Annotated in this window: 116 protein-coding genes, 1 pseudogene and 1 riboswitch; of the genes and pseudogenes, 52 read left to right on the top strand and 65 right to left on the bottom strand. The window is 45.3% G+C overall.

All coding sequences use genetic code 11. From position 1 onward, the window contains the following. Positions 1 to 207 precede the first annotated feature (207 nt). A complete protein-coding gene (locus MU515_RS11045; RefSeq protein WP_260260478.1) occupies positions 208 to 687 on the bottom strand; it encodes a DUF4234 domain-containing protein in 480 nt (159 codons plus the stop codon). 284 nt (positions 688 to 971) lie between these two features. Between MU515_RS11045 and MU515_RS11040 the strand changes: the two genes are divergently transcribed. Continuing rightward, positions 972 to 1409, top strand: a complete 438-nt coding sequence (locus MU515_RS11040) for a hypothetical protein (protein WP_260260477.1) — start codon at positions 972 to 974, stop codon at positions 1407 to 1409. Between the two features lie 41 nt (positions 1410 to 1450). Here the strand turns inward: MU515_RS11040 and MU515_RS11035 are convergent, their stop codons facing one another. Further along, positions 1451 to 1810 (bottom strand): HMA2 domain-containing protein, encoded by a 360-nt coding sequence (locus MU515_RS11035; protein WP_260260476.1) that lies wholly within the window; start codon positions 1808 to 1810, stop codon positions 1451 to 1453. A gap of 141 nt (positions 1811 to 1951) precedes the next feature. Here MU515_RS11035 and MU515_RS11030 point away from each other — a divergent pair, with 141 nt between their 5' ends. From MU515_RS11030 to MU515_RS10980, 11 genes and pseudogenes are all read left to right on the top strand, one after another. Continuing rightward, positions 1952 to 2281, top strand: a complete 330-nt coding sequence (locus MU515_RS11030) for an HMA2 domain-containing protein (protein WP_260260475.1) — start codon at positions 1952 to 1954, stop codon at positions 2279 to 2281. After that, the gene (locus tag MU515_RS11025; protein WP_260260474.1) at positions 2281 to 3063 is read left to right on the top strand and encodes a YtxH domain-containing protein; all 783 of its coding nucleotides are present in this window, start codon (positions 2281 to 2283) and stop codon (positions 3061 to 3063) included. The genes MU515_RS11030 and MU515_RS11025 overlap by 1 nt, the downstream gene beginning before the upstream one ends. Continuing rightward, a complete protein-coding gene (locus MU515_RS11020) occupies positions 3060 to 3371 on the top strand; it encodes a magnetosome protein MamC family protein (RefSeq protein ID WP_260260473.1) in 312 nt (103 codons plus the stop codon). Before MU515_RS11025 ends, MU515_RS11020 begins: the two co-directional genes overlap by 4 nt. Continuing rightward, a complete protein-coding gene (locus MU515_RS11015) occupies positions 3358 to 3681 on the top strand; it encodes a YtxH domain-containing protein (protein WP_260260472.1) in 324 nt (107 codons plus the stop codon). Before MU515_RS11020 ends, MU515_RS11015 begins: the two co-directional genes overlap by 14 nt. Beyond that, positions 3678 to 5741: a heavy metal translocating P-type ATPase gene (locus MU515_RS11010; RefSeq protein ID WP_260260471.1), complete on the top strand. Its 2064-nt coding sequence runs from the start codon at positions 3678 to 3680 to the stop codon at positions 5739 to 5741. The genes MU515_RS11015 and MU515_RS11010 overlap by 4 nt, the downstream gene beginning before the upstream one ends. A gap of 100 nt (positions 5742 to 5841) precedes the next feature. After that, positions 5842 to 5977: riboswitch (TPP riboswitch) on the top strand. 155 nt (positions 5978 to 6132) lie between these two features. After that, on the top strand, positions 6133 to 6975 hold the full coding sequence (gene thiD, locus MU515_RS11005; RefSeq protein ID WP_260260470.1) for a bifunctional hydroxymethylpyrimidine kinase/phosphomethylpyrimidine kinase: 843 nt from the start codon (positions 6133 to 6135) through the stop codon (positions 6973 to 6975). 3 nt (positions 6976 to 6978) lie between these two features. Next, complete coding sequence (locus MU515_RS11000) at positions 6979 to 7743, top strand: ABC transporter ATP-binding protein (protein WP_260260469.1); 765 nt, start codon at positions 6979 to 6981, stop codon at positions 7741 to 7743. 67 nt (positions 7744 to 7810) lie between these two features. Then, positions 7811 to 8533, top strand: a pseudogene (locus tag MU515_RS10995) (ABC transporter permease); the annotation flags it as partial. A gap of 50 nt (positions 8534 to 8583) precedes the next feature. After that, positions 8584 to 9534, top strand: a complete 951-nt coding sequence (locus MU515_RS10990) for an ABC transporter substrate-binding protein (protein ID WP_260260467.1) — start codon at positions 8584 to 8586, stop codon at positions 9532 to 9534. 3 nt (positions 9535 to 9537) lie between these two features. After that, positions 9538 to 10203, top strand: coding sequence for a thiaminase II (tenA, locus tag MU515_RS10985; protein ID WP_260260466.1), 666 nt, complete (start codon positions 9538 to 9540; stop codon positions 10201 to 10203). Positions 10204 to 10447: 244 nt separating this feature from the next. Continuing rightward, positions 10448 to 11212, top strand: coding sequence for a phosphatase PAP2 family protein (locus MU515_RS10980; protein ID WP_260260465.1), 765 nt, complete (start codon positions 10448 to 10450; stop codon positions 11210 to 11212). Positions 11213 to 11231: 19 nt separating this feature from the next. Here MU515_RS10980 and MU515_RS10975 read toward each other — a convergent pair whose 3' ends face one another. The 7 genes from MU515_RS10975 to MU515_RS10945 form a co-directional block, all read right to left on the bottom strand. Beyond that, positions 11232 to 11966, bottom strand: coding sequence for an ABC transporter ATP-binding protein (locus MU515_RS10975; RefSeq protein WP_260260557.1), 735 nt, complete (start codon positions 11964 to 11966; stop codon positions 11232 to 11234). Positions 11967 to 12049: 83 nt separating this feature from the next. After that, complete coding sequence (locus MU515_RS10970) at positions 12050 to 13123, bottom strand: FecCD family ABC transporter permease (RefSeq protein WP_349775442.1); 1074 nt, start codon at positions 13121 to 13123, stop codon at positions 12050 to 12052. Beyond that, positions 13102 to 14136 (bottom strand): FecCD family ABC transporter permease, encoded by a 1035-nt coding sequence (locus MU515_RS10965; protein ID WP_260260464.1) that lies wholly within the window; start codon positions 14134 to 14136, stop codon positions 13102 to 13104. The genes MU515_RS10970 and MU515_RS10965 overlap by 22 nt, the downstream gene beginning before the upstream one ends. Before the next feature lie 2 nt (positions 14137 to 14138). Beyond that, a complete protein-coding gene (gene fepB / locus MU515_RS10960; protein WP_260260463.1) occupies positions 14139 to 15083 on the bottom strand; it encodes a Fe2+-enterobactin ABC transporter substrate-binding protein in 945 nt (314 codons plus the stop codon). 105 nt (positions 15084 to 15188) lie between these two features. Further along, on the bottom strand, positions 15189 to 16010 hold the full coding sequence (locus tag MU515_RS10955; RefSeq protein WP_260260462.1) for a siderophore-interacting protein: 822 nt from the start codon (positions 16008 to 16010) through the stop codon (positions 15189 to 15191). Between the two features lie 201 nt (positions 16011 to 16211). Then, positions 16212 to 17873 (bottom strand): methyl-accepting chemotaxis protein, encoded by a 1662-nt coding sequence (locus tag MU515_RS10950; protein WP_260260461.1) that lies wholly within the window; start codon positions 17871 to 17873, stop codon positions 16212 to 16214. A gap of 207 nt (positions 17874 to 18080) precedes the next feature. Further along, positions 18081 to 18860: a DUF4344 domain-containing metallopeptidase gene (locus MU515_RS10945; protein ID WP_260260460.1), complete on the bottom strand. Its 780-nt coding sequence runs from the start codon at positions 18858 to 18860 to the stop codon at positions 18081 to 18083. 142 nt (positions 18861 to 19002) lie between these two features. On the opposite strand from MU515_RS10945, the gene MU515_RS10940 reads away from it, so the two are divergent. Then, positions 19003 to 19359 (top strand): YibL family ribosome-associated protein, encoded by a 357-nt coding sequence (locus MU515_RS10940; RefSeq protein WP_260260459.1) that lies wholly within the window; start codon positions 19003 to 19005, stop codon positions 19357 to 19359. Between the two features lie 89 nt (positions 19360 to 19448). On the opposite strand, the gene speB is transcribed toward MU515_RS10940, so the two are convergent. The 5 genes from speB to MU515_RS10915 all read right to left on the bottom strand — a co-directional run bounded on the left by speB (position 19449) and on the right by MU515_RS10915 (position 24544). Next, complete coding sequence (speB, locus tag MU515_RS10935; RefSeq protein ID WP_260260458.1) at positions 19449 to 20381, bottom strand: agmatinase; 933 nt, start codon at positions 20379 to 20381, stop codon at positions 19449 to 19451. Next, positions 20382 to 22292: an arginine decarboxylase gene (speA, locus tag MU515_RS10930; RefSeq protein WP_260260457.1), complete on the bottom strand. Its 1911-nt coding sequence runs from the start codon at positions 22290 to 22292 to the stop codon at positions 20382 to 20384. A 378-nt stretch (positions 22293 to 22670) separates the two neighbouring features. After that, positions 22671 to 23087, bottom strand: coding sequence for a MarR family winged helix-turn-helix transcriptional regulator (locus MU515_RS10925; RefSeq protein ID WP_260260556.1), 417 nt, complete (start codon positions 23085 to 23087; stop codon positions 22671 to 22673). Further along, complete coding sequence (gene dmeF, locus MU515_RS10920; protein WP_260260456.1) at positions 23050 to 24000, bottom strand: CDF family Co(II)/Ni(II) efflux transporter DmeF; 951 nt, start codon at positions 23998 to 24000, stop codon at positions 23050 to 23052. The genes MU515_RS10925 and dmeF overlap by 38 nt, the downstream gene beginning before the upstream one ends. A 187-nt stretch (positions 24001 to 24187) precedes the next feature. Beyond that, the gene (locus MU515_RS10915; protein WP_260260455.1) at positions 24188 to 24544 is read right to left on the bottom strand and encodes a MaoP family protein; all 357 of its coding nucleotides are present in this window, start codon (positions 24542 to 24544) and stop codon (positions 24188 to 24190) included. A 246-nt stretch (positions 24545 to 24790) separates the two neighbouring features. Here MU515_RS10915 and MU515_RS10910 point away from each other — a divergent pair, with 246 nt between their 5' ends. Continuing rightward, positions 24791 to 25684: a LysR family transcriptional regulator gene (locus tag MU515_RS10910; RefSeq protein ID WP_260260454.1), complete on the top strand. Its 894-nt coding sequence runs from the start codon at positions 24791 to 24793 to the stop codon at positions 25682 to 25684. Between the two features lie 126 nt (positions 25685 to 25810). On the opposite strand, the gene MU515_RS10905 is transcribed toward MU515_RS10910, so the two are convergent. Then, positions 25811 to 25975: a hypothetical protein gene (locus MU515_RS10905; RefSeq protein ID WP_260260453.1), complete on the bottom strand. Its 165-nt coding sequence runs from the start codon at positions 25973 to 25975 to the stop codon at positions 25811 to 25813. Between the two features lie 464 nt (positions 25976 to 26439). On the opposite strand from MU515_RS10905, the gene MU515_RS10900 reads away from it, so the two are divergent. Further along, positions 26440 to 27549, top strand: coding sequence for a M28 family metallopeptidase (locus MU515_RS10900; RefSeq protein ID WP_260260452.1), 1110 nt, complete (start codon positions 26440 to 26442; stop codon positions 27547 to 27549). 67 nt (positions 27550 to 27616) lie between these two features. Here MU515_RS10900 and MU515_RS10895 read toward each other — a convergent pair whose 3' ends face one another. Further along, on the bottom strand, positions 27617 to 28510 hold the full coding sequence (locus tag MU515_RS10895) for a LysR family transcriptional regulator (RefSeq protein WP_260260451.1): 894 nt from the start codon (positions 28508 to 28510) through the stop codon (positions 27617 to 27619). Between the two features lie 103 nt (positions 28511 to 28613). On the opposite strand from MU515_RS10895, the gene MU515_RS10890 reads away from it, so the two are divergent. Both MU515_RS10890 and MU515_RS10885 read left to right on the top strand, forming a co-directional pair. Further along, the gene (locus tag MU515_RS10890; RefSeq protein ID WP_260260450.1) at positions 28614 to 29015 is read left to right on the top strand and encodes a nuclear transport factor 2 family protein; all 402 of its coding nucleotides are present in this window, start codon (positions 28614 to 28616) and stop codon (positions 29013 to 29015) included. Positions 29016 to 29150: 135 nt separating this feature from the next. Beyond that, complete coding sequence (locus MU515_RS10885; RefSeq protein ID WP_260260449.1) at positions 29151 to 29483, top strand: PepSY domain-containing protein; 333 nt, start codon at positions 29151 to 29153, stop codon at positions 29481 to 29483. Between the two features lie 107 nt (positions 29484 to 29590). Here MU515_RS10885 and MU515_RS10880 read toward each other — a convergent pair whose 3' ends face one another. From MU515_RS10880 to MU515_RS10855, 6 genes are all read right to left on the bottom strand, one after another. Next, on the bottom strand, positions 29591 to 30097 hold the full coding sequence (locus MU515_RS10880; protein ID WP_349775443.1) for a sigma-70 family RNA polymerase sigma factor: 507 nt from the start codon (positions 30095 to 30097) through the stop codon (positions 29591 to 29593). Between the two features lie 70 nt (positions 30098 to 30167). Continuing rightward, complete coding sequence (locus MU515_RS10875; RefSeq protein ID WP_260260447.1) at positions 30168 to 30404, bottom strand: thioredoxin family protein; 237 nt, start codon at positions 30402 to 30404, stop codon at positions 30168 to 30170. A 21-nt stretch (positions 30405 to 30425) separates the two neighbouring features. Continuing rightward, positions 30426 to 31412: a permease gene (locus MU515_RS10870; protein ID WP_260260446.1), complete on the bottom strand. Its 987-nt coding sequence runs from the start codon at positions 31410 to 31412 to the stop codon at positions 30426 to 30428. Positions 31413 to 31574: 162 nt separating this feature from the next. After that, positions 31575 to 32156: an FMN-dependent NADH-azoreductase gene (locus MU515_RS10865; RefSeq protein WP_260260445.1), complete on the bottom strand. Its 582-nt coding sequence runs from the start codon at positions 32154 to 32156 to the stop codon at positions 31575 to 31577. A gap of 175 nt (positions 32157 to 32331) precedes the next feature. After that, the gene (locus tag MU515_RS10860; RefSeq protein WP_260260444.1) at positions 32332 to 35331 is read right to left on the bottom strand and encodes an efflux RND transporter permease subunit; all 3000 of its coding nucleotides are present in this window, start codon (positions 35329 to 35331) and stop codon (positions 32332 to 32334) included. Between the two features lie 9 nt (positions 35332 to 35340). Next, entirely contained in the window at positions 35341 to 36120 is a 780-nt protein-coding gene (locus MU515_RS10855; RefSeq protein WP_260260443.1) for an efflux RND transporter periplasmic adaptor subunit, read from the bottom strand. Positions 36121 to 36278: 158 nt separating this feature from the next. On the opposite strand from MU515_RS10855, the gene MU515_RS10850 reads away from it, so the two are divergent. Next, a complete protein-coding gene (locus MU515_RS10850; RefSeq protein ID WP_260260442.1) occupies positions 36279 to 36959 on the top strand; it encodes a response regulator transcription factor in 681 nt (226 codons plus the stop codon). Continuing rightward, on the top strand, positions 36959 to 38221 hold the full coding sequence (locus tag MU515_RS10845; RefSeq protein ID WP_260260441.1) for a sensor histidine kinase: 1263 nt from the start codon (positions 36959 to 36961) through the stop codon (positions 38219 to 38221). The genes MU515_RS10850 and MU515_RS10845 overlap by 1 nt, the downstream gene beginning before the upstream one ends. On the opposite strand, the gene MU515_RS10840 is transcribed toward MU515_RS10845, so the two are convergent. Beyond that, positions 38218 to 38421 (bottom strand): hypothetical protein, encoded by a 204-nt coding sequence (locus MU515_RS10840; protein WP_260260440.1) that lies wholly within the window; start codon positions 38419 to 38421, stop codon positions 38218 to 38220. The two genes, MU515_RS10845 and MU515_RS10840, sit on opposite strands and share 4 nt — an antisense overlap. Before the next feature lie 219 nt (positions 38422 to 38640). Here MU515_RS10840 and MU515_RS10835 point away from each other — a divergent pair, with 219 nt between their 5' ends. Next, the gene (locus MU515_RS10835) at positions 38641 to 39993 is read left to right on the top strand and encodes a DNA-3-methyladenine glycosylase 2 family protein (protein ID WP_260260439.1); all 1353 of its coding nucleotides are present in this window, start codon (positions 38641 to 38643) and stop codon (positions 39991 to 39993) included. Continuing rightward, positions 39993 to 40466, top strand: coding sequence for a methylated-DNA--[protein]-cysteine S-methyltransferase (locus tag MU515_RS10830; RefSeq protein ID WP_260260438.1), 474 nt, complete (start codon positions 39993 to 39995; stop codon positions 40464 to 40466). The genes MU515_RS10835 and MU515_RS10830 overlap by 1 nt, the downstream gene beginning before the upstream one ends. On the opposite strand, the gene MU515_RS10825 is transcribed toward MU515_RS10830, so the two are convergent. From MU515_RS10825 to MU515_RS10810, 4 genes are all read right to left on the bottom strand, one after another. Further along, a complete protein-coding gene (locus MU515_RS10825) occupies positions 40463 to 40627 on the bottom strand; it encodes a hypothetical protein (protein ID WP_260260563.1) in 165 nt (54 codons plus the stop codon). The two genes, MU515_RS10830 and MU515_RS10825, sit on opposite strands and share 4 nt — an antisense overlap. Before the next feature lie 86 nt (positions 40628 to 40713). Continuing rightward, complete coding sequence (locus MU515_RS10820; protein WP_260260437.1) at positions 40714 to 41289, bottom strand: NAD(P)H-dependent oxidoreductase; 576 nt, start codon at positions 41287 to 41289, stop codon at positions 40714 to 40716. A 46-nt stretch (positions 41290 to 41335) separates the two neighbouring features. Further along, positions 41336 to 41695, bottom strand: coding sequence for a MerR family transcriptional regulator (locus MU515_RS10815; protein WP_260260436.1), 360 nt, complete (start codon positions 41693 to 41695; stop codon positions 41336 to 41338). A gap of 208 nt (positions 41696 to 41903) precedes the next feature. Next, positions 41904 to 43241 (bottom strand): sodium/glutamate symporter, encoded by a 1338-nt coding sequence (locus tag MU515_RS10810; RefSeq protein ID WP_260260435.1) that lies wholly within the window; start codon positions 43239 to 43241, stop codon positions 41904 to 41906. 472 nt (positions 43242 to 43713) lie between these two features. Between MU515_RS10810 and MU515_RS10805 the strand changes: the two genes are divergently transcribed. After that, positions 43714 to 44355: a glutathione S-transferase family protein gene (locus MU515_RS10805; protein ID WP_260260434.1), complete on the top strand. Its 642-nt coding sequence runs from the start codon at positions 43714 to 43716 to the stop codon at positions 44353 to 44355. Between the two features lie 7 nt (positions 44356 to 44362). Beyond that, positions 44363 to 44791 carry a VOC family protein gene (locus tag MU515_RS10800; protein ID WP_260260555.1) on the top strand — a complete coding sequence of 143 codons (429 nt, stop codon included), beginning with the start codon at positions 44363 to 44365 and terminating at the stop codon, positions 44789 to 44791. Positions 44792 to 44881: 90 nt separating this feature from the next. Here the strand turns inward: MU515_RS10800 and MU515_RS10795 are convergent, their stop codons facing one another. Then, positions 44882 to 45160: a hypothetical protein gene (locus MU515_RS10795; RefSeq protein ID WP_260260433.1), complete on the bottom strand. Its 279-nt coding sequence runs from the start codon at positions 45158 to 45160 to the stop codon at positions 44882 to 44884. 199 nt (positions 45161 to 45359) lie between these two features. On the opposite strand from MU515_RS10795, the gene MU515_RS10790 reads away from it, so the two are divergent. Both MU515_RS10790 and MU515_RS10785 read left to right on the top strand, forming a co-directional pair. Then, complete coding sequence (locus MU515_RS10790) at positions 45360 to 45677, top strand: helix-turn-helix domain-containing protein (protein WP_260260432.1); 318 nt, start codon at positions 45360 to 45362, stop codon at positions 45675 to 45677. 99 nt (positions 45678 to 45776) lie between these two features. Continuing rightward, a complete protein-coding gene (locus MU515_RS10785; RefSeq protein WP_260260431.1) occupies positions 45777 to 46190 on the top strand; it encodes a GFA family protein in 414 nt (137 codons plus the stop codon). Between the two features lie 77 nt (positions 46191 to 46267). Here MU515_RS10785 and MU515_RS10780 read toward each other — a convergent pair whose 3' ends face one another. Beyond that, complete coding sequence (locus MU515_RS10780) at positions 46268 to 48361, bottom strand: methyl-accepting chemotaxis protein (protein ID WP_260260430.1); 2094 nt, start codon at positions 48359 to 48361, stop codon at positions 46268 to 46270. A 488-nt stretch (positions 48362 to 48849) separates the two neighbouring features. Between MU515_RS10780 and MU515_RS10775 the strand changes: the two genes are divergently transcribed. The 3 genes from MU515_RS10775 to nqrM all read left to right on the top strand — a co-directional run bounded on the left by MU515_RS10775 (position 48850) and on the right by nqrM (position 50256). After that, on the top strand, positions 48850 to 49479 hold the full coding sequence (locus MU515_RS10775) for a 3'-5' exonuclease (RefSeq protein ID WP_260260554.1): 630 nt from the start codon (positions 48850 to 48852) through the stop codon (positions 49477 to 49479). Between the two features lie 100 nt (positions 49480 to 49579). Continuing rightward, entirely contained in the window at positions 49580 to 50023 is a 444-nt protein-coding gene (locus tag MU515_RS10770) for a NifB/NifX family molybdenum-iron cluster-binding protein (protein WP_260260429.1), read from the top strand. Beyond that, positions 50023 to 50256, top strand: coding sequence for a (Na+)-NQR maturation NqrM (gene nqrM / locus MU515_RS10765; RefSeq protein ID WP_260260428.1), 234 nt, complete (start codon positions 50023 to 50025; stop codon positions 50254 to 50256). Before MU515_RS10770 ends, nqrM begins: the two co-directional genes overlap by 1 nt. Here nqrM and MU515_RS10760 read toward each other — a convergent pair. Then, a complete protein-coding gene (locus MU515_RS10760) occupies positions 50210 to 50488 on the bottom strand; it encodes a DUF134 domain-containing protein (RefSeq protein WP_260260427.1) in 279 nt (92 codons plus the stop codon). The genes nqrM and MU515_RS10760 overlap by 47 nt on opposite strands. Positions 50489 to 50513: 25 nt before the next feature. Here MU515_RS10760 and MU515_RS10755 point away from each other — a divergent pair, with 25 nt between their 5' ends. After that, entirely contained in the window at positions 50514 to 50912 is a 399-nt protein-coding gene (locus MU515_RS10755) for a PaaI family thioesterase (RefSeq protein ID WP_260260426.1), read from the top strand. Between the two features lie 71 nt (positions 50913 to 50983). Beyond that, the gene (locus MU515_RS10750) at positions 50984 to 51667 is read left to right on the top strand and encodes an MOSC domain-containing protein (RefSeq protein ID WP_260260425.1); all 684 of its coding nucleotides are present in this window, start codon (positions 50984 to 50986) and stop codon (positions 51665 to 51667) included. A 131-nt stretch (positions 51668 to 51798) separates the two neighbouring features. Here the strand turns inward: MU515_RS10750 and MU515_RS10745 are convergent, their stop codons facing one another. Genes MU515_RS10745 through MU515_RS10735 form a run of 3 tightly spaced genes read right to left on the bottom strand, consistent with a single transcriptional unit; the run spans position 51799 to position 55161 of the window. Next, positions 51799 to 53031, bottom strand: coding sequence for an ABC transporter substrate-binding protein (locus MU515_RS10745; protein WP_260260424.1), 1233 nt, complete (start codon positions 53029 to 53031; stop codon positions 51799 to 51801). Positions 53032 to 53033: 2 nt separating this feature from the next. Beyond that, the gene (locus tag MU515_RS10740) at positions 53034 to 54464 is read right to left on the bottom strand and encodes an ATP-binding protein (RefSeq protein ID WP_260260423.1); all 1431 of its coding nucleotides are present in this window, start codon (positions 54462 to 54464) and stop codon (positions 53034 to 53036) included. Beyond that, positions 54454 to 55161, bottom strand: coding sequence for a response regulator transcription factor (locus MU515_RS10735; protein WP_260260422.1), 708 nt, complete (start codon positions 55159 to 55161; stop codon positions 54454 to 54456). Before MU515_RS10735 ends, MU515_RS10740 begins: the two co-directional genes overlap by 11 nt. Before the next feature lie 633 nt (positions 55162 to 55794). Between MU515_RS10735 and soxR the strand changes: the two genes are divergently transcribed. Then, on the top strand, positions 55795 to 56247 hold the full coding sequence (gene soxR, locus MU515_RS10730) for a redox-sensitive transcriptional activator SoxR (RefSeq protein WP_260260421.1): 453 nt from the start codon (positions 55795 to 55797) through the stop codon (positions 56245 to 56247). Here soxR and MU515_RS10725 read toward each other — a convergent pair. From MU515_RS10725 to MU515_RS10715, 3 genes are all read right to left on the bottom strand, one after another. Continuing rightward, positions 56236 to 57111, bottom strand: a complete 876-nt coding sequence (locus MU515_RS10725; RefSeq protein WP_260260420.1) for an AEC family transporter — start codon at positions 57109 to 57111, stop codon at positions 56236 to 56238. The two genes, soxR and MU515_RS10725, sit on opposite strands and share 12 nt — an antisense overlap. 167 nt (positions 57112 to 57278) lie before the next feature. Continuing rightward, positions 57279 to 58193, bottom strand: a complete 915-nt coding sequence (locus tag MU515_RS10720) for a polyprenyl-phosphate transporter (protein WP_260260419.1) — start codon at positions 58191 to 58193, stop codon at positions 57279 to 57281. A 125-nt stretch (positions 58194 to 58318) separates the two neighbouring features. After that, positions 58319 to 59050: a flagellar brake protein gene (locus tag MU515_RS10715; protein ID WP_260260418.1), complete on the bottom strand. Its 732-nt coding sequence runs from the start codon at positions 59048 to 59050 to the stop codon at positions 58319 to 58321. 167 nt (positions 59051 to 59217) lie between these two features. Between MU515_RS10715 and MU515_RS10710 the strand changes: the two genes are divergently transcribed. Continuing rightward, positions 59218 to 59493, top strand: coding sequence for a GNAT family N-acetyltransferase (locus MU515_RS10710; RefSeq protein WP_260260417.1), 276 nt, complete (start codon positions 59218 to 59220; stop codon positions 59491 to 59493). Positions 59494 to 59540: 47 nt separating this feature from the next. On the opposite strand, the gene MU515_RS10705 is transcribed toward MU515_RS10710, so the two are convergent. Then, the gene (locus MU515_RS10705) at positions 59541 to 60032 is read right to left on the bottom strand and encodes a GNAT family N-acetyltransferase (protein WP_260260416.1); all 492 of its coding nucleotides are present in this window, start codon (positions 60030 to 60032) and stop codon (positions 59541 to 59543) included. A gap of 152 nt (positions 60033 to 60184) precedes the next feature. Here MU515_RS10705 and MU515_RS10700 point away from each other — a divergent pair, with 152 nt between their 5' ends. Continuing rightward, complete coding sequence (locus MU515_RS10700; RefSeq protein ID WP_260260553.1) at positions 60185 to 61363, top strand: MFS transporter; 1179 nt, start codon at positions 60185 to 60187, stop codon at positions 61361 to 61363. Between the two features lie 4 nt (positions 61364 to 61367). Here MU515_RS10700 and MU515_RS10695 read toward each other — a convergent pair whose 3' ends face one another. The 7 genes from MU515_RS10695 to deoD all read right to left on the bottom strand — a co-directional run bounded on the left by MU515_RS10695 (position 61368) and on the right by deoD (position 70410). Further along, positions 61368 to 63131, bottom strand: coding sequence for a GGDEF domain-containing protein (locus tag MU515_RS10695; RefSeq protein ID WP_260260415.1), 1764 nt, complete (start codon positions 63129 to 63131; stop codon positions 61368 to 61370). Positions 63132 to 63303: 172 nt separating this feature from the next. Then, on the bottom strand, positions 63304 to 64434 hold the full coding sequence (locus MU515_RS10690; RefSeq protein WP_260260414.1) for an HlyD family secretion protein: 1131 nt from the start codon (positions 64432 to 64434) through the stop codon (positions 63304 to 63306). A gap of 2 nt (positions 64435 to 64436) precedes the next feature. After that, positions 64437 to 64856, bottom strand: coding sequence for a DUF3302 domain-containing protein (locus tag MU515_RS10685; RefSeq protein WP_260260413.1), 420 nt, complete (start codon positions 64854 to 64856; stop codon positions 64437 to 64439). Positions 64857 to 64994: 138 nt separating this feature from the next. Continuing rightward, a complete protein-coding gene (locus MU515_RS10680) occupies positions 64995 to 66575 on the bottom strand; it encodes a GGDEF domain-containing protein (protein WP_260260552.1) in 1581 nt (526 codons plus the stop codon). A 4-nt stretch (positions 66576 to 66579) separates the two neighbouring features. Continuing rightward, positions 66580 to 68043, bottom strand: a complete 1464-nt coding sequence (locus MU515_RS10675) for a hypothetical protein (protein WP_260260412.1) — start codon at positions 68041 to 68043, stop codon at positions 66580 to 66582. Between the two features lie 124 nt (positions 68044 to 68167). Continuing rightward, positions 68168 to 69637 (bottom strand): lactate dehydrogenase, encoded by a 1470-nt coding sequence (locus tag MU515_RS10670; protein WP_260260411.1) that lies wholly within the window; start codon positions 69635 to 69637, stop codon positions 68168 to 68170. Positions 69638 to 69699: 62 nt separating this feature from the next. Continuing rightward, positions 69700 to 70410 (bottom strand): purine-nucleoside phosphorylase, encoded by a 711-nt coding sequence (gene deoD / locus MU515_RS10665; protein WP_053439710.1) that lies wholly within the window; start codon positions 70408 to 70410, stop codon positions 69700 to 69702. A gap of 378 nt (positions 70411 to 70788) precedes the next feature. On the opposite strand from deoD, the gene MU515_RS10660 reads away from it, so the two are divergent. The 4 genes from MU515_RS10660 to MU515_RS10645 are packed head-to-tail and all read left to right on the top strand — an operon-like array spanning position 70789 to position 74911. After that, positions 70789 to 71739, top strand: coding sequence for a YbgA family protein (locus MU515_RS10660; RefSeq protein WP_260260410.1), 951 nt, complete (start codon positions 70789 to 70791; stop codon positions 71737 to 71739). Further along, positions 71729 to 72532 carry a MerR family transcriptional regulator gene (locus MU515_RS10655; RefSeq protein ID WP_260260409.1) on the top strand — a complete coding sequence of 268 codons (804 nt, stop codon included), beginning with the start codon at positions 71729 to 71731 and terminating at the stop codon, positions 72530 to 72532. Before MU515_RS10660 ends, MU515_RS10655 begins: the two co-directional genes overlap by 11 nt. 59 nt (positions 72533 to 72591) lie before the next feature. Next, positions 72592 to 74004, top strand: coding sequence for a deoxyribodipyrimidine photo-lyase (gene phrB / locus MU515_RS10650; RefSeq protein ID WP_260260408.1), 1413 nt, complete (start codon positions 72592 to 72594; stop codon positions 74002 to 74004). Between the two features lies 1 nt (position 74005). Beyond that, positions 74006 to 74911: a L,D-transpeptidase family protein gene (locus MU515_RS10645; RefSeq protein WP_260260407.1), complete on the top strand. Its 906-nt coding sequence runs from the start codon at positions 74006 to 74008 to the stop codon at positions 74909 to 74911. A 130-nt stretch (positions 74912 to 75041) separates the two neighbouring features. Here MU515_RS10645 and MU515_RS10640 read toward each other — a convergent pair whose 3' ends face one another. From MU515_RS10640 to MU515_RS10630, 3 genes are all read right to left on the bottom strand, one after another. Then, a complete protein-coding gene (locus MU515_RS10640) occupies positions 75042 to 76427 on the bottom strand; it encodes a class II fumarate hydratase (protein WP_260260406.1) in 1386 nt (461 codons plus the stop codon). A gap of 24 nt (positions 76428 to 76451) precedes the next feature. After that, entirely contained in the window at positions 76452 to 76832 is a 381-nt protein-coding gene (locus MU515_RS10635) for a hypothetical protein (RefSeq protein ID WP_260260405.1), read from the bottom strand. 126 nt (positions 76833 to 76958) lie between these two features. Beyond that, on the bottom strand, positions 76959 to 77600 hold the full coding sequence (locus tag MU515_RS10630; protein WP_260260404.1) for an HAD family hydrolase: 642 nt from the start codon (positions 77598 to 77600) through the stop codon (positions 76959 to 76961). 173 nt (positions 77601 to 77773) lie between these two features. On the opposite strand from MU515_RS10630, the gene MU515_RS10625 reads away from it, so the two are divergent. Next, positions 77774 to 78646, top strand: a complete 873-nt coding sequence (locus tag MU515_RS10625) for an NAD(P)-dependent oxidoreductase (RefSeq protein ID WP_260260403.1) — start codon at positions 77774 to 77776, stop codon at positions 78644 to 78646. An 84-nt stretch (positions 78647 to 78730) separates the two neighbouring features. Here MU515_RS10625 and MU515_RS10620 read toward each other — a convergent pair whose 3' ends face one another. Beyond that, complete coding sequence (locus MU515_RS10620) at positions 78731 to 79696, bottom strand: porin (RefSeq protein ID WP_260260402.1); 966 nt, start codon at positions 79694 to 79696, stop codon at positions 78731 to 78733. A 188-nt stretch (positions 79697 to 79884) separates the two neighbouring features. Between MU515_RS10620 and MU515_RS10615 the strand changes: the two genes are divergently transcribed. After that, on the top strand, positions 79885 to 81285 hold the full coding sequence (locus tag MU515_RS10615) for an O-antigen ligase family protein (RefSeq protein WP_260260401.1): 1401 nt from the start codon (positions 79885 to 79887) through the stop codon (positions 81283 to 81285). Further along, complete coding sequence (locus tag MU515_RS10610; RefSeq protein WP_260260400.1) at positions 81278 to 81715, top strand: low molecular weight protein-tyrosine-phosphatase; 438 nt, start codon at positions 81278 to 81280, stop codon at positions 81713 to 81715. Before MU515_RS10615 ends, MU515_RS10610 begins: the two co-directional genes overlap by 8 nt. Here MU515_RS10610 and MU515_RS10605 read toward each other — a convergent pair. The 6 genes from MU515_RS10605 to MU515_RS10580 all read right to left on the bottom strand — a co-directional run bounded on the left by MU515_RS10605 (position 81712) and on the right by MU515_RS10580 (position 86272). Continuing rightward, a complete protein-coding gene (locus tag MU515_RS10605) occupies positions 81712 to 82188 on the bottom strand; it encodes a GGDEF domain-containing protein (RefSeq protein WP_260260399.1) in 477 nt (158 codons plus the stop codon). The genes MU515_RS10610 and MU515_RS10605 overlap by 4 nt on opposite strands. Before the next feature lie 2 nt (positions 82189 to 82190). Further along, positions 82191 to 82823: a hypothetical protein gene (locus tag MU515_RS10600; protein WP_260260398.1), complete on the bottom strand. Its 633-nt coding sequence runs from the start codon at positions 82821 to 82823 to the stop codon at positions 82191 to 82193. Next, positions 82807 to 83289: a putative pterin-binding protein gene (locus tag MU515_RS10595; protein WP_260260397.1), complete on the bottom strand. Its 483-nt coding sequence runs from the start codon at positions 83287 to 83289 to the stop codon at positions 82807 to 82809. Before MU515_RS10595 ends, MU515_RS10600 begins: the two co-directional genes overlap by 17 nt. Before the next feature lie 191 nt (positions 83290 to 83480). After that, entirely contained in the window at positions 83481 to 84851 is a 1371-nt protein-coding gene (locus MU515_RS10590; protein ID WP_260260396.1) for a YjiH family protein, read from the bottom strand. 266 nt (positions 84852 to 85117) lie between these two features. Beyond that, a complete protein-coding gene (locus tag MU515_RS10585; protein ID WP_260260395.1) occupies positions 85118 to 85783 on the bottom strand; it encodes a YoaK family protein in 666 nt (221 codons plus the stop codon). Between the two features lie 81 nt (positions 85784 to 85864). Then, on the bottom strand, positions 85865 to 86272 hold the full coding sequence (locus MU515_RS10580) for a GFA family protein (RefSeq protein ID WP_260260394.1): 408 nt from the start codon (positions 86270 to 86272) through the stop codon (positions 85865 to 85867). Positions 86273 to 86347: 75 nt separating this feature from the next. Between MU515_RS10580 and MU515_RS10575 the strand changes: the two genes are divergently transcribed. The 3 genes from MU515_RS10575 (at position 86348) to shyA (ending at position 88897) form a co-directional block, all read left to right on the top strand. Beyond that, the gene (locus MU515_RS10575) at positions 86348 to 86965 is read left to right on the top strand and encodes a hypothetical protein (protein WP_260260393.1); all 618 of its coding nucleotides are present in this window, start codon (positions 86348 to 86350) and stop codon (positions 86963 to 86965) included. Between the two features lie 140 nt (positions 86966 to 87105). Further along, a complete protein-coding gene (locus MU515_RS10570; RefSeq protein ID WP_260260392.1) occupies positions 87106 to 87405 on the top strand; it encodes an isoamylase early set domain-containing protein in 300 nt (99 codons plus the stop codon). 172 nt (positions 87406 to 87577) lie between these two features. After that, on the top strand, positions 87578 to 88897 hold the full coding sequence (gene shyA / locus MU515_RS10565; RefSeq protein ID WP_490723099.1) for a peptidoglycan DD-endopeptidase ShyA: 1320 nt from the start codon (positions 87578 to 87580) through the stop codon (positions 88895 to 88897). A 66-nt stretch (positions 88898 to 88963) separates the two neighbouring features. Here shyA and lldD read toward each other — a convergent pair whose 3' ends face one another. The 8 genes from lldD to MU515_RS10525 form a co-directional block, all read right to left on the bottom strand. Further along, positions 88964 to 90103 (bottom strand): FMN-dependent L-lactate dehydrogenase LldD, encoded by a 1140-nt coding sequence (lldD, locus tag MU515_RS10560; RefSeq protein ID WP_260260391.1) that lies wholly within the window; start codon positions 90101 to 90103, stop codon positions 88964 to 88966. 462 nt (positions 90104 to 90565) lie between these two features. Beyond that, complete coding sequence (locus MU515_RS10555) at positions 90566 to 91267, bottom strand: hypothetical protein (RefSeq protein WP_260260390.1); 702 nt, start codon at positions 91265 to 91267, stop codon at positions 90566 to 90568. Positions 91268 to 91485: 218 nt separating this feature from the next. Then, entirely contained in the window at positions 91486 to 92394 is a 909-nt protein-coding gene (locus tag MU515_RS10550) for an ABC transporter permease (protein ID WP_260260389.1), read from the bottom strand. Then, the gene (locus MU515_RS10545; RefSeq protein ID WP_260260388.1) at positions 92394 to 93359 is read right to left on the bottom strand and encodes an ABC transporter permease; all 966 of its coding nucleotides are present in this window, start codon (positions 93357 to 93359) and stop codon (positions 92394 to 92396) included. The genes MU515_RS10550 and MU515_RS10545 overlap by 1 nt, the downstream gene beginning before the upstream one ends. Positions 93360 to 93403: 44 nt before the next feature. Then, complete coding sequence (locus MU515_RS10540; protein WP_260260387.1) at positions 93404 to 94231, bottom strand: ATP-binding cassette domain-containing protein; 828 nt, start codon at positions 94229 to 94231, stop codon at positions 93404 to 93406. Next, entirely contained in the window at positions 94231 to 95160 is a 930-nt protein-coding gene (locus tag MU515_RS10535) for an ABC transporter ATP-binding protein (protein ID WP_260260386.1), read from the bottom strand. Before MU515_RS10535 ends, MU515_RS10540 begins: the two co-directional genes overlap by 1 nt. A gap of 15 nt (positions 95161 to 95175) precedes the next feature. After that, positions 95176 to 96846 (bottom strand): peptide ABC transporter substrate-binding protein, encoded by a 1671-nt coding sequence (locus tag MU515_RS10530; protein ID WP_260260385.1) that lies wholly within the window; start codon positions 96844 to 96846, stop codon positions 95176 to 95178. 714 nt (positions 96847 to 97560) lie between these two features. Continuing rightward, positions 97561 to 98130, bottom strand: a complete 570-nt coding sequence (locus MU515_RS10525; RefSeq protein WP_260260384.1) for a sugar O-acetyltransferase — start codon at positions 98128 to 98130, stop codon at positions 97561 to 97563. A gap of 251 nt (positions 98131 to 98381) precedes the next feature. Here MU515_RS10525 and MU515_RS10520 point away from each other — a divergent pair, with 251 nt between their 5' ends. The 6 genes from MU515_RS10520 to MU515_RS10495 all read left to right on the top strand — a co-directional run bounded on the left by MU515_RS10520 (position 98382) and on the right by MU515_RS10495 (position 106544). Further along, positions 98382 to 98840 carry an exoribonuclease R gene (locus tag MU515_RS10520; protein WP_260260383.1) on the top strand — a complete coding sequence of 153 codons (459 nt, stop codon included), beginning with the start codon at positions 98382 to 98384 and terminating at the stop codon, positions 98838 to 98840. 517 nt (positions 98841 to 99357) lie between these two features. Next, on the top strand, positions 99358 to 99810 hold the full coding sequence (locus tag MU515_RS10515) for a hypothetical protein (RefSeq protein WP_260260382.1): 453 nt from the start codon (positions 99358 to 99360) through the stop codon (positions 99808 to 99810). A gap of 15 nt (positions 99811 to 99825) precedes the next feature. Continuing rightward, a complete protein-coding gene (locus MU515_RS10510; protein ID WP_260260381.1) occupies positions 99826 to 104265 on the top strand; it encodes a PAAR-like domain-containing protein in 4440 nt (1479 codons plus the stop codon). A 30-nt stretch (positions 104266 to 104295) separates the two neighbouring features. Further along, positions 104296 to 105219 (top strand): hypothetical protein, encoded by a 924-nt coding sequence (locus MU515_RS10505; RefSeq protein ID WP_260260550.1) that lies wholly within the window; start codon positions 104296 to 104298, stop codon positions 105217 to 105219. A gap of 169 nt (positions 105220 to 105388) precedes the next feature. Continuing rightward, complete coding sequence (locus MU515_RS10500) at positions 105389 to 105520, top strand: hypothetical protein (protein WP_260260380.1); 132 nt, start codon at positions 105389 to 105391, stop codon at positions 105518 to 105520. Positions 105521 to 105623: 103 nt separating this feature from the next. Next, positions 105624 to 106544 carry a hypothetical protein gene (locus tag MU515_RS10495; protein ID WP_260260379.1) on the top strand — a complete coding sequence of 307 codons (921 nt, stop codon included), beginning with the start codon at positions 105624 to 105626 and terminating at the stop codon, positions 106542 to 106544. A 211-nt stretch (positions 106545 to 106755) separates the two neighbouring features. Here MU515_RS10495 and gcvP read toward each other — a convergent pair whose 3' ends face one another. The 3 genes from gcvP to MU515_RS10480 all read right to left on the bottom strand — a co-directional run bounded on the left by gcvP (position 106756) and on the right by MU515_RS10480 (position 111405). After that, complete coding sequence (gene gcvP, locus MU515_RS10490) at positions 106756 to 109620, bottom strand: aminomethyl-transferring glycine dehydrogenase (RefSeq protein ID WP_260260378.1); 2865 nt, start codon at positions 109618 to 109620, stop codon at positions 106756 to 106758. A gap of 85 nt (positions 109621 to 109705) precedes the next feature. Next, entirely contained in the window at positions 109706 to 110086 is a 381-nt protein-coding gene (gcvH, locus tag MU515_RS10485; RefSeq protein WP_260260377.1) for a glycine cleavage system protein GcvH, read from the bottom strand. Between the two features lie 23 nt (positions 110087 to 110109). Continuing rightward, on the bottom strand, positions 110110 to 111405 hold the full coding sequence (locus MU515_RS10480) for a serine hydroxymethyltransferase (protein WP_260260376.1): 1296 nt from the start codon (positions 111403 to 111405) through the stop codon (positions 110110 to 110112). 352 nt (positions 111406 to 111757) lie between these two features. Between MU515_RS10480 and MU515_RS10475 the strand changes: the two genes are divergently transcribed. The 3 genes from MU515_RS10475 (at position 111758) to MU515_RS10465 (ending at position 114490) form a co-directional block, all read left to right on the top strand. Further along, positions 111758 to 112381 (top strand): helix-turn-helix domain-containing protein, encoded by a 624-nt coding sequence (locus tag MU515_RS10475; protein ID WP_260260375.1) that lies wholly within the window; start codon positions 111758 to 111760, stop codon positions 112379 to 112381. Positions 112382 to 112611: 230 nt separating this feature from the next. Next, a complete protein-coding gene (gcvT, locus tag MU515_RS10470; protein WP_260260374.1) occupies positions 112612 to 113730 on the top strand; it encodes a glycine cleavage system aminomethyltransferase GcvT in 1119 nt (372 codons plus the stop codon). A 178-nt stretch (positions 113731 to 113908) separates the two neighbouring features. Next, entirely contained in the window at positions 113909 to 114490 is a 582-nt protein-coding gene (locus tag MU515_RS10465; RefSeq protein WP_260260373.1) for a trypsin-like serine protease, read from the top strand. Positions 114491 to 114589: the final 99 nt, after the last annotated feature.

Genomic DNA, 114589 nt, shown 5'->3' with positions numbered 1-114589 from the left:
AATAAAAATAACGGGCAATTATGCGTATATTTGGAACTAATATCACCTATTTATTAGTTTAAATGCGACACAGTGGGAAGAATGCGTACAGGTATGTAAAAAATTAAAAGCGAAGTCAGTGACTTTGCCTTTGATGGGAAGGGAGAGGTGAAAAGCAAAGCGCAATAAGCAGCGGTGAAGGCAGCTTATCGCGCGCAGCGAGAATGGTTAGAACTCGTGAGTGTCTGAGTGGTTTTGACTGTCTGCGTTTAGTTGGTCGCAAATGCAGTTGATTTTGTAGTTGAAGTAGAGCGGTGTGAACATGAATGTCCAGAAGCCATGGAACCAGTAGAATGTGCGTGGTTGGAATTGGAACGCAACATTGAGGCGGTTACGAGCTTTGAATCCCCATACCAGCTGCATGATGGCAACGATAATAGAAAGCACGCTGTCGACCAATCCTAGTGACACATTTTCAGGAAAAATGAAAATGGATGTAAGGCCAGTTAGCAATGATATGTAGGCGAGGCCTAGCAGCAGGTCAGTGTATGCACTGCCGATGTTATTCATGCCATGAGGAAGCTGATCGATTTTACGAGTTTGAGTACGAATGTAATACGCACTGTAAACACCAAGAGTGATAATGGTTAAGGCAAGTAAACGCCAAGTACTTTGGCTGCGGAAATTTAATAGAGATTGATTGTCCATTGGGATCCTAATGACCGTGGTTGTGTGGGTAAGCAGGGGGTTAGACCCCAAATTGTGTTTGCTAAATAATGTTATATATCAGTATTTAATGGCTGCTTTATAACATTTTGCACATTCTATCTAAATAATCATTTAAGTGCATATTATAATTTTGAGACGCAGTTGAGCTTATTTTACGCGGTGTATAGAGTGATTTTTAAATTGTAAATGCGATGTATTTGCAATCGCATTTTTGCTATTCTTGGCGGAAAGTTGTTCGGTTTTAAGCCAAGAGTATGTCGTGAATGGGTGCTAAGAAGTCACTTAAAAAACTAAAGAAAAAGGTTGGAAAAGTTCAGTCTAAATCGCTTAAGCAATTGAAAGATTTAGCGGCTTCTTCACCATCTTCTACAAGTAAAGAACAGGTATCTGACTCTGCTTGGCAGGCAGAATTTAAGCAAGTCTCTCAGCAAGCTTTAGTGGATGTTGCCTCTGAATTAGCAGCGCCGCTTAATCCGGTATTGTCTTGGTTTAATGAAGGATGCTCGGTTTCTTTCCAATCGATTGGTCAGTCGTTCACACCAACCCCGCAGAACACAGGCACAAAAAAGGACGCTTTGGCGCGCCCTAATGTTCGTTCAATTGTTCATTTACCGATGAAGTCTCCGCCTTGTAAACGCTGCCCAGCGTTAAGCAATGGTGTTTGTAAATGTGCGGCGAAGAAATTGCAAAAATCGGCTTAATCTATTTCGACGGGCTTATTGAAAGTCAGTGAGTTGCCTCACTACAAGCTCATGATCACTCGGCTTACTGATGGCCCAACTAAACGGCTTAATGCCATACCTGCCATGCCTTTGGCAAACGTCTTAGTGCCACTCACAACTGCATTTTCGATAAACGACGGTTTTGCGTTACTGCGCAGCCAACCATGACTATCCAAAATCTCTAATACGCTATCGCAATCGAGTTCATTAGCATCGAAAGTAATCGCCACTGAGCCTGCGTACTTTTTGTGTTTAATGCTGATGATGGCATCAATTTGTTCGAGCTGTTCAACCAGTTCTGAAACCTCATTTTGATGCTCTTTAATGTAATCAGACCTAACTCTAAGTCTTTGATTTGTTTTGTGAATGTAAGTGTTCATAAAAAATCCAATACAAACGATAACTATTGCTATTTGCAAACAGTAGCACCCTATTTGATTGAACGCAAAGAATGTTTAACTAGCTCACATTAAAACAAGGAATAAGGTAGGGATTTAGTTGCTATCCGATATACTTTTTTTATGAAACAGCACGTTGATAAGGCCTTAAAACTCAGAACATGGGTAGTGATTGGCCATCACATACCAGGGCGCGTTCGCCTGAAATATAAATTGGGGATTGTGGCTCAGCTAGCTAAATTCAAATCTCAAGATATTGAACATGCTTTGGCGTCGATTCCCGCATTTAAGAACTACAAGCTCAACAGTGCAACGGGCAGTATTTTGATTGAATACGATGCTCAGCAAATTAATCCAGAATGGATTAACGCACTGTTTTCAGAATCAGATCAACAAGCTGAGCAAGCTTGCTACGCAATTGCTGATAGCTTGAATCTAAATGGAGCAAGTTAATGAGTGACAAACACCAACAAGGTGACACCGCCAATCCATACGCCCAAATGGGTGAGGCACCTCAAGGTGCGGATCAGCAGGTTCCACCTCATGGTGGCTTTTATGGTTATCCACCGCACATGATGCCGCCACCCCATTTTGCAGACCCTCGATTTGCCCAAGCGCAAATGGAGCAGGCGCAAGTCCCTCCACACATGGCACACATGCCACCACCTATGTGGCATCACCCAATGTGGATGCACCACCCGGCCTATTGCCACCCATCCATGATGCCGCCGCCGTATTGGCATCAACATCCCCACATGCACCCACCAACGCAAGCACAGCCAGAGGAAGAGCAACCGGATCCTCTGTTTGAGCAAGCGCAAGCCATGCTTGATGGCGCGTTAGGTGAAGAAGCAGGTATGTTTAAAGAACTATTAGGAAGTCTAGGTATGAACGATAAAGAATTTTGGAAAGGCGCTATGGTTGGCGCTGCGGCTGCGTTACTACTGAGCAATGAAAACGTGCGTGGCAAATTAATGGGTTTAGTTTCTGGCGCTGGTGACATGCTAAAAACTGGTGGTGGTGCCGTAAAAGATACAGCAACTAACACGGCACACAGCGTGAAAGAGAACGTGGCAACGGGTGGTGAAATTTTCCGTGATACTTACTCTGCTGGTAAGCAAGGTTTCCAAGAGTCTGTTGAGCGCCATCAACAAGCGAAACAAGAGCCAGCAGCAGAACAACCAGTCGCGCAAGCGGTTGAAGCTGAGCCTCAAGCGGAAGAAAAGCCTGAATGAGTAACGGCACTGACAAACTAAGCGCAGCTAGCCGAGCCATGATTGTGGGCGCGATGGCTGGTGGCGGTGCGTCGGTAGTGAGTAATTGGCATCGACACCAACAAGGTGACATCGATACCAATCAAATGGCGACTCAAGCGGCTGTATCTGCTTTAAAAGCAGGCGCAGTCAGCGGCGCATCCACTTATGTGGCAGAGAAAATGGCCGGGCGCCCAGCGCTATCACTGTTAACCATTCTCAGTGTAGGCGCAGCAGGCGTGTATTTAATGGATCAGCTTTCGGAAAACAAATCAGATGAACAACAATAATCCATATCAGGGCTACCCATATTACGGTTACCCATACAATGGCTACCAAAACGGTGCGCAGCCAAATCAAGCTGCGCAAGAGACACCATACAAAAAGCAAAACACCAAAACCCACTTTGCTATGGGCCTTGTGGCGGGTGCAGCGGTGGCTTACTTGCTAAGCAATAAGAAGTTTCAGCAAGGTGTAACGGCAACAGGTGAAAAAGCTTGGTCTACCGTGCGTGGTGAAGTGGAAGAGTTGAAAGAGCGCTTGGAAGATACTCAAGCTGAGCTGGAATACTACCGCAACCTACACAAAGGCGAAGAATGATTGGCATTCAAGTCAAACACCATTTCCCAGGCCGAATTCGCTTTAAGGTAAAAGCGCTTAAGCAATATCAAGATATCGGTGAGTGGATTAAGCAAAGCTTGATGGCGATTCAGGGTATCCGCGATGTGCGGGTTAACCTTGAAGCCTGCGCGATTGTGGTCGAGTACGACAAATCGCTGCTCAATAGTAAAACGTTAGAGCAGCGAATTGCTCAGCTCGATTTAGATCAAGCAGAGCAAAGTGACAGCGAACATCAGTTCACTCGTGGTGATATTGCCATGAACGTGATTGGTACGCTGGCGGCGGCTATGTTGCCCAATAAATGGGGCGCATTAACGACCGCAACTCTGATCGCGCCAACTTTAGTTGAAGGTATCAACGAGCTGCGCGACAAAAAAATCTCGGTTGAAGTGCTTGATGCTATCGCTGTTGGTCTGTCGGCTTGGCGCGGAGATTACCGTACTGCCATGATGACCCAAAGCTTGATAAGCCTTGGCGAATACATGGAGCAGAAAACCAGCCGTAACAGCGACCAATTGCTTGCTGATTTGATGCGCCCACAAGAATCGATTGTGTGGCAAGTGCTGCCAAATGGCGACAAACAGCAAATCAATTCGACGGAGTTAGCTGAAGGCGATGTGATTGAACTGGCTCCGGGCAGTGCGATTCCTGTTGATGGTGTGGTGCTTGATGGTGCTGCGTTGATTAACCAATCAACCTTGACCGGTGAGAACGTACCGGTGCGCCGTGAGCTTGATGCTTTGGTTTACTCAGGGACTAGCGTGCACGAAGGCACCATTAAAGTTCGAGTAGAAAAAGTCGGCAGTGAAGCAACTACCGCGAAAATCGCTAAGTTGATTTACGATTCGCTAAGCGAGAAAAGCGAGATCCAACAAGTCACCCAAGACATGGCTAATCGCCGCGTGAAGATCACGCTCGGTATTGGTGCTGCGGTATTTGCTCTAACTCAAGATATTAATCGTGTTGCATCGGTGTTCTTGGTCGATTACTCCTGTGCGTTGAAGCTCAGTACGCCAGTGACGTTTAAGTCGATCATGTATCGTGCTGCGCAGCAAGGCATCTTGCTTAAAGGCGGCAGTGCGATTGAGAAACTGGCGCAAATCGACACATGTGTGTTCGATAAAACCGGTACGCTAACCTACGGTGATATGGAAGTGACCGATGTTATCCCACTTTGCCAAACGAACAGTGCGCGTGACTTGTTAGCCATTGCGGCGTCGGTTGAAGAGCACAGCAATCATCCACTTTCTCAAGCGGTTGTGAATGCGGCGAAAAACCACCAATTGCCACATATTGAGCATGGTGAGGTGGAATATGTTATCGCTCACGGCTTGAAGAGTACCTTGAATCAACACTGTTTGGTGATGGGCAGCCGCCACTTCTTAGAAGCGCACGAACAGGTCGATTTTAGTGAGGTCGAAGAGCAAATTCGTCACTATGAGCAGCTAGGTCGCCATCTGATCTTCATCTCTTCGCAGAAGAAACTGATTGGTATGATTGGTCTTCGCGATCATCTGCGTGAGGATGTCGCTGAAACCTTAAGCCATCTACGTCAATTGGGCATCAAGCAGTTAGTGATGATCTCGGGTGATAGTGCCTACAAAGCGCATATTCTGGGCGGAGAGTTGCAGCTGGATCGCGTATTTGCCGAAGCGACGCCGAAGAGTAAATCAGCCATCATTGATGAGTTGCAGCAGCAAGGCCATAAGGTAATGTTTGTTGGTGATGGCGTGAATGATGCGCCAGCACTTACCAAAGCCGACGTTGGTGTAGCCATGTGCCGCGGTACTGAACTCGCACGGCAAGCGGCAGATGTTGTGTTGCTGCAAGATAAGCTGCACGGCGTTGCAGAGACATTCCAGCTAGCGCAAATTGCGATGGGTATGATTAATACCAATATCAAGATTGCTGAGTACGTGAACAGTGGCATCATGCTGGCGGCAGCCATGGGTATGCTAAGCCCAACCATGAGTGCGCTACTGCATAATGGTACGACGCTAGGTATTCTTGCTCGCTCGGTAGCCATTAAGAACGGTTAGTCGATCTATTTAGTGGGCTAACTTATCGGTTAGGAAAACGCTTGTTTTGTTTGTGCAAAACAGGCGTTTTTTTTGCGTTTAATTACTGATACTATCAGCTCAAACATAGTCGGGGAGCCCAGCTAATCATCTAATCCACTTGAGAAGATGACCAAGTTAGAGGCTGAGATCGCATTGCGAGACCCGTTGAACCTGATTCAGTTAGCACTGACGTAGGGAACTATAGAACACAAACCGTGCGCCTTTTCGCTCCTATTATCCAGCGATGATTCTGTGATAATCGTGCTGATGTTTATGGTTGAGTTTGTGTCACTCATCTACCCACCAGATCTCTATTCGATCTGTCTTTTCGTTGATGAGTCAGTTCCTTACCGTGCGTTAAGGAGTGACCATGTCAACACACCAGCTTTCTCAATCTACGCCAATCGTATTAACCATTGCAGGCTCAGACAGTGGTGGCGGCGCTGGGATTCAAGCGGATATTAAGGCCATTTCGGCAACAGGCAGTTTTGCTTGTTCAGCCATCACTGCGATTACTTCGCAAAACACTCTTGGTGTATCGGCAATTTTTGCCATCCCTCTCGATCACGTCGCAAGCCAATTGGATGCGGTATTTAGCGATATCAAAGTTGACGCAGTAAAAATCGGCATGTTGGCTGACAGCGACATCATTGAAGTAGTAGCGCGCAAAATCGAACAATACCAACCCAAATTCGTGGTACTAGATCCTGTGATGGTAGCGACCAGTGGCGATTTGTTGCTGAAAACAGCAGCCATCAATACGTTAAAACAGCGCCTAATTCCACTGGCGGATCTGATTACGCCAAACCTTCCTGAGGGCGCAGCCTTAACTGGGCAAGCGGTACCAAAATCTGAAGATGAAATGGGCGCAATGATTGAAGACTTGCGCCAGCTAGGAGCCAAAGCGGTGCTGTTAAAAGCGGGCCATTTAGAGCAAGACCAAAACAGCAACGATTTGTACATCACGCAAGATTCAGTCTCGCTCATTAGTGCGAAACGAGTGCTGACTAAGAATACCCACGGTACAGGTTGCACGCTCTCTTCTGCTATCGCTTCATATTTAGCTCAAGGGTATGATCTTGATTGCGCCGTGGTTCAAGGCAAAGAATATATCTCTCAAGCGATCGCCCATGCAGACAAGCTCTCAATAGGAGCAGGGCATGGCCCAGTCCATCATTTCTACGCAACGCAACAATACCTAACTCAAAGCTAGAGTGTGGCTATGACAGCGGTTCGAATTGAAATAAAGCACGCAGCACTGCGTTATCTCGATAGCGAGCAACCTGTGCTGCAAGGTTTGAATATGCACATTCAAGCGGGTAAATGGACGTGCTTATTGGGCCGAAGCGGCTGTGGAAAAACAACCTTGCTGCGTTACTTGGCCGGATTGGCAGAGCAGCAAGTGGAGTGGCACGGAGAGCTGAGTGTATCGCCAAAGTCATTGGGTACAGCGAGTCCGCTACAAGGCCAACTTGCTTATATGGCGCAGCAAGATTTACTGCTGCCATGGCTTAGTGTGTTAGATAACGTATGCCTTAATCAGCGTTTTTCTTCTGTGAGTGAGTCGGATAAACAGCGAGCGCTCACTTTGCTTGAAAAGGTTGGTCTAGCAAACGATACGGATAAGCTTCCGCAACAATTATCCGGAGGAATGCGTCAACGTGTAGCATTAGCTCGTACGCTGATGCAAGACAAACCCTTGGTACTCATGGATGAGCCATTTTCTGCGTTGGATGCCGTGACTCGCTATAAGTTGCAGTCACTGGCGGCAGAGCTATTGCGTGACAAAACGGTGATTTTAATTACCCACGATCCACAAGAAGCGATCCGATTAGCCGATCAGCTTTATGTATTACGAGGCTCGCCCGCTTCTGCTTGTCAGCTGCCAGTACCGAGTACCTTGCCGCCAAGAAACATCGATGCCGAGTGCGCCCAACTTCAGCAGCAGATCTTAGATACCTTGGAGCATGATTATGAGTAACATGACTGAGATTAATGCCGTTACTCATAAACTTGCCGCGCAGCAAACGCGGCTTAACTCAATCGCGCGAATGGTAATATCGATTGCTGTCATTTTGGGGCTGTGGCAATTGGTGGTTGTAGCCTTTGATATGCCAAGCTTTATTTTACCTGCGCCTTTGGATGTGTTGGAGCGATTAGTCGTCCGTTATGACGTCTTGCTTAAACATACTTGGGTGACGGCGCAAGAGATCCTATTAGGCTTGTTACTTGGCCTTTCTATGGGGTTACTGTTTGCGCTGCAAATGCTGTTGTTTGAACCTCTCAAACGTTGGTTGCTGCCTATTCTTATTGCTAGCCAAGCCATTCCTGTTTTTGCTATTGCACCAGTTCTGATGCTCTGGCTAGGTTATGGCATCGCTTCAAAAGTAGTGATGGCTGCCATCATCATTTTCTTCCCAGTCACGACTTGCTGCTATGACGGCTTGCGCAATACGCCTCGTGGTTATCTCGATTTGGCGCAAACCATGGGCGCAAGCAAATGGCAAAAACTGCGTCATATTCAACTGCCGGCATCATTACCTATCTTAGCCTCGGGTATTCGGGTTGCAGTGGTGATCGCGCCGATTGGCGCTGTGGTCGGTGAGTGGGTTGGCTCAAGCCAAGGGCTCGGCTATCTGATGCTACAAGCGAACGCTCGCATGATCATTGATGAGATGTTTGCTGCGCTATTTATTCTCGCACTGCTCTCCATCGCGCTCTATTTCTTTACCGATAAGTTACTAAAACGACTTATCCCATGGAGCCATTAGCGCTCCGAAAATTGCTCAACATAACGATAAAACGAAAAAAGGAACCTTCAGTGAAAAACAATAAACTACTTTCAGCAGTGGCTTTGCTTGCTTCACTTGCATCTGCTTCTGCGTTTGCCAAAGAGAAAAACATTACCTTGATGCTGGATTGGTTTGTGAATCCAAACCATGGCCCAATCGTCATCGCACAGCAGCGTGGCTACTTTGAGCAGCAAGGCCTAACGGTGGAAATTCAAGAACCAGCGGATCCAAGTACGCCACCTAAGCTAGTCGCTGCGGGTAAAGTTGATTTGGCGATTTCTTATCAACCTAGCTTAACCATTGACGTTGCCGCCGGTCTGCCACTGATCCGCTCGGCAACACTTATTGCAACACCACTAAACACCTTGATGGTGTTGGATAACGGTAAGAACGACAACCTAAGCGATCTAAAAGGCAAAAAAGTCGGTATCGCGATTGCGGGTAATGAAGAAGCCGTGATCGGCACTATGCTAGGCCAGCAAGGCGTGAAGTTCTCTGACGTAGAGATTATCAATGTCGGTTGGGCGCTATCTTCTTCTTTGGCATCAGGCAAAGTGGATGCCATATGGGGCGGCCTGCGCAACTTTGAAACCAACCAATTGGCTTTAGAAGGTTATAAAGCGAAAGCCTTCTTCCCTGAAGAACATGGCGTGCCAGCCTACGATGAGTTGGTGTTTGTTGCCAATGCTAAAACCCACGATGCAGAGGCAATCAAAGCGTTTAACCAAGCGTTAGAACAAGCAACCACTTACATTGTGAATCACCCAAAAGCGTCTTGGCAGGAGTTTGTTGCTTACTCGCCTGATACGCTGAATAACGAGTTAAACAAGCGAGCTTGGAACGATACGCTAACACGCTTTGCTCTTCGTCCATCGGCCGTTGATTTGAAGCGTTACGATGAATACGCAGAGTTCATGTACTCGCAAAAGTTAATTGAAACGCTGCCAAAAGCAGCCGACTACGTCCCAGAGTTTAATTAGTATATGAAATACCAAGATTTAATTGATGCGTGCCGCAGCGACTGGAGTGATTACACACAGCATGCGTTTGTACGCCAACTAGCGAAAGGCCGTTTGGATCAAGCGTGCTTTTTACATTATTTGAAACAGGACTTTTTGTTCTTAAAGCAGTACGCGAGGGCGTATGCTCTGGCGATATACAAGGCAAACAGTCTTCAAGATATGCGCCAAGCCCTGCCAAGTGTCCATGCTTTGCTTGATTCTGAAATTGCCCATCATGTTACCTATTGCGATCAATGGGGATTGACGGAATCAGACCTAGAAAATGAAGCGGAAGACTTTGGCACAGTGGCTTATACGCGCTATGTATTGGATGCTGGTATGACCGGGGATTTAGTTGATTTGTATGCAGCGCTTGCACCATGCTCAATCGGGTATGCCGCCATTGGTAAAGCGCTGATTGAAGACAGCGAAACCGTGCGAGAGGGCAATCCTTACGCAAGTTGGATTGAGTTGTATGGTGGAGATGAATTCCAAGCAGGCGTGGCACAGGGAACTGAGCACTTCAACCGCTTGTTGCAAGACATCGATATTAATAGCCAAAAAGGTCAGCACTTAATTCAAGTGTTTAGGACTGCCACACGTATGGAAGTGGCATTTTGGCAGCAAGGCTTTGATATCCAACGATAGTTTATTATCGCTATCGCGCCATATATTACGTTTTAGAGCCAGTGAACAGGAGTTGACTGGCTCTATATTCCACTAAGTTCATTAATAAATCATCCAAACACAGCTCCTGTGTATCGAACGGGGTGCGATCTTTCATCAAATTGACATCTTCTTGATAATTTTTCCACGTTACTTCGGCTAATATCTTGCCTCAAGCTGGTCTAGCACTCGAGTTTATCCGAGTTGAAGCTAATGAGTAGAATTTATGAAAGCACACTTCAATACGAAACGTCATGGTCTTGGCTTATTGCTGCTATTGTTGCTAGTGATCGCGCCAATGACGCTGTTGGTAAGCCATATCGAACTGCTAAGTCATGTCAGTGATTTGCAGGGCTTCTCTATGACTTTATTGACCCACTCCGCGGGCAGCAGTGGCTTTTTGGTGACTTTAGCTGTGCTATGTAGTTTGAGCTTGCTGTGCCGTATGACACCGAAAGCGCGCGTGGCGTTGATGGCGCAACTTGGCCTTATTCTGGTGATTGGCTTTGTGGCTAAGACTGGTTTGAAGCATCTGACAGAAAGCCCAAGACCTTATACTGAGTTATTGACGCATCAGTTGCTGATTCCAAACCCAAGCCACTTCTATAAGCTGAATGAAGCACAGCAGGTTAACGCGATTGAACGAATCTCAAATCATGTTAGTGAGTGGCGCACTTTACATTGGCAAGGAGAGACCGATTACTCGTTCCCGTCAGGCCATACCATATTTGTCGCGATCTGCTTGGCGTTTTTTGGCGGTTTATTTGTTGAGCATAAACGTTATGCTTTAGCTGCTGTGCTGTTTGTATGGGGTGTGGGTGTCGCTTACAGCCGATTGTGGCTAGGCATGCATCGACCAGCGGATTTAATCGGCTCAGTATTATTTGTTAGTGTGGTTTACGCGTTAGCGCCTAACTTTTATCCGCTAGTCAGTCAGCTTTGGCAAAGGCTCAAGCTCGATAGCTATTTTCCGTCGAAACCCGTCCACTAGTATTTAGTATTGTGAAATATTAGTCCCATGCGCCGATAGGAATGATCATCGGCGTGTGGCTTATTGGATCGGGCATAATTTGGCAGTTAAGGCCAAATACATCCATTACCAGTTCTGGCGTCATCAACTTCTCTGGCTCACCTTCAGTTACCTTTTTACCGTTCGCTAGTACAATCAAATGATCGGCATATCGACATGCTTGGTTAAGGTCGTGAAGCACCGCCACCACGGTTCGGCCTTCCTTTCGGTTAAGGCGCTTAAACAGATCCAACAGTTCAACTTGATGAGCGATATCTAAGTAAGTCGTCGGTTCATCCAAAAACAAAATATCGGTATTTTGCGCTAAAACCATTGCAATCCACACCCGTTGACGCTGCCCGCCAGAGAGTTGAGAGACCTGCTTTTCCGCCAGGTCTTCTACCCCAGCAGCTTGCATCGCTTCAGTCACGAAGTGTTGATCTTCTTCACTCCATTGTCGGAACAGATTCTGGTGCGGGAATCGACCTCGGGCAACCAAATCAACTACGCGGATACCATCAGGTGCTTGAGCTGTTTGAGGAAGCAGACCAATTTGCTTGGCGACTTCCTTGCTCGGGAGTTTGTGCAGTGGCTGACCATCGAAATGTATTTCACCTTTTATTGGCGTCAGTAATCGGCACAAACTGCGTAGTAGGGTTGATTTACCACATCCATTAGGGCCAATAATGACACTGAACTTACCATCAGGAATGGCAATGTCTAGCTGCTGGCATATTGGTGTGTTGTCGTAGCCCAGCGTAAGGTCTTGACCTTGAATTCGACTGGTTAAGTGGGAGTTAAGGTTAGAGTCTGTCACGATTAAAGATCTCGACGTTGAGCTAGTAAAAACAGTAAATACACACCACCAATTAGGCCTGTCATTGTGCCGATAGGCAGTGAGAAATCAAACGGTAGCAATTGGCTAATCAAGTCAGCAGAGATGAGTAGAATCGCTCCCATTAAAGCGGAGCCAATAATTAGGATTTGCCCACCGCCAATCAAGCGAGCAATCAATTGAGGGGCGGCCAATGCGATGAATGAAATTGGGCCAGCAGCACCAGTGGCTAAAGCGGCTAGGATCACGGCGATAAAAAGCATCAGCAAGCGGGTGGTTTCAACGTTGACCCCAAGCTGCTTGGCTAAGTCATCACCCATTTCGATAAGCGACAGTCGGCGGGCAAAATAGGTCGCAGCAGGGACGAACAATATGACGCCAAGCATGACTGGCAGAGCATGTTGCCAAGTTCTTGCGTGCAGCGATCCCGCCAGCCATAAATTGGCCGTGATTGCGCTATCAATATGGCCTTTGACCAACATCAGGCTGTTCAGCGCAGAAAGGATGGAGCCCACCCCAATGCCGATAAGTATTAAACGATAGCCACCGACTCGGCCATGTTGGCGAGATAAGAGGTAAACTACAACCGCAGTGGCAAGGCCACCTCCAATCGCAGATAGGCTAACGGCTAAGCCAGATTGTTCGAACAAGACGATTTGTGCGATAGCCCCTGAAGCGGCGCCAGTGGTAAAGCCGATGATGTCGGGAGAGCCTAATGCATTGCGAGATAGAGATTGGAATATCGCACCAGAGACGCCCAATGCAGCGCCAACAAATAGGGCAGTGGTAATCCTTGGTAAACGTATGTTCATCACCACACGTTGCTTAAAGCCTTGGGTGACGTCGCCACTCACAATGGCCCAAACTTCATTTAAGCCAATGTTTAGTTTACCAACAGTGACAGAGTAAACCGCCAACAAGCAAACGGAGCTGAGCAGTGCAAAGTAGGTGAATGCTTGCTTTCTACTCAGGATAAGCTGGCATGAGCCAACTTTTACTACCGAGTAGTGTAGTGGGTTTGTGTTTGTCTTACGGTTTATAGCTGCGAGATTTTCCATCTTTTCACCATGTAGATAAAGAATGGACCACCAATCAAGGCCGCCATAATGCCCACACTAATTTCGTTCGGATGACCGATGATTCGGCCAAGGATGTCGGCAGAGAGGATAAGCATTGCGCCGATGACCATCGAATAGGGCATCAACCAGCGATGGTCTGGGCCAACGATAAAGCGCGCCAAATGAGGCGCGGTTAAGCCGATAAAACTGATAGGCCCGGCTGCTGCGGTGGCAGAGCCAGAAAGTACAATGATTGCGCCGCAGGCGATGAGCCATATAACCTTTGGATTGCTGCCCAGCGATTGGCCGAACTCTTGACCAAGAGAGAGCGCATCTAATGCGGGCGCTATTAAAATAGCGGCGATCGCGCCAATAACAATCAGAACCGTGACGGAATAAAGCACATCATACCCACGACCTTGCAGTGACCCCACCACCCAATGACGAAACCTATCAAACACTTCTTGATGGCTGTTAATGGTGATCAAATGGGTTACGGCGAGAAGCACAACAGACAATGCAGCTCCTGCGAGAACCAAGCGAACTGGATTAACGGTTTTATGCAGTCCAGCTAAGAAGTAAACCGCTATACCGGTTAAGCCACTCCCGATAGATCCAAATAATACGTAATCACTCGGTTGAGTGATATTGGCGAAAGCAATTGCTGCGGCAATGGCGAACATTGCGCCCGCGTTAACGCCAAGTAATCCTGGGTCTGCAAGAGGGTTGCGGGTGAGCGCTTGCATCAACGTACCAGATAGGCCTAAGCCAATGCCAACCACAATAGCCAACAAGCTGCGTGGAATGCGGATATGGTGAACCAGCAAGTGTTCACTATTGGTTGAGTCGTAGTTGAGAATGGCGTCGAGTGTGGTTTGCCAGCCAATATCGCGAGCGCCAATGAAAACACTGGCGCACGTGAGAAATGCTAGCAGAGCAATGGCAACAATTAATCCTTGCTTAAGCCGTTGGTGTTTAAGTTCTTGTCTTGCAAAGGCATGAGCAGTAGACATGACTATTCCGCATTTTTAGCAAACTGCTGGGCAATATTGTTGATGATGTTGCGCGCACTGTACGGGTCGATACGAAATGAAGTTAGACCAAGGCCAAAAACCTGTTGGTTTTTTACTGAAGGCATATTGATGAAAACTTCATTGCTCATAAATTCATTGGCCTTCTTCTCATCTGCTTCAATCAGGAAAGTGGTTTCACCCTTTAGCAGCGATAGGTTTTCATAATGCACACGGATAAAATCTCGGTGACGCGCATTACTTGATTGCCAAGCGTCGTTAGGCGCTTCAATATCAAAACCAAGCGAAGAAAGTAGCATTGCGTGTGCACCTTGTGGTCTACCGATGGCATTGAGCATACCAGCTCCGTGATAGCTGATGATGTTGGCCTTGCCCTCTGGAATCACTAAGGTTTGTTTGGTTTGCGCCACATAGCGTTCGTACTCTGCGAGCTTTTCTGCTACTTGTTGCTCTTGGCCGGTAAGTTCACCGATTTGCTTTGCCAAGTCTTGCCAAGATTGAACGCTGTAATCGAGAATCACCGTCGGAGCGATTTGGCGAAACTCTTCCACTTGCTCAAGGGCAGAATCTGCACCAGTTAGAGATACGATGATTAAATCCGGTTCGACGGCATAAGCGGATTCAAGATCGACACTGCCCGCAGGCCAGAGGTTGGTTAAGCCGCGCTCTTTTGCTACCTCATCCCATTGCGAGAAATATTCGCCTTTTACCGCGCCCGCACTACCAACCAGTGGCGTATCCATCGCTAATAGAGTGCCCGTTAAACTCACCGAGGTGGAGATGATTCGCTTCGGTGCGTGCTCAATGACAGTAACGCTACCATCAGCGTTAGTAAAACTGCGTGGCCAAGCCGAGTCTTGAGCGTAGCTAAGGGAAGAAAACAGTAAAATTGCTGATGTGATGATCGCTTTAATGGTGATTGATTTCATAGCTCGTATTTCTTTACAGGTGGCTGACGTTAAGCGGTGTTCGAATATTCTTTAAACTCAAAGGGCCAATAGAGATTGGCCGCTTAGTGTTTGGTATTTCAGGGGTTAATACTCTTCATCCATGATGTCGTGACGAGCTTCGTGATACTCATCTTCATCTTGGCCACGACGCCAGTAAGGAAGGGCATGTAAGTCGCGTTTTTTCAGCTGGTATGTATCGATAAGGTGCTTACGACACGCAAGTACCGCATCGTTTTCACCAGCAATAAATGCGGTCAACTTGCCTGATTGTGCTACTGGGTCGATGGTACGAATCGCATCTAACAGTGGTTCAGAGGCTGCGCGGACTTCGCGGATCACCCAAACCACTTCAACACCTGCGGGGTGAGTTAACCCATGAATATCTTCTTCACTTGGTGCTTCGATAAAGGCGTAACCCTTTGCATCGGCAGGGAGTTGTTCTAACAGCGCGCTGATTGCGGGTAGAGCGGTTAAGTCGCCTGCAAGAATATGCCAGTCTGCTGGTGGCAGAAGAGCCGCTGGCCCGCCTGGGCCTCCAAGGCCGATTTTGTCTCCGGGCTGTGCATTTATCGCCCAACCAGACGCAGGGCTATCTGGGCTATGCGGCACAAAGTCTACATCCAGTTCGTTAACGTCTTCACGGTAGTAGCGAATGGTATAAGCGCGAGAAACGGGTTTGTTTTCTGGCCAGTAGATCTTTTCTTCGGTGCGAGTAGGCAGTTCAAGCGTGCCCGTTTCTTGGTTAGCAAAAAATAGCTTAATCAGTAGCCCTTCTTTTCCGGTAGGAAAGCCCTTGAGATCTTCGCCAGAGAATGTCACGCGAAGTAGGTTTGGAGTGATGTATTCTTTGCGAACACATTCGATAAGACGAGGCATCATACGTCCATCGCTACGGACTTTGGTCATCATTTTTCCTTAAATGAAATTGCTAATAGTAATTATTATCAATAAATAAATTGTTGATAGCAATTAAAAATCGCCGGTAGGCCGCAGGTTTAATCAATAATTAAACTAGCAAAGCATCGAAGGATGGAGTGAGAATAAAAAAAGAGCGGCAGCTGTGCTGTCGCTCTTTGGTTGATTTATCTATGGTCTAATGCGTGAGTTTTACACTGTAAAACGATCCACTAGGCCGTATAGCTCATTGGCACGGCCATTAAGGTTTTGGCTGCCATTGCGGTTTTCGTTTGCCAGGGCCGCAGATTGCGAGCTTTGGTCTGAAATAACCACGATACGCTGCGAGATCTCTTGGCCAACAATGCTTTGTTCTTCAGTTGCGGTTGCGATCAACGAGTTCATATCCATGATGGTATCGATAGATTGTTGAATCTTCACTAGCGCTTCCGCTGCTGCATTCGCTTCACTTACGGTATGAGTAGAGCGAGATTGGCTTGAGTCCATCGCTTTTACTGCCGCATCCGAGGCTGCTTTAAGTTGCTCGATCATGGTGTGAATTTCACCCGTGCTTTCTTGAGTACGGCTTGCTAGCTTGCGTACTTCGTCAGCTACGACTGCAAAGCCTCGACCTTGCTCACCTGCACGAGCTGCCTCGATAGCGGCATTAAGTGCAAGTAAGTTGGTTTGCTCGGCAATATCTTGAATAACTTCCAGTGAAGAGGAAATGTTTTGTACATCACCTTCAAGGCGGGAAATAACCTCGTTCGCTTGTGATACTTCGCCTGCAAGTTCCTCAACAGACTGCGCTGCCGCGTTAACGATTTGCTGCGCTTCTTTGGCATTGTCGTCGGCTTCTTTGGCACTGTCTGCTGCTTGGCTAGCGTTGCTCGAAATCTCTTGCGCAGTAGTGGTCATTTCTGTCATGGCCGTCGCGACTTGTTCTGTCTCTTCACGTTGACCTGTTGCTAATTCATCAACGCGTGCTGCGCGAGATGACATGTGAGTGGTTTCTTCAACAACTTGCTGGCCAACATCCGTAACACTGCGGATGATGTTTTGTAGGCTTGCGACAAAGGCGTTAAAGTTTTCACTTAGGCGAGCGTATTCTGGCGCGCGGAAGTTTTCCATACGCGCGGTAAGATCGGCATCACCGCTTGCGAATGAACTGATCGAGCGATCAAATTGCTCCAGTGGCCCCATAATGGTGCGGTTCACTGCAATAGCAAATGCCGCCACAAGTACAGCGATAACTAAACAGAAAATAACAATCGCAGTAATCGAGCCTTGAAGCGCTTGGTTTGAGTTCGACTCCATTTCGGCAATCACCGCGTCGATATCGTCAGTATAAAAACCAGTACCGATCACCAAATCCCACTCAGGAATGTAAACGGAGTAGCTCAGTTTAGGCAGCGCGATACTTTCGCCCGGTTTCGGGAAATAGTAGGTCGTGAACTTATCTAACTTGGCGTTTTTGATCAGATCTTGAATCAGGTAGTTGCCCTGTTTATCTTGAAGGTTGTAGTAATTTTTACCTATCCCATCAGTGCCTTGACCTATTGCGATACGTACGCCTTTTGAATCGTAAGCAAACACATAACCCGATTCACCGTATTCCAACCCTTTAAGCGTTGGTAATGCTTCCTCTAGAGATGCACCACGATCTAAAAATGGCTGAACAGAGGATTTAGCCATTTGGATATAGGCTTTCAGCTCTTGCTGCTTCATCGCCATCATGTTGGTACGAGTTGCTTCAATTTGTTGCTCGGTAAGCTCTGTGGTCTTGATGTAAGACACGCTCATCATACCAATGGCCATCAACAACAAGGGGATTATAGAAAGGACATACAAACGATTTCTAATAGATAGACTCATAACAATTCCTGCACTGATTTACTTCAATTTTATTAGAATATGTAACTAACCATTTTCAATGATTAACCGGGATGTTAACAACGTTAGCGGCCGATTACTGTGAAACTTGATAGAAGAATCATTAATTATTGAGAAGAAATATCTATATGTGCACTAGGTTCAGCCGCGATGTAATGTGAAACGGCTGAACGTGAGGAGGATGAGTTGTTAATCGTTTGTTTGTTTTTGAGGGGGCAAATAGTTGTGCCAGCTTTGACTAATCGAAGGGTACTGGAATTCGCAGAATTCTTTTCGGTCGCTTAAGTAGTCATTTTCAACTTCATCGAGTAGGTCGCTGTGTTTTTCTGGGTTACTTCCGTACACCAAACACAAAGTAGAAAAATAGCGTTGTAAATCAAAGCTGTGTTCATCGATGTACTCACCGAAATCGTAGTAATCAGGTCTGTCGTCAGATTCGAAGGCGAACATATCCGCGGCGCTGATGGCGGCATCATCACCATCTTCGACGTATTCAATCATCATCACTGCCGCAAAGTTATCGACGGCATCTTCCTCTTTACCGAGAATCGGAATATCTTGATCGGCGATATAGGCGTGCCCAGCTTCATGTAACAGTGTGTGCAAGATGGTATCTATTGCGCCAAGTTCGGCCGATTTATCGTATTTTTTTTCATAGTCATTGGCTTTAAAGTAATTCAGTGCTTGCTGGTAAAACTCGTAGGGCATGTGTACTACGTGACTCTCAGGGTCATAGAGTGGGCCATCATCGCCGCCATATCGAATGGTTAAAGTGTTATCAAAGGGAAAATGCTGATTGGCAAGCTCAACCAGAAGTTGATTCACGCCACTTTGCTTGAGTGCTGTAATGGCTTCTTTTTGTGAGGTGTTTTCACCAGACGCATACTTAATGATGACACTGTCTGAGCTGGCGAAGGCCGATAATGAAAAGGTAATTAAGCTACTGAGCAGTAATGGTTGTATTGGCATGGTATTTCCTTATGGAGCACGTCAGTTTTATTCTATCAGGGTAGCGGAATTTCCCGCCAATGAGGAAAGTGCTTTTTGTTATAGGGCGACAACATTGGCTATGCTATACTCCGCGCCCACAGCAAATTAAGAGTTGATTATCATGAGCATCAAAAAAGAAATTCAGCAGCTAAATAACCGTTTAGATACTTGTCGCCGTAAGTTGGATGCCGCCAAATCTCGTGGTGATCAAGAGATGATTACTAAGTTCACTGATGAAATCGACAAGATCACTAAAAAGGTTTCTCAGCTTAATCATAAGCAAAGCTACGAACTGAATAAAGAACGTAAAAGCTTGCTAGATATGCCTTTTTCTCGCGAGATTACGAAAGCAGAACAAGCGGATATGGGTAAGCTTAAAAAGTCAGTGAAGGGTCTAGTTGTGGTTCACCCAATGACGAAAATTGGTAAAGAGCTGCGTCTGGATGTGATGACAGGTTTTGCTCCGAAGAAATTCTAATCAAGAATTTTGTTGAGCGATTCTCGCTACGAATATAAAAATCCCCGCCAAAGTGCGGGGATTTTTGTTTTTACGCTTTAAATGAATGCTTAAGCGTCTTTATCTGTTTTGTTAGATGCCCATGCGTACATCAGCTCTAGTGCAACGGTTGCACCAGCTAAAGCAGTCATGTCGCTATGATCGTACGGAGGTGATACCTCTACTACGTCCATGCCCACGATGTTCATGCCAGCAAACCCGCGCAGGATTTTGAGCACTTTGTCTGAGTTCAAACCACCACATACAGGTGTACCTGTACCCGGAGCAAAAGCTGGATCTAGGCAGTCAATATCAAACGTTACGTAGACAGGCTTATCACCCACAGTCGCACGTACTTGCGCAACAATTTCATCAGCGGTTAAATCATTAGCTTGCATTGCGTTGATCACATTGAAGCCATGATTTTGCTGTTCATACTCAGTACGAATACCGATTTGCACCGAATGCTTTGGTGAAATTAGGCCTTCGTTTGGCGCATGGTAGAACATGGTTCCGTGGTCGTATGCACTGCCGTTAGCATAGGTATCGGTGTGTGCGTCGAAGTGAACCAGTGCCATTTCACCATAATGCTTCGCGTATGCACGCAAAATAGGTAGAGTGATAAAGTGGTCACCCCCTAGTGCAAACATGGTTTTGCCGTTTTTCAGAATCTCACCGGTTGCTTTTTCAAGGCGGTAAGTGAAGTCTTCTGCGTCGCCGCAATCAAACACTAAGTCACCGGCATCAATCATCTTAACGCGATCAAATAGGTTGAAATCCCAAGGGAATTTTTTGCCTTCCCACGCAAGATTAACTGACGCACGACGAATCGCATCAGGGCCCATGCGAGCGCCCGGGCGACCAGATGTTGCCATATCAAGTGGCACACCCAGTACCACCAAATCGGCATCACTGCCGATTGGGTTGCGTAGATACGGTTGGCGCATAAAACTCATTGAGTTTGAATACAGTGAATAATCAGTTTTATCAAACAAATCATTCATTTAGAAATCCTCTAAATAGGTGTAGCCGCAAAGACCTTGTTCGAGTTCTTGAAGCACTTGTTGTTGTTCTTGTTGGTCAACACGTAGGTTAACCAGCTCGCGGTAGTTATCGCGAATCTTATCTACATCGATGTGCACGTAGCGCATCATATCTTCTACTGAATCGCCTTGGTCAATGCGTTCAATAATGGCTTCACCTTGCTCGTTAACCGACACCACAGCGCTGTGTGTATCACCAAACAAGTTGTGCATGTCGCCCAAGATTTCTTGGTAAGCACCCACTAAGAAAAAGCCCATTAGGTATGGCTTATCTTTGTTCCAAGCGGGTACCGGTAAGGTGGTTTCAATACCTTGGCCTTCTACATACTGCTCTACCGCACCGTCTGAATCACAGGTGATGTCTAGCATTACTGCGCGGCGGTCTTCTAGCTCATCCAAACCAGAAAGTGGTAGAACAGGGAATACCTGATCAATGCCCCACGCATCTGGTAAAGATTGGAACAATGAGAAGTTAACAAAGAACTTATCTGCCAAACGCTCGTTTAATTCATCAAGAATTGGGCGGTGGAAGCGGTTCTTTGTGCTCATTGCACGGCTTAACTCAAAGTAAATACGTAGAGATAGCTGCTCTGCCCAAGCGCGTTGCTGCAGGTTTAGAACGCCCGTTGCAAACTGAGAGTGCACTTCAGCCAAGTCACTTTGGGTATCGTTGTAAATTTCAATTAATGCACGAGCATCACTGCCATCAAGCAGTGTCTGCCAGTTACGCCACATATTTTGAAGTAGCGTTGGTGCATCACTTTCAAGTTCGCTTACTTCTTCCGGATGATACGCTTCTGTACCAATCACGTTGGTGATCAACACCGCATGATGAGCCGTTAATGAGCGACCTGATTCAGAAATGATCACCGGCATTGGCTGCCCATACGCTTGGCAAACGTCACCAACGGTTGAAACGATGTTGCGCGCGTATTCAATTAGGCCATAGTTCATCGAGTTGGATGATTGGCTGCGCGTACCATCGTAGTCGACAGCTAAGCCGCCACCGATATCGAAGAAGTTGATTTTCGCGCCCATCTCACGTAGTTCGCAGTAGAAACGAGCTGACTCGTTCACCCCATTGCGAATATCGCGAATGTTGGCCATTTGCGAACCAAGGTGGAAGTGCACCAATTGCATCGCATCAAGCTGGTCTTCTTGTTTCAGACGCTCAATAACTGTCAGCACTTGAGAGGCAGACAAACCAAACTTAGATTTTTCACCACCACTCGCTTGCCACTTACCAGCGCCTTGTGATGCAAGGCGAATACGCAAACCTAAGCGCGGTTTAACGCCGAGGCTTTTCGCTTCTTTCAGTACCAAATCAAGTTCAGAGAGCTTCTCTAAAACGATGAATACTTTATGGCCTAGTTTTTCACCAATAAGCGCAAGGCGAACGTATTCACGGTCTTTGTAGCCGTTACATACGATCACTGAGCTGGCTTTTTGCGCCAGTGCCAACACTGCAAGAAGCTCTGGCTTACTGCCTGCTTCTAGGCCGAGTTGTTTTGTTTCTAGGCTGGCTTGGCTCGCTAAAATTTCATCTACTACTTCTTTCTGCTGGTTCACTTTAATTGGGTAAACCAACAGGTAATTATTCGGGTATTGGTATTCTTCAATCGCTTGGTTAAAAGCTTGGCAAATACCGTGCACACGTTGGTGCAATATTTGTGGGAAACGCACTAGTACCGGCAGGTTTAGCTGCTTTTGCTCTAGCTGAGACACAATATTGCTCAGGGGGATTTGGTGCGTTTTTTCGTAAGTTGGAGAAACGTAAACTTCGCCTTGGTTATCGATACCGTAGAAACCTTGGCTCCAGTAATGAACGTTGTAGTCAGCGCGAACGCGATCTAATTTGGTTGTTTTTTCCACATCTAATCTCACAAGATTGGCGAGAAAAACGTGAATCCGCCATTGGCCTGATTCACACCTAGCACGTGATGTAGGTTTTACGTGCCTAAATACATCATGATCATTTTAGCCCACGATTTTTGATCGCTTGATTTCCATTCACTTATTTATGGGGTAACAGAGGCTTTATGGTGTTGGCTATTGGTCTTAATTTATTGTTTTATTTAAGTATTTATAGCCAGTGCGTATTTAGGGTGCTACTACGTGTTGGGCGCATTAACGGACAAAAAGCATTCAGTGTCTAACAAATATATTTTGTCGAGGTGATAAGCAGAATGATTCAAATTTTAGAGGCTAGTAAAGGGTAAAAAACCGTTTAAAAATCATTAATTTAAATGGTTAAAACTCACGATTTAGTTTTTGTAAACACTGCACCAATTGAGCCTGCTCATTGTCGTCAATATGGCGAGTAAGGTCGCGAACCAAATCGAGGTGCAATTGGTGGTGATGTTTGTGCAGCTCTAAACCTTCAGCGGTAAGCTTAACCACGATAGCGCGGCGATCGTCAGGGTGGGCGCAGCGGTCAATAAGCCCCGCTTTGACTAATTTGTCGACTTGAACAGTCAGCGTGCCTGTCGTGATAGCTAGCTTTTCTGCTAGCTCTTTCATTCTAAGCACGCCATGGTTACCCAGTACTTCGATGGTATGAATCTGCGCCAACGAATAACCGGTTCCTTTTACGACAGATTGCTCCCACGAGGCCATCTTGTCATAAAACTCAGTCAGTAATTGGTTTAGGTTCTCTAGCTCTTTCATCGTCATTCGGCTGCAGTTCAATCGTTAGGTGACTGATTTTATCAAACTTTGCTAGTAAATGTTGATAGTCCTTAAGGCTTTTATTGGATTGATCTTTTATCGAGATGACTGCGGCAAAGTGATCGGCACTGATTTTCCAAATGTGCAGGTCGGTTACCTGAGCAAAAGGGCTCAGCTCGGTTTCAATTTGCTGTTGGTAGTCGTCGCCAATGCTGGCATCTAGCAAGACAGGCGCGGTCTGTTGTAATAAGCCCCATGTCCATTTACCAATCACTAAGCCACCGACAATACCCATAGCGGCATCAAGCCAATGCCAACCAAGGTATTTGCCTACAAACAGCGCTACGATAGCTAATACAGAGGTAAGCGTATCAGCCAAAACATGCATGTAAGCGGCTTTTAGGTTGTGATCGTGGTGACGGTGGTGGTCATGATGGTCATGTCCATGGTGGTGATGATGGTGATCGTCATGAAGAAGGAAAATGCTGGCCACATTCACGGTTAAACCCAGAATGGCCACCATGATTGCTTCATTAAATTGGATGGTCTCAGGGTTAAACAAGCGATGGATCGATTCTACAAACATCGCGATGGCCACAATTCCCAGTGCAATTGCGCTTGTAAAACCGCCTAAAACGCTCACTTTGCCAGCGCCAAATGAATATTTTCCGCTTTGGGCATGCTTTTTCGCGTAACGATAGGCAAACAGCGTGATACAGAAGGCGGCCGCGTGAGTGCCCATATGCCAGCCATCAGCAAGTAAGGCCATTGAGCCAAACAGAGTGCCGGCGATGATCTCGGCAAACATTGCTGATAGGGTCAGTATTAAAACATACCAAGTACGACGCTCACCTTGATGGTTGTGAGGCGTAAAGTCATGGCTATGAGAAGAGGTTACAGGTTGAGCTGTCATAATAATATTGTTTGATTATCAAAGTATTTGATTGTTAATTTAGTTTGATAGTCAAATTATGTCAATGTTGGCTGACGAGAGAGTATTGGTCACTCGGATCAAAAAACAAAAGCCCCAACCAAGAGGAAGGGGCTTTGAGTGTGAATGACCTAGCTGTGGAGAGTAGGCGTTTCAGAAATTCGGACGTTTAGTCTTCTTCAACCAAACTTACATCTTCTGAGTAATCATCTGATGTTTCTGGTTTGTTACGACCATTCAAGGTATGAAAGCGTTTGCGGCCACGCGCTAACTGAACGTATTTTAGCCATGTGCGCTCAAGTTTGGTTTTCGCTTTGCCTGGGTTTTCAATAACTTTAACGAAGTGCTTCTCTTCAGAGTTTGTAGGAGAAAGTTCGCCAGTCTCTAGGCCAAGCATCGTGTCGCCGTAAAGTGTTAGGAGTTCTTCTTCGGCAAGAGTAAAGTCACCAGATTTAGCGAAGCCACGTGGGAACTTAGTGTTGTCGTAGAAACGTTTTTTGCCATGACGAAATTCGGTGTCAGACATTTTCATAAACCTCAAATGGTATAGTGATGGATTACAACCCATGCTTTCGCGCTTTCTGCACCTGCTTGAGCGGTAGCATTGGTATAAGGCGAAAATTAGGCGTAAAGTTAGCAAAAGAAAAACAAAACATTTTTGTCTTTACTATTAGTGCTTTTTGTTACGTTTAGATAACAGTTTCGACTTTCTCTCTTTCGTAATAATTGCTTTGTTTGCTAATTTAGGGCAGCAATTTCCTGAGGATCAAAAATGGACGTAAAAGTCTTTAAAACATTTTTAGAGCTGGCTAACGTGCGCCACTTTGGCCGCGCAGCAGAGAACCTTTACATTACCCAAGCGGCGGTGAGTGCCCGTATTAAACAGCTAGAAAGCTACTTTGATACTCAGCTATTTATTCGTGATCGTAACAACATCAAACTAACTTCATCGGGCGAGCGCTTAGTCAGTTATGCCGAAGTGATGGTGACGACACTACAACAAGCCAAATTAGAACTATCCCTAGAGAGTGGTAAAGCCCTGCAATTGACGATGGGCGGAACGCCGAACGTGTGGGATGCTTACTTACAAAACTGTTTGAGCATGACAACCGACGCGTTTGGCGGCTACGGTTTCATGGCCGAAGTGATGGGACGTGAAGCATTAGTTCGTAGCTTACAAGAGCGCACGTTAGATATGGCATTCGCGTTTGACCAAATCAAAGCCGACGAGCTTAACTGCAAGAAAGTGGCCGACGTGGTGCTATTGATGGTGTCCACTGAGCCAAGCACTCTAGAAACCGTTTTTGAAGATAAATACGTGTATGTTGATTGGGGCACTAAGTTTGCCTCTGAGCACGCAGATCGCCATTCAAAAGTACCTGCGCCTTATTTACGTACATCCACGGCTCGTATCGCATTAGACTTTATTTTAGAAAAAGGCGGCAGCGCTTATCTACCGGCGTCGTTGGTAGAGCCGTTCCTTGCCAGTGGTCAACTTCATAAAGTAGAAGGGGTAGAAGATTGGATTCGCCCAATTTACTTAAGCTACCGTAAGGCGAGCAGTTCAGTGGATGCAATCAAGCAAGTCGAAGAGTTGGTGAAAGGTATTGATCCAGTAACGGCTTACAGCTTGCAGCAAGTCGCTGACTTACCGATGGATGAGTAATTCAATTTATTGGAATCTAAGCAAAAACCTCGGCCAAGTGCTGAGGTTTTTCTTTATGGGGCTTTTTAAATTCTGGGCTAGTAAGAGGAGAAACACAGTGAGCTATTAACCAATCAGTTAGTTCATTTATGAACTTGCTTGTTCTGATTCTTCTTTCTCTTTAGCGGCTTGTCGTTTTAGTTTTTTGTCTTGATCAAAGTGCCATTTAATAGCGAAGTAACCAGCGATAGCGAGTGCAATCACTTTAATTGCCATAGCAACGTAAGGGAAAAAATCTGTCCAATGGTTCACCGTATGTCTCCTTCGGTTTCTGACACTTGCCACAGTCAAGCGAAGAACGATTAATTTAGATGGGGATTTTAACATACAAGTTACATTGCAACAGCATTGAAGTAGCATTTTTGAGGTTGGATCTTGTATAAAAATTCTCGATATTATTCAGAATGACAGATGGTATTTCGGAAGGTTATCTCATATTTTACCTACATGTTCACAAAATATAACAAAAACAAAACACAGCAACGAAATAAATGAGTATCACCAGCGGGTGTTTATTCAATTAGGCATTGAGTCATGGCGAGTTTTTCGCGGTGAAATAAATTTAAATTCATAGCTGAATATTTGGTGGATAAATAACCGTCAAGCTAATTGAGCATTATCACAATATAACTATCCAAGTACATGTTAAGTTTATTTCAACAATAAAAATAGCAAGCACAACTTTCTTCTAATTAATGGAATCGAAAGGAAACGAAATGAAAAGAACTCTTTTGTGTACTGCCATCGCTGCAGCGGCTACTTTTTCTCTACCTAGTTGGAGCAGTGAAACTGTCGATTATAGCCAAGCTGCGATTACTTACTTAAACCAACTCGCTAACCCTGATGGCGGTATCGGTGCAAGACCGACAGGCACTGAAATGGAGACCAAAGCCGGGGTCTGGATAAAGGATACCTTAACAGGCTTTGGCTACGACGTTACCGCCCAATCTTTTAAATACACTGATAAAAAAGGCGTCGATGGCACTTCTGTTAACTATATTGCAGAGAAGAAAGGTTTATCTGAATCGACCATTATTGTCGTTGCCCATTATGATACCAAAGGAGCAGAAAAGGGCTCTCTTGGCCCTACAGATAATGGTGCAGGCGTAGTTACGACTATAGCGGCAGCGCAGGCTTTGATGGCCAATGAATCTGTGCCTTATACGGTGCGTTTCATCTTGGTTGGTGCGGAAGAGAATGGCCTGAATGGTTCCAAATATTACGTTAAAAATGCACTAGAGAATAATGGGTTGAAGAACGTTATTGGCGTTGTAAACCTTGATACCAATGCTGGTGGTGACATCATGTATGTTCATTCTGCGCACTCTGATTATGATGCTGAGTTTAAGTCGGCATGTGAAAGCATTGGCTTAGATAAAACGACCTACAACTATGAGACTTGGATGCGTGATAGCTTCATCAAAGCATCGGCAAAAACGTTAGGTGAGGATAGATTTGTCGTGCATCCAACGGTTGCTGGTTACCCAGAGGGTGAAACCGGTTCTTGGTCCGATCACGCTCCGTTCTCATGTGCGGGTATTGCTATTGCAAACATTGAAGCAACCAACTACGAGATTAATGGCGAGCACGGTTACGATGGATATTCGCAAACCACTAATGAGCTGATGTGGTCAACGGGTTATAACCCTGAAACTAAGAGTGCGAATGACAGAGAGGCCGAAACGAAATGGGGCAAGATCTGGCACACGGAATTTGACCGTTTAGACAAGCTAGAAGAAGCATTCCCTGGCCGAGTGAATAAGCAAATTTCAGATTCAGTTGATACTCTGATTGAGTTTTTAACCAATGGTGATTACCTCAACTAGAATAATCTAGAGATATAAAGCCTAGCGAGTCTAGGCTTTATTTTTATCACCGCGATGTAAGACTCGGCTAAGGGTATTTTCCACGTAGTTTTTCTTGAATAAACTCAATAAAGCAGCGGACTTTAAGTGGGACATATCGATTTTGTGGGTAGATAATATTGATCGGCACAGAGTCGCTAGGAAAGTCTTGTAATACTTGCACTAACTCTCCGCTTTGTAAGTATTTATCCATCATCCAAATCGGTAGTTGAGTGATGCCAAGCCCTGTGAGCGCCAGTTCTAGGTTTGTTTCGCCACTATTACTGCGTACACCGCCTTTAACAGGCACCGATAGCCAATCGTCGTTTTGTTTAAAATGCCAGTTATTTAAAGAGCGATTAAAGTTATAAACAATACAGCTATGAGATTTTAAATCTTTTGGCTGTTTAGGTGTGCCATGCTTTTTTAGGTAATCAGGTGATGCGACAAGCATCAGCGGGTTGCTAAATAAAGGCCTTGCAATGAGTGAAGAGTCTTCTAATTTCTTTGCTCGTATAGCAATGTCGATACCTTCAGCGACCAAATCTATCACGCGCTCTTCGATAGAAAGGTTCACTTCAATATCCGGATATTCGCGTAAAAACTCTCCTATCAGTGGGGCAAGTAACAGTCTTGCCAATGGAGCAGGTGCTGCGATGCGTAGTTGTCCTTTTGGTGACGATACCTGTGAACGCACACTGGCTTCCACTTCATCGATTTCTTGTAAAATGGCTACGCAGTGATTGTAATACTCTTGCCCCGCTTGGGTTAAAGAAAGCTTTCGACTTGTTCGTGTAAGCAGTTTTACGCCCAACTTATCTTCTAGTGCCGCCACCTTTTTGCTGATTGTTGCTTGAGAGCTTGATAATTCGGTAGCAGCGGCCGAAAAACTTCCTGTCTGTATCACACTTAAAAAAGTGCGCATTGCGCCTAACTGGTCCATTAAATTATTCGATATTGGAATAGATGCTGTTCATTTTAGCTGGGTTCTATAACTAATCAACGATAGATATGATCGTTTTGTCAGCAACATTAAGAGTAGAGAAATGAGAGCAACACATACCAAACAAGCCATCCGACAGGCGATGGACCACTTAATTGACCGTGCCACGAATTTTGACATAGATGCATTGGATAGCATTTATCATCAAGATTTTCATACCACTTTGGTGATGCCAGACAGCACGGTGCAAACTTTCAATAAAGTCGAGTTTAAAGAACATTTTGCAAAGCAGGCTTTAGAAGGAAAGACGCAACTAAACACGTGGGCTGATTGGCACGATTTTCATATATTGGGTGACTCCGCCGTTTGCGTATTAACGCGTAAGCACAGCGGTATGAATGGCGAAGAGATGAAGCTTCTATGCAATATCGAATTGCGATTTGAAGATGGTCGTTGGCAGGTGCTCCGAGAGCAAATATTTCTTCGTCCGTTAAGCGAAGGATAACATAACGATACGGCACTCCCCTTGATCGACACTTTGCTCCGTTTGCCTCACCAAATGCTATGGTTAAATGAGCCTTTGGCGACTGAAGAATTGCAGATATTCGGCAATCTAAATTGGGATTGGATGGAGACAATAATGAACAAGATAGTTTTATCGAGTGCGGTGGTCGTATTGGGTGCATTGAGCGCTGCGAGCTTTGCTGCAGAGGATGCCAAGATCATCTCAAAAGAGGCGGCGATTACAGCGGCGCTGGCGGCGGTTGATGTCGAAGTTCTCGGTATTCGCCATGATGAGCCAGATACCCAGTGGGATGTATTCGTCAAAAAAGGTGAGAAAGCCTATGAGGTGGAAGTGAATGCGTTAACTGGCGAGATCGTCGCTGCAGAAGAAGAAAGCCTCGCTGAAATTCAGGCTGAGCTTTCGGGGGATTTGTCTCATGAAGGCACGCTAGGCGACGTGGACAAATAGTATAATTAAGCGTTGCTTTAAATGGATTAGGGCAACGCTTTTGTTTTGCGAGTCAACGAAGCGGCAAACTCTTTATTGTCGGCATAATGGGGCTTAAACGCTTACGATTATTCCAGGCGTTTAAAACAACATACTCCGCTGGCATTTTCACTCACTTGGCACTCATCTATCAAACGCTGTTTTAGCTCTAACCGAGCTCGGCGAAGGCGCGCTTTGGTTGCCGATAAACTGAGCTTGTTTTGTTCGGCATAGTCGGTCTGAGTGATGCCATTGAGATCGCATACTTCTATGATGTGACGGTCTCTATCGGCCAGTGTTGGCAGTATTCGAGGTAAGCAGGTTTGCAGTTGCACCATCACAGGTAGAGTATTTTCTTGCGCCTCGAGATCGTCAATATCTTCCGATTCAATCTTACGTCGCCAACGGTCGATATAGAGGTTTTTGGTTACGGTAAATAACCACGATTTTCCGTCACGTAACGAGCAGAACTTATCGCTGTTACTCATCGCTTTGAGAAACACTTCTTGCATTATATCTTCGGTTTCATGCTGATTACGGGTTTGCTTTAATAACCAGCTATAAAGCATTGGCTCAGTGTTGTGCCATGCTGTCATCAAGCATTTCACTTTTCCACCTCAAGGGTTTTGGCAAACGTTGCCCACTGAGCAACGTTGCACTGGGTGTTTATTCGGCGAGTATTTCACGAAGCTTTTCTTCGCTTGGCACTGAACCCGTATGTCGAACGATATTATCGACAGCAACTCCGGGCGTGCTCATGACGCCAGCTTTCATAATATCTTCTAAGCTCGTAATCTTTTCAACTGCTACTTGTTGTCCTAACTCTTGAGCTATTTGCAGTACTCGCTGAGCGGTAACGACACAGTTTTTACATCCTGAGCCATAAACTTGAATTGTCTTCATAATTTCATCCTATATTGCGGTTTAATAGTACGCGTTGAATAGCCAACCCACGATGGAGATAGCGATAAATAGATATCCGGCGATTAAGCTAAGTAGGCGATATTGCATCACCTGTTTGAGCATCATAAATTCAGGCAAGCTGACCGCGACTGCGCCCATGCAAAAGGCCAAAGTCGTACCTAATGGCATCCCTTTGTCGATCAAAGAGGCCATGATCGGCACTACGCCTGATGCGTTGGTATAGATTGGAATGGCGCTTAAAGTAGCGAGTGGTACCGTCCACCATTGACCATCTGCCAGCGTATTTTCGAACCACTGCGCGGGCACAAAACCATGGATGAAGGCGCCAATGCCAACACCAATGATTACCCATTTCCAGATACGGCTAACAATAGTGCTGGTTTCGTTTACGGCAAAGGTGTGGCGTTGTTGGTAGGTCATCGCGATGTTCGATGAGGCATCTTGATTATTAGTTTGAGGGTGTAAGTCTCCTTGGTATGCCTTAGCAAGGAAAGGTTGTAACCAGCGATGAGCCTTGAGCAAATCTAATAGAACGCCAGCAAAGATGCCTAAAGCCATCCCAATAACGATATACATCAGGGTGAATTTAAGGCCAAGAATGCTGCCTAGCATGATGATCACCACCTCATTGATAAGTGGTGAAGTAATTAGGAAAGCTATGGTGATCCCGATGGGAATACGAGCAGAGACAAATCCCATAAATAGCGGAATGGAACTGCACGAGCAGAATGGCGTTATGGCACCAAATAATGAACCGAGTAGATAACCGACCGCACGGTTTTTTCCTTGAAGGTAATCTCGTACTTTTTCTGTTTTGAGTGCCGCACGCAAAAAGGAAATAACGTAGATTAAAACAACCAGTAGCACCAATATCTTACTGGTATCTTCGATAAAGAAATGCACCCCAATACCAACCGAAGTATCGGGTGTTAAGCCCATTACTGAATATGCTAGCCAGTCTGCTAATAGCGTGAATACTTCAAACATCACATGCCCTTTTAAATGTTCATCTACCTACAACACGGATGAACATCAAAAAGGATGCGAATTATTTTGGCTTTTTAGCCTAAAGGTGGGTTATCTGAGGTAGGAATACAAAAACCTCGGCAATTCGGCCGAGGTCTTTAATTAGGCAGTGAAATTTGAGTGTTAAATGAGTGCAGTCAGCTGAGCTAAGGCTTGCTCGCGGCTGCTTTGCGCTGGTTCATCACCCATAGCTAATGCTTCAGCGTAGACAAACTCGACATCAGTTAGGCCAATAAAACCAAGCATAGTGGTTAGGTAGCCTTTGATAGAATCGCGGTCGCTGTCTTTGTGCATCCCACCACGAGTCGTTACAACAACGACTTTTTTGTTTTCGATAAGACCTTTAGGGCCTTGCTCTGTGTAGGTAAAGGTCACGCCAGCGCGAGCAATGATATCGAACCAGTTTTTTAACTGTGTTGGAATCATAAAGTTATACATTGGTGCAGCCAGTACGATTTGGTCTGCAGCTTTCAACTCTTCAATTAGGCTATTTGATAGTTCGAGAATCTCAAGCAGTTCAGGTGACAAATCATCTGCTGAGCCGCGCAGCGCCGTTGCTACTTTCGCATCAAGCACTGGAATTGGGTTTGCTGCGAGATCTCGTTCGATAATATTGTGCTTGCCTTCTAGGGCTGCATCAATCAGTTGGTTAGATTGAGAGTACTCACCAAGAATGCTCGATTTTAGTACTAGAGTTGAAGTCATAATGGTGCTCCGTCAGATTTGTTTGGTTTTGTTATGTTAGGCGCAGTTTACTGACTCGCTTGGCAGGAGATAATCCGCCAATTTGGATGGTAATGTTCAAAATTTTCGAATAAGAAAAAGCCCGCTAATGTACAGTCATACCATTAGCGGGGAGTGGAAGAGGTAAATTGTTGCGCTATTTTCTAGCGCAACACAAGCTGTAGAGGGCAGGAATAACCAATAGAACCACAGGCAGTGAGAACAACAGGCCATAACCTAAGGTGAGAGACATCGGCCCCATGTACACATCAGTACCACCAATGCCGTAGGCCAAAGGCAGCAGGCCAACAACGGTGGTGATGGAGGTGAGCAAGATTGGGCGTAGTCGGCTTGCGCTGGCATCAATCACCGCTTGGACGACCTCTAGACCTGAGTCTCTAAGTTCATTGATACGATTGATCAGCACTAATGCATTGTTCACTACTACGCCAGTCATACCCAATACACCAATCAGTGCGAACAGTGATAGCGGCTGCATGTGAACGAACAGCGCCATTAACGCGGCAACCGCAGCAAATGGAATCACCGCCATGATCATCAATGGTTGCAGCAAAGAGCTAAACATTAACGCCAATACAAAGTAGATGCCGATCATCGCCGCAGGGAAGGCGACTAAGAAACCAGACAAGGTATCATTGGTGTTTTCCGCTTCTCCGCCAATATCCAGTTTTACTTTTGTACCAATTTGACCACTTAATGCCTCAGTGAGAGCAATACTTAAGTCACCCGGAGAGAGGTTGTCATCGGTGATCTGCGCGCTGACCAATACTTGGCGATCACCGTTGTAGTGGAGGATCTCGCGCGGCGCTTGAACACGTTCAATTTTCGCTAGTCGGTTGAGCGGTACTTGCTCTCCCGTTGGCGTGGAAATTTTAGTGGTATTAAGTTTTGCGATATTGCGATGCTCTTGATTTAGAATCACACGCAGATCCACTTCTTCATCACCAATCCAAGTTGAGGTCACGCTTTCTCCATCGAAGGCGATACGCAGTGTAGACGCTAGATCTTGAACCGTGAGGTTATAGCGACCTAACCAATCATATTGTGGAATGATTTGAAGCTGTGGGTCTTTAAGGCTTTCGTTGTGGGTGACTTTATCTAGCCCAGCCTGTTGCTCCATCCATGTGATGGTGAGATCAACCGCGTGATTTCGTTGCTCTGCATCGTTACTGATCACGCGAATTTCCAGTGGCTCACCCGGAGGTGGTCCGCCAGCATCCACAGTGAATTTCACGAAATCGATCAGATCCGATTGATCCAGAACTTGGTTCAAACTGTCGGCGATTTGATTCGCGGTGCGAGTGCGCTGCTCAAAGTTTGTCAGCGTAAGCAAACCAGTACTCGCAGGGCTTTGATAAGTCATGCTGTAAGCGATTAGTTCATTGTCAGGCAATTGGCCAATCGCGTTCTCTAACTCTTGGTGTGCGGTACGAATCTTCTCTAGTGGCGTGCCGGGCGCAACTTCGGTATACACCTCAATGTATTTGGCCGTTTCACTTGGGAAGATATCCACCTTTAAGGTACTCAGCAGAACGGCGCTGCCCGCCAGTGCGAGTAGTGCGATAGCTAAAACACTTTTTCGCCATTCGATACAGCGTTGCAGTAGGCGCTTGTAGGCTTTTATCAGTGGTTGGAAACGGTCTACTTTAGTGTCTTGCTTATTGCTTTTGTCCATTGAATTAGCAAGGTGAGCGGGCAGGGTAAACGTACATTCTGCCAGGGAGAAAAGCAGTGCCGCAATCACGGTAATAGGGATCACTATGATGGCTTTACCCATTGAGCCGGGAATAAAGAACATCGGGATGAACACTAATGCTGTCGTGGTCAAGCTAGCAATGATCGGGCGAATCACATTCGATACACCATCGACAGCCGCTTGCAAGGCAGGCTTACCGGATTGTTTTTCTTGGTAGATGCTTTCTGCGACGATCACGGAGTCATCCACAATAATACCAATCACGAGCAGAACAGCGGCTAAGGTGATGCTGTCTAGGTTCATCCCAAGCATAGGGAGAACCAGCATTACGCCGAGTACACAAAACGGAATTGATACCGACACCCAAAACGCAATTTGGCGCTGTAAGATAAGGCTTAATACCAATAGCACGAGGATAAGACCCACCCCACCGTTGGTGGTTACGATGGAAAACTTCGCGCTCATATCGTCGGCTAAGTTGAGCACGATAGGAAAACGGTAGTCACCTTGTAAACGTGCTGACTCTTCATCAAGAAGGGCTTTTACGTTGTCGATGGTGGCAATGATATCGGCACTGGCACTTTTCGAGACGGTAAATAGCACCGCTTGCTCACCGTTGACTAAGCCCATTTGGGTCGCTTTTTCAAAGGTGTCGTGCACGTACGCCACATCAGACAGTCGAATTAGCTCACCAGTAGGCAAAGTTTTGATGATGGTGCTTGCCAACTCTTCCGTCGAGGTGATTTGCGTCATTGTGACGATGCGTTCTTCACTGTTCCACGACTCAACGACACCACCAGAGAGCGATAAGTTGCGCGTGTTGACTGCATTTGTTACTTCAGAAAAAGTCAGCTTGTAACGTGCGACTTTCGCAGGGTCGAGTTCAATCCAAAATTCGCGTTTAGTAAAACCAGATAGGCTAACTTTGCCCACCCCAGATACATTGCGGATGCTTTTTTCTAGCTCACGAGCGTATTGCTGCTGAGCGGCGCTGCCGAGATCGGTCACCACGCCAAAGGTCAGCACTTCAAACGATGAGGTGCTTTCTTGCTCCACAACCGGTGGGTTAGTAATGTCTTTAGGTAAGCCTTGAACTCGGTCTACCGCTTGTTGAATATCTCTAACGGTTTTGTCGAGGTTGTAGCCTTCATCCAGCTCGATCAAAATCTGCGATTGACCATCATAAGAGTACGACGTGTATTTCGTCAGCCCTTGAACAGTCTTAAGCTCTTGTTCGATTTTGTTGGTGATGTTGAGCTCGATATCTTGCGCTGATGCACCTGGATACTGAGTGGTTATGCTAACTTCTGCGAAGGCGACATCAGGCAGCTCTTGCAGCTTCAAAATGCTGGTGGCACCAAGGCCAACCAGCACAACCATTAAGGTTAAGATGCGGGCTAAAAAGCTACGCTGAGCAAAGTAGGATAAAAAGCCTTTCATTGCGCCCCCTTACTGCTTATCAACAGACGACAGCTGGGTAGTCGCATGAATCGACATGCCGGGCTTTAGGCTGTGATCTTGGTTTTCAATATCAATTTCGACCGGATAAGCAAGTGAGTTTGCATCCGGTTCTACGCCAATACGACTGATGCTCGCGGTGATACGCTGAGTAGGAGTGGATTCACTCCAAAGCTCGACTGCTTGGCCTACCGTAAGATCGGCCAGATCAAATTCACTGGCTAGTAGGCGCACGGTCAAAGTATCGATATTGACGATTCGGTACAGCGGCTCACCCTGATTTACCCAAGTCCCATTTTCAACATGACGCTGGCTTACAAAGCCGCCAAGTAGCGTTTTGATCGTGGTTTGTTTGAGATCTTCACGCGCATTAGTCACATCAAGCTGTGCTAGTGAAAGGTTGGCTTTGGCGCTGGCGTAATCTGCGGCGGCAATATCCAACTCATTTTGCGATAAGCTGTTCTTTTTTCTCAGCTCTTGATAGCGCTGGTAAACAGATTTTTTGAGTTTGAGATCCGCTTGAGCAAGCGCCAGATGCGCTTGTTTCTTACTGAGCTCAAGTTTGAAATCGTTCGCTTTTACCGTGGCAAGCGTATCCCCTTGGTTAACCATTTGCCCGACATCGAGGTCGGCATTTTGGATCACTCCGCTTACTTCTGAAACGATATTGATGGGATCATTGCTGACGGTCTTACCTATCAAATCCACTGCTAGTAGAGATGGAGCGATAAAAATAGAACCGATAGATAGCGAGATTAGTATTTTTTTCATGGTCAGCTCCTAACGTAATATCAGTAGTTTGCAAGGATCGATGTCGAGTTTTTGTCAAAGGGCGCTCGACAGCGAAGATATTTGTACCATGATTGAATTTGACATAAATTCGACATCGCGCTCAGCACACTGCAACAGAAAAAATAGAAGGTATCGCTATGCTAGACGGTAAGCAGATTTTGGTTGTCGAAGACAACGAAGAACTACAAGGTATTTTGGCCGACTTTCTGGAAGTAAAAGGTGCAGAGCCTGATTTCGCTGAGAATGGTGAGTTAGGGTTAGCGTTGGCTTTAGAAAATGAGTTCGACGCGATTATTTTGGATGTCATGCTGCCGAAAAAAGACGGTATGCAGGTGGCCAAAGAGCTGCGCGCTAATGGCTGTACAACACCGATTTTGATGTTGACTGCGCTTAACGGCCAGCAAGATTTGCTGACTGGCTTTGAGTCTGGTGTCGATGACTTTGTAAGTAAACCATTCGAGTTTCCGGAGTTAGAAGCTCGCCTTATCGCTTTAATCAACCGTTACCGCGGCAAAGTAGCACAAACCCGTCTTTCCTATGGCCAACTGGAAATTGATGAGAAAACCCACCAAGTCAAGCGTGGTGGTCACCTATTAGTGTGTACCCCAGTTATGTACCAAATTTTAGTGACTTTGGTAAAAGCACAGGGTGATGTTGTCACAAGAGAAACTTTAATTCAGCAACTTTGGGGTGATGATGCGCCTGACAAAGATGTGCTGCGCAGCCATATCTATTTGCTACGCAATATCCTTGATAAGCCTTTTGAAAAAGCGATGCTTAAAACTGTGCCTAAATTCGGCTTTCGTTTGGAGAAATAATGACGTTTTTTGACAAGCTCTCTAAGCACCGAACTGGCAACTCAATCCAAGATGTAAAAGTACGTCTATTGACGACTTTTTCATTCATTGCACTTTCCACTTCATTCATCGTCTTTTTTGCCTTTTCGTTGAGTTTAGTCTTCCACGAGGATGCACAAATCCAACAACACTTAGTCTCGTTTGAGGCTATTGGTGTTAAGCATTATGAGCTCTCTCAAGTCGAGAAAACCGAGCTGAGCAAGTTTGTGACTGCTTACTATAACCTTGATGCTTTGCCTGCGAAATTGCGCGAAAACGGACCTTACCCCATGGGGGAGGTAACCCGCTTTCAATCTTTCTATTTTGAAGGTTTCATGGTTTACCACACCGAGTTTGAGTATCAAGGCCAAACGATCCCGATGTATTTAACCATTGGTGCGCGTTCGATTGAATTTGGGGATGATAATTGGGATGTGTTACTTGGCGTTTCCATGTTGCTGATGGTGTTTCTTATTGTTGTGCTGCGCTTTTCACTTAAACGCGTGTTTGAAGGGTTAATGTCTCCAATTTCTGAGCTTTCTCAGCAGCTACAAACCAAGCAAGATGGGCAATTTCAGGTTAATGAACGGGCGATTGATGAAATCCAGCAGATGACCCAACATCTAAATCAATACGCTCAAATGAAAGAACGCTTGGGTAAGCAAGAATTGATGTTCGCTAAGTATGCCAGTCATGAGCTTAAAACCCCGATTGCCGTGGTATTAGGCGCAGCGGAGCTGCAAGCAATGAAACCTGATGAAGCCTTCCAAACCAAGCAGCGCACACGCATTCTTACTGCGGCACGCGGCATGCAAAACACCATGGAAGTGCTGCTTAGTATTGTTAAGCAAGAAAATGTTAGCCAAGTGAATCATGAGTATCAGGTGGAAGATTACCAGCTTGATATGGAGTCTTATCGTGGTTCAAACCATTCGACAGTGCCGATTGATTTGGTAATAGAGCAAGGCGCACAAGTTAACTTCCCTCGTGTTGTATTAGAGATGATTCTGAAGAACCTAGTATCCAACGCGTTGCGTTTTACCGAGCAAGGGATTATTGAGGTAACAATAGGCAGTCAAGGTGTACGGGTGTTAGATACAGGTACAGGCTATCACCCTGAAAACGGCACTGAGCATGGTTTAGGGTTGCTGATTGTCCAGCGTCTATGCGCCAGTTATGGGTGGCAGTTTGAAATACGAGACAACCCTTATCAACAAGGGTGCCTCGTTGAGTTGAGCCGTTAAAGGCTCATTAAACTCTCAATAGATTCTTCCACCGATAGGTCGTGATAGTTGCGAATACGCTTGCCATCTGATGTGTCGATGAGAATGGAATCGATACTGGAAGTACCGTGGGTATCAATAATTGCCAGTGATTGGTCAACGCTTTTGCAGACCATAGTGGAGTGATCGTTTAACACGATTGTGCATGAGTGAAAATTCATAGCCAACACCTATCCGTAGTATATTTGACGTTATGTTTGGGAACACCCTGTTCCTCTTATTATTTAACAAACGTAGTGCACCGCAGAGGAATATGCAATACGAGATAAACCCCCAGTCAGCTAACTCATTGAATCTTGGTGATTGAGTTCCGAAAATGGCGACTTAAATAGAATTATCACGCTACACTAGCCGTTAGAAATTAATCGTGAGAGTCAGCCATGGAACTATCTCAGCAGCAATGCCAAATAGCGCGCGAAGCGCGAGATGCCAGATTTGATGGGCGATTCTTTGTCGCGGTAAAAACCACTAAGATATTTTGTCGTCCTATTTGCCCTGCCAACTTGCCGAAAGAAGAAAACGTCGAGTACTTTCAAGATGTAGCGCTGGCATTGCAAGCGGGCTATCGCCCATGTTTGCGTTGCCGTCCTGACAGCGCGCCTAACTCTTGGGCATGGCGTGGGGTTGATACGACTTTCGAAAGAGCGCTCAAACTTATCGAACAAGGTGAATTGAGCCAAAACAATATGGCTGAATTTGCTGAGCGTTTGGGCATCACCGATCGCTATTTGCGTCAGCTGTTTCAGTCACGCTTGGGGATGTCACCGAAACAATACGCGCTATACCACCAACTGATGTTTGCCAAACAGTTACTGCACAACAGCAATATGTCGATTGCAGACATCGGCTTCGCCAGTGGTTTTAATAGTACACGCCGATTCAATGATGCCTTTCAGAAAATGTTGCAATTAACCCCTAGCCAAGTTCGTAAACAAGGCGCAAGTACGTCGCCAACTCAGCATATTGAGCTTAGTTATAAAGGCAACTTAGCCTGGCAACATATGCTGGATTTCTATCAGTTAAGAGCAGTCAACAGCTTAGAGCAAGTGGCAGGTGATAGTTACGCTCGTTACGTCAAACTTGATCAAACATCCGGTTGGTTTCGAGTTACTCATATGGGCAAAAGCAAAAAGCTGAAATTGGAATTTGAACTTGATGATATCAGTCAATTGAAGCGCTTGGTTAAGCAAGTCAGGCGTATGTTTGACTTAGATGCTGACCTTGAAGTGATTGAAAAGCATCTAAGTAATATTGAGCCTGCATTGGTGGTAAAAACCGGCATTCGCATACCTGGAGTATGGAGCGCGTGGGAGGCGGGCGTTCGCGCAATATTAGGCCAACAAGTCTCGATTAAAGCGGCAATCAATCAGCTCAATTTATTAGTAGGGACTTTGCAGCCACAAGGCATTACCCATTTTCCCACCCCTAAAGAAGTGGCGGTGGCGGATTTAAGTTTTTTAAAAATGCCGCAAAGCCGAAAAGAGACCTTGGCGTGCTTTGCTCAGTTGATCAATCAACATCCAGACGCCACGTTTGACCAATGGCTTGATCTAAAAGGCATAGGGCCATGGACAGTAAACTATGCCGCGCTGCGCGGTCTCTCTGAGCCAGACCACTTTTTAATTGGCGATCTGGTGGTTAAAAAGGCCTTGCAGCAGTTTCCAAATTTAACCGCAGAATCCGTTTCACCTTATGGCAGTTACGCTACTTTTCATTGCTGGAGTCACGCTTAATGAATGTATTTACCTATTTAGACACCCCCCTTGGGCGTATGACCATTCAAGCCAATGATCAAGGTTTATTGGGCGCATGGTTTACTACCCAAACCACGCAACCGGATGATTTAGGCGAGCAAGATGATGGTCATGCCATTCTTAACCAAGCTGCGCTTCAGTTGAGCGAGTATTTTGCAGGAATACGGAATCAATTTGATGTGCCAATTGCAGCAAAAGGAACGGCTTTTCAGCAGCAAGTATGGCAAGCACTTACCACGATACCGTTTGGTGAAACGTGGAGTTATCAGCAATTAGCGGATGCGATTGATAACCCTAAGGCAGTGCGAGCGGTCGGGCTCGCCAATGGTAAGAACCCAATTTCAATCATCGTCCCTTGCCATCGCGTGATTGGCAAGAGCGGTAAGTTGACCGGCTATGCGGGTGGGGTAGAGCGCAAAGCGGCGTTGTTGAAGTTGGAAAACGCCATTTAGTTGTTAGCATATTTCTTAGGATCGAATAATGGCTTTTTGGGCACAAAGGCATCACACGCTGCGCGGGTTGCGGTGGTGGGCTGTTGCCATGCGCCACAGAGATCTTTGAGGTTGTTAGGTGTACGGGTGAACTGACGACATTGACCGCATTTAAACATCATAAATCCTTTTATGCTGAAAATATAAAAGGTACAACATCTTAGCGGTCAATGCTTTATTTAATCTAGCATGGTCGTGACATGGCGCTCTATCTAGATTGGCTCGCTAATTTAGACACCACATTCAGCCACTTCTCACGTTGCTGATGACTTGAGCTAATCACAGGGCCAAAGTAGGTGGTCTTGCGGTTGTTAAAGCCTGCAAAATCGAGAATCGAGTGTTTGAGCTGTTTATAGATGGCGTTGCCTTTGATGTATTTGTACCAAAAGGGCGGGCTATCTAAAGTAATGATCAATTCCGAGGTTCGACCCTTGAGCAGTTTCTTCGGTATTGATTTCCCTTCAACATATTTGAATGCGAAGTTAGGCAAAAATGTGCGATCAATGATTCCCTTAAACTTCGCTGGTACTGTGCCCCACCAAACCGGGCTGATGATCACCACGTGCTCAGACCATTCAATTAATTGCTGAAACTTAACGAGATCCGGTTCGAGTTCCAACGCATGGTCATAACCGTGCTGTAAGTTAATCGCAAACTCCATTTGGCTAATATCAAGTTGTTTGACGTTATGGTGCTGAGCCGCGGATTGGGCGTAGTGATTTGCCATCGATTGGCAAAGGCTAGTGGGCTTAGGGTTGGCGTTGATAACAAGCACGTTTCTCATAGTTCTTCATATCGTTGTGGTCGAGATGTGCAGTGTAAACTCTTACCTAAAGGTCAGAGTCAAGCCCTTGAATACATAAATCTATTGACGCTCGATAGTCTTCAATTCTCGTGATTTGTTGCTCTAATGCTTTGATCTCAGCTTCGACTTTTTGTCGCCTTTCGATCAAAAAATCACTGACACGCTGCCAATCAAAATCATCTTGAGAGCTTTTGAGCTCAACCAGTTCAGACAAGCGAATGCCGATAGACTGCGCATCTTTAATGATTTTGATTAAGTTGATATTGGCTTGGCTATACACTCGATATTTACCTGAGCGAGCAACGTTCAATAGCCCAACGGATTCGTAAAGCCTGATGGCACGCTGAGTTGCCCCTGATAACTGAGAAGCTTGCTTGATGAACATTGTTTTCCTTATTCGCATGTCCACAGAGAAGGATGGCGTAAGCCATACCATCAAATTTGATGGGCTATGTTACCGATTTAACAAAACTTGGGCGAGTAGAGTTAAGTGTGATGCGATGAGCGTCTATTTGCCCTTGATGGAGAATCGTATGAAAAAGGGCCCATGATGGGCCCTTGTGATTAATCGTTTGGTCGCAGCTTTAATGCCGTTAAGACTGTTTCGCTTGGCTTAAGCGATTAAACACAAATCGCCAAATGAACAGTACGAATGCAATGTATGCCAAGCCAACACCGAGCGCTTGCCAATGAAGGCCGTTATACATGGCGATTGGCATTAGCGAGATAATGAAGATGTCGGTGATTGAGCCCGGTACATAGGCAATGGCGTAATCATCAAGCACTTTACTGCGCATTTTAGGATCAACGATTCGAAGCAGCGCAATGCCCATCGCAACCGTACCAGTTAGCCAACCCCAAGAGAAGATGCCTTTTTCAAACCAGTCATCACCAATCACTCGTGGCGCGACCCAGAAAATCAGCCAAAGGGTAAAGGAAACACCGCCAATCGCAAGAATCACCATCGGCATTAGGTACTGCGCCAACACGGTGATTTTGATAGCAGAAATACCAAAGATGATTAGGTAATCGGTGCTGATACCCGCAGCGTGCTTAAATGCGCCGTCACAAAGGTAGCGAGAGGCCTTCGTTTGTTTGGCAATAATGCGCACTAACATGCCAGCTAAAAAGCCAGTTACAAAGGTTGGGATGCTCACTTTGTCGTGGAACGATGATAAGAAGTTGGCAGACAGATAAGCAAACGCAGTAACGACGATGACCAGAGCACCATGGATCGCGAAAGAGTCAACAGAGAGTGAAGACATGGTGTCTTTCATTACGGGCTGTTGGTCGCCCGGTTTCACTAGGCCTTTACGCTGATGGTCATCCATACTGGCAAATGTGGTGAAGGTATCGATCCAACCCATTTTAAGCGCAACTTGCAGCATTAACATGCCGACAGAAATCGAGATAAAAATCCCCACAGTGGCGAAGGTAAGGCCAAGAGTGAAGCCATCTTCCCAACCAAGCGAGGTGAAAATTTCGCCCACAACAGAAGCGGAGCCATGGCCGCCCATAAAGCCAGCAGACATCGTAATACCAAAGCCCGGATTAATGTCTGGCCAAAATAGTGTGGTTAGCAACAAACCAAACATACCCGCGAATAACCATTGCGATACAGACGCAATTTGGTTGAATGCCCATAGTGAGCCCGCGCGTTGAGCCACCGTTCGCGGTGAAGGCAAATCGGTCGCGAGGCCAAGCGCTGAAAATAGTGCAGCGGTAAGTAAACTTGCATTTGCGGTAAAGGTATCTGTCCATGGTAGAACATCGAAAACCGCGGGGCCAAGTAATAGCCCTATAAGACCTGCTAATACAGCAGATGGTACATACATGCGCTGCAACAAAGAAAGGTGTACACGAAGAATTTTCGCAGCGATAAGTAGAAAGCCGGCAATGGCTAGATCAGTCAGCATTAGACCCTGTGGCATTTATCCTCCAGTCATGCGTTAGTGCCAAGTGTAGTGTCCGTTACCACTGAAAATGTCCATATTGATTCAGAAATGACCCTGAACTTTGGCGTGAATTTACTCCAATAGTCATCATCACTGATTAGTGATGGTTAATGAAATTGAACGTTAAAAGTTGCGAAAACAGCGAATTATGCAGATAAAAGCAGATAAGTTTCGCGAAATATGTTGAGTATTTACTCAAGGAAAGGGCGCTATCCTAGAGAGTTTGGTTTGAGAATGCAAACCGATAAACAAAACAAAGCGCAGAGTTGGCCATTACATTGCTCTTAATCAAAGCTAACTCGTACTCTTGTTCTTCAGGTCACAAAGAGACAAAAAAAGGCGCTATATTGGGCTGAATGAAGTCAATATACTGAGATTTTGGTAGCGAGAGCGCATACCTCATTATTTTGAGACATAGCTATTACGCGCCTTTGGATGGAGTGCTTGTATGTACCAACTTTACTATTACCCAAACAACGCAAGTTTGGCTCCGCACTTGATCTTACGTTTTGTGCAAGCGGATTATGAACTGGTATTGGTGGACAAGAAATCGAACTTACACAAAGCGCCTGAATACTTAAAATTGAACCCCGCAGGGCGTATTCCCACATTGATAGATGATGGCCAAGCAATATTTGAAAGCCCGGCGATATGCATTCATCTGTGTGAACAGTTCCCTAGCAGTGGCTTGATACCATCGATAGGCAGTAAGCTTCGTCCGTTATTTTTCCAATGGTTGACCTATTTAAATAACACGCTACAAACACAATTGATGGTTCGCTATTATCCCGCGCGAAATATTGCCGATCAGCAAGCCATACCGGCTTTGATTCAAGCGCAAGATGCCCGAATTGCGGAGTCTTTGTCAGTAATCAATGAACAACTGGCAGGAAAAACTTATCTATTGGGCGAGCAATTAACAGCCTGCGACTTCTTTTTGTTCATGTTATCAGGATGGTGCTTGCCTGTAGAAAAATCGCCATTACACTTTAACCACCTATCTCGTTACTTAGCCAATTTGGCTTTACACCCAACCATTATTGAGGTGGCAGAGATAGAAGGTATCGATTTAACGCCATTTAAACAGTGAGGCCATGATGGAACCAAGAATCAGCATAATTACTTTGGGCGTTAAAGATCTCAAAGCATCGTATGAGTTTTATACCAAGTTAGGCTTTCCCACCTCGTATTCGCCAGAAGAAGGCATCGTCTTCTTTAAAACTGGCGGCGTATGCTTAGCACTCTATCCGATGAATGCATTAGCACGGGATGTGTCGCCTAAATTTGTTGGCCACCGTGAGGGCTTTAGCGGTATCACCCTTGCCCACAATACTCGCAGTAAACAAGAGGTCGACCAAGTATTAGCAGCCGCTGTTGAGGCGGGGGGGTTACTAGAGAAGCCCGCTCAAGACGTATTTTGGGGTGGTTACAGCGGTTATTTTTCTGACCTAGATGGCCATCTGTGGGAGATCGCGTATGGAGATTGCTGGGATTTTCGAGAAGATGGCAGCTTAGTGATTGAGTAGCGAGCTTTATTTAGCTCAACGCTAGATGGATAAAAGCCAAGTGTTTACGGGGTAAAAGCTGTGACACTTGGCTTTTTTGATTTTATTGGGCTAGTTGTTCGCTCTTAAATCGGCAACCTTTGCTTCTAAGGCATCGATGGCAAATGAGATGGTCTCTAAGCCTAATTTCGCTAGTTGCTTCTCGGCTTTAGATAGGTGGGTGTATGCCATTAATATTTCTGATTCGTCGAGAAGATCTTGGTGAATCAGTAATTCTTTGTAGGTTAAGAATCGGTGTTGAGATACTTTGAGTCGGGCGACCAATTGGTCATGATTGCCGTTCGAAGCCTGTTCAAATTGGTCAATCAGTTGGTCGAATAATTTTTGCATTTCGCAAAGTGAGCTTTCGCAAATTGCATCAGTTTTTTTATTGTTTCTTTCCATGATTTATAAAGTTCTTGATAAATAATAAATTTATACGGGCAGACATTCTTATACTGGTTGCATTTATGGTAAATATGGACTGGTTAACATGGTCTAGTTATTGCTGAATTAAGGTCAATATTGTCCATCTTTGGGGGAGGTGAGCATGATTGATCCGATAGTTCAGGCCATTATTAGTCGGAGAAAAAGTGCAGGGTTAAGTCGTGTTGAGATCGCCAACATTGCAGGAATGAGCTTAAAAACGTATCAAAGAATCGAGCGTGGGGAGTCGGATATGAAACTTTCTCAATACCGCTCGATTATTCGGGCGATGAAGGTGACGGATTTGGATATTGCTCTCGATATTCGAGATACGCAGCAAGTCACCGCAGAAGATGTGACCGCCGCGAGTCGCCTACTGAGTGAAGAGGCGCAAGCGATGTTGGTTAAGTTTTTGTTTTTGGTTGCGAATAAAGATAAATAACCGCAGTTAAAGTGAGGTTGCGTTTTACAAGTAATTGGCGAATAGTAGGCGGATAAAAATCAACCACTAGAAAAGAGCTTAATGTTCAGGAGGAACGCAATGCAATACCCGATCAACGCATCATGCCAATGTGGTCAAGTGAGCTACCAGTTAAAAGCAGCGCCTAAAATGGTGGCGGCTTGTCATTGTAAAGAGTGCCAAAAACTCGCAACAGCGCCTTTTAGTGTTACCGCGGTTGTTGATGAGCAAGATATTGATTTTACTGGAGAGCTAGCAGAGTGGGGTCGGCCAACCGACAGTGGTAATCGCAATCACGCAAAATTCTGTACCGGCTGTGGCATTCGTATTTATCACTTCAACCCAGATGATCCAAGTATGATCAAATTGAAGCTAAAACCGACTGATGAAGCATTGCAGCCGCTATTTGAACCCACAGTACATGTGTGGGTGAAAGAGAAAGTATCGTGGTATCAAATACCGGATAACGTCAAAGTATTTCAAGAGCAGCCGTAGTTTTTACGCCTAGCAAAAACGAATAAAAAACGCCAATCAGAAATCTGATTGGCGTTTTAGTCTAGTTCTAATGTCAGTTAGATCTTAAAGCGATTTAGCTCTGTGTGAAGCTCTGAGGCGTTGTCCGAGAGCTCATGGCTAATATCAACAGAAGCTGTCATGCTGTCCATCACATCAACCGCAGTGTCATTGATGATCACTACGTTACGGTTGATCTCTTCTGCTACTAGGCTTTGCTCTTCTGCTGCGGATGCGATTTGGTTGTTCATGTCATTAATCACATCAATCGCTTGGTTGATTTCAGCCAGTGCGATTTGTGCTGCTTGCGTTTCATCTTTAGTATCGCTGGCTTGCTGTTGGCTTTGCTGCATCAATACCACGATTGATTGAGTGTCTTGCTCAAGACGAGCCAACATAGTGCGAATCTCTTCCGTTGATGTTTGAGTGCGGTTAGCGAGGTTACGAACTTCATCGGCAACTACCGCAAAGCCACGGCCTGCTTCCCCAGCACGTGCAGCTTCAATCGCAGCGTTTAACGCAAGTAAGTTGGTTTGCTCGGCAATGCCACCAATCTCAGACAAGATACCTTGAATGCCCGCACTGGATTCAGCCAAGTTGAGAGTTTGCTCTTGTGCGTGGTTTACCTGCTGCGCTAGGTCATCCACTGCGTTTGCGGCGTTATCCATACGTGACATGCCGTTAACGCTATTGGTTTGAACTTGGCTTGCAGCAGTTGCAGCTTGCACGGCGGAGTTTGCTACTTCTTGCGCTGCGGCTGTCATCTCATTGATTGCTGTTGCCAGTGAGTTCACCTCATTAAGCTGGCTATTTAGCTTATCTTTAGACTCGTTCGCGCTTGCTTGGCCTTTGGTCGCACTGCTATCGACTTGAACAGCGGTTTGCTTGGCTGTGGCGATCATCTCTTGCATACGAGCCAAGAAAGAGTTGAACCAGTGAGCAAGCTGCGCGGTTTCGTCTTTGCCTTTCACCTCTAAGCGGTAAGTCAAATCCCCTTCGCCTTGCGCGACATCTTTAAAGCGCTCAACAAGGTTAACCAGTACTTTACCCAGAGAATTAGCAATCAGCGTCATGACAATGATGCCAATGATCATCGCTGCCAAACCAGAGTAAACCCCTTGTTGAATCGCTTGGCTGTTCATCTCTTGTTCCCAAGTGATGAACTGAGAAATGCTTTCTTTTAGCACTGACGTTGGAACAGAAACAATCACGATCCAAGGTGCGCCCGAAGTATCGACCGAGGTCATGGCATATTCGCGGCCGTTTACAGTCACTAAACCAATCTCGCTTTGTGTCGCGAGAGATTGAACCTTAGACCACTGCGAAAATAGATCCGTAGGTACTTTTTTACCTACGCTATCAGCTTTGTCACTGTTGGCTAATGTGGCGCCTTTCCAAGAAGAGATGATGATAGAACCTTCACCATTAAATAGCTCGCGCGCTAATGTTTCGGCTTGGCCTTGTAGCTCAGTCAGTGCAAGGTCTAAACCTAGAGAACCGATTATTTTACCGTTTACCACAATAGGTTGGCTGATGGTTGTGATCAGCTCTTGTTTACCGCGAACTGGGTACATGTAGGGTTCCATCACGAAGGTTTCGCCCGTTTCGAATGGCATTAAATGCCAGTCATCTTTACGTTCGCCACTCGAGTTTAGTTCGCTGTTGCTAAAGCTCTCCATTGCGACTGCGTCGAAGCCACCTTGGTTGTTTGGCGAGAAAAACGGTGCTAAGTAACCTTGGCTGTTGATGGCATCTGCGGCGTTGGTTTCGCTTTCTGGCTGCCATGTTTTTTCTTCCCACACCATGTAACCAGCGAATACTGCTTCATCTTGGGCTTTTAAAGAGGCGATGAACTGCTTCACCAATATATCTGCACCTAGGCCATCTTCAGCGCTTTGCTCGATGATTGAACGTAGTTGATCAAGGTTAGCGGTGACAGGGAAAAGCTGATTAGCGATACTTTTGCCTTGCTCTGATGCCATAGAGAGTAGGTTAGATTGGGTTGCATCAGTCAGCTGGTCAGAAACTTTTGCTGCAATTTGTTGGTTTACGTTAGTAAACGCGTTGGTAGTGATGACCATTGCGATCAGCAAAGTGAAAGCCATTGCTGCGCCGGCGCTCACCGCAATACGTGTTCGAATAGTATTAAACATTGCTTAATGAACCTTTCTAAAACGTCTTAGTTTGGGGTTTTTATTAAAATCGGCTCATTATATCGAGGGGAAATGAATACAATATGCCGTTAAGTAATTTATTATGAATGGCATATGTTAAGTTGTTAATGAAAGTGGCGTTTCGCCTAAAATTTGGCAGTAGCTATATAAATGTTGGCTTGTAGGTTGTGTTTTTAAGTGGCTGTTTTTATTTGTTTAAATATCAACTTGTCACGTGTTCAATGTGCCAGAATTGGCAAAAGGTATAAAAATGAATAGCCAAAACTTTGTCATACTTAAGTGGTATTTTTATGCGTTAAGTCAATTTTTGTTTTGTTCAAATAATGAGCGCAATGATGAATTTGTCAGGGAGTTTAAGTACTTGAGCGGATTCTGTTCATATAGTGTAGTCGCACTGATTCCTCTTTGCGTTGTTAACGAGTAAACTTCGACGTTGATTTGTGTTTATTTTGGGTAATGTTGTGTATATCGAAGCATCTGCTGATTCTGTCATCGTACTGGATTTTGAAACCACGGGTCTTTCTCCTAATCAAGGAGACAGGGCGATTGAAATTGGTGCGGTAAAATTAGAAAAAGGCCAAGTTGTGGATCGTTTTCAGAGTCTGATGAATCCAGGGTTTCGCGTTAGTAGTTTTATTGAAGGATATACCGGCATTACCAACCGAATGCTTCATGATGCGCCAAGCTGCGCAGAAGTGATGGATCAGTTTGCTGATTTTATTCAAGGTAGCAATTTAGTGGCGCATAACGCGTCTTTTGATCAACGATTCTTAGACGGTGAGTTAGCTTTAATAGACCGTGATTATGGTGGCAAGTTTGCGTGTTCTCTGTTGGTTTCTCGTCGTTTAACTCAACAAGCAGGTTCACATAAATTGGGTGACTTGGTGGCTTTTCATCAAATCGACAATGACGGTGTTTTTCACCGTGCGCTAGCAGATGCTGAAGTGACAGCCAAACTATGGAAGATTCAAATTGCTTGCCTACAAGCTGAGCATGGTATTGAGCAGCCAAGTTTTGAGTTGATGACTAAAATTGGAAAAACGCCAAAAGCTTCTGTTAGCACTATGTTGAAGAAGCACGCTTTGCAAATCGGTTAATCGTAACCTTAAGTAAAACGTAAGTTTTCACTTTTCATTTATGGCATATGCCAATAACTAGGCGTATATTGTTTGGGTATTCGTATTGAGGACTACCCAAATGACTTATGCTATTCCCTATCTTAATGGCAATGTTGCCCCGCACTTTGCGCGAGCGCCAGAGATTGCCATCGTTGATGATTCACTCCGTCTCCTTGACCGCATTGCCGTACCAGTCAACCCGTCACAATGCGGCAGTAAGAAATTTTGGCAGCAAACATTAAAACAGCACCAAGTAACGGCGGTTGTGGTGAATACTATTGGCAGCAAAATGCTGAATAGTCTTTTTAATCAGGGTATTGAAGTGTTCTCTGCGCCAAGAAAACAGAGCGTAGCGGATATAAACGCCCAGATGCTCACTCCTGTGACTGAACTGAGCTACGCCAAAGCGCCGCGCAAAGCGCATGGTGGCTGTTGTGGAGGTAGTGAGCATTCACATGCAAGCGGCCATAAGTTGACTCAAGTGATCCCTGCGTCGTTTCGTGGGTTTAAGGCGATCAAGTAATGATGTGGTTGATCGCTTTTGTTGCGTTCATGATTGTGATTGGCTTAATGGCCATCGGGGTGATGGCTAAACGCAAGCCGATTCAAGGCAGTTGCGGAGGGTTATCCAGTATCGATATTGAGCGAGAGTGTAACTGCGTTGAAGTGTGCCAGCAGCACCAACCAACCCTATATCAAATCAGTGAGCCTACGGTTGCTCCAGCATTAACGCGTGACCATTCACCAAGCAGTTAGCCACTTTTCGACGTGCTGACTTAACAATGTTGCCGAACGTTTGTCGGGAAACCTGCATGATTTCAGCCGCTTCCAATTGGCTGAGTCCTTGCTCATCCGCGAGACGAAGCGCTTCAAGCTCCTCGGCTAATAAGCTGACTTTCTCCAGTTTACCCATCGAGACACCATTAGGTTTAAAACAGCTATGCGGCGCTTGAGTGCAGATTTCACGGTGTATTTTTGGTCTTGCCATTAGATACCTAATTTCGAGTAGTAATATGACTTTTACGATTCCACAGCGCCATTGCCAGTGCGTCGTCTGCAGGCGGCCATTTTTCGGTGAACAAACGCTGCAATTTGAGACAGCTTCAACTGGCGCGGTGCAAGCCAAGATTGTAGCAAGTGACAAAGTACAAGGCTATCAGGGCGTTATGCAAGGCGGTTTAATTTCGACATTGCATGACAGCGCGATGCTGCACTGCTTATTTTCTCTCGGTGTCGAAGCCATGACCGCGAGTATTGATGTGCGCTTTCATCATCCTGTACCTATCAATACGCCTATTGTGATTCAAGCTCGCTTGGTAAGTCAAAGGCGTAAGCTTTACCAGTTAGAGAGCTACATATCCTGCGGTGAGCAGTTGTGCTCGTCTGCAAAAAGCCGCTTCATACAAACTTAGAACTGGGGAATTACCGCGCGTGGTGTTAGCCTATGAGTGAATCGATACATTCGCTTGAGCAAGGAGCCATAATGAGCCAATCCCATCCAATTGAAGCCATTTTTGCCGGTAAAGTCGCAGAAAAGTTTGGTATGCGCACCGCGATGGATAAGCAAGAAATCGTCGGTGACGTCTATCTCTCCGAGACGGGGCTAGAAGGCGATGAGTGTGCAGAAACAAAGTTTCATGGCGGCGTCGAGCGCGCTTTGCATCAATACCCGTCTGAACACTACCTCCATTGGCAAACTAAGTACCGAAGCGACAGCGAATGGCTGGCACCGGGTATGGGAGAAAACATCAGTACCAAGGGTATGCTTGAGCATGAGGTCTGTATTGGTGACCGCTATCAATGGGGTGAGGCAATCATTGAGGTCAGCCAGCCTCGTTCACCTTGTGCCAAATTGAATCAGCGTTGGGGCGTAGAAGGGCTCTCGGTGGATATGCAAGACATCAGCCGCTGCGGTTGGTTGTACCGTGTGATCAAACCGGGCGTGGTTAACAGTGAGTTGCCTTTGGTATTGATCGACAGGCCAGACAATGCAATGTCGATAAAGCAAGTGTGCGACATTTACTTTGCCGATCCTTTAAACCCGCAAGGCCTACATGCGCTACTTGAGCAAGCCAAGCTTTCAGCGAATTGGCGCGCGACAGTAGAAAAACGACTGACTACTGGGGAAGTAGAGAACTGGAATTTCCGATTATTGGGTCACGCCTAAAAAGAGTGTTGACCTGTCTATTGGTCAAGGGTTGAAGCTATCCGCACACTGTAATCCCTCGAAAACAAATAGGCCACTGCAATGCAGTGGCCTATTTTTGTCTAATAACTCTGTTTTTGATTCACTTCTTGTTAAGTGCTCTGCGCGATGGAAATAATCCTGCGTAGCATTTCCTCTTCGGTCACTTCTGCATTGCGATAGTAACGGAAGATTTCTGAGTTGATCGCCTGTTGAGCAACAGGGTTTACGGCCATCGAGTCCGTCATACTCGGAATTGCCAGTTGGTTTTTCACCGCTTCTTCAAAATCATTGTGAGATTTGACTTGGCACGGGTTAAAGCCCGATAAGTCGATATCGGTTCTAACAGGAATAGACCCTTTCACGCGATTGAATTCCGCTTGAAATGCTTTGTCTGCCAAGATATCGGCCACTTGATTGGCCTGTTGCTGGGTAAAATCTGGCGCAGCCATGAAGATAAAGCTGTCCATGTTATACAAAAACGCATTGTGTGATTGCGGCGCAGGGTAACAACCTATTTGCTGCGGGACATTGATGTCTGAAGCCATCAGATCACCCAAGATCCAATCGCCGCCTAATTGGAATAAGGCTTGATTGCTCGCCAGCGCTTTGGTCGCGGTATCCCAATTTTGATTGGGTTGTTGAGTATCGATTAAGTTGGATATTTTACGTAGTTGCTTAAGGGCGAAGCGCATTTGGTCTGAGTCAATGTGATTGCTTTTGAGCTCAACTAAGGATTTGTAGTAAAAATCAACGCCACCGGCTGCTATTACCAAGCTTTCAAACAAGGTTGCTACTTGCCACGCCTCTTCGCCAATGGCGAGCGGAATGATATTCGCCTGCTTAGCTTTTTCCATCGCGGTAAACATCTCGGGCCAAGTCTTGGGTACGTCAAGCTCTAGCTGGGCCAAAAGCTGGTGGTTAACCCACATCCAATTGAGGCGATGCAAGGTAATCGGCAGTGCCACATAACCCGTGTCAGTTTTGTTTATCGCCACACTCAGTGGGTAGAGGTTGTTGTCCCAATTATGTTTGATCCCAGTTTCATTGACTGAATGGACAATGCCCACTGCATCCCACGCTTTGATGCTCGGCCCTTCAATTTGTGCGACATCGGGCGTATTGCCAGCCAAGGCTCTTGCTTGCAGAACCGTCATGGCGGTATCGCCACCACCACCAAGTATTGGTGAGTGTTGCAGTGGAATATCATGTTTTAAGAGTTGCTTTTCGAGAACATCCAGCGATTTGATTTCGCCTTGTGATGTCCACCAGTGAAGAAACTCGACGTCAGCCAAAGTGGGCGCTGAGAGGCTTGCTAGCATTAAGCCTAAAATGGTTTTTTTCATAGTTAATCTCTAGGGAAGGCCAACGTAGCGCACAGGCCGCCACGTGTTGTCATGCTCAATGACAAACTGCCTCCGTGGGCTTTAGCAATACTTTGTGAAATGGTTAAGCCCAACCCATTGCCCGGTTTATTGCTCTTACCGCGATAGTAGGGTTGGCAAAGTTTTTCCAGTGTGGATGGGTCGAGTTGCTCACCATGGTCTTCGATGATGACGCGAATAGAATCAGTGTCTTCTTGTAGGTAGATATCGCATTGGTTGCCGTATTTGAGGGCATTATCGACCAAGTTTTGAATGCAACGTTTGATGGCCAGCGGTTTACCCGCATACGGCTGTACCGCGCCGTTATGGATAACAATGGTTTGGCTTTCTGGATCGAGAGAGGCAGCGATATGCAGCACGAGCTGGTGTAAGTCTATCGCTTCAATATCTTCATGAATGTCGGTCTCTTTGATGCATTGCAATGCCCCTTTGACCATCAGGTCTAAGTCGTTGGCGATGCGACTGAATCGTTCGCGTTCGGTATCATCGTCGAGCATTTCTGCACGCAGTTTGAGACAAGCTATAGGTGTTTTTAAATCATGAGAGATCGCGCCAAACAGCATTTCGCGGTCTTTGATATGGCTGTCGATGCGGCGGTTCATCTTATTGAAAGCGTGTACCGCGGCTCTGAGTTCTGCACTGCCTTCTTCTTTAACTTCTGGTACTTTCAAGCGGCTCGACATCAAGGTCGCGGCCTTAGCAAGTTGGCGAATTGGCCGTATTTCGCGCTTGACTACAAACCATGTGCAGATAAGCAGCAGCAAGGATGACAGCAGCATGGTGAACCATTCACGAATCTCAAAATAGCTGGTTTCTAAATTGATATAAGGCGCAGGCAGCACCGCAGCCAAGTAGAACCACGCATTGTCATCGACTTTGACTTGAATGACTAAGATCGGCGGGTTGAGATCACCATAAGAGAGCGAATAATGCCCCCACAACATAGGCAGTTCGTCGATTGGCAGCTCTTTGTTGAACACTTTCAGTTTATCGCGGCGAGTGAATTCTACATTGATGGTCGGTGCATCTTTGAGCTCACTTAACAGCACTTGCTGCACTTCATCGATAACCATGGTTTTGCGCGCACTTTCTGGCAGTGGCGAGACCGGAATTTGGTGGTTGTTGAGCGAGACGAAAAAGCGTGTGCCGCCCATATTACGTAGCTGATTAAGCACCAAATGGCGGTACTCTGGCGGTAACGTTTGGAAAAATGAAATAGTGGAAGCGGCACTCATCGCGAGGCTATTAACGGTTGTTTTTAACCCTTCTTGGTCTTTCTCACTGCTGTGCTGATACCAAATGAGGCCTGCAAGTAACTGGGCAAGCAAAATCACCGCGAGCAAGAACAAACTCGCTCGAGTGACTAAGGAGTTTGACCATGGCTTAGCTTTCATACACGACACCGGATGTCAGCATGTAGCCTTTATTGCGTACCGTTAGGATCAAGGAGCGATCTTTGTCATCTAGATGGTGACGTAATCGGCTGATTTGAACATCGATACCGCGTTCAAAAGGGTCAGCATCGCGTCCCCAAATTTCACGCGCAATATCATCGCGAGAGAGAATCGACTCGGCATGAGAAATAAACAATCCAAGCAGAGACATATCAGCGCCGCTCAGTTGTTTAATTGTGTTGTTATTGATGTGGGTAAGTTGTCTGGTGACGGTATCTAATTGCCATTCATCAAATCGCACTCGGCGAGCTAATTTAGCGCTATGCGTTGTAATGCTGCGGCGTAGGATAGTTTTGATACGAGCAAGTAATTCTCGTGGGCTAAATGATTTAGTGATGTAGTCATCGGCCCCCATTTCAAGCCCCGCCACTCGGTCGGCTTCTTCGGTAACTGCGGTAAGCATGATAATGGGTACATTAGAGGTTCGGCGCAGTTGTTGGCAAAGCGTAAAGCCATCGTCACCGGGCATCATTATATCGAGAATGATTAGGTCAGGCTGATGTTGTTCAAGCACTTTCCACATGGCTTTGCCGTTTTCAGCGCCAAGAACATCAAACCCAGCTTTACCTAGGTAATCGGTTAATGCTTCGCGTAGGTCGAGATTATCATCGACTACAAGGATCTGTTTACCTGTCATGCTGCCCTTCTTTTCGCAACCTTTGGTGATCTAACCGGCTGTTAATCAGTTAAATTATCGTCATTGATAATGATGCCACTACGCATAAATATCTCAAAGTAACAGTGTATGATTTACGGACAGAGGATGAGGATTTTTTGTAAGTGGGCTCTTACAAATGACAGTATTTTTGTAACCTTCTTTCGCCGAGGTTGCAGTATTCTGAGTGTGGACACTATCAGAGCACTCGACACCTTCCTCGCATAGTGACAGGGTCAATCGTCCATTCTTACCCGCTCCTGAACCCCCAGCTTAGAAGTGGTAAGAACTTTAGCCAGCCTCCAGAGGAGGTTGGCTTTTTCTATTTCGTATTACTCACTTTTCTTCCTGTAGAGCGTATCTATGCAATCAACAATTGTTCAGACCCGCTCAACCACTGAGATCTAAACATTAGTCGTTTGTTTGAGATAGAGTTGATTTTGTGACGCTGTCACTTTCAATGTGTCTATTTTTATGATGAATCGCTTATTTCTCAGTAAATGTTCGTTAGCGGCCAGACTAAACAATTAATCTATGTGTTGACCAAAAACTAGGCTCACAAATAGTGCTAGGTCAATTACAATAAGCGGGAAGTAATCGCAAGGAGAGTGAAGCATGGAAATGTCGGTCGGGCAGGTAGCAGAGCGTGCGGGAGTTAAGGTCTCTGCTTTGCATTTTTATGAGCAGAAAGGGTTAATCAGTAGTTGGCGTAATCAAGGTAATCAGCGTCGTTACGACCGAAGTGTTATTCGCAGAGTTGCGGTGATCAAGGCAGCGCAGCAGGTGGGCATGTCACTTGAAGATATTGCCAGTGCGTTTGAACGCTTACCCAGGCATAAAGCGCCAACTAAAAGCCAGTGGGAGTCAATGGCGACCCAGTGGAAGCAAGATTTAGAGCATCGCATTCAACAGCTAAAAGCACTACAAAACGATCTCGACGGATGCATTGGGTGTGGCTGCCTTTCATTAGACAGTTGTAACCTTCGAAACCCGCAAGATGAAAGAGCTCAAGAGCACAGTGGCGAATCGCTACTTACTAACCCTGAAGATACGGTGTTAAAGGGATAGGGCAAACATCAATAAAATCGGCAGTGTCAGTATGCTGAAAAAGTTACCGAACAGCACCATCGATGCCACTTGTGCGGGTGCAATATTGAAGCGCTCGGCAAATAGATAGTTCATTACTGCGGGTGGCAGCATGCTAAATAGCACCATCATTTGCAGCTCCATCTTGGGTAACGGCACAAAGTAGTAAATCAATCCAAACGCAATTCCTCCCGTAATCAGTGACTGCAAGGTGCAAAATAGCCCAATGGATAAACCGCTAAGGCGTATGTTGCACATCTGAGCGCCAAGTGACACTAGCATCACAGGTACTGCCGCTTGGCCAAGTAGTGTGGTGGCATCAAAAAGTGGTTTCCATACTTCTATCTCTGCGAGGTTGAGTGCAAGTGCACAAGCTGCGGCAATAAATACGGGCATTTTTACCACTTGTTTAAGTGGGTTACCTTTACTTAATACCGCCAAGCCAAGGCTAATATGGGTACAAGCGGATACCACAAATAGCAGCACTGCCGCTGCAATGGCGGACTCGCCAAAGGTGTATGTGAACAAGGGGATAGCAAGATTGCCGCTGTTGCGGAACATGTGTGGCGGCGCCCATGCATTGTAATCGATTTTAAATAGCCAACAGATCGGAATCATTACTAGCCCGGGGACGAGTACCGCGATTAGGGCTGCACTGAGTAAGGGAACTTGCTCGGTATCGAGTGGCATTGCCACGAGAGAAGAAAACACCAACGCAGGGGTGAATGCATCCATATTGATGCGGTTAATAGGGGTGAAATCAGGTTTAAGCCAGCGACCGACCGAAAATCCAACCATGACTAAAGCGAAGACGGGGAAGAGGATTCCTATGATTTGTTCAAACATTCCATCGTTGACTCATTATTGTTTTATAAATGAACAATATCAGGCTTGTTCATTCGAGTCACCTAGTGATAGGGATAAGAAAATTGGGTGTACATCAGTGAGCCTACGCACCGATAAACAAAGGCCAGCAATAAGCTGGCCTTGAAGGTGTGGGGTAGTCGAGCGGTTTATTTTTGCTCGGCAAACTTCTCTAAACCAAGTACAAGTGCGATGGCGGCAAACATCATAACGATGGCTAAGCCAAGTTGAGCGGGTTGGTTAAACACGGCTTCAAACTCAAATGGAGAAAGGTTTTGCTGAATTAGCGGTACTTCTTCACCTTTTGAGTTAATGCGCCAAGTAAGAGTCTCTTTCCATGGCCAGATTTTAGGTAGCGTACCAATCATCAAACCGGTGAGAAAGACTAGTGTCGCGTCTCTGAATCGTTTTAACAGCCAAGATAACACGTGCGAGAAGCTCAATAAGCCAACCACACAGCCTGATAGAAACAGTGCGATGATGCCAATGTCGAATGATTTTACTGCGCCCAGTACAGGGGCATACATGCCGATAAGTAGCAGAATAAAGCTGCCAGATATCCCCGGTAGTATCATGGCGCAAATCGCTATCGCGCCTGCGATCACTACGTTGATGCTGGTTGGTTCCATTTGCAGTGGCTTTAGGATGGTAATGCAGTAAGCGAAGGCGATACCTAAAATAAGAAACACTAAGCGATCAAGTGTGCGCTTTTCTACTTGCTTCAAGATATGGAACACGGAAACCAGAATCAGACCGAAAAAGAATGACCATAGTGGAATAGGATGAGTGACCAATAACCAAGAAATAAGCTTGGCTAGGGTTGCGATACTAATGAACACACCGCCAAACAAACTGATCAGGAAGAAACCGTTAATGTGGTTAAACGCCGCTTTAAAGCCTTCACGCTTCCAAATGCCAAGCACACTTGGGTTAATGCGGCGAATGCTTTCCAGCAATGTATCGTAAATACCAGTAATGAAGGCAATAGTACCGCCAGATACACCCGGTACTACGTCAGCAGCGCCCATAGCGATGCCTTTGAAGAAAGTGGTTAAGTAGTTCATTCAATATGATTAATGGTTGAAGATGGCCTGAGTATACTCACTCTGATGTCAAAAAAGTATGAAAAAACCACTTAAAAGTGACCCATAAATAAGATGGACAAAAGAGAGAGCAGAAATCAGATTAGTTAACGCAGGCTAAGTCGGCTACCGTCATATTTTAGATTGGCGAGTAAGGTTTTTACATTGGCTTTACCACGTTGGTCAAACTTAACCCCATACTGGCGCTTATGCCCCGATTGCCTTGCGTTACATACAATGCCAAACAGCGGTTCAAAGCTTTTATGCTCTTTGCCGGAAGTTAGGTGCAGTTCAATAAGTTCTCCGACCTTAAATGGGCGAGATAAACTTGGCGTGATATACATGCAGCCGCTTTTGGACAGGTCGCGAATTTCACAATCAATGCGATGGTTCATGGTATGCGCTTTGGCTTCAAGTGCCACTTCATAACGAGGTTCGTTACGCAGCGGCGTGACCTGCATCGTTTGAGGAATCGACATTAACATCATCGCGACTGGCGCTTTGACAATGTGAAGAATTTGGCTGCGGTATTGTAAAATGGCCCCTTCACCGCGTGGCGAAATCGCATGAATAGTGGCCCAGAAACCTTCTTGGAAAAAGTACTCAAGCTGATCATCAGATACTTTTGGTAGCTCAAGCAGAATCATGCGATTTGAGTGAGTGCCAATAAATAAGCTTTTACCGCGGTAAGTAGTGCCGACAGGTGTGACTATCTCAATGTTTAGCTCGCTACCATGATCGATCATGCTTAACGCATCATTACTATTGATGGTTGATGTCGAACGTTGTTCTTGTTGTCGAGCTTCAGCTTCAGTTGACGCCCCTAATTGGGAATTCATTTAGTCACCGTGTGCCAAGAATATAAATTATTGTTGTAATAGGCTTTAATCAGAGGTGAACCCCAGCCTATGGTTAATTAGCTTGATTCTATTTATTGATTGGCATTAGTTCAAACCTCAATGTATGTTAGAAGTTTGAGCTGAGTAACACTTTCGGAGTCAATATCATGCATAGTGTATTTTTTGAACCAGACGCGCAACAATTTCGCGTTCATCTGCAAGATGAACAATATGCCGTTGTTGCGTATGAGCCTAGAGGCGAAGTGCTTGCTATCACCTCAACTAAAGTACCAGAAGACCTTCAAGGGAAAGGATACGGTAAAGTGATGATGGAAGCTGTACTGCCTGAAATCGAAAAAATGGGTAAAAAAGTAGAACCAGTTTGCAGCTTTGTCGTGGTTTATTTTGAGCGTAACCCGCAATGGCAGCATCTAAAAGCATAATGAGTAACGCGGCACTATGCCGCGTCGCGGTTTTGGGTTTGATTTGATTAAGCTTTAATTCGAGCCATGTAGTAGGTATTGACGTACTCTCCAGCGCGGAATGCTGAGAGCTTGGCCTCCCCTTCAATCTCAAAACCAAATTTCTTATAACACGCGATGGCGGCGTGATTGTCCGTATTCACTTCAATTTGAACTCGTTTTATCTGCAGCCAGTTATCCGCCAAATCGAGCGCGGCTTTAATTAATTGGCTCGCGATGCCAAGGCCATGAAAGTCATCGTGCACGGCAAGGCCAAATTGACCGCAATGTAATAGTCGAGGGCGTTGTAGGTGTTCAAACCCTAAGTTGCCCACTACTCTGCCATCCACTTCGGCAACAAAGCTATAGATATGATCTGGCATGTTTTCTAAGCGCTTCTCCCATGTGGCAGCGGTAGGGTAAGGAAGCTGTAAGGTCTCACGATGTGCTTTAGGTTGAGCAAAAATATCTGCGATAGCTTGGGCATCGCTTGGTAACGTGCGGCGTATAGTGATGTTCATATGGCTTCCTTTCTTAACAACTAGTCAAACACCATAACGCGAGCTTTTTGATAAGTCCATGAAAGTTAAAGTAATGTCTAAATTGTAAATAAAATTGTGTTCTCTAGGTCTGCGAGGTAGTGTAGAAAGCTTGACCAAATAGGAAGTAAATGATGAACCAACCCTCGGCGTGGAAAACGCCCCAAAACTTTTTGCTGATCATTTCCATAATTGTACCGATTGCCTTTTCAAGCTGGATGGCGTTGTTGAATAACTTCGTGATTGAGCGCGCTAATTTTGATGGTGCGGATATTGGATTATTGCAAAGTGTTCGCGAAATTCCGGGCTTTCTAGCCTTCACGGTTATCTTTGTTTTGCTGTTTATTCGTGAACAGCGATTTATGATTGTATCGTTGGCCATGCTGACTTTAGGTAGCGCCATTACGGGCTTCTTCCCATCGCTGACAGGGTTGCTGTTAACGACATTACTGATGTCGACCGGTTTCCACTATTTTGAAACCTTGAAACAGTCGTTAGCTTTACAGTGGCTTAGCAAAGAAGAAGCGCCAGAAATGCTAGGTAAATACATTTCTATCGGCGCACTGGCCTCACTGCTTACCTATGGCTCGTTATGGGTATGTTTAGAAGTTTTCCAACTCGATTTTAAATGGGTGTATTTGCTGTTTGGTGGAATAGGATTTGTGTTGGTGATGTGGATTGCCGTGACCTTCCCACAGTTTGAAACCAAAGTGGCGCAAAATAAGAAGTTAGTGCTGAGAAAGCGTTATTGGCTTTACTACGCGCTGACGTTTATGAGTGGTGCTCGTCGTCAAATCTTCACCGTATTCGCGGGCTTCTTAATGGTTGAACGATTTGGTTATTCTGCGGCAGATATTACGCTGCTATTTGTGGCTAACTATGTGTTTAACTTTTTGTTTGCTAAGCGTATTGGTAAGTTCATTGGCCGCGTTGGTGAGCGTAAGGCACTTATGTTTGAATACGTTGGCCTGATTTTCGTATTTGTTGGGTATGCTTTTGTTCAAACCGCAGAGTGGGCCGCGGCGTTGTACATCATCGATCACTTGTTCTTTGCTCTTGCCTTGGCGATCAAAACTTACTTCCAAAAAATTGCAGATCCTGCGGATATGGCATCAACCGCGGGTGTTTCGTTCACCATTAACCATATCGCGGCTGTTGTCATCCCAGTTACGTTTGGTTTGATTTGGCTGGTATCGCCTTCCGCTGTATTTTTCATCGGCGCTGCCATGGCGGCTGTTTCTTTGATGCTGTCGCTTAATATTCCGTGCAAACCGGAAGAGGGCAACGAAGTCCGCGTAATGAAATGGAGCTAGGGCCTTACCCTAGCACCCAACAATTTCGGCCTTGCTGTTTGGCCTGATAGAGAGCTTGGTCTGCGCACGTAAACTGCGTGGCCAAGCTTTTTGCGTTGTAAGCCGCTAAACCAAAACTTGCTGTCACTTGCAGCGGTTGACCTAAGTGGGTCTTAAATGGGTGACTTTCAATTTGTACCCGCAGACATTCGGCGTATTCTTGTAGCTCTTGTTGAGTAATATTTGGCAGCACGATTAAAAATTCTTCCCCACCAATTCTGCCTAGCATTTCCCCATGAGATAAAAACTGCTGCATGATGCTGGTGACATCATTCAGAACTAAGTCACCAGTATCATGACCAAATTGGTCGTTGATTGATTTAAAATGGTCAATATCAAGCACAATACTAGACAGCTTTTGGCGACGGTAAAGGCGCTTGCCTTCTTCCATAATGAAGCGACGATTGGCAATGCCTGTCAAAAAGTCAGTGTTAGATAATTTGTAGAACAAGTGCTTTTTGCGGAACTGCCAATAGAGCATCGCGACGGTAACACAGACGATCAATAACGCGATAAATGTGATAACGCCAGAGCGGTGGCTTTGTAGGCTCAGTAAGCTGTTTTCGTGCAATAGACGTTGGTTATCAAGTTCAGATTTCAGTGTCGCGACCTGCTGCTGCAAGTTACGCTGTTGGCTACTAAGCACTTGGTTGTTGTAGCGCTCAAGCCATACGTAGGCAAGTTGATAATCACCTAGGCTAGCGTAGAGTTGTGCCAGTTCTTTTTGCTTGATCACCGCATAGCTTGGTAATCGATCGTGGTGTTGCTCAAAATAATCAATCACTGCGTCTAGGTGTGGCTGCACCACTTCAGTTTGTTTTGTCTTCGCGTAGTATTGCGCCAGAATCAGGTGGAATGACAGGGCGCCAAAGCCTTGGTTTTCAATATCGAGCGCTAAGATCTGATTGACATACTCCCCTGCAATAACGAGGTTGCTTGAATAGGTGTGTAGAGCAATTAAGCCCAGTAGATTATTACGCTTTAGGTAGTTTGAGTTTAACTCTATAGCGAGTTTGAGTGCGTTTTTATAATGCTGGTTCGCTTTTAGTAGCTTGAGTCCTTTATTACTCTCTTTGCCCCATTTTAGGTAAGCATTAGCCATATTGTAATGGGCGGCGGCTCGCTCTTGTACGCTGTGGTCTTTTTCTGCTTGGACAAGTACTTTGTTCTGTAGAGAAATGGATTCCGAATAATCACCGTTTAAGTAATAAAGAATGCCTAGTTGGCTATTGAGATCGGCAACAATGGCGGCATCTTTACTGTGCACCAATAACTGCTGAGCTTCTTTAGCAATGTTTAATGCCTGCCATGAGTAACCCTGCTGCATGTAAACCGCGCTGTATTGTAGCTTTACGTACCCTTGCTCTTCTTTGTCTTGCAGACGAATGGCAATATCTTCCGCTTTTTTATACCAACTGAGTGCCGTAGTGAACTGGCTGGTGGCTTCATACGGCCAAGCCATACGTATCGCGAGATTGAGCATTTGGCGAAATTCAGTGGCATTTTGCGGAGTAGGCAGTTCGGTGGTCTCGATATATTCGATACTGGTTGGGTAGTGACCGAGCAGGTTATTGGAGGCGACAAACAGGTAAGAGTATTCAAGCTGTTCTAATACTGTTAATGAATTCACATCAAGCGGCTGGATGATTTCTAGGACTGCGGTTGGATTAGATTTGAGCAGTTCATATCCATGCTGAATTGAGCCATTCGCCATGAGTCTGAAAGGCATGAATAGCAGGGTGAATACAAGCAGTTTTATAAAATAAGAAACCATGAAACCGAAGTGATGTAAAAAAGGAAAGGCGCGATTCTACTCGCGCCTTTAGGGTATTCACAATCAAATTAGGTAAAGTAAACTAAAAGCTTGATGTATATCTTATTTGACGCTTTTATCAATTTGCTTAATGATCTAAATACAAGTAATTCTGCCAGCTTTTCATTCGAATGAGCACTTTGCGCATGATCGATACATGAGTAAAGCTGTCAGAATATACGGCCGCTTCAAACGCGGTGCCGAGTGGCAATTGATACTCACTTAGGTCATCGGTAATGCGTAAAGTCACCAATACACGACCGTTAGTTCTTAATGCGTCAGAGCCAAACAACGCACCGCGAGCTTGGAATTGGCTTTCGCCAATAGCAGGTAACACTTCAACCACTTCGCCTTTAAATACTCTGCCCGGTAGCGAGCGGAACAAAAACTCAGCTTCAAAGCCCGGTTTCAGACGTTGTAACGAGTTTTGACGAAACGCTGCGGTATAAAGCAAATCTTCGCTGTGAACAAATGACATCACAGGTGCAAGCGGTAAAGGAACGGCCATTACCCCAGGGCGCAGCGCAACTTGAGTGGCAAAGCCATCGGTCGGAGCACGCACTGTCGTTTGGTCAAGATCGAACTCAGCTTTGCGTAGGTCGGCCAACAGTTTTGCAACCGCGGTATTTTCGCCACCGATTTCAGAGTCAAGGGCGATTTGCGCTTGCTCTACTTTGGTTTGAGCCACATTTAATGCCGCTTGGGCTGCCTTGTAGGTTTGACGCCGGGTGTCCACTTGTTGCTCGGTGAATGCCCCTTTGTCAAAGCCTCGTTGGTATCGAGAATACTCACGCTCAGCTTTGTCTCGGTCTGCGATAGCCTTTATTTGAGCGGCTTGCGCTTCTTGCAAACTAGACTCTAATCCAAGCGCGCCTTGGCTTGCTTCTTTGACTTGCGCTTTGATCTTGTCGACGGCTGCTTGATAAGGGATTGGATCTATTTTAAAGAGCACATCACCTTGTTGAAGTGGCTGATTTGGCTCAACAGGCACTTCAATCACTCGGCCACGCACACCAGATACGATTGGCGTTGATGAATAGACTTGGTTACCAATCTGAGTGAATGGGTGGTTGTAGTTCATCAACAAAATCAGTGCGCCGATAAGCACAACACCGCCGAGTACCGCGGTAGGCACTGTCCATTTGTTAAGCGGGATGCGAAACACTTTGAAAATGGTAATACACAAAGCGGCGTAGGTGAGGATGAGCAGTAGATCCATAATCAGTTCTCCTCACTTTGGTTGTTTGATTTTGCTGGTTCAGTTGGCTCTGGGTTGTTATCCGCTTGCTTGGTTGTGAGCGCTTCGTTGGCTTGTTTAAGTTTGCTCACCTCTTGTTGCAGGGTCTGAACTTGGTCAATCAGTACATCGACGCGGTGGTGGATGTCATGCTGTTCTTCTTCAAGGCGCTGAAAGCCCCATCCTCTCTCTTTACGCCATAGCGTTGCCCATATCCATAAGAATGGCCACAGCGCATGCAGTGTAAATAAACTGACCCAACCAGCATAGTGAATCGCGTCTTGATGTGGGTGGTCGCGCTCTTTAGAGATCTCGTAGGGAATATCGTGAATGACAATAATGCCGTAGAAGATAACCAAGGCGACGAATATCAGTAACCCTAGTGCAAAATAGTCGAGAAACATAGTTAATCCTTGTGATTTGGCCAACGCAGGTATAGATGGTTGTTCTATGAGTATAGGAGCAAAATCAAAGGATTATGGAATATTTTAGCGGGATTTTGTGAATGAAAGAAGCCGTGACATTGGTCACGGCTTACAAAGTCATTCACAGCAAACTTGGTTACGGCCGTTGGCTTTGGCTCGATAGAGCGCCTTATCTGCACGGTAGAAGGTACGCTGAGTATTTTCACCTTCTCGGTGTAAGGTAATGCCGACGCTCACAGTGAGGCCACGCTCGCCAAGGATATCTTGCCAGTTGAATTGGAAGATACGGTCTCGGTAGTTTTCAGCGTGCATTTCGGCTTGGGCGATATTCTGGCGCTCTAAAATAACCAAGAATTCTTCACCACCAAAACGAACGCACGAAGCGCCGCGGAACTTAAAATAAGACGCCAACTCGGAAGAGACGTTAACAATGGCTTTGTCACCAATCAGATGGCTTAGCTCATCATTAATTGACTTAAAGTGGTCAATATCAACAACCAGAAGCGCAAACGGCGTTTCGTGAAGCAATAGATCTTTGAGTTTCACATCTAACCAACGACGGTTATGTAGGCCTGTTAGCGGATCAGTGAATACGTCTTGCTGTAATTGGGCTACCGCATGTTTTTGGTGCTCAGTGGTTTCTTTTAGTTCGCGGTTCTCAATTTCAGAGAGGATCAATTTCAGTTGCAGCTCAAAGCGCGATAGGCGACGTAATTGGCTAGCACCCAATTCGCAAATTGGGATCTTTTTCATCAAATCGTTTTCAATACGAAATGCGCGGCGGTGGTACTCCAATGCTTTTTTGAGGTTGTCTTGTTTTTCATACACTGAGGCAAGCGCATTACACAATTTGAGGTTAAGAATTGGTGAGCCTTCACGCTTAATGCGTTTGTGGGCACTTTCTAACACCCAATCTGCCAAATGAATCTTTTCTGCTTCGTTCAAACAGCAGCCAAGCTCCATGCGGATCATATTCGATAGCCAGTTAGAGTTGATATTGCCGGCTGCATATTGCACGTGGCCTAGACAGCGCATTGCGTCTTCCAACTTACCTTGTTGACGCAATAATTTAGCTTGGTAAAGCAGTGTTTGCCCAGCGAGTACTTTATCGCTGACTAAGATACCTAGCTCTTCACACTCTTTGATCAGATCTTTGGCTGCAGATATGCGGTTCAACTCGATATAGCATGACAGCATGTACAGCTTATAGCGTAGGCGAAGTGAGCGGCTACTAATGGCGTGATCAATGGCATCCACTTTTTGGTAATAGCGAAGGGCGCGGTTGTGATCACCATAGGCATCACATAGGTTACCCATGCCGATGACGGACAATACATAAGCGTCAATGTAACCATTATCAACAGCAATGGTGGATGAGTTGGTGTACTCATTCAGCGCGGCTGTGAAGTCTCCATGGTCAACTAAGCGGTTGGCTAAAAGCCCACGAACTTCAAGAATAAGCTCTGCATCATTGGGTAGCGTTAGGAGTTCTAGCGCGGCACGTAGCTCATCAATCCCTTCTTGGAAATGCTTCATTGAGGTACGAAATTCGGCGCTGATAATCAGTGTTTGCGCTTTTTCCTGTGGCGTTGTCGCGACATGTTGGCGCACATGATTCCAAAACACCAAGGCTTCTTCACCGGAGACGGAGGCAGGATCAAGGCCGGCATCTGAGATTTTGTTTAAGAAGACTTCCATCATACTAAATGCCTACCTGACTCTCTTCGAGCTGATCCAATGTGAACGGGAAGGTGAGAATATCTTGTAATTCCACTTTAGGTAACGAGTGCTTAATGCCTTTGCGATGCCAAGGGTATATTTCAATCATTTGTGCGAGCACTCTAAAGAAGTCGCTCGCTTCGGTATCTTTTTCAGCCAATAAGATACCGAGTCGCTCTGAGCTAAGACGGGAAATTAAGTCTTCTGGATTACACATAGAGTGCGCAAGTTCGGCGCAAATCTCTAAACAGCGCGGATCGGAGTGGTGAATCATGATCACCGCGTGATTGGATTTTTTCAGCTCAGTCTTGAATAAAACCAGCTGCTCCCACCAATAGGTCTCCGATACCATTTGGCTTAAATGGTTGTTTGGGTCGTACTCGTACTGAGCTCGGATTCGATTGATCAGCTTACGAGCGCGCTGTTCCAAAATTCGTTTTGATGAACGAGCTCGGTCGCTGCCTTCGCGGAATGTTTGCTCGCGTAGCATCTCGTTGCTGTGAGTACGGTATTTTTTAAACGCATCTAGCGCGATGCGGTATTCACCGATTTCTTCGGCGACAACAGATTGTTGGAAGTAAATTTGCGACAGTAATTCACCGTTATCAAACGAATCGGCAGATTGCTCGGCAATGGTGAGTAGTTCAGTGGCTTTGGTGGCATCTTTACGCAGCAGCTCTAAGCGCGCACGGCTGATGTATGAGTGCGCTTTCATCCAAGTTAAGTCATTTTCGACTACAAGGTCGTGCGCTTTTTGGGTGGCTATTTCTGCGTCGTCAAGGCGCTCTAAACCGAGCAATGCCAAGCCGCGGAAATCCCAAATCTCTGCTTGCCAAGTTTTATCGTTGTGGTCGCCTAAGTTTTCCGCTGCGCTATCAAGAATCGACAACATCTCGATATAGTTATTGAGTAAGTAGTGATCCCAAGCGAGAAGAATCTGCGCTTTGCCTTCTAACCAATCAATGCGCTTGTTGTTGGCCACTTTGACCGCTAGTTCATGGGTGGTCAGGGCAAGATTGTATTCGTCAGTAATGCGCCATACGTTACCAAGGCCAATTAATGCCTCGATTTGAAACTCAACCTGATCGACAAACGAGGCTTGTTCAAGTGTTTGGATCCAGAATTGTTGAGCGGAGTAGTATTTGGCATGGCCCCAGTAGTGGAGCGCATGAATATGCAAGATTTCAGGCAGGCAATCGTCGTTATCGATTTGGCTTATTTTTGTGTGGGCGTCGCGGATGCATTTGAGACCTTTTCGGTAATCCATCAGCGCCCAGTAGCACCGAGACATTAAGATTAAGCTCGCGATGACACCTTCGGGATACAAGATTTGATTGGCCCGGGTTGCGCACTGCTCGGCAGTCGCCAGCACGGTCTCTGGCTCAAACTCAACGCGCGACTTAAGCTGTTCGATCTCTATTTCTAGCAATTGCTGGCTTTTATCCAATGAATCAATTCCTTAACAGCTTGCAGCGATAATACAAAAGCATTATATGAAGAGCAGCACGTCATTCGCTACAAAAAGCAGCATCGGATCGACGGTTTAATGGGCTACTTCACATTAATGATAATTATGAAAGGAGTTGGCGCAGTGTCAAAGGCGATTGTGTTAAGCCAAGGTTTTGTGCTGCCGTTGCTCCTTGCTTATCTTGGTAGCAAAGATTATGCCATGCTCTAAAAATATCCAATACTGGAAGCAGGCCTGCCGGACGTAATTTGCGACGAGGTTCGTTGATGAAACCCTCAAACAAAAGTTGGAATCGATGTTGATAGAACTCAATCTTTCTAATTGAGGCCTTGTTTAACCATAGGCGTGGGTTATTGTTACTGCCTGCAAGGTAGCAGATACCCTTAGCCTGTGCGCCAGATTGGGTGATAGCCCAGCGGTCTCGCCACCAACCCATATGCACAATATCAATTTTGTCTAAACTGCGATTCAGTTGCCAATTTGCGTCTTCTTCAACGTACATTAAATCGACCGAATCAGATTTAATTCTCGGCAAACAAACACTTAAAGCGGCAGATCTTAGCACAGGGTCTTGCGGCAAATAGATCGAAACTTGCCGCTCTTGCTGGCACATATCAAGCACATGCAGGAAGTGCGCGTAGGAAGTATAAGGTGGACGAATCAATGCCCCTTTAGAGGGGTAATTGAACACGGTGAGATTACCCATTGGGTCTTCTACGTTGCCGCGCGCCAAGATGGTTTGGTATTGCTGATCAATTCTTTCACGCAAAACGGGTGAAGGTTCAGGCGTTGGTTGGTTCGCTTCTGAGTAGTGATCTCGTGAAACAAAGCGCGCTGGCGATTCAAATGGATTATGGTCCACTTCACCTTCAGGCTCTTCTTCCGCCGAATAATTGACATGTTGGCAAAGGATATAACCTGAGTGGGCTTCACCAGTCGCAATCCACAATACGCCGTTATTACTTTTCGGTTGTAAAGGCATGTAGTGAGAAGCGAGCTCGTAGCGCTCAGCATGGTTTACCCATCGTGCGTCAAACATCGCAAGCTTGCGACGGCAGCGGCTGGCAATGTGATCAACGTGGTCGTAAAACGTCTTTGGATTAATCTCTAACTTGCGGCAAATCTCGCGCACCGAGTAGCCCATAAAGAGCAAACCAAGGAGGTTTTCTTGAAAAGCGAGTTTTTTGTTTATTCCTGACCATTTATCAACAAATGTCGATTGGCAGCATTTGCAGCGATAACGTTGGCGATCGCCACTGTAGCCGAAGGCATGATAAAGGTGTTTGTGGGTATGAACAGAAAGGCCAAAGTAGTCACACTCTTCGTTACGACACGCAGGCAGGCCTTCGCAATGAAGCTGTCTTAAACGTTGTAACTCGTTGAGGACTTCTTGGTTGTTAAGTAAGGGGGGGAAAGCGCCACACTCGCGGCAAACCATCGCAGGTCGCTTAGGGTTAGCATGTTGCACGATGTAATGCTGTGCATCGCTCAATCCAAAGTTGTCACACGCCAATGTTTTACAAAAGTTGAGTTGTAACCCGTTTGCTTCCTTAGGCAGGTTGCCTGATGTCACAATCGCCCCCTCGGGATAATTTGGGCTGCCAAGAAGCACTCTTGGCAGCGAAGGTAAAACGTTTAGATGTTGATTGCAGTTTCAAGTGCCACTTTCATCATATCGTTGAACGATTTTTGACGCTCTTCTGAGCTTAGTTTTTCACCACGGATGATGTGGTCAGAAACAGTTAGGATTGTCAGAGCTTTTGCGCCTAGGTCAGCCGCTACGCCGTAGATACCTGCTGCTTCCATATCAACACCTAGAATGCCTAGTTTTTCCATCTTCTCGAAGATGTCAGCTTCTGGTGTGTAGAAAAGATCAGCAGAGAATACGTTACCCACTTTCACTGGCACTTCTTGAGCGCGCGCTTGGTTTACTGCTTCTTCTAGAAGACCGTAGTCAGCGATTGCTGCGAAGTCGTGGTTGTTGAAGCGGATGCGGTTAACTTTAGAGTCAGTTGACGCGCCCATACCGATAACAACGTCCATTAGTTTAACGTCGTCACGTACAGCACCACAGCTACCTACGCGGATTACGTTTTTCACGCCGTACTCAGCGATCAGTTCGTGAACGTAGATACAGCATGATGGGATACCCATACCATGGCCCATTACAGATACTTTTTTACCTTTGTAAGTGCCTGTGTAACCGAACATATTACGTACATCACATACTTGTTTAACATCGTCTAGGAAAGTCTCTGCGATGTATTTAGCGCGTAGTGGGTCGCCTGGCATTAGAACTGTTTCTGCGAAATCACCAGGTTGAGCGTTAATGTGTGGGGTTGCCATAGTCGTTACTCCAATGAGTTAGTAAGTTCTGATTACTAATTATGTTGAACTTCAATAAATCTGTTGAAGCCATACTAGCTAGATATGGCGGGATTCCTTGAGAAGCTCGTCACAAAAAATACGGATTATGCCATGAAAATGGGTGTTGATAACCATTTATGTTGAAAGTGGTAATGCAATCGATTCGGGAAACGTTTGCGAACTATTCAATCAGTTGTATTTGCATGACAAATTCATTGATTAAGCCATGAAAAAGTTCTGAATAGAGGTATCTTGTACAATCCTATACGTAAATTATTTTTGTATAACTCGTGATCTTTGTGCTAATACTTATACGTATATTAATTTTGTACACCTTTACTGAGCGGAGTAATTACCATGGATACAAAAATTAAAGTTGGCGTAAGTGCATGTGTGTTGGGCGAGAAAGTACGATTTGATGGCGGTCATAAGCGTAGTCGCTTTGTTCATCAAGAGTTAGCGACCCATTTTGACTTTCTTTCTATCTGTCCGGAAGTGGAATCTGGCATGCCTGTGCCTCGTCCGACTATCCGCTTAATCTCAGACAAAGAGCGTGTGGCTTTAGTCGAGACAAAGGATGCATCAAAAGAACATACCTCGACCATGGTGAATTACGCTGAGCAGCGTGTTAATGGTTTAGCTAAGCAAGACTTATGTGGTTACATCGTCTGTGCGAAATCACCGACTTGTGGCATGGAGCGTGTAAAAATTTATGGTAAACATAATGCCGACAACAATGGCGTAGGTTTGTATACCCAGCAATTGATGAAGCAGATGCCTTGGTTGCCTATAGAAGAAGATGGCCGTTTAAATGATCCGGTTCTTAAAGAGAACTTCGTGGCTCGCGTGTTTTGTTTGAACGACTTCTATCAATCAATGGCGGGTGAGCCGACTCCGGGAAAAATCGTAGCGTTCCACTCTCGTTATAAGCTGACGTTGATGGCGCACCATCCTGAGTCATATAAAGCACTGGGTAAATTGGTGGCTAACGTGAAAAACTACCAACCGGATGAATTTTTCCAAATTTACCGTAATGGCTTGATGGCGGCCATGACTCACCGAGCAAGTCGTAAGAACAACACCAATGTATTGATGCACATTCAGGGTTACTTCAAACGTAATTTACAAAAGTCGGAACGTGCGGAGTTATCTCAAACGATTCATGATTATCGCGTAGGTGTGCTCCCGCTACTTGCACCATTGGTGCTTCTAAAACATCATATGAGCCGTTATCCATCTAACTACTTAAATCATCAAACGTTTTTTAACCCTCATCCACAGGAGTTACGTCTACGCTATGGATTGTGAGAACAAGCTTTATGCGATTCGAGAAGTGTCTGAGCTGACTGGTGTGAAGCCAGTTACGCTCCGTGCTTGGCAGCGCCGCTACAACATTATTCAGCCACAAAGAACAGACAAAGGCCACCGCCTTTACACAGAGCAACATCTAGAGCAAATCAAAGCGATTCAAGCTTGGTTGGCAAAAGGCGTGGCCATTGGCAAGGTAAAAGGACTGCTAGAAAGTGGTGATCTGAATGCATCAGTGACCGAGCAAACCTCGCGCTTAGATGAGGTAGAGCCGCTATTGCAGGCATTGGCGGAGCTGAGTCGTCACCGTGCTGAATCTATTGTTGCAGCGGTTTTTAAAGAGTACCCGTTGAATATTGTTGAATCGCGATTCGTTAATCCGGTTTTTTCTGCGATTGAGCAGATGAAAAAAGGCCAGCGAAGCCTTCATTTTGGTTTGATTCAGTCAATCTTCAGCGCTCAGCTTAGCGCGATCATTGAATCTGAAAACAAAGCCGCACACAAAGGGAAATGCTTGGTGGTGAGTTTTGACGTTCTAGGTGCATTAAGCACCAAAATGTGGTCGCTGAGCTTACTTGAGCAAGGGCTACATATCAGCTTGATTGAAGGGGTATCGGATATTTCAGGTTTGATTGACCATCCTTCTATAGACAAGTTTACTCATTTGGCTCTGCACAGCTCTCAAGCCCCTTCAGCAACCCAAGTAAAATTGCTAAACCGCTTAGCAGAACGGTTGGGCGATAAACTGATTAGCAATGATTTGCTTACATCTTTGATGGCAGTGACTGAGTAGTTATGCCTCATAGTCGTTTGGCCATAAAGAAAATAGTAACGAGATAACAAGGCGAGCGTATGAGATTAGTTTGGTTTAGGCGCGATCTAAGAGTAGAAGACAATAGCGCTCTGATTGAAGCGACCAAAACAGGTGAGCCAGTTGTAGCAGTGTATATTGCCACGCCTAAAACCTGGCAAAGCCATGATCTAGCCCCGATTCAAGCAGATTTAGTCGCTCGTCGATTAGCCTGCTTGCAGCAAGATTTGGCCCTGCTTAACATCGAGTTATTGTACCTGCAAGTGGATACCTTTTCAGACAGCGTCGAAGCATTGCAACGCCTAGCTCTCTCTCTGAATGTCACTCATATTCATTTGAATCGAGAATATGAATGGAATGAAAGCCAGCGAGATGAAGAGTTAAAAAGCAGCATCGCATCCACTTCTATTGAGTTGATTCGCCATCATGATAAATGTCTGTTTCCACCCGGTTCAGTCGTTAATAAGCAGCAACAATACTTCAAAGTCTTTACGCCGTTTAAACGCGCTTACTTAGCACGTTTCGCCGCTCAACCATTGATGGTTTCCAAGCCAAGCGTTGTTGAATCGTCTGATGAGTTGCGCCAGCACCAACTTAGGTATAGCCCTGAGTGCAGTTTTGATTACCCACGCAAGTCGAGCCAAGCCTATCCGGCAGACACGAAAACGATCCGACAATTATTGCGTGATTTTTGCAACGAATCGGTGGATGACTATCATCAGCAGCGTGATTTTCCGGCCTTGTTTGGTACTAGCAAACTCTCTCCTTATTTGGCTATAGGTGCTTTGTCTATTCGTCAGTGTTTGGCACGTTTGTATTATGGTCAGCAACCGCCAATCAGTGCAGGCCGTGAGATATGGCAAAGCGAGCTGGTTTGGCGAGATTTCTATCAGCACCTTATTCACTTTGAGCCTAAACTTTCAAAAGGGCATAACTTTGTAAGCTGGGCGGATAATATTCAGTGGCATCACGAGCCTGACAAGCTTGCTGCATGGCAGCAGGGTAAGACTGGTTATCCGATTGTAGATGCCGCGATGCGTCAGTTAAACCAGACCGGTTGGATGCATAATCGCTTACGTATGGTTGTGGCGAGTTTTTTGACCAAGCATCTGCATATTCACTGGCATCATGGTGAGCGCTATTTCATGGCTAACTTGATTGATGGGGACTATCCGGCTAACAACGGTGGTTGGCAGTGGAGTGCGTCTACGGGGTGCGATGCTCAGCCCTATTTTAGGATTTTTAACCCAATGGCTCAAAGTGAGAAATTTGACGCTAAAGGGGCGTTTATTCGCCATTGGCTACCAGAGCTTGAAGCTGTGCCCGATAAGTTTATTCATCAACCTTGGCTATGGCCGAATGTTAGTAGCGTGTCATATCCATCGCCAATAGTTGATCACAAAACCGAAAGGGCGCTAACCTTGCAACTGTTTAAACAAGCGAAGGATTTTTAATATGCTGCGAAAGCTGCTCATGATTGTCTGTTGTATGAGTGCACCTGTGTGGGCGAAAAGTTATGACTTACCCATAGAAGGCAGCAGTATTGTTGGGCGAACTCAATTTCACCAAGTTGAAAAAGGCCAGAGCTTGGCTGATATCGCCAAAGATTACGATGTTGGTTTTCTCTCTTTGATGGCGGCCAATCAAGGAATTGATCCCTTTTTGCCACCAGAAGGGTATGTATTAACGATTCCAACTCAAGTTATTCTGCCCAATGTCCAGCGCAAAGGCATAGTGATCAACTTGGCTGAGCTGCGCTTGTACTATTTTGAACCACAACTTAATAAGGTACATATTTTCCCTGTCGGCATTGGTCGTGTGGGTCGTGATACCCCAGAAATGGTCACGACTATCAGTCAAAAGCGGCCAAACCCAACCTGGACACCGCCAAGTTCAATCCGAAAAGAGTATCTGGCGAAAGGGATAGAGCTGCCAGCGGTTGTGCCTGCTGGTCCAGATAACCCTTTGGGTGAGTATGCGCTGCGTTTAGCTTATGGTGTGGGCGATTACCTTATCCACGGTACCAATAAAGATTTTGGCATTGGGTTACGGGTCAGCTCAGGCTGTATTCGTATGGATCCAAAAGATATCTCTTGGTTGTTTGCTCAGGTTAATTTAGGTGAGCAGGTAACGGTGATCAATGAGCCGATCAAGGTGGCGTTAGAGCCTGATAGAAGCGTGTTTGTTGAAGCTCATGAGCCGCTAACACGCAGTGATGGCAGTAAGAAAATATTGGAGCTGCCACAAGAGCTGCAATGGTGGCTGCAAGCCACTCAACAATCGGACTCTAAAGCCAAAGCGGTGATATTGGCGCAAAATGGCGTTCCAGTTGAGATTGTTCCTCCCAAGCTAATTAATTAAAGGCTTAACGTTGAGCTAAGCCTTCCTTTCTAAAGTGCAATATTAGGCTTTTAGGCCAACATCAGGGCGTGACAATTTTACTTTGCAAGTATCAACACGCCCTGTTCCACACTTTTACTCTGTGGCTAGGTTACTCTGCTACGCCACCTTGGGTCAGTTTTGCAGGGTCGAGTAGGCGTTCTAATGTAGCGCGATCAAGCTCGGTCTCTTGCTCGGCGACATCAATGATCTCTCTTCCTTCTTTATAGGCTTTCTTGGCAATCTCGGCGGCTTTTAGGTAACCAATTACAGGGTTTAGCGCGGTTACCAGTATTGGGTTTTTCGCCAGCGCGAGCTGTAGGTTGTCTTCACGTACCGTGAAGGTTGCGATGGCTTTATCTGCTAAAGCGGTCGCGCTGTTTGCAAGTAATTCAATACTCTCAAGTATGTTATGAGCAATTACAGGCAGCATTACATTTAGCTGGAAGTTACCCGCTTGGCCCCCAATAGTGATGGTGGTGTCATTGCCAATCACTTGCGCGGCCGCCATCGCAGCTGCTTCAGGGATTACAGGGTTTACTTTACCCGGCATAATTGATGATCCCGGTTGTAGCCCTTGCAGTTCAATTTCACCTAAACCAGCCAGTGGGCCAGAGTTCATCCAACGCAGATCATTCGACATCTTCATAATTGCTACGGCAGCGGTTTTTAGTGAGCCAGATAGCGCGACAATGGCATCTTGACTGCTCAAGTTGAAGAAGAAGTTGTCACTGGCGGTAAACTCAATGCGAGTGGCTTGTGTGAGGTTATCGGCAAAAGCGGCTGCAAAGCGAGGATCGGCATTGATGCCTGTACCTACTGCCGTTCCTCCTTGCGCAAGCGCTTTCACCGCTTTTAAGCTGTGCTCAATAGATTGCTTGGCATGTTCAAGTTGATGTTGCCAGCCGCCCAGCTCTTGATCAAAGGTAATCGGCATCGCATCCATAAGGTGAGTGCGGCCTGTCTTTACACTTTGGCCTACTTGTTCGCGCTTGGTTTCAAGCTGCTTGATCAGGTGATCAAATGCTGGCAGCAACTGATTTTCGATGCTGAGCACCGAGCTTACTTGTATCGCTGTCGGGATAACATCGTTACTGCTTTGTCCCATATTGACGTGATCGTTTGGGTTAACATCACCACCGAGTTGCGCAGACGCTAAGGTCGCGATCACTTCATTGGCATTCATGTTTGAGCTGGTGCCCGAACCGGTTTGATAAACGTCAATGGGGAAATGTTCGATGTGTTTACCTTCGATAATGTCTTGGGCTGCGTCGGCAATCGCATTCGCAATATCGCCCTCTAACAGGCCTAGCTGTGCATTGGTTAATGCGGCTGTTTGCTTAATGTAGGCGAGGGCTTGGATAAAAGAAACGGGCATTTTGTGCTGGCTGAAATGGAAGTTATCAACCGCGCGTTGTGTTTGAGCTTGATAAAGCGCGTTACTTGGTACTTTAACTTCGCCCATACTGTCCGTTTCAATACGAAATTCCTGTGTCATAAAGAATCCTTTTGTTTCATTGGTTTAATCTAATGGTGCTTGTACGCACTGTAGTTGTTGTTGTAGGTGGAGAAACTTGATATCGCCATCGTCCCATTGGTAATAGAAACGCTTTAGGCAAAGTAGTGGGGTATGGATCGAGTCTAGACAAACACGGCGGAAGATACGACTGCGGGTTGGGTCTTGAATTGCATCAAGCATGTGAAAGTAGAGCTTTCTTAGATAAAGCTCGCACAGTAGTACACTTTCAAACTCGGCATCCGGCTCATAATACGATGAAAGTGTCAGAGCCCAGTGGATGTAGTCTTGAATAACGTCAGGTTCAAAGCCATCAGCAGGCATATCGGTAATAAAGCGATCGTGTGCTTTGAAATAGGCATTGTAGACGGGCTGTAGTGGATCCATAATCACCTCACTGATAATGTAATGATAATTATTATCAATTGTTGGTGTTATGGCAACCCCTGTAAAAATAAGGGATTAAATCACTTTTTGTTGATAGTGCGCTCATTAGAACGCACTTATTTTGAACTAGCGAAGTTTGTTTAGAACGGCGAGTAGAGAAAGTTCAATATGATGGCCTAGCGCTTTGACCTCTTCACTGGGCTCAACTAAATCAGGGATCTGATAAGTTGTCATTTGCGCTGCGACAGCAGAAATAACGCCATTGTTAGAATCTTCAAAAGCAATACAGTCACTTGGTTCTACCCCTAAGCGCTGCGCGGCAAGTTGGTAGATTTCTGGGTCGGGTTTGCCGTGAGTCACTTCATCGCCACAAGTTAAACCATCAAAATATTGGTCAATTCCCGCTAATTTGAGCTTAGTTTCAGCAAGATCTCTGTGGGTTGAAGTTGCAACAGCCGTTGCAATACCGTTGGCACGTAACCAAGTTAATAGTTCGACCACTCCTTCCTTTAGTGGGATCGCTTGGTGGCGAACAATGGCATCGTAGTTTTTACGCCATTCAGGGTGCAGTCTGTCTAAGTCATCGCCGTAAGCATCACGGAAGATCTTTTCAATGCCAGCCGCATTGCGGCCTATGATGGTTAAGTAAACATCTTCATAAAAAGGCAGCTCGACCGTTTGGCAAGCTTGTTTGAATACGCGCATGCAAACTCGTTCAGTATCGAGCAGCAGGCCGTCCATATCAAAAATAGCAGCTTTGATTTTCATTTAAGTACAGCACAATCGTTAAACATTAGAGAGGCGTCATTGTGTCATGAATAACACTGACTCGCGATTGAAATATCAACAATTTTCAAGTGCATGATGAGAGAAAGTGTATCGACTTAAACGAGCAGTTGGTTACAATGGCGTAACATTAATAAAATTAAGGAAGCAGTGGGATGGAAGTGAAAAACGTCGCCTTTGTTGGTTTAGGTGTCATGGGTTATCCAATGGCGGGCTACTTGAGTAAAGCTGGCTATAACACAAAGGTATTCAACCGAACACTGACTAAAGCAGAGCAGTGGCAGAATGATTATCAAGGCATCGCGTGTGAAACCCCAAAACAGGCCGCGCAAGAGAGCGACGTGGTGTTTGTTTGCGTTGGTAACGATGATGACGTGCGCAGCGTAGTTTATGGTGAGCACGGTATTTTAGCGGGCTTAAAACCGGGGGCGGTATTAGTCGACCACACCACCACTTCTGCGGAGCTGGCAATTGAGTTGGCGAATGCAGCTCAATCTCAGGGCATTCAATTTATCGATGCGCCGGTCTCTGGCGGTCAAGCGGGCGCAGAAAATGGCGTGCTAACCATCATGTGCGGTGGTGAACCTCAAACATTTGAACAAATAAAGCCTGTAATGGATTGCTACGCCAAGCAGATGACATTGCTTGGTGAAAACGGTCAAGGTCAACGCTGTAAAATGGTCAACCAAATTTGTATCGGTGGTGTGCTGCAAGGGTTGAGTGAGGCGCTGCTACTGGCAGAAAAATCTGGATTAGATATTGCTCAAGTGGTCGATACGCTGAAACATGGCGCTGCGGGTTCATGGCAGATGGAAAACCGTGCGACGACTATGGCGGAAGATAAGTTTGATTTTGGTTTTGCTATCGATTGGATGAGAAAAGATCTTGGCTTTTGTTTACAAGAAGCAGAGCGATTCAATTTAGAGTTGCCGCTTACTAAGCAGGTTGACCAGCGTTACGCAGAGCTACAGCAGCAGGGTTTAGGTCGTATGGACACTTCGGTGCTTATCAAGGCGTTAAAAAGCTAAAACATCATTTAATGTATAGAGAAAAGGCTTGGTCATTCACCAAGCCTTTTGTTTAGATTAGGGGCGAAGAGAACTCGCTGAACGTTACCAAACTAGCGCGGCACCAATCGCGAAGTTGGTTTCTGAGCGATTATTGATTGGCTTGGCATAATTGGCTTCAGCAAAAATCTTAAACCATTCCACAGGAACAAAAGACACCCCAACGTAGCTGTTATTAAGTGTGCCATCGCTGCCGTCTTGTTCTTCTTCATAAACAATTTCATGGCCCGCGTAACCTGTTATGCCTTCCACAAAAGCAATTTGCCCAGAGACTGCGAATGCGTCTTTATCGACGGAGCGGCTTGGTGACGATTGGTTGTCAAAGTCTTGATGATAATAGGTCGCGCCGAAGTTTGTATCGCCCATTTCAAAACGAAGCGTGGTTTGGAAATAGGTGGCTTCGGTGAGGTTATTGGTTAAATGCGTTTCGGTATGACCAACACCGGCGATTAACGCCATGTCACCTAAGTTATATTGGCCAAATAGTTCTTTAACTGTGCGCTGTTGATCGCCATCCTCAAAGCCATAAGTGGCATTAACGGTAAAGAGTTCGTTGGCGTATTTGTATTTCAATGTATCGCCTTTCACTCCGACTGCGTTTAGGTTGGCCTCACCACCAAACGCTTCGGAATAATCGATGCCATTTAAATCGTCGGAGGATGTGGCGTGTTTACCATAAGTCAGCTGGCCGAATGGTTCTGTATAGATACCGGCATAGTATTGAGAGATGAATAGATCGTCTTCATCTTTGTCTTCATCGGCATCAAGGTTGATTTGTGCTTCGGTACCACCTGCAATCGAAATCATATCTGTAATGGCGTATCGGCCCTCAACGCCAATTTTAGAGTCTCCAAAGCTGTAATCATTATCTTCGTGATCGAGAAATAGAGCTCTGGCTTTCACTAGGCCATAAAAATGTAAGTAAGCGATATCGTTATCAATGGCTTCGTAGCTAAAAGCAGGCGCGCTAATGCCAAGTAGAGCGAGCAGAGACAAAGTGTGGGCTTTCATGGTTCGTCCATTAATCCATTTTACGGTTGAGTATCGAGCAACCCGTGAGTCAGCTGGAAAATATAATATAAATGCCCAGTCGAATTTGTCTCATATTTGATAAGTGAGGGAAGTTCCTGTCCTGACATTTTGACTTAAACACACGATATATCGACACTCTTCAAGCTCTGTAAACATGGATGTGTGTTGTGAAAAATCCGCTAGAACGTTATTGCTTCGCTAGCCTACTATTATTGCTGGTTTGGTTACCTATACCGCTTGGCTCAAATCGAATTTGGGCATGGACGATTGCCGAATGCTGGATTGGTATCACCGCTTTGGTGCTGTTATTTGATGCGATTCGACGCGCCTCATTTACCCCTCTCTTGCGCTTGAAGCGATACAATTGGCTGCTTATACCCTTAGCATTGTTTCAATGTTGGGTAGCGTTGCAGCTGTTGCCGATGCCAGTCACTTGGCTTGAGTGGTTTTCTCCTTCCGCAGCGCAAGCCTATCAGCGGGTTGGGGCAGAGGTCGGTTATCTTTCGCTAGATCCTCGCTCTACCTATATTTCGCTGCTTAAAGGGCTCAACTATCTTGTATTTGCAAGTTGCTTAGCCATTCTCACTCACAGTAAAAAACGTCTTAAAGCAGTCATGCTAGCCTTACTGGTTAGTGGCACGATACAAGCTGTGTATGCGGCATTGAATGTGCTGCTTGGCACTGAACAATCGTGGGTGTTTGGGTTAGCAGAGACTGATATTGCAACGGGCTCTTTCGTATATAAAAACCACTTGGCGAATTATCTACTGCTCTGCTTGAGCATGGGGATTGGTTTGATTGTGATTGATATGAGTCGTCGTCAGTCCCACTCATGGCAAGAGCGCATGTTTAGTTTATTGCAATTAGTAGTATCGCGGAAAATGATGATTCGATTTGCGCTAATTATCATGGTGATTGCTCTAGTGATGACGCGTTCGCGGATGGGCAATGCAGCCTTTTTTGCTGCTACGCTTATCGCCGGTGTCATTGCATTGGTTTGTTATAAAAATAGGCCAACGAAATTAAGCTTTCTGATTTTTAGTTTGTTCGCTGTCGATATTTTGGTGCTGGGCTCATTCTTTGGATTAGAGCAGGTTCAACAGCGAATTATGGATTCACACCTTGAGCAAGATACTCGCTATTTAGTGGTGGATTGGAGTCTGCCAATTGTAAAAGATTATCTGCTTACAGGAACTGGGTTAGGTAGCTTTTATAGTGTGTTCCCAAGTTATAGTCATGGTGCGATTGGTTATTACGACCATGCCCATAATGATTACCTACAATTTGTCATTGAAACAGGGCTACCCTCGTTTGCTTTACTGGCCTTTGTGGTGCTATGGGCGTTTGGCATGGCCATTTGGGTGATGAAACATCGCAATAGTAAAACCTGCAAAGGGGCGGCCTTTGGCTGCCTTATCGCTTTCACTGCGATGATGATTCATATTACGGTCGACTTTAACCTTCAAGCGCCAGCAAACGCAGTCACCTTTATTACCATTTTGGTACTGGTCGGGGCGAGTTATTCCATTGGCACTCAACGTAAGCAACAGGAGACGCAACTTGTTTGAGCGAGTATTGATCGTATGTACGGGGAATATCTGTCGCTCCCCTTTTGCGCAAGTTATGTTACAAGAGTTGTTGCCTGCGGTGGAGGTGCGCTCAGCGGGAATCGCGACTGAGAGTAGCGGATTGCAAGGCTTTCCTGCTGAAAAGAGCATGATTGAAGTTGCCAAAGATTACCATCTCGATTTGTCAGCGAATGCAGCGCGACAGTTAACTCGTCAAGACTGTCACTGGAGCGACGTGATATTTATCATGCACCCTGACCAATTGAATGGCGTAGCGAAGATCAGCGGTTCGGCACGAGGGAAAACCTTCTTATTGGGGCAATGGGATCAAGGAACAATCGAAGATCCATTTGGTAAATCGCTTTCTGAGTACCAAACTGCTGCTCGGCAAATTAACGCAGCATGCCAAGCATGGCTGAAAAAGATCTAACTGCTGTGGGTGTAACCGCGCGTCGTGAACTTCATTTGATACATGTTTTTGTCTGCGATTTTGATTAATTGACTAAAACTGCCCGCTTGGTGAGGATACGTCGCCAAACCTAAGCTGGTGGAGAGTTGCACACGTGTGTTAGGTAAAATTTCTATCTTTGAACTGAAGCAATCCATTAAGATTTCTACTGATTGCTCAATCACCTCGCTGTCGCTACTAGTCGCTAAAATAGCGAACTCGTCACCGCCAATTCGATAAGGCGTCAGTTTGATTGAACTGCGCACCTGCTCGAACCGATGGGCTAATTCAATCAAAGCAGCATCACCAGCTTGATGTCCATATTTGTCATTAATCTGCTTAAAGCCATTTAAATCGAGCAAAAATAAGGTGAAAGCCTGCTGGCTGCTAATGTACAGATTCGCTTTTTGTTCGATGGCTAATCGGTTGGCGATGCCTGTTAGTGCATCGCTCATCGCTAGCTGTTTGTTGTATCTTGCCTAGTGTTCAATAGGTAAGTGACGATTGCGACACAACCAAACAACAGAACCATCAAAATGATTTGAGTTTGATTTAACTGATGAGCTTGCGCCATTTGCTGTTCGTACATCGGGCTTTTAACGCGGAAATTCCGATTAATGTAGGCCAGCATATCTTGGTAGATATCTTCCAACTGGAAGGAAAGTTGGTGGACTTGGGTTGGATCTTGTAGTGAAAATACCGCCGGTTCTAGCTTTTTTAGTCGCTCAAAAAGGTGCTGAAAAAAGTGTTTGGCTCCTGCTGAGTTCATAAAGGTATCAGCTTCATGGCCATTTAGCAGCAGATCAAATCGGCTCCATGTGAGCTCGTAGCTCAGCTCTGTTTTTCGTTGCTGTTGGCTACCTTGCATTGAGAAAGGAGTAATGGCGACCAGCGTGGAAAACTCTTTGGTTAATTGAAACAGTGACCAAGTTGCTTGGTTTTGCTGCTCAGAGTAGGAGAGCGCTAATTGACGTGTAGACGAAAGAAAGTACAGGTTTGCGATGATCAAAAGCGCCGTCATAAATATCAACATCGCTTTGGCTCGAGCGATGAGCGTAATGAAGGATTGCGTTTTATTGCTTACTGCCATCTTGGGTACTATGAATAACGATTTCGTCTATTTGCCACACCATCTGTGAATGATAGTTAGCGTGATTGATGTTGGGGTACTCATCTAAATTATAAACCAACCAGTAAGGCCCTTTATGACGAACCTTCATTGGCTTTCCATCCATCGTAGTCGCAATGATAGGGGCGTACTTCTCTATATCCTCTATTGAGGTCGTCGAGCTATAGTCATTTAGGGCGATAAATGAAACAGCGAAAGCATCAGAAGCGTCATACTTTTCGAGTAATTGCGAAACGAGGATGCCACTAAACTGATGATGGGTTTCAAACCATGGTAATACGGTATTAAACGAAGTTTGCTTAAACTCTTGTTCGATCTGCGCTTTATCGAGGGTGATTGTGGTTTGATCGGGTAGGTGGATCTTGAGCTCGTTGCCAAACACAGAACTACTGATCAACATGGTGAAAAAGGCAATCAAACTTCTCATCGCATTCACTTGCTCAAAATATAAACTTTCCCGCTAGATGGCTAGTATATGTATTGGTCATCACAATTGGAAATGATTTTATTAATAAGATTAATGTTTATGAAATAATTTCCGAGTATTTTCTATAGATTTTTGCCGAATTTGGATGAAAAAAAGGCTCCCGTAGGAGCCTTACTCATTTGGTAATCTTGTTAGAAGATTATATGCGCCACACCCGCAATAACGGGTAGTGTGATAAGCGTACGCAAAATAAAGATAGCGAACAGCTCGAAGATATTGACAGGAATGCGGCTACCCAGCAGCAGTGCACCCACTTCAGACATGTAAATAAGCTGAGTAACAGACATCGCCGCAATGATGAAACGCGTCATTTCGTTATCAATAGAAGCGGCTAGAATCGCAGGGATAAACATATCCGCAAAACCCACAACCATAGTTTCAGATGCAGCCGCGACTTCAGGCACGCCTAATAGCTCTAAGTAAGGGATAAATGGTTGGCCAAGGAAGCTAAATACGGAAGTGTATTCCGCGACAACTAGCGCAATCGTACCTAGGCCCATTACAACAGGCAGTACGCCAAATACCATATCTACTGCATTTTTCACGCCTTCGCTGAATACGCCTTTTGCTGACTTAACCTGGCTTGCTTTTTCCATCGCAAGGCTTAAACCCCAAGAGAACGTAGTGTGGTTCATTGGAATCGCATCGGCATCTTTAGCAGGCGCTGAACCATCGATGAAGGTATCACGTTTGTAACTTAGTGGTGGTAGGCGAGGAATAATGATTGCTGCGACAAAACCGGCTAAACAAATTGCGCCGTAGAATGGCAGGAATAGGTGCTCTAACTCCACTTGTGCAATGACAACCAAGCTAAAGGTGATAGATACAGCGGAGAAAGTCGTACCGACAACCGCAGCTTCACGTTGCGTGTAGAACTTGTTTTCGTACTGTTTGCTAGTGAGCAAAATACCCACACTGCCGTCACCCAACCAAGAAGCCATACAGTCGATAGCGCTACGACCTGGTAGGTTAAATAGCGGGCGCATGATCTTACTTAGTAGTGTGCCAAATAGCTCTAAAAGGCCAAAATTCAGTAGTAGTGGCAGTAATAGACCTGCAAAAATGAATACAGCAAACAGTGTTGGTAGTAGGCCTTCTAATACCAGTCCGCCCGTGTTTTCTTCCCAAATGGCTTCAGGGCCAACTTGGAAGTAAGTCATCACTACTGCGATACCACCAATAAGTCGAACAGCTAACCAAAGAGGAGTTGGGTTAAATAGCCCATTTAAGAAAGCGTTGTTAGCGATGAACGTTGGGGTAGAAATACGACAAGCCAAAGATGCTGCCGCCATAAATGCGATGATTGCTGTGACCATTTCAACCAGAAAATCACCAAACAGCGCTTGAAGTGATTTTGCCAAAATAGCAACAGGGATGGTGATATCACCGTTGTAGCTCACCGGAGCCATAAATAGGAACAGACCAAGCAAAGAAGGGATTAAGAACACCCAAAAGTTGCCTTTTGACTTTGGTTGTTCTGTCTGTTGAGCAGAATTGTTCATTAGATTTCTCGTGTTACAACTAGTCAATATTAAGCCAAATTCCGTGGCATAGATATTCACTAAACATCCATATTTAATTATTTCCGGCAAGAATACTGTTTTTGATGGGTGGTTGCAATACTATTCATTAATTATCGCTAAATATTCACGATTAAGTTTTTAATCATAACGAATACATAGGCTTATCTGTTGCATACGAGCAATGTTTTATCGAGAAAGGAAGTAAGGTTGGAATAACTATCTGTTTTTCCAACCAATAAGTGCGGTTATGCGCGGCGTGATACGCAGAAAAGGTACAGCCAGTAAGCGACGGCAAGTGTAAGGGCTAGGCTGATTGGAGCCATCAAAGCGCTGATTTGATAGTGGGTATAAAGTTTTGCACCAAGGATTCCGCCGGATAAAAAGCCGCTGAAAATGAATATAAACAGCTTAGCTTTGCGGTAATCAAAACGTTCACCACGAATACGTGCGCCAATCATAATGCCGAGGTCGGTAATAATGCCGGTCATATGAGTGGTTCGCACCACTGCACCGCTGAAGGTTGTAATCATGGCATTTTGTAAACCGCATGCGGCGGAAGCGAAGTATTGTCCTGATTCATTATCTTGCTTTAGCAGTAGGTAGGCGATAAACAGCAGTCCTGCTTCTATACACAGTGCGACCCCGTATCGGCGACCAAGTTTTAGGGCTGTACTTTCTATAAATAGGCCACTTAAGGTCGCGCCTAATAGAAAGCTCAATAAGATCATCAATAAGTGCGTAGCCATGCCATCGAGTGATTCGAGGCTTGTGCCCAATAAGGTCACTGTGCCGGAGATGTGGGAGACAGCTTGATGCTGGAAACCTAAAAGACCGATGGCATTGACAATGCCTGCCAGTAAGGCGAGTAATAGCGCGCCGTATTCTACCCAGCGCGGTAGTCGAGAAATCACAATAACGCTCCTCAGTTAGGCGCGAATTATAACGCTGGTAAGAGGAGTAAGGTAGGAGAAATTCGGTAATTTAAGTTTGGTCTAAGAGTAATGCTCTATCTGGCAGTCAAATTTAACCCAACCATGTTGGCGCTGCTCATAAACAGAGAAGCTCGGCTGCGGTAAATCTTGTTGATTAAATACTCCCACGGGTACAACAAGGTAGTCGGGTAGCGCGGCAAGGTTGAGCAACATAGTTGTGCCGCATTTAGGGCAAAAAGAATAGCGCACTTCATTACCAGAGTCGGCAATGCGGCTGTATTCAATCATATCGCCAAAGTAAGAGACTTGGTCTTTATGAAAGCGCGCTTGTACACCAAAGACACTGCCAGTGCGTTTTTGGCATTCAAAGCAATGGCATACCGCAGTGCGAATAGGTTCACCGCGACAGACGATATTGACCTGTCCACAACTGCATTCGGCATTTCTAATCACTGAATTTTGAGACATGCTGGTTCCTTGAGCTTACGACCTTCTATTGTTAAGGTTTATCACTAAAATCCTCACTATACAAATGGTGTTTGTATGCCTAAGCGCAGATTGCCTATACCTCTGATTTTACTTGTGCCTTTGTTGCTTTTGGTTGTTGTGATATTGGCTGGAGTGTATCGATTCTCCATTAGTGATGAAGAGATTCTTGCCAAGTTTCCAAGCCAAGCACAAACTTCTGACCCGATTATGTTGCAGCTGTTCTCGATAAAAACACCTAACCCATGGGTAATCACAGTCCCTGAAAGCGGTGCAAATGCCTTTTTGAACAGTTATGACGTTGAAGGTATGTGGGCGAGTGGCGACTATCATGATGGCGCTGAACGTGGCAACGTGCAAGTAAGCACTCGTTGGATGAATGCCATAGAGCTCAATCAATTTACCACTATCGTTACTGTATCAAACCAAGGTAGCGGCCTATTTTACTACTTGGTGACCTTTGAATATGACCAACAACGAGCACGAATGGTGATGAAAAACAGCGTATTTCTTGGCGATAGAATTACTGTCAAATCTTTGCAATATCAATTTGATAAGTTGAATTTGCTCTATCTAGAGCATAGCGAATCTCAATCTTATGCTGATTTGCCAACACAAAAGGTTGAACGCAGTTTTACGCTGAGTAACTCGCTTGAGTTGAGCGAGGTTAACTAATCCGAATTTATTACGGTATTGTGCATATGAGTTAGATTGCTTATATTGGTTTTGGCTAACCCCTTTGTCTCTCTTGCCCCAAACAGTATGGGGAAGAATGAAGGGTAAAGACGGATTTTTTGTTGTTGACGGAGAGAAACATGATCATCAAACGTTTTTTTAAAACCAAAAACGAAGTAGAAGTAACTTTTGAACTGCCACAAGAGCAGGCCGAGCAATCAGTCGAATTGGTTGCAGACTTTTTAGATTGGCAACCAACTCAAATGAAAAAGGTCGCGAAAACTAAATCGTATAAATTCAAAACTCGCTTGCCGAAAGATCAGCAATTTGAGTTTCGTTATCTAGTTGATAATCGGAAGTGGGTGAATGACCCTTCAGCGGATCAGTTCACACCGAATGGTTACGGTGAAGATAATGGATTGGTATCAACTTACCAGTAGATTCTTCTAATCAATAAGTTACCTAAACGGATAATGCCGTTTATCTTCATAGTATATATAAGAGGCGCATTGAAGCGCCTTTTTTAGATCGCATCCTTTCAGCAATTAGGTGACAACCTGCACAGAAATCCGTACTCTTAGGCGTTTGTTAATCAGAATAATAGGTCTAATTGTGCTAGCTAGAACGTTGAAAGCTCGCGTTGCAGAACTTCCCAAGCGAAAAAAGTGGATGCTTTTAAGTTTACCAGTCGTCACAGCAGTGATGTTGGCTTCACTTGGAGGAGGTGTAAATACTAAGCGCACTATTGATCTTTCCCTTCCTGATACTGAATTGGTCGATACGTTATTGACCGAAACATTTGAATCACCAAACGTGCCAGATTTTGAATACGAGATTCAGTCTGGTGACAACCTCAGCAGTATCTTTGATCAACTTGGATTTGGTTACTCAGATCTAATGAAGATCATGGAAACCGACCTTAACTATCTTGCATTAGATACCCTTAAACCGGGCAATAAATTACGTTTTTGGCGTGATGAAGAAACCAGCCAACTAGCCAAAATGGAACTTGAATTTAGCATGGTTGAGCGCGCAGTTTATTCGCGTTTAGATGATGGCAGTTATGAGTTTGAAGACGTCAAAATTCCGGGCGAATGGAAAGAGTTTCCATTAATTGGTGAGATCTCCGGCAGTTTCTCTCAATCAGTGAATCGTCTAGGCCTTGGCAGCGCTGAGATTGACCAGATCGTGACGCTGTTAAAAGACAAGGTTAACTTTGCGCGTGATTTACGAGCGGGCGATAAGTTTGAAGTGGTGCAATCGCGTCAATTTGTAGGCGATGAGCTAACTGGCAATCGTGAAATTCAAGCGATTAAGATTTTTAACCGTGGTCGTGTACTAACCGCTTATTTGCACAGCGATGGTCAGTACTACGATCAAAACGGAGATAGCTTACAGCGTGCGTTTCAGCGTATGCCTGTTAATGGTAATTACCGTTTAAGCTCTCACTTTAACCCTAAGCGCAAGCACCCAGTTACAGGAAGAGTATCCCCGCACAACGGTACGGACTGGGCAACGCCCACAGGTACACCAATTGTATCGACTGGTGATGGTGTTGTGCTGTTAACTAGAAATCACCCCTACGCGGGTAAGTACGTGGTGATTCAGCATGGTACGACCTATAAAACTCGCTACCTTCACTTGAGTAAAATTTTGGTGCGTAAAGGTCAGAAAATATCTCGTGGACAGCGTATTGGTTTATCAGGTAAAACAGGCCGTGTGACTGGCCCGCATATACACTATGAATTGATCATTCGTGGTCGTGCGGTTAACGCTATGAAGGCGAATATACCAATGGCAAATTCTGTTCCGCAGAAGGAAATTATAGCGTTTAAGCAGCGACGCAATGAACTCGATAAAATGTTAGAACAGAGAGAAATTGAGCTACTGAGTCAGAAATCAAGCAGTGGTGTGATTCAGTACGGCATATAAGCCATATAGTAGCGAAAGATAGAAAAGGCACCCATGGGTGCCTTTTTAGTCTTTATTGATAATGAGTTAGCTGATTTTTACCAATGACTCGCGAGTAATGTCTTGGATGGTGTTCGCGCCAGTCAGCGTCATCGCAACACGCATCTCTTTGTCGTACAAATCTAGCAGATTTTCAACGCCCGCTTGGCCTTGCGCAGCAAGTGCGTACACGAACGAACGGCCTAGCAAGGTACAGTCTGCGCCAAGTGCCAACATGCGAACCACATCTAGCCCGGTACGAATACCTGAATCGACAAGGATTTTTAGATCGCCTTTTACTGCGTCTGCAATATCAGGTAACGCGCGCGCAGTCGACATTACGCCGTCGAGTTGGCGTCCGCCGTGGTTTGATACAACGATACCATCAGCGCCAAAACGCACGGCGTCTTTCGCATCTTCAGTGTCTAGGATACCTTTAATCACCATAGGGCCATCCCAGAAATCACGAATCCACTCAAGATCTTTCCAGCAAATTGATGGGTCAAAGTTAGCACCTAACCAACCAATGTAATCCTCTAGCTTAGTTGGTTCACCTCGGTAAGCGGAGATGTTGCCTAAATCGTGCGGCTTGCCCATTAAGCCAACATCCATTGCCCAGCTTGGGTGGCGCATGGATTGAAAAATACGGCGCATTGCAGCGTTAGGGCCGCTCATGCCTGAGTGCATATCGCGGTAACGAGCACCAGGTACTGGCATATCAACCGTAAACACTAGCGTGGTTACTCCTGCTGCTTTAGCTCGCTCTAATACATTGCGCATAAAGCCGCGGTCTTTTAGAACATAAAGCTGAAACCACATTGGACGTTCAATTGCTGGCGTCACTTCTTCAATAGGGCAAACTGATACAGTCGACATAGTAAAAGGAATGCCTTTGTTGTCTGCCGCTTTTGCCGCCTGAACTTCTCCACGGCGAGCGTACATACCCGTTAGGCCAACTGGTGCTAGGGCGATAGGCATTGCCAGTTTTTCACCAAACAACTCTGTTTCTAAACTGAGGTCTTCCATGTTGTTCAACACGCGCTGGCGCAGAGCAATGTCAGAGAGATCATCGGTATTACGGCGCAAGGTGTGCTCGTTGTATGAGCCGCCATCAATATAATGGAATAAGAACGGAGGCAGTTTTGCTTTTGCGGCTGCACGGTAGTCTGTAGAAGCAGAGATAATCATAGTTTGGATCCTAATAGGGGCTGGACAATAAATGAGTCTAGCTAGCCTAGTAACTCACAATGTTCACTTAACTTATGGGCTTTACAACAAGATAGTCGAAAGCTTTGTTTGTTGTGGTGACGAATGTTACGCACTTGTTATTTTGGGATATATGGGTTAAATGAAAATAATTGATTCCAAAAACGAACAAATAGAGGGTGTGTTTTAGCTTTAATCGGGAAAGTGGCCAAAATATCAATTTATTGATAGGCGTTAAGTTGAATTTAAATGCCTTTAAATCAATTGCTTGTGATGACTATTAGTGTGTGGCTGATATGGGAAGGCGTTAGGAGAATAGTAAGCAGGAGACAAGAAAGTGAGCGTTTACTCGGTGGCCTAAATGATAAGACTGTGATCTTTGTAGGGTTATCGAAGATCGGTGAGGAAGACTAAGCCCTAGCAATAGGGCTTAGATAAAGTGAATTAGTTCTGTGTTTCTTGTTCAGGAAGGGGCAGGTACCCTTCAGGAGAGAAGTCGTCGTTGTAGAAGTCCGAAATGATTTCAAAAGGACTAATATTACGTCTTACGTGCAGCTCACCTTCTTCATCTTTGTATGTTCTAACGCCCGCAGCCGAGACCATTTCATAATGGAAAGGAAGTGGTATGTGGTATGGGTTGTACATTGAAAATTCGAGTAAGCGGAACATATAACGATCTTTTTCATTAAAGGTGATGCTCACCACAGTCACAGGCCTGAGTTCGCCATCAATATCGCGGAAAGTTTCAATCTCTCGTACTGCAAAGTCAGTAATTTTAGGATGATCTTTGAATAGTTCGTTTAAGGTCATCTCTTCCGACATACCGTTGCTTTTGATCACACTTGAAATGCGCTCGTAAAGATCGTCGATTTCGCCTTCTTCAACCATGCGGAAGTAATCTCTAGGTCGGTCGTACCGCACTTCGTCGTGGACGAGATCCCACAACCCCATACGAAAGACGTAGTTGGTTGGAGAGTTGTACCAATTAATCGCGAAGAAGAACGCTGCAAATACCGCCGCTCCAGCGAAAATACGTTTCCACTTAATTGGTTTTTTCTCTTTTTTGTTTACTGTTTTCTGAGGTGCGCGGCTAGGATTGCCGGATTTTTTAGTCTTATTGGCGCGAGACTTGTTTTTCTTAGCCATCTTTTTACTGCTGTAGATTGTGGCTCTGGGCCATAGCGAATTTTAGTAAATATCTATGAAATAGAGCGATTTAGAATTTTAAGGATGGCGATTATGCGTAACTTATTGCGCATTCTCAAGGGCGAGTTTGGTACACAGTGATGTTGAGCCCGTTTTATAAAAAGCGGGCGGGTTTCGTTAACCCGTCCGCTTACATTTAGACTGTGAGGTTTAGGAAGTTACGATTTAGGGTCAATCGCTTCTTGTAGACCATCACCGAGGAAGTTAATGGTCACTACAGTAAACAGTACCATTATGCCTGGATACACGGCCGCCATTGGGTAAACCCAAAGCGCTTCACGAGCGTTTTGCAGCATGTTGCCCCAAGATGGTGTAGGCGGGTTGATACCAAAACCAAGGAAGCTGAGTGCACTCTCGGTCAAGATTGCGCCACCGATACCCAGCGTGGTTGCGGTGATTACAGGTGCGATAACGTTTGGCACGATGTGTCTTAGCATGACAAACCAGTGACTTGCACCGTAGCCAATTGCCGCTTGAACATACTCTCGGTGTTTGACCGATAGAGTATTTGAACGCACAAGACGGGCGGCAAATGGCCAACCTAACAGTGAAAGCACCACTACTAAGCGATAGATACTAAAGCTGTCACTACGGACTAACTCCTCAGAGAAGCCTAGCTTGGTCATGTCGATACTCTGAATCAAAATTAGCAACATGATACTTGGCAAACTGATGATGAAGTCAGCGGCACGCATAATGAACGCGTCTACTCGGCCACCATGGTAGCCAGCAATCACACCTAATGTCGTACCAATGACTGATGTAACAATCGCCGCCATAAAGGCAAACGTTAGTGATACTTGGCCACCAAGTAATAAGCGGGTAAAGATATCGCGGCCTAGCTCATCCGTACCTAACACATTATCTTCATCAGGCACTTCGTAGCGGCTGAAAAGATCGTCGCCATACGGATCAACACCTAGCCAGTCAGAGATCGGCCCAGCGCTAAAACAGATAGTAGTTAGTAGAACAAGAAAGACCAGCGATACAATCGCCAGCTTATGGCGGTACAAACGTTGCCACACCTGTACCCAAGGGTTTTGACTACGGTTTTCAATATAACTCATTAGTTCGTCCCTCTTGTTAGGTTGATACGAGGGTCAACTTTTGAATACAGAATGTCAGCGACAAAGTTCATGATTAAGATGGCAGAAGTCGCCACCATAAAGCACAGCATAGCGACGTTGTAGTCATTGCCGTTAATAGAATCGACCGTGAGTTTACCAATGCCCGGCCAGCTAAAGATGGTCTCTGTGAGAACTGCGCCACTCATCAGCGCCGCTACATCCATCGCCAACACAGTGATCATTGGTAGCATGCCGTTTTTAATACAGTGTTTAAAGAGAACACGAGTAGAGGAAGCGCCTTTGGCTTTTGCGGTGCGTACAAAATCTTGTCTGAATACTTCAAGCATACTTGAGCGCATAAAGCGTGAAATGGAAGCAATACTTAGCAGGGTTAGACTCAATATTGGCAACACCATGTATTTGAGTTTATCGAACCCTTCCGCCCCTTCGGCTTCACCTGTTCCGCCTGCTGGGAAGATAGGGTAGACCACTGAGAAGATCATGATCAGCATCAGTGCTAGCCAAGCAGCTGGAGTGGAAAGAAACAGATAGGTTACGCCACTAATAATATAATCGGTGGCTTTGTTCTGCTTCACCGCACAGATAACCCCAATAGGTAAGGCAATAAAAATAGACAGCAGCGTGCCGCTACCGACCAGCAATAAGGTGTTCTTCATGGCATCCCATAGCACATCAATCGCAGGAAGCGAGAACATGCGTGAATAGCCAAGGTCACCTTGTACGGCGTTACCTAGCCAGTGGAAGTAGCGCACATACACAGGTTTGTCTAAACCGAGTTCGGCTTTTAGGCGCGCAATATCTTCTGATGAAATGTTGGGATCATGCTGGGCCATCAAATCGATTGGGTCACCCGGCATTAAACCCATAAGGTTGTATGCTGCAAATGACGCTAAAAATAGCACCAATAGCATCTGCAAAATTCTTGAAATAAAAAAGCTCTTCATATTACGTCCAAGTGGTTGAGTCTTCTTTGTTGTTATCTTTTGTACTAAGCAGATTTCCGCTCTGCTTGATTACGTCGACGAGCATTACCAATATCCGGAACCGCATTAAGTAGCTCTTGGCTGTATGGGTGTTTAGGATTAGCGAAGAAAGCTTCTTTGGTTGCGTGCTCGACAATTTCGCCACTTTTCATCACTAAGATGTCATGGGCAAGGTGATACACTACCGCCATATCGTGGCTGATAAAGAAGAATGCGATGCCATGCTCTTGTTGCAGATCTTTAAATAGGTTAAGGATCTGAGACTGGACCGACACATCCAAAGCTGAGAGTGGTTCATCAGCAATGATCAGATCGGGCTTTAACATCAAAGCGCGAGCGATGGCGATACGTTGTCTTTGGCCGCCAGAAAACTCATGTGGGTAACGTGTAAGCACATCTTCGTGCATGCCTACCCATTCCAACACCTCTAAGGCGCGAGCGCGTTGAGATTGTTTGTCACCAACGCCATTAACCTTCATTGGCTCGATAAGAGAGTCGAGAATTGGCATTCTTGGATTGAGCGCAGAATATGGGTCTTGGAAAACTAGGCCAATACGTTGTCTCAACGGACGTTGAGCTTTGCTGCTTAAACGAGATACTTCTTGACCAGAAATGAGGATGTCGCCTGAATCTGGCACATCAAGCATACTGACCATACGGCCTAGGGTAGATTTACCTGAGCCAGATTCACCCACCACGGCTAACGTTTTACCCGCTTCTAACTTGAGTGACACATTTTTGGTCACATGCAAGTAATGGGGCTCACGACCAAACATAGATCCCGGGTCAAGAACATAACGTTTTTGCAGGTTTTTAACTTCGAGTAGTGGCATTATGAAAGCCCTCCGTGAATCGCATTGCGCTGCTTCGCTACTTCTACATAGTGATCGTAAAGCTCTGGGCAACGATCGCGGAAGGTGTAATTCTCACCGCGTTTATCCAAAGGAGGCACACTGCCCGGAATTGCAGGTAGGCGATCAACATTGACGCCAACACGAGGAATCGTATCGAGCAATGCCTGAGTGTATGGATGCTGCGGGTTATCGAAGATTTCGTTTACATCGGCAAGCTCAACCACTTGGCCTGCATACATCACCATTACGCGGTCAGAGATTTGTGATACCACCCCAAGAGAGTGACTGATAAATTGAATGGCTGTCCCTGTGGTCTCGCGTAGCTCTTCAAGTAGATCGAGTACTTGTGCTTGCACAGTTACATCCAGCGCTGTGGTTGGCTCATCGGCAATCAACACTTTGGGCTTACATGCAAGTGCCATAGCAATCATCACACGTTGGCGCATACCGCCTGAAAGCTCGTGTGGGAAGGCTTTTGCTCGTCTTTCTGGGTAGGGAATATGAACCTGTCTCAGCATCTCAATGGCTCGGTTCATCGCTTCCGCTTTTGATTCGTTTTCGTGGATGATAAACATCTCAGCAACTTGTTCCCCGACAGTCACGACAGGGTTTAGAGCCGTCATCGGTTCTTGGAAAATCATTCCAATACCTTCACCACGAATTTTTTGATAACGCCTTTCTGACATGCCGACAAGGTTTTCACCTTGGAACAAAATTTCACCAGAGAGGTCGAGTTTTTTATCCAGCAAGCCCATGACTGAAAGCGAGGTCAGCGATTTACCGCAACCTGATTCGCCAACAATACCTAAGATTTCACCAGATTTGATTTGATAATTGACATCCTTAACTGCGAAGTGTGGCCCAACGGCCACACTCATATTGCGAACGTCTAGTATGATTTCACTCATAGACATTCCAATCGCTTAGTTAGTACGTGTCCAGTTTTCTGCCCAGAAGCTTGAGTAGTTCTGATGGCCTGTTGGCTCAACGCCTTTCAGCCATTTAGGCAGGATGAAGCTGTCTGCACGGTAGTAAAGTGGTAGTGCAGGGAGCTCTGTAGCATAGATGTTTTGGAAGGTTTTCCAAAGTTCCATGCGTTTTTCTACGTTAAGCTCAGCTTCGATTTGCTCGATCACTTTATCCATTGCTGGGTTTGAGTAACCAGCGTAGTTTTGACCAGACCAACCATTGTCTTTAGTCGGAATATATTCAGAGTGCATGGTTGTACGTGGCAGCTGCTCAGGTGAGCTGCCCCATGCAAACATAGCTAAGCCTTTGTGCTTACGCTCTGTCAGCGTAGTACCAAAGTAAACACGTGCCGTTTGGTTGTTGATGATGATTTTAACACCGATCTTCTTCCATTGGCCTTGAGCAAATTGCTGTACCAGTTCACGAGTCTTATTGCCTGAAGTTGTCATGAACTCAAGCTCAAGTGGCTTGCCGTTTTTCATTTGTACGCCGTTTACTAGCTCGTAGCCCGCTTCTTTAAGAAGGGCTTTCGCTTTCTCTTGATCAAACGGGTAGTTAGGCGCAGACGCATCAAAAGAGGCATCCAATGGACTTACGCTAGAGCTCGCCACTTTCTGCTGGCCAGCAAACAGTTTCTCAGTAAGTAGTTCGCGGTCTAAACCGAACAGTAGTGCTTGACGCACACGCACATCTTTTAGGTGCTCATTGTCGAGTTGTAGGTCTAAGTGTTCGTATACCGCTGCTGGGCGAATATCAACGATGTATTTGTCAGCAAATTTTTTCTTGAACTGAAGCGCTTGGTCTAGTGACAAGCCCATTTCACCAGGGATGTAATCTACGTCGCCAGAGAGCAAGTTTGCTTGTAGTGCCTGAGTATCTGACACGGTCTTTAGCGTGATGTCTTTGAATTCAGGTTGTTTGCCTTTCCAGTGTGGGTTTAGCGCAAGCTTAACGAACTGACCTTGTTTTAGGTTATGAATCTTGTAAGGGCCGTTATATAAACCCGGGTTAGTTGGCTCTGTCACGTATTTGGTTTTTAGGTGGTACTCTTTTGGATTTGCATCGAAGATGGCTTCTTCAAGATGGCTTGGTAGCACATCAGGTACGTAGTACGCATTGTACTTGTATGACACGCGATCAACGTAAACTTCAACGGTATGATCATCGATGACTTTTAGATCTTCAATGTGTTGGAAAGTTGAAAGGCCAGCATTGCCTTGCACGTCCGAAGAGGTTGCCATCTTGTACCAAAACGCCACGTCTTTGGTTGTGATAGGTGTACCGTCACCCCAGAATAGGTCTTTCTTAAATTTGACCGTCATCTTCACGCCTTTAGCGCTTTCACCTTCCTTGGCATTAGGACGGTCTACAACTTCTGCTTGACCGTTTTCAAATGTTGGAACTTCTTCACATAGGAAACAAACTAGCTCCCACTTTTGGTCATAGCCTAATGTACTACGTAGTGAGAAGCCGTGAGTATAGGCTTGTGCAACCATACTATCGATAACAGGGTGCAGTGTAGAAGGGTATTGAGAAATACCGATAGTGAGCTTGTCATCAGCGGCTAAAGAAGCACCACTAAATAACGCAGCTGTTGTTGCAAGTGCGACTAGTTTGGTTTTCATTGTGTTTGATCTCCATATCATTTTTATTTTGAGGACAGCCGACTCGCCGAATTGAGATTTCTACAGATGTGACAACGCCATGCTTAAAATCTTAAGCAACCGTCGACAAGTAGAGATTTCAATATCGAAGTTAGATATTCGTGCTCCCAATCATTGGCTGAGCAGTGCGAATAGCTAGCGCCATAAAAGTGCGCGTGTTTATCGGGTTTGTGATCCACTGTCCTTAGTGCATTCAACCCATGCTAACAAAGGTTTTTTTTATAACCAAGAGCTAAAGTAATTGTTTATATTGATAAATTTATTATATAAGTACCATGAAGCAAGGCCTGTAAAGGCTTCATCGAGGTAAAATTGCGACCAAAATTGATTTTGTAAAAATAGGTTTGATTTCGTTATTTCTCGACGCTTAGCACAAAAATAACCACTCATCCTGTGCAGAACTGTAGATTAGGTAACTGAATTTGCTTTATTTTTGAGCGATTTACTTTGCTTAATGTCATGCTTGGCAGGCAATGTCACCTAAGCGCTGTTTTTCATCATTCATCAGAGTAATTATCTGACATTAACGAGTTCAGTGGGTTAACGTGCGATAGGGTGTGTCGTTTTTTGCACTGAGGAGTGATGAAATAATCCAGAGGGGTTGCTGAGAGGGCACTGACTTTGTGATGACAGTGCCCTGCGTATTCAGGGGGGAAATAACCGCTAATGAATAGGCTATTTCTCACTTATCGAATTTTCGTCAATGTGGCGAATAAGCTTGGCGGGTGTGCCGGCATACAGGCTATCTGGTGGAACATCAGAATTAACCACAGAGTTTGCAGCAATGACAGAGCGAGCGCCAATCGTGACACCTTGGTTAATGATGACATTGCCACCAATCCAAACATCATCTTCGACGGTGATAGGCTTGCAAAGCGTGGCCCATTGACGGCGCTCTCGAAAGTTAAGGGAGTGGCTGGCAGTATAAAACTGGACATTAGGGCCAATTAAGACATGGTTACCGATGCTAATTTTCGCGCCATCTAACATGGTCACATTCATGTTAAGAAAGGTATTTTTACCAATAAAAATGGTTTTCCCAAACTCGCAGTAAAACGGCGAACGAATAATGCTAGAAGATGGCATCGTCCCCATGAGTTGCTTAAGCAGTCCACTTCGCTGCAAGTCATCAGTCGTTTTGTTAAGGGTGTGCAGAAGATCTGATGCTTCGTTGCGAATCTCGTTGATGTATTGGTCACCGCCATCAAAGTCTTCGCCTGCCATCATTTTTTCAAATTCGGTCATCGTCTTTCCAAGTTAGGTTTTCTTGCCTGAGTGGCTTAACTCAGTCTGTTTAATAACACGGAATGTACCCTGACAGCGCTAGGAACAGAAGTGACTTTTGTTCACTTGTGATTGAACTATTGGGAATATCATAGGCACTAGAGGTTTGATGTATGACAACGGATGACCATAGCTCAAAATAAAAGTGGTAATTGAATTTATAGCGCTTAGAATCCTCCGTCCTAGAGTTAAAACAGATGTAGAGTAAATTTATGCTTCGTGATTACACTTTCGATTGCCTTGTCACCATGCCTCGCCATGAATTAGAAGAGTTTAGCGCTCGAATGATCAGCAAAATGGTGCCAGAAGATGTGATGAATGAGCTGTTTACTTTCGATCAAGAAGAAGTCGATAGCGAAGACCGCATGTTATCTGCTCGTCTTGATGCGATGCTGCGTATGACCACGATTGCGCTGAGTGAAATTCAGCAAACTTTCGATGAATCTGAAAACGCCAAACAAAATAGTGAGCGCATGACGCGCTTGGTGCTTTGGCACTTCTATGCCATCTCATTTCGTTTGGAGCAAGCAATCACGCTTGAGACGCACTGTGAGCAAGTTGAAAAGCTACTCGCTAACACGCCAGTTGATGTATTCGCATGGGTCAAAACGTTGACGGAACTGCTTCATACCTATGCGGAAATTAATGCAAACCAAAACCCGCAAGATTGAGTTGATTTTGCCAGAAGCTAGATAACAGTAATCTAGCTGTTTAACTCTTAATAAACCGATAGAGTTTAGTTTAAGTCAGCAGCGAAAACTGCTGACTTTTTTATGCGCTTCGCCGGACGCTATTACTCCTAAGTTCCAGTGTTACGTCATATTGTTAGTAGTGGTTAAGCTGGCACGTTTATGGATATTTATTGTGTATAGAGTTTGGTCTATTTTTATGCCGATAGTTGCCAAATTTCTTGAGAGAGAAAATACACATGCTTATCGACAAATTTGGGGTTACCTCTTTAATGTAGAAATTTAGGTGTGACTCGCGTCGCAATTTTTCAAATTCGACGCACGCTGCAAAACAACGAAATGACAAGGGTTTCCGTTGTTTTTAAGGTGTCAATATGCTTTTAGATGGCAAAATTAGCCAGTTGCCCACCTCTTAAAGAATTGTCCTCACGCGAAGAATAAATACCTGAATTTAATGCGAATGTTAAACTTCCAACCGGTTTGGTTAATGGAAACTATAATGAATTCGTCGCAAAAAGAATCTTCCCAGAACACTCCCCCTCAGTTCGGAACAATTTATGAAGTTCATGCATCAAAAGCTAGGGTTAAAGTTGATTTTCATGGGAACCCGATAGGTCAACCAGTCTGGGCCGCAATTGGCCGAGCATTTAAGAAATCAGATCTCGATCTTGCTATTGATAACCGATTAACCTGCAAGATTAATTTCATGGATGGGGATCTGAATTTGCCTATTCTTGTTGATATTTTTACTTCCCTGCTTGACGAAGACTTACTGATCTTCCGAGCTAAGAAAATGCAGATACAAGGGGAAGAAGAGGTCGTCATACGTTCTGGTGAAACACGAACTACGATGACAGCGAAGAATGGTAGCGTCAAAACGGCGGCCACACATATTTATAGTACTGCGGAAAAAATGCAGAAAATTCAGGCCGCCAAAATTACTTTAAATTAATCAGGAGTTAAACACATGGCAGTAACAATAGCCGCAAATGGGTTGAGTATTGTTCATAAGGGCTCGGGGAGTGAAGCGAACGCGACACTGCCCGATGTGTGTTTAACGACTGTTGGACCACCGGTCGTGCCTATTCCATATGGTAACAATGCGAAGTCCGCGGATTTAGTCGATGGCTCTACCTCGGTCAGTGCCGATGGGGGAAACAGTATTGCCCTTAAAGGCAGTAAGTTTTCAAAAAGCACTGGGGATGCTGGCGGTGACAAAAAAGGCGTTTCTTCTGGAACTATTGAAGCTGAAGCCGAGTTTACATCAGCGTCAGCGGATGTACTCATTGAAGGTAAAGGGGTGGCACGACTTTCTGACCAAATGACGATGAACGCAGGTAATACAATGTGTTTGAGCGGGGTGCAAACTCCTCCAGTGAATGTAGATGAGGACTTGGAATCGACAGATGTTGTGGCTATTAGTGTACGCTACCCTAATGGGCAACGACTAACAAACGCATCTTATACCTTAACGGATGAACGCGGTGAGGCTGTTGCTTCTGGTGTCTTAGATGGTAGCGGTAACAGTACGACGGTAGAGCTCAAACCAGGGAAAGTGAAAATCATTGTGCAAGAAAGCAAAGATGATTATGTTGTGACCCCCATACGAAGAGCGAACCCTCATTACGCAGAGTCGATGGCAGATGATGCGTTTTTTGACATAGCAAGTAAAGGTAGGCGTGGTTTTTGGCAGCCAACCCGAATCGATACCCTAGGTACGCCTTGGGGAAGCATTGGACAGTCGCTAAGCGAAGATAAGTTCTTTCAAGACATTGTTGAGGCGGAAGTTAAACTGCATTTTACTCACTTTCATCCTGAGAGTGTCTTTGATTTTAGTAAAACCTGTGATGTTCTCGTTGGTAATCTAAACCAGCCCTTGCCCCATACGACAGAAGCGCTGTTGGCGTACACTTTACCTATTGTACTAGAAGAGGGCGAACTTCTCTCTGTATTATTGAGGCTTGCACCCTATGAGAATACTGACCGAATGCTTGCTTATATGCGAGCACGTGGCAAAGGTAACCCACAAGCCTATTTGAGCAATTACAATTGGCAAGCCGCAAAAAAAACCATAGATGAAACATTCGAATCGCTACTCGATAAGATTAAATCTCGAATTATTTTTCTTCGCGATGAAGCTAACAAGCTTCAATATAGCTATTTATCTCAAGATATATTTGATAAGCACATTAACACGTTGAACACTTATATGAAGGGGTTACCGGAGTTAACATCAGGGACGTTTACGAAGCTTCAAACCAAGGCATCTCTTTTATTAGCTAACACAACCAATGTGCATGTTATCAAGGCTCCAGAATACTTGCATGCCACAGAAAAACCAAACATACGTGCAGTGGTCAATACCACTCAGTCCGTTGATACGGTTGAACCCTATATGATTGAAGTGCCTGGTGTGATTGAAAACGTTATTCCGATTTATCCAGTACGTTATGGTTACGCGAATTTCTTTGACGAATTGATGCCAGCGCAAGCTCCCCCGTTGCTACCTGAAATCGCTGCGGCATCCTGTTTAAATGAAACGGGCGGTTATCTTTTACGTTTATTACGTGAAGGATGGATTTATATCAAAGAGGAAGAAGGGGCCTCTGATAATCAGCAAGTTCATATCTTTCGTTATTGTCAAACAGAAATATTTCCGAGCGTGATAGAGAAATTTGAGAAGTACTATTTCACCAATGGAGAGAATGCCAAAGATGGGCTAACGCTCGATACTTCATCAGGGGCAACCTTTTATCCTTTTGCGTTCGTGACTGCAAACACTCAAAAAATCTCTATCGCTTATTCTGAGCACGAATGGGCTGCTGAAATCATTGATAGGATGAACGATGACCAAGAGTGGCGTGCCAAGGCAATGCAACAGGTCGATTTAAGTTCACCCCAAACCGAATTTAGCCAAAAAGCGACGCAAGAGAACATAAGCGCGTTGGTTGAAGACTACCGTAATAACGATGAAAAGTGGCTGGCCGATAAAGACAGCGCGAAACCTATGCCCCATGGCCTTGATTTGGCCACCACCACACTAAGTTATCACCTCGCGGCTGAAGGCATAGTAGAAACTATGCAAAAAAGCCACAGCGAGCATAAAGACGGTACCTTGGTGGCTCTGTTTGACCCAGTAGGTCGTCAACGAGATATTGCCAATTGGCTCAGAATGACGATAGCCGAGGGGCAAGCCTATCAACAAAACAACCTCTATCCTTTGACGATAGGTAGTTATGCCAAAGCTTGTATGGACAGTACAGTGCCTGAACTCAGTAAAGCCGCGCAAGAAAACCTTGATACACAAGCATTGACTGCCTTTATAAATCAAAATCAAGCCGAAATGGACAAAGTTGCTAAAGAAACTCAGCAGTGGCTGCAGATGATGGATTACTTTGTTGCAGGAGAGGGGGCAAAAGACGAGATAGGGTCGCTGACTTTTTATCTTCAACATTATTTTGATGTTCGCCAAGAAGGCATAGTTAACCCGGCGCTCGAGCTCGCTAAATTGATGTTCTTGCTGGGTACACTCTTTGAAGGTGTGACCGCCAGCGAAGAAGGTATGGATACTTTAGACGATTGGGTTGGCCAAGCGTTTATGTCGGAGGCATTAACATCTGAAGATAATGCGGTGGGTACCGGCTTTAAAATCGTAGAACGTATTTTTACCCAGTGTCATGGGGGAGATTGGCAACAGTATATTAGTGATGTGGGCAATCATGTTTTGAGTTCTATGGGGACTTTTTTGGCACGTATGCCCATCGCTTTCGATTATGTGGGCAAGCAAGGTGGAAAATGGGCCAAAATAGCGGGCAATGTAGGGTTGGAGAATTTTTATAGGACGACATTTCCTTCGATACTCGATGCACTTTTGGGGCTAAAAGTAACGGGAAATCGAGTGCAAGTCCCTCTTGATGAGGTTGAGTTGCTGCTTAAAAATCAGTCAAACACAGGGCGAGCAGCTGCTATATGGCAAAAGACTAAAACCAGTTGGCATGATCGTTTAATTGATTGGTCAGAAGTGAAAGCAGATGCGAAAGAGCAGCGCATTTTACAACTACTTGAGTTTGAACCCACGGCAAGTTGTCCCAAGATAATTAAAACAATGATTGATAATCTTGAGAAGGCTACAAAACCAGCCAGCAAAACAGCTGTTCACATAAGTGCTTCTGTCGCTGATGCGGGGTTTTCTGCTTGGTCATTTTTCCTAAATGTGGGGGCAATGTATGAGATGGGCACTCAAGAAGAATTTGCAGCTTTAGACCCACTTACCAATAAACATGAGTTTTATCGAATACTTAAATTAACCTCTACATTAAGTGCTTTGGCTGCCGATAGTGCAGCGCTGGCTCAATATGGCGCGAAATCGACTCATGCCACCGCTTTAACGCTTAACAGAGGGCTTAACTCCATTGTGATTCAGAAATACCTGCCCACTTTGAGTGCTAAACTAGCCGATAAGCTGAGGCTGGCTAATGTTGCGGCCCATAGCCAACATATGGGGAATACTCTCTCTAAATTACCAATAAGAGGCTTCGTTATAGTGGCAACTGTAACTTCTGCTTGTAGCTATGGCTGGGATGCTTACGAAGCCAGTCTAAGTGGGAATACTGGCTTAAGGAACGCGAACTTGATGGCCGCTGGCTTTACGTTGTTTATGCTTGGAATTTTATACGCTGGCCCTGTTGGTGGTGCCGTAATCTTTTTAGTGGGGATGGCTGGCTTGTTGTGGAGTGTTAGCATTATCTCACGTTATACAAAAACGGGGATAGAGAATCTGCTTTTCAGGTGTTTCTGGGGCAAAAGTGAGGATTATTCATTTTGGAGTTTTATCGACAGAAAAGACACAGAATCAGTCAGGCAAAGACTCGAGATTTATTGGGATAGAGACTTAAAAGCTACTTATTTTCAGTACCTAAGCAAAGCTTTAGAGATAGAGTCTCAGGAGTTTATTAATTATTTCTACTGGCCACAATTAAACGTTGATAACTCGATGCTCAAACAGGATCTTTTAAGTGGAGAACAGCTTCGTACTTTTCATTTTATTTTGCCAGAATTTAAAATGGGTATATCACAGCTACATGGTACTATGTGCAATACATTTTTTTCTAGAACAGGGACGACGTCAGTTGTACCAAATAATCAGATGACGAAGACCTTCAAATACGCTTTACTTGCGTCATTAAATGATCCTCAAAAGCACCAGTTTAAAGACGATGGTTTACACTTGACTGTGGTGGCTACGTTTCCAGTAACATTTGGCATCAGTCCAAGTTTACCGGTACTAAAATGGTGTTATGAGCCAGAACCCTCATTGTTAGTGCCTAAACGTAAGTTAACGTCATCAGGTGATATAGATGGTCTGATGATAGGTATGATAGATGAACGCCCGAACAATACTGATTAAGGATTTGCAATGAAACGTCGATTTTGGAGTATGTTGACCACTAAAGCTCAGCCTTTTTCCAAGTGGTGGCAGAAGTTTCGCTCTGAGGTAATTGTCATTCCGATGGAAGACCCTCTAGATCCGATAGTGTCGGTAGATGATAAGGTACTAACCGTAAGAACTGGTTATCATACTCGGCGGAATACGATCCTTATACCGCTGATGCTGGTGTATAGCTTTTTTTCGATTTTAGCGCTAAATGATTGGTTGCCCGATTTTGAACATAAAAAGAAAAAAGCATACGCAACGCTAGAATTTGTTTCTGAACAGAGGGCTCTTAAAAACTCAATGTCTTTTATTGATGACCTTGAGGAATATGCCAATGCAATACTTAATGAAAATGGTGAGGTGACATGGTCAACTTATTTAAGGGCTAAGGAAGTAGAAGGTAAACTTGATTCTTTCTTTGGTCGTTTATTTCTTTTATGCTTTTTTTCGTTACCGAGCATTGCTATGTGGCTCATTTTCTTTTTAAAACCCAGAGATGCCGAAGTCTACTTTGACCGCGAACGCCAAATTGTTTACTCGTGGCGTCATGGAAGGGTTGGAGCGGCCTACTTTGATAAAATGGGGCTGATTGAAAACCACATTGGTATCAATATCGTGTTGCAGTTTGAAAACAAAAAGCAGAAGGGCTATCGCCCGATGGCGATTGTCGGTATTGATACGGGTAAGCTCGTTTTTCATACCGAAGCTGATACCACCTACCCACTAGCGCAAATCCTTGCGTTTATGGATCATGGTAAAGAAGCGGTCATCACCGTGCCGTCATTTAATCGCGAACCCGCAAAGCTATTTTGGCGAGTAGATCCTAAGCCAGAAAACTTTGAAGCACGTGTGGATGCAGCATTAAAGGCAGAAGGGGATTTAGTCCATCACTACCAAACCCGCAGACTCAAAGGCCACGCTATTTAAGGTTTGAAGATAGTCTCGACACGGTAAGTGAGTGCGCCAGGATTAACTTACTGTTATCTAGCTCACTATTTCGATTGAGCAGATAGTCACAAAACTTAAACATAAAGTCATATTTAAAATTGGCTAAGCATCTAAGGAATCAGATCTCTTACTTGCTATTGATAACCAATTGACCAGCAAGATTGACGTCATCGATGGGGATCTTTATCCGCCTATTTTTGTTGATATTTTCACTTCTCTATTTGAAGAAGAGTTACTGATATTTCAAGCTACAACCATCATTGGTAGTGCCGAAGCGTAAGTTAACGTCATCAGGTGATATAGATGGTTTAATGATGGGTATGATTGATGAAAGTCCGAACAATACTGATTAAGGATTTACTATAAAACGTCGATTTTGGGGCATGTTTACCACTAAAGCTCAGCCTTTTTCCAAGTGGTGGCAGGAATTTCGCTCAGAGGTAATTGTCATTCCGATGGAAGACCCTCTAGACCCGATAGTGTCGGTAGATGATAAGGTACTAACCGTAAGAACTGGTTATCATACTAGGCGGAATACGATCCTTATACCGCTGATGCTGTTGTTTAGTTTTTTTTCGGTTTTAGCGCTTGATGCTTTGCCTGATTTTGAATATGAAAAGAAGGATGCTTACGAAACGTTAGAGTTTGTTTCTGAACAGAGGGCTCTCAAAAATACAAGGTCTTACATTGATAGACTTGAGAAGCATGCCAATACAATACTTAATGAAAATGGTGAGGTGACCTGGTCAACTTATTTAAGGGCTAAGGAAGTAGAAGGTACACTTGATTATTTCATTGGTGATTTATTTTTTTTATGCTTTTGTTTATTACCGAGCATTGCTATGTGGCTCATTTTCTTTTTAAAACCCAGAGATGCCGAAGTCTACTTTGACCGCGAACGCCAAATCGTTTACTCGTGGCGTCATGGAAGGGTTGGAGCGGCCTACTTTGATAAAATGGGGTTGATTGAAAACCAACTTGGTATCAATATCGTGTTGCAGTTTGAAAACAAAAAGCAGAAGGGCTATCGCCCGATGGCGATTGTTGGTATTGATACAGGTAAGCTCGCTTTTCATACCGAAGCCGATACCACCTACCCACTAGCGCAAATCCTTGCGTTTATGGATCATGGTAAAGAAGCGGTCATCACCGTGCCGTCATTTAAACGCAAACCCGCAAAGCTATTTTGGCGAGTAGATCCTCAGCCAGAAAACTTTGAAGCACGTGTGGATGCAGCATTAAAGGCAGAAGGGAATTTAGTCCATCACTACCAAACCCGCAGACCCAAAGGTCATGCTATTTAAGGTTTGAAGATAATCTCGACACGGTAAGTGAGTGCGCCAGGATTAACTTACCGTTATCTAGCTCACTATTTCGATTGAGTAAACATAGAAGTCTGCTTTGTTTCACTGCATTTTATCGTTTTCTACTCGGGATAAAACAAAAAAAGCGAACCTTGTAGGTTCGCTTTTTAACTATTAGATAACTTAGTTAGTCATCCTCAATATCGCCATATCACTCTTCGTAGCTATCAATGCTTGGGCATGAACAAATGAGGTTTCTGTCTCCATATACATTGTCTACACGATTGACAGTTGGCCAGTATTTCCACTGTTTGGTTGCCTTTGATGGGAAGCAGCCAAGTTCACGCGGGTAAGGGCGGTTCCATTCTTCTGCGGCAAGATCAACTTGAGTGTGCGGCGCATTAACCAGAGGGTTATTGTCTAATGGCCATTCGCCTGCTTTTACTTTCGCCATCTCTTCGCGAATCGCGATCATCGCTTCACAGAAGCGGTCTAGCTCTTCTAAATCTTCCGATTCAGTAGGCTCCACCATTAGAGTACCTGCTACAGGGAATGACATGGTTGGCGCGTGGAAACCGAAGTCCATTAGACGCTTGGCGATGTCTTCTTCGCTGATGCCTGTTTCTTCTTTCAGAGGGCGAATATCGATAATACATTCGTGCGCTACGCGACCGTTCGTACCACGGTAAAGAACAGGGTAGTGAGGGCGTAGTTTTTCCATCACGTAGTTGGCGTTGAGGATAGCTACTTTCGTCGCTTCTGTTAGGCCTACTTCACCCATCATCGCAATGTATGCCCATGAGATAGGCAAGATAGAGGCACTGCCAAGATCCGCTGCTGATACTGCGCAGTCTTCGCCTTCCACACCATTTTCGATATGGCCCGGCAAGAATGGTGCTAAGTGAGATTTAACCCCAATTGGTCCCATACCCGGGCCACCGCCACCGTGTGGGATACAGAATGTTTTGTGTAGGTTTAAGTGTGAAACGTCAGAGCCAATAAAGCCCGGTGTGGTTAAACCTACTTGCGCGTTCATGTTCGCACCATCTAGGTACACCTGACCGCCTGCTTCGTGCACCATTTCACACACTTGTTTCACTTGCTCTTCATATACGCCGTGCGTTGAAGGGTAGGTGATCATAATGCTTGAAAGGTTCTCACGGTGCTTTTCAATCTTAGCTGCAAGATCGTCGATATCGATGTTGCCATCTTCATCACATTTCACCACGACGACTTTCATGGAAACCATCGAAGCAGTCGCTGGGTTCGTACCGTGCGCAGAGCTCGGGATCAGACAAACGTTACGATGGGTATCACCACGGCTTTCATGGTAGCGTTGAATCGCAATAAGGCCTGCGTATTCGCCAGATGCACCAGAGTTTGGCTGTAGCGAGAAGGCATCATAGCCAGTAATCTCGCAGAGTTTTTCTTTAAGATCTTTGGCTAGTGCTGAGTAGCCCGCAGCTTGTTCGATTGGTGCGAATGGATGTAGCGCACCAAATTCAGGCCAAGTAACGGGAATCATCTCTGCTGCGGCATTGAGCTTCATGGTACAGCTACCTAGTGGGATCATGCCGTGCGTCAGTGAGAAGTCTTTATTCTCTAGTTGTTTTAGGTAACGCATCATCTGAGTTTCACTGTGATGCGTGTTGAATACTGGGTGCGTGAGGTACTTGCTTTCACGACGCAGTGCTTCTGGAATCGCTGCAAATTCGTTTTGGGCAATGTCAGAAGAGAGAGCGTTAACCTCAGCGGTTACACCAAAGACAGCAAACAGCGCTTGGATGTCTTCCGTTGTTGTTGTTTCATCAAGGCTGATACCGAGCTTACCTGATAGTTTACGTAGGTTGATATCGGCATCTTGTGCTTTTTGATACAGAGTGTCGGTTTGTTTACCGGTGTTTAGGGTGATGGTATCGAAGAAGCTGTTATGTGCCAGTTCAAAGCCCGCTTGAGTTAGACCCGATGCGAGAATGGCCGTCATATGATGGGTACGACGAGCAATAGTGCGCAGACCTTCAGCACCATGGAATACGGCGTAGAAAGAGGCCATATTGGCAAGCAACGCTTGCGCAGTACAGATGTTTGATGTCGCTTTTTCGCGGCGGATGTGCTGCTCACGCGTTTGCATCGCCATACGCAGCGCTTGGTTGCCATTACTATCAATAGAAACACCAATCACACGGCCTGGCATTGTGCGCTTGTGTTTATCGCGTGTCGCCATGAATGCAGCGTGAGGGCCGCCGTAGCCCATAGGTACGCCAAAACGTTGTGCTGAGCCGATGACCACATCTGCGCCCATTTCGCCTGCTGGTTTTAGCAGGGTAGAAGCTAGTAGGTCAGTGGCAACCGCAACGAGTGTTTTGTTGGCTTGAGCAGCAGCGATGATGTCTGTTAAGTCAATCACTTCGCCTGTAGTCGTCGGGTATTGAACTAATGCGCCAAATACGTCTTGGCTGGTTAAGTTTGCGAGATCATCAACGATAACGTCAAAGCCGATGTATTTTGCGCGAGTTTTGATGACTTCAATGGTTTGTGGGTGAACATCGCTGGCAACAAAGAAGGCGTTGCTCTTACTTTTGCCTGCGCGTTTACAGAGTGTCATTGCTTCCGCAGCTGCGGTTGCTTCATCAAGCAGCGAAGCGTTAGCGATATCCATACCAGTGAGATCCATCACCATCTGTTGGAAGTTCAGCAGTGCTTCCAAGCGACCTTGAGAGATTTCTGGTTGGTATGGCGTATAAGCGGTGTACCAGCCTGGGTTTTCTAGCACATTGCGCAGAATAACGTTTGGCGTGAATGTGTTGTAATAGCCTTGGCCGATAAAGGTACGTTTGATTTGGTTTTGCTGTGCGAATTGCTTCATCGCCACAAGCATATCGGATTCGCTTTTCGCTTCGGCGAGTGAGAGTGGTTTCTCTAAGCGAATTTGAGCCGGAACGGTTTGTTCAATCAGTTGATCTAAGCTAGTGGCGTTGATCGCTTCTAGCATTTGTTGTTGATCCGCTTTATTTGGTCCGTTGTGGCGAGCAACGAACTCATGTTGAGTGCTTAGGCTTTGAAGTAATTCTGTCATTTTCCTTTACCTTCTTAACCGATTCGAGTTAATCGAACCTACAAAAAAGCTACCCACTTGCATGGGTAGCTTTGGTGTTTCCTTATTATTCGTCTTCGATAGACGCTAGGTACTCTTCAGCGCCTTTTAGTGAGTCTAGCTCAGCTGCATCAGACAACTTCACTTTGGCAATCCAGCCACCTTCATAAGGTTCTTCGTTGATAAGCTCAGGGCTGTCGTCTAGTTCTTCGTTCACTTCAACGATTTCACCTGATACTGGTGCGTAGATATCAGAAGCCGCTTTTACTGACTCAACCAGTGAAAAGCTATCACCAGCGTCTACTTCTGATTCAACTTCTGGTAGGTCGACGAATACTACGTCACCCAACATTTCTTGTGCGTGCTCAGAAATACCGATGGTTACTGTGCCGTCACCGTTATCACGAACCCATTCATGGCTTTCAGTAAACTTCAGTGTGTTGTCCATTGCTAAATCTCCAAAATTTAATTTTATTGGTAAAGTGGAAATTGGGTGCAAAGTGCTTTTACTTGTTTGCGCACTTGCTGTTCTACTTCAGTGTTCCCCTCTGGGTGTTCAACTAACCCGTCGAGTACGTCACCTATCCAATTACCGATGAGTTTGAATTCTTCTTCGCCAAAGCCGCGGCTAGTGCCTGCTGGGGTGCCTAAACGGATCCCCGATGTAATCATAGGCTTCTCTGTGTCGAATGGGATGCCATTTTTGTTACATGTGATGCCAGCGCGTTCAAGAGCTTGCTCTGCTTGGTTACCTTTCAAGCCTTTAGGTCGTAGGTCAACCAGCATTAAATGGGTGTCTGTACCACCAGTCACTATGTCGCATCCGCGAGTTTGCAATACTTCAGCTAATACTTTTGCGTTGCCGATCACCGAATCGATATAAGTTTTGAAATCTGGGCCAAGTGCTTCTCCGAATGCGACCGCTTTCGCGGCGATAACATGCATTAATGGGCCGCCTTGAAGCCCCGGAAAAACCGCAGAATTGATCTTTTTATTTATCGTTTCGTCATTGGTTAAAATCATCCCGCCGCGTGGGCCGCGAAGGGTTTTATGTGTGGTGGTTGTGACGACATGAGCATGTGGCAGTGGGCTAGGGTGCGCGCCGGTGGCAATTAGGCCCGCAATGTGCGCCATATCGACCATTAGAATGGCTTCGACCTCATCGGCAATTTCGCGGAATTTGGCGAAATCAATAGTGCGAGGTATTGCGCTACCCCCTGCGATAATCATCTTTGGTTTATGCTCTAGCGCAAGTTGGCGAACGGCTTCGTAATCAATTTCTAGTGTTTCGCGATCTACGCCGTATTGCACTGCATTAAACCATTTACCTGAGAGTGCAGGGCGAGCGCCATGAGTTAGGTGGCCGCCTGCATCGAGCGACATACCAAGAATGGTATCGCCCGGTTGCAATAGGGCGAGTTTGACCGCTCCGTTTGCTTGCGCGCCTGAGTGGGGTTGAACGTTTGCGTATTGGCAGCTAAAAAGTTGCTTTGCACGCTCGATAGCGATCGCTTCGACGCTGTCTACGTGTTCACAGCCACCGTAGTAACGGCGGCCAGGGTAGCCTTCAGCGTACTTGTTGGTGAGACAAGTGCCTTGGGCTTGCATGACCGCTTTGGAAACGATGTTCTCTGAAGCAATCAGTTCAATTTGATCGTTTTGACGAGCGAGTTCTGCTTGGATGCCGGCAAATACTGCATCATCTGTAGCGGAGAGTTGAGTAGAGAAAAAATTCTCTAGGCGATGATTTTGATAACGATTGTTCATGGTCGATGACCTTCCATAGTAACAGCAAGAGAATCTCTCTTGTCTTTGGTAGAGCCATGCGTTTAAAAGCTTTAAACGCCTGATCAATTTCATCCCCAACTAATAGGGGCTAGGCCGCTCAAACCATCCATATTGTTGACTATGACGAGCGGAAAAAGCATCTCTTAAACTAACAAGTTGGTAACATAGCGGTTGCTGTTAAAACAATCAACCAAAAATTTCCTATAGGAAACACAGTTTCTCTTTTTGTTAGCTAGCGCTCATTCTTTACTCGTTTTCACCCTTTTTAATATCGGTCGCTTATTGCACAATGAAACGATGGACAGGAAGTAAGTGAATATGTGAGGGATGCATGGCAGAAGAAATCTATGATGAGTACCCGTCTTTGACGTTAGCCAAAGAATCTCAAGAGCAAAACATCGAGCCACTAAAATTGGGTGAGCGGATTAAAGAGATTCGATCTCGATTAGGTATCACGCTTGAAGAAGCAAGCCAACGCACTGGCTTGGCTCGTTCTACGCTAAGTAAAATCGAGAACGAACAGATTTCGCCTACCTTCCAAGCTATGCAAAAACTCGCTAATGGTTTGCAGATAGCAATGCCTCAACTGTTTGAACCACCAAAGAAAAAAGTCGCTGCTGGCCGCCGAGATGTCACGCTTAAGGAGCAAGGTAAACCTCATCCCACGCAAACTTATGAGCATGAACTATTGGCCACACAACTGCTCAATAAAAAGATGATGCCGTTCAAAAGCCGAGTTCGCGCAAGGGCATTTGAAGAGTACAGCGACTGGGTACGGCATGATGGCGAAGAGTTTCTACTGATCCTTTCTGGAGCAGTCAATTTCTATTCTGAATTCTATGAACCGATGGTTTTGAATGAAGGTGATAGCGTTTACTACGATGCAAATATGGGCCACATGCTTGTATCTGTCAGTGAGGAAGACGCGCACATTTTATGGGTAACCGCTAAGTAAATTGAGAGATGTATTGCTTCAAGTTTCTTAAAGGAAAGTAAGCATAATATCCGTTGATTTATTCGAGCTGTTATTGGTAAATCTAACAGTAAATTTGTTCTAAAAATGTTAAATGTCACATTTTCTTATGCTGATGTTTATTTAACCGTGCATTACTTATCTAGCCGTGTTTATTATCGGAAACATGTTTTCTTGAATTGAAACATCGAACGGATAATTTGGAGACCAAGATGACTCAAGAGCTACTTAAAACCCCACTACATGCATTACATGTTGAAGCTGGCGCGAAAATGGTGCCATTTGCTGGTTATGATATGCCAGTTCAGTACAAGTTAGGTGTTAAGAAAGAGCACTTACACACTCGTGAACATGCTGGGCTGTTTGATGTTTCTCATATGGGGCAGCTGCGTTTAGCAGGTGACGGTGCGGCAGCTTACTTAGAGTCTTTGGTTCCAGTCGATATTGTCGATTTGCCAGCGGGCAATCAGCGCTATGCTTTTTTCACCAATGAACAAGGCGGCATTATGGATGACCTTATGGTCGCCAATTTAGGTGATCATTTGTTTGTGGTGGTGAATGCCGCTTGTAAACAGCAAGATATTGCTCATTTGAAAGCACACCTCCCAAGTGATGTTCAGTTAGAAGAGATAGAACATCGCGCTCTGCTTGCTTTGCAAGGGCCTAAAGCGGTTGAGGTTTTGGCACGCTTTCACCCAGCAGTAAGCAACATGGTGTTCATGGATGTCGCGCGTTTGGACTTGCTTGGTGTTGAGTGCGTCATTTCCCGCAGCGGCTATACTGGAGAAGACGGTTTTGAAATTTCAGTACCGAATGAGAAAGCTGCTGAATTAGCGCAAGCATTGACTGCGGAACAAGAAGTAGAGTGGATTGGTTTAGGTGCGCGAGATTCGTTGCGTTTGGAATGCGGTTTGTGTTTGTACGGACACGATCTCGATACAACCACCACGCCTGTAGAAGCCAGTTTGTTATGGGGTATTCAGAAAGTTCGTCGTAATGGCGGTGAGCGTGCTGGTGGATTCCCGGGTGCTGATATTATTTTACAGCAGATCGAGACTAAGCAAGTGTCACGTAAACGTGTTGGTTTAGTCGGTGAAACCAAAGCGCCCGTACGTGAAGGTTGTGAACTATTTGATGTTGATGGTGACAAGATTGGCGTTGTGACTAGCGGCACTGCAGGCCCAACAGCGGGTAAGCCTGTTTCTATGGGCTATGTGGCGACTGAGTTTGCGCCTGTCGGCAGTAAAGTGTTTGCAGAAGTACGTGGCAAAATGCTAGCGATGACGGTAGAAAAAATGCCTTTTGTGCCTCAACGTTATTATCGTGGTTAAGTATTGATTAAATACATGATAGTTAAGCATATTAATAAAGAATGGCGTATTAATTGCACTATTTATAAAATCCTGGTCGCGTAATTGCTACGACTTTAGTTGTATGTCATTTATAAACTTTAGATATGATATTGGTTGGCTATATAGTGACGGAAATTTGTTTTGAAGGATTATATAGATGAAACGGAAACTCACTGTAGGCCTTTTGGCTTCGGTCGTGGCACTTGGCGCAAACGCAAATGATATTTCTGCGCAGATTATTAACGGTACACCAGCATCGGTTGCGAATTATACTAACTTCGCAAGCTTGTATGTAGAAACTGATACGCAGTATTCGACGCGTAGTTTTTGTGGTGCAACGGTCATCAATGATTACTATGTCCTGACGGCGGCGCATTGTATTGTCGGTCACGAATCCATTTTGCCTCATGTAACAGTACCTCTGGGGCTTGAAGATGAATCGACGTTTATTCCAGGATCTTATCCAAGAGTTGTTGAGTATCATTTTCCTTCCACGTACGTTGATTCTGAAGTTGCTCTTTGGCCAGATGATATAGCGATACTCAAACTTGATAACCCTATCGGTACAGGTGACCTGTATTCAATGCTGAATTTCTCTCGAGATCGAGATTATGATAGCAATGACGTTTTTACTGCTGTAGGCCATGGTAAACAAGAGCACAATGAGGCTGTTAATGCTCCAAATTTGCTTGAAGCGCCCTTAGACCTAGTGTCTACTAAGGGTGGGATCGAACTTTAACCACTGAAAATAAAAGACTTTATTTTATTGGGAACTTTTCAAGGTAATCACGATCTGATCATGAAGTTAAAAATATGAGAAACTCGTGCATGATTATCA

Source organism: Vibrio intestinalis, assembly GCF_025195085.2.
GTDB classification, from domain to species: Bacteria; Pseudomonadota; Gammaproteobacteria; order Enterobacterales; family Vibrionaceae; genus Vibrio; species Vibrio intestinalis.
Note: the sequence above shows the minus strand (reverse complement) of the source record. Positions and strands in the feature narration are given on the sequence as shown.

Bases quoted from the DNA above. Each gene is read 5' to 3' on its own strand.
- MU515_RS11045 (WP_260260478.1), bottom strand. From the start codon at position 687: ATGGACAATCAATCTCTATTAAATTTCCGCAGCCAAAGTACTTGGCGT.
- MU515_RS11040 (WP_260260477.1), top strand. From the start codon at position 972: ATGGGTGCTAAGAAGTCACTTAAAAAACTAAAGAAAAAGGTTGGAAAA.
- MU515_RS11035 (WP_260260476.1), bottom strand. From the start codon at position 1,810: ATGAACACTTACATTCACAAAACAAATCAAAGACTTAGAGTTAGGTCT.
- MU515_RS11030 (WP_260260475.1), top strand. From the start codon at position 1,952: ATGAAACAGCACGTTGATAAGGCCTTAAAACTCAGAACATGGGTAGTG.
- MU515_RS11025 (WP_260260474.1), top strand. From the start codon at position 2,281: ATGAGTGACAAACACCAACAAGGTGACACCGCCAATCCATACGCCCAA.
- MU515_RS11020 (WP_260260473.1), top strand. From the start codon at position 3,060: ATGAGTAACGGCACTGACAAACTAAGCGCAGCTAGCCGAGCCATGATT.
- MU515_RS11015 (WP_260260472.1), top strand. From the start codon at position 3,358: ATGAACAACAATAATCCATATCAGGGCTACCCATATTACGGTTACCCA.
- MU515_RS11010 (WP_260260471.1), top strand. From the start codon at position 3,678: ATGATTGGCATTCAAGTCAAACACCATTTCCCAGGCCGAATTCGCTTT.
- thiD (WP_260260470.1), top strand. From the start codon at position 6,133: ATGTCAACACACCAGCTTTCTCAATCTACGCCAATCGTATTAACCATT.
- tenA (WP_260260466.1), top strand. From the start codon at position 9,538: ATGAAATACCAAGATTTAATTGATGCGTGCCGCAGCGACTGGAGTGAT.
- MU515_RS10980 (WP_260260465.1), top strand. From the start codon at position 10,448: ATGAAAGCACACTTCAATACGAAACGTCATGGTCTTGGCTTATTGCTG.
- MU515_RS10970 (WP_349775442.1), bottom strand. From the start codon at position 13,123: ATGGAAAATCTCGCAGCTATAAACCGTAAGACAAACACAAACCCACTA.
- MU515_RS10965 (WP_260260464.1), bottom strand. From the start codon at position 14,136: ATGTCTACTGCTCATGCCTTTGCAAGACAAGAACTTAAACACCAACGG.
- fepB (WP_260260463.1), bottom strand. From the start codon at position 15,083: ATGAAATCAATCACCATTAAAGCGATCATCACATCAGCAATTTTACTG.
- MU515_RS10955 (WP_260260462.1), bottom strand. From the start codon at position 16,010: ATGACCAAAGTCCGTAGCGATGGACGTATGATGCCTCGTCTTATCGAA.
- MU515_RS10950 (WP_260260461.1), bottom strand. From the start codon at position 17,873: ATGAGTCTATCTATTAGAAATCGTTTGTATGTCCTTTCTATAATCCCC.
- MU515_RS10945 (WP_260260460.1), bottom strand. From the start codon at position 18,860: ATGCCAATACAACCATTACTGCTCAGTAGCTTAATTACCTTTTCATTA.
- MU515_RS10940 (WP_260260459.1), top strand. From the start codon at position 19,003: ATGAGCATCAAAAAAGAAATTCAGCAGCTAAATAACCGTTTAGATACT.
- speB (WP_260260458.1), bottom strand. From the start codon at position 20,381: ATGAATGATTTGTTTGATAAAACTGATTATTCACTGTATTCAAACTCA.
- MU515_RS10925 (WP_260260556.1), bottom strand. From the start codon at position 23,087: ATGAAAGAGCTAGAGAACCTAAACCAATTACTGACTGAGTTTTATGAC.
- dmeF (WP_260260456.1), bottom strand. From the start codon at position 24,000: ATGACAGCTCAACCTGTAACCTCTTCTCATAGCCATGACTTTACGCCT.
- MU515_RS10915 (WP_260260455.1), bottom strand. From the start codon at position 24,544: ATGTCTGACACCGAATTTCGTCATGGCAAAAAACGTTTCTACGACAAC.
- MU515_RS10910 (WP_260260454.1), top strand. From the start codon at position 24,791: ATGGACGTAAAAGTCTTTAAAACATTTTTAGAGCTGGCTAACGTGCGC.
- MU515_RS10900 (WP_260260452.1), top strand. From the start codon at position 26,440: ATGAAAAGAACTCTTTTGTGTACTGCCATCGCTGCAGCGGCTACTTTT.
- MU515_RS10895 (WP_260260451.1), bottom strand. From the start codon at position 28,510: ATGGACCAGTTAGGCGCAATGCGCACTTTTTTAAGTGTGATACAGACA.
- MU515_RS10890 (WP_260260450.1), top strand. From the start codon at position 28,614: ATGAGAGCAACACATACCAAACAAGCCATCCGACAGGCGATGGACCAC.
- MU515_RS10885 (WP_260260449.1), top strand. From the start codon at position 29,151: ATGAACAAGATAGTTTTATCGAGTGCGGTGGTCGTATTGGGTGCATTG.
- MU515_RS10880 (WP_349775443.1), bottom strand. From the start codon at position 30,097: ATGACAGCATGGCACAACACTGAGCCAATGCTTTATAGCTGGTTATTA.
- MU515_RS10875 (WP_260260447.1), bottom strand. From the start codon at position 30,404: ATGAAGACAATTCAAGTTTATGGCTCAGGATGTAAAAACTGTGTCGTT.
- MU515_RS10870 (WP_260260446.1), bottom strand. From the start codon at position 31,412: ATGTTTGAAGTATTCACGCTATTAGCAGACTGGCTAGCATATTCAGTA.
- MU515_RS10865 (WP_260260445.1), bottom strand. From the start codon at position 32,156: ATGACTTCAACTCTAGTACTAAAATCGAGCATTCTTGGTGAGTACTCT.
- MU515_RS10860 (WP_260260444.1), bottom strand. From the start codon at position 35,331: ATGAAAGGCTTTTTATCCTACTTTGCTCAGCGTAGCTTTTTAGCCCGC.
- MU515_RS10855 (WP_260260443.1), bottom strand. From the start codon at position 36,120: ATGAAAAAAATACTAATCTCGCTATCTATCGGTTCTATTTTTATCGCT.
- MU515_RS10850 (WP_260260442.1), top strand. From the start codon at position 36,279: ATGCTAGACGGTAAGCAGATTTTGGTTGTCGAAGACAACGAAGAACTA.
- MU515_RS10845 (WP_260260441.1), top strand. From the start codon at position 36,959: ATGACGTTTTTTGACAAGCTCTCTAAGCACCGAACTGGCAACTCAATC.
- MU515_RS10840 (WP_260260440.1), bottom strand. From the start codon at position 38,421: ATGAATTTTCACTCATGCACAATCGTGTTAAACGATCACTCCACTATG.
- MU515_RS10835 (WP_260260439.1), top strand. From the start codon at position 38,641: ATGGAACTATCTCAGCAGCAATGCCAAATAGCGCGCGAAGCGCGAGAT.
- MU515_RS10830 (WP_260260438.1), top strand. From the start codon at position 39,993: ATGAATGTATTTACCTATTTAGACACCCCCCTTGGGCGTATGACCATT.
- MU515_RS10825 (WP_260260563.1), bottom strand. From the start codon at position 40,627: ATGATGTTTAAATGCGGTCAATGTCGTCAGTTCACCCGTACACCTAAC.
- MU515_RS10820 (WP_260260437.1), bottom strand. From the start codon at position 41,289: ATGAGAAACGTGCTTGTTATCAACGCCAACCCTAAGCCCACTAGCCTT.
- MU515_RS10815 (WP_260260436.1), bottom strand. From the start codon at position 41,695: ATGTTCATCAAGCAAGCTTCTCAGTTATCAGGGGCAACTCAGCGTGCC.
- MU515_RS10810 (WP_260260435.1), bottom strand. From the start codon at position 43,241: ATGCCACAGGGTCTAATGCTGACTGATCTAGCCATTGCCGGCTTTCTA.
- MU515_RS10805 (WP_260260434.1), top strand. From the start codon at position 43,714: ATGTACCAACTTTACTATTACCCAAACAACGCAAGTTTGGCTCCGCAC.
- MU515_RS10800 (WP_260260555.1), top strand. From the start codon at position 44,363: ATGGAACCAAGAATCAGCATAATTACTTTGGGCGTTAAAGATCTCAAA.
- MU515_RS10795 (WP_260260433.1), bottom strand. From the start codon at position 45,160: ATGCAAAAATTATTCGACCAACTGATTGACCAATTTGAACAGGCTTCG.
- MU515_RS10790 (WP_260260432.1), top strand. From the start codon at position 45,360: ATGATTGATCCGATAGTTCAGGCCATTATTAGTCGGAGAAAAAGTGCA.
- MU515_RS10785 (WP_260260431.1), top strand. From the start codon at position 45,777: ATGCAATACCCGATCAACGCATCATGCCAATGTGGTCAAGTGAGCTAC.
- MU515_RS10780 (WP_260260430.1), bottom strand. From the start codon at position 48,361: ATGTTTAATACTATTCGAACACGTATTGCGGTGAGCGCCGGCGCAGCA.
- MU515_RS10770 (WP_260260429.1), top strand. From the start codon at position 49,580: ATGACTTATGCTATTCCCTATCTTAATGGCAATGTTGCCCCGCACTTT.
- nqrM (WP_260260428.1), top strand. From the start codon at position 50,023: ATGATGTGGTTGATCGCTTTTGTTGCGTTCATGATTGTGATTGGCTTA.
- MU515_RS10760 (WP_260260427.1), bottom strand. From the start codon at position 50,488: ATGGCAAGACCAAAAATACACCGTGAAATCTGCACTCAAGCGCCGCAT.
- MU515_RS10755 (WP_260260426.1), top strand. From the start codon at position 50,514: ATGACTTTTACGATTCCACAGCGCCATTGCCAGTGCGTCGTCTGCAGG.
- MU515_RS10750 (WP_260260425.1), top strand. From the start codon at position 50,984: ATGAGCCAATCCCATCCAATTGAAGCCATTTTTGCCGGTAAAGTCGCA.
- MU515_RS10745 (WP_260260424.1), bottom strand. From the start codon at position 53,031: ATGAAAAAAACCATTTTAGGCTTAATGCTAGCAAGCCTCTCAGCGCCC.
- MU515_RS10740 (WP_260260423.1), bottom strand. From the start codon at position 54,464: ATGAAAGCTAAGCCATGGTCAAACTCCTTAGTCACTCGAGCGAGTTTG.
- MU515_RS10735 (WP_260260422.1), bottom strand. From the start codon at position 55,161: ATGACAGGTAAACAGATCCTTGTAGTCGATGATAATCTCGACCTACGC.
- soxR (WP_260260421.1), top strand. From the start codon at position 55,795: ATGGAAATGTCGGTCGGGCAGGTAGCAGAGCGTGCGGGAGTTAAGGTC.
- MU515_RS10725 (WP_260260420.1), bottom strand. From the start codon at position 57,111: ATGTTTGAACAAATCATAGGAATCCTCTTCCCCGTCTTCGCTTTAGTC.
- MU515_RS10720 (WP_260260419.1), bottom strand. From the start codon at position 58,193: ATGAACTACTTAACCACTTTCTTCAAAGGCATCGCTATGGGCGCTGCT.
- MU515_RS10715 (WP_260260418.1), bottom strand. From the start codon at position 59,050: ATGAATTCCCAATTAGGGGCGTCAACTGAAGCTGAAGCTCGACAACAA.
- MU515_RS10710 (WP_260260417.1), top strand. From the start codon at position 59,218: ATGCATAGTGTATTTTTTGAACCAGACGCGCAACAATTTCGCGTTCAT.
- MU515_RS10705 (WP_260260416.1), bottom strand. From the start codon at position 60,032: ATGAACATCACTATACGCCGCACGTTACCAAGCGATGCCCAAGCTATC.
- MU515_RS10700 (WP_260260553.1), top strand. From the start codon at position 60,185: ATGAACCAACCCTCGGCGTGGAAAACGCCCCAAAACTTTTTGCTGATC.
- MU515_RS10695 (WP_260260415.1), bottom strand. From the start codon at position 63,131: ATGCCTTTCAGACTCATGGCGAATGGCTCAATTCAGCATGGATATGAA.
- MU515_RS10690 (WP_260260414.1), bottom strand. From the start codon at position 64,434: ATGGATCTACTGCTCATCCTCACCTACGCCGCTTTGTGTATTACCATT.
- MU515_RS10685 (WP_260260413.1), bottom strand. From the start codon at position 64,856: ATGTTTCTCGACTATTTTGCACTAGGGTTACTGATATTCGTCGCCTTG.
- MU515_RS10680 (WP_260260552.1), bottom strand. From the start codon at position 66,575: ATGGAAGTCTTCTTAAACAAAATCTCAGATGCCGGCCTTGATCCTGCC.
- deoD (WP_053439710.1), bottom strand. From the start codon at position 70,410: ATGGCAACCCCACACATTAACGCTCAACCTGGTGATTTCGCAGAAACA.
- MU515_RS10660 (WP_260260410.1), top strand. From the start codon at position 70,789: ATGGATACAAAAATTAAAGTTGGCGTAAGTGCATGTGTGTTGGGCGAG.
- MU515_RS10655 (WP_260260409.1), top strand. From the start codon at position 71,729: ATGGATTGTGAGAACAAGCTTTATGCGATTCGAGAAGTGTCTGAGCTG.
- phrB (WP_260260408.1), top strand. From the start codon at position 72,592: ATGAGATTAGTTTGGTTTAGGCGCGATCTAAGAGTAGAAGACAATAGC.
- MU515_RS10645 (WP_260260407.1), top strand. From the start codon at position 74,006: ATGCTGCGAAAGCTGCTCATGATTGTCTGTTGTATGAGTGCACCTGTG.
- MU515_RS10640 (WP_260260406.1), bottom strand. From the start codon at position 76,427: ATGACACAGGAATTTCGTATTGAAACGGACAGTATGGGCGAAGTTAAA.
- MU515_RS10635 (WP_260260405.1), bottom strand. From the start codon at position 76,832: ATGGATCCACTACAGCCCGTCTACAATGCCTATTTCAAAGCACACGAT.
- MU515_RS10630 (WP_260260404.1), bottom strand. From the start codon at position 77,600: ATGAAAATCAAAGCTGCTATTTTTGATATGGACGGCCTGCTGCTCGAT.
- MU515_RS10625 (WP_260260403.1), top strand. From the start codon at position 77,774: ATGGAAGTGAAAAACGTCGCCTTTGTTGGTTTAGGTGTCATGGGTTAT.
- MU515_RS10620 (WP_260260402.1), bottom strand. From the start codon at position 79,696: ATGAAAGCCCACACTTTGTCTCTGCTCGCTCTACTTGGCATTAGCGCG.
- MU515_RS10605 (WP_260260399.1), bottom strand. From the start codon at position 82,188: ATGAGCGATGCACTAACAGGCATCGCCAACCGATTAGCCATCGAACAA.
- MU515_RS10600 (WP_260260398.1), bottom strand. From the start codon at position 82,823: ATGGCAGTAAGCAATAAAACGCAATCCTTCATTACGCTCATCGCTCGA.
- MU515_RS10595 (WP_260260397.1), bottom strand. From the start codon at position 83,289: ATGAGAAGTTTGATTGCCTTTTTCACCATGTTGATCAGTAGTTCTGTG.
- MU515_RS10590 (WP_260260396.1), bottom strand. From the start codon at position 84,851: ATGAACAATTCTGCTCAACAGACAGAACAACCAAAGTCAAAAGGCAAC.
- MU515_RS10580 (WP_260260394.1), bottom strand. From the start codon at position 86,272: ATGTCTCAAAATTCAGTGATTAGAAATGCCGAATGCAGTTGTGGACAG.
- MU515_RS10575 (WP_260260393.1), top strand. From the start codon at position 86,348: ATGCCTAAGCGCAGATTGCCTATACCTCTGATTTTACTTGTGCCTTTG.
- MU515_RS10570 (WP_260260392.1), top strand. From the start codon at position 87,106: ATGATCATCAAACGTTTTTTTAAAACCAAAAACGAAGTAGAAGTAACT.
- lldD (WP_260260391.1), bottom strand. From the start codon at position 90,103: ATGATTATCTCTGCTTCTACAGACTACCGTGCAGCCGCAAAAGCAAAA.
- MU515_RS10555 (WP_260260390.1), bottom strand. From the start codon at position 91,267: ATGGCTAAGAAAAACAAGTCTCGCGCCAATAAGACTAAAAAATCCGGC.
- MU515_RS10550 (WP_260260389.1), bottom strand. From the start codon at position 92,394: ATGAGTTATATTGAAAACCGTAGTCAAAACCCTTGGGTACAGGTGTGG.
- MU515_RS10545 (WP_260260388.1), bottom strand. From the start codon at position 93,359: ATGAAGAGCTTTTTTATTTCAAGAATTTTGCAGATGCTATTGGTGCTA.
- MU515_RS10540 (WP_260260387.1), bottom strand. From the start codon at position 94,231: ATGCCACTACTCGAAGTTAAAAACCTGCAAAAACGTTATGTTCTTGAC.
- MU515_RS10535 (WP_260260386.1), bottom strand. From the start codon at position 95,160: ATGAGTGAAATCATACTAGACGTTCGCAATATGAGTGTGGCCGTTGGG.
- MU515_RS10530 (WP_260260385.1), bottom strand. From the start codon at position 96,846: ATGAAAACCAAACTAGTCGCACTTGCAACAACAGCTGCGTTATTTAGT.
- MU515_RS10525 (WP_260260384.1), bottom strand. From the start codon at position 98,130: ATGACCGAATTTGAAAAAATGATGGCAGGCGAAGACTTTGATGGCGGT.
- MU515_RS10520 (WP_260260383.1), top strand. From the start codon at position 98,382: ATGCTTCGTGATTACACTTTCGATTGCCTTGTCACCATGCCTCGCCAT.
- MU515_RS10515 (WP_260260382.1), top strand. From the start codon at position 99,358: ATGAATTCGTCGCAAAAAGAATCTTCCCAGAACACTCCCCCTCAGTTC.
- MU515_RS10510 (WP_260260381.1), top strand. From the start codon at position 99,826: ATGGCAGTAACAATAGCCGCAAATGGGTTGAGTATTGTTCATAAGGGC.
- MU515_RS10505 (WP_260260550.1), top strand. From the start codon at position 104,296: ATGTTGACCACTAAAGCTCAGCCTTTTTCCAAGTGGTGGCAGAAGTTT.
- MU515_RS10495 (WP_260260379.1), top strand. From the start codon at position 105,624: ATGTTTACCACTAAAGCTCAGCCTTTTTCCAAGTGGTGGCAGGAATTT.
- gcvP (WP_260260378.1), bottom strand. From the start codon at position 109,620: ATGACAGAATTACTTCAAAGCCTAAGCACTCAACATGAGTTCGTTGCT.
- gcvH (WP_260260377.1), bottom strand. From the start codon at position 110,086: ATGGACAACACACTGAAGTTTACTGAAAGCCATGAATGGGTTCGTGAT.
- MU515_RS10480 (WP_260260376.1), bottom strand. From the start codon at position 111,405: ATGAACAATCGTTATCAAAATCATCGCCTAGAGAATTTTTTCTCTACT.
- MU515_RS10475 (WP_260260375.1), top strand. From the start codon at position 111,758: ATGGCAGAAGAAATCTATGATGAGTACCCGTCTTTGACGTTAGCCAAA.
- gcvT (WP_260260374.1), top strand. From the start codon at position 112,612: ATGACTCAAGAGCTACTTAAAACCCCACTACATGCATTACATGTTGAA.
- MU515_RS10465 (WP_260260373.1), top strand. From the start codon at position 113,909: ATGAAACGGAAACTCACTGTAGGCCTTTTGGCTTCGGTCGTGGCACTT.